The organism is Azoarcus sp. Soil_N_20, from assembly GCF_057656155.1.
In genome coordinates this window covers 1-114,124 of record NZ_JBDGKX010000006.1, presented here as the reverse complement: position 1 = coordinate 114,124, position 114,124 = coordinate 1, and the positions used below count along the sequence as shown (strand labels likewise).

Genomic DNA, 114,124 nt, shown 5'->3' with positions numbered 1-114,124 from the left:
CTGATGAACCTCGCCCGCCACGAGGCCGGGCTGTCGTCGCGCAACAAGCGCTTTCCGCTCAAGGGCACCTGCCTCGCGATCTATTCGGCGGCGGTCAACACCCGTGCGCCGCTCGCCGAGGTGCTGCAATCCACGTTTCCGTGGTGCGCCGAATGGGAGCCCGACCTGAAGGCCCTGTTCCGCGCCTACGTCGCCGCCAAGCAGGCGCAGCAGGTGCTCGATTACGACGACCTGCTGCTGTACTGGGCGCACATGGTGATGGAGCCGGCGCTGGCAGAAGAGATCGGCGGCCTGTTCCGACATGTGCTGGTCGACGAGTACCAGGACACCAACTTTCTACAGGCCGAGATCCTGCTGGCGATGAAGCCCGACGGCCGCGGCCTCACCGTGGTCGGCGACGATGCGCAGTCGATCTATGCCTTTCGCGGCGCCACCGTGCGCAACATCCTCGATTTCCCCACCCGCTTCGAGCCGCCGGCGCACCAGGTCACGCTGGAGCAGAACTACCGCTCGACCCAACCCATTCTCGCCGCCGCCAACGCGGTGATCGCGCAGGCGGCAGAGCGCTACAGCAAGGATTTGTGGTCCGATCGCGCATCGAGCGCGCGTCCGCAGCTCGTCTCGGTGCGTGACGATGCCGACCAGGCCGCGTTCGTGGTCGAGCGCGTGCTCGCCCGCCGCGAGGAAGGCATCAAGCTCAAGCAGCAGGCGGTGCTGTTCCGCGCCGCCAGCCACAGCGCCCGGCTCGAGATGGAGCTGACCCGGCGCAACATCCCGTTCGTGAAGTTCGGCGGGCTCAAATTCCTCGAAGCCGCGCACGTCAAGGACGTGCTCGCGCTGCAGCGCTGGGCCGAGAACCTGCGCGACCGGGTGTCGGGTTTCCGTGTGGTGCAGTTGCTCGCCGGGGTCGGCCCGAAGACCGCCGGCCGGGTGCTCGACCATGTGTGCACGGCGCCCGACGGCTGCGCCCTGCTCGCCGAGCAGCCGGTGCCCGAGGCCGCGCAGCAGGCCTGGACCGAGTTCGCCGCGCTGGTCGAACACCTGCGCCGGCCCGATGCGCCGTGGCCGACCAGCTTCGAACTCGCCTGCCGCTGGTACGAGGCGCAGATGCCGCGCCTGTACGACGATGCCGTGGTGCGCCAGGCCGACATCCAGCAGCTCGCGCGCATCGCTGCCACCTACCCCAGCCGCCAGCGCTTCCTCACCGAGCTCACCCTCGACCCGCCCAGCGCCACCAGCGACGAGGCTGGCGTGCCGCTGCTCGACGAGGACTACCTGATCCTGTCCACGCTGCATTCGGCCAAGGGCCAGGAGTGGAACGCGGTCACCGTACTCAACGCGGTCGACGGCTGCATCCCGTCGGACGTCGCCACCCGCCACAGCGCCGAGATCGACGAGGAGCGCCGTCTGCTCTACGTCGGCATGACGCGGGCCAGGGACCAGCTCGAACTCATGGTGCCGCAGCGCTTCTACGTCACCCAGCAGCAGAGCATGGGCGACCGCCACGTCTATGCCGGACGCACCCGCTTCATTCCCAACCGGCTGCTGGCGCACTTCGAGCAGATTTCGTGGCCGGCGCCGCCGCCGGAACTGCGCGGCACGCCGGGGTCCCGGCAGGCCGCGCTGGACCTGGCGGCGAAGATGCGCGGCATGTGGGACTGAGCACGATCGGCGCCTCCGCGTGCGCTACGCTCAATCGCGCACGCGGTTCTCCCGCCGCAGCCGGCGCAATACCCAGCTCCGGTAGAGCCACGACAGCATCGCTCGCAGCCCCGGCAAGCCGATCAGCCAGGCCAGCGGGCGGAGTCGGGGCACGCGCGACATCAACAGGATGTAGGCGTCGAGCTCGCGGTGCAGGGTGCCATCGACGTCGCGGACGTGCAGTTCGCGCAGCGCCGCAAGCGGATCGATGCCGAGTGCGCGCAGCTCCGCATCGCGCCCGGTGATGTCCAGCCATTCGACGGTCTCGTCGGTGTGCCCGGACAGCCCCTCGTACCAGTTTCGGTCGCGCACGCAGGAAGGGCAGCCGCCGTCGTAGAAAACCGTGAGTTTGCCCTGGTGTTCATGCATGAAAGGACTCCTCTCGTCGGGGGTGGCGCTGGAAGGCATGCCGCCGCGCCGACGACACTCAATCCGCGGCCATGGCCGGTGTCTCGGGCCCGCTCGCGCCCACCCCGAACACCCGTCCGCGTCCCGCCCGTTTGGCCCGGCACATCCACGCGTCGGCTTCCCGGACCAGATGTTCGAGTGCGCCGTGCGCCCCGCGTTCCGTGGCACAGAGACTGGCCGACAAACGCCCTGAAACACCCACGGTGGCGGCGCAGAGGTTGCCGGGCAGGCGCTCGGCCATGGCCCGGGCCTGCACCGCATCGGTTTCGGGCGAGTGGCCAGGCCGATTTTTCCCACCGTCGATGCGCTCCTCCCGTCCGCCGCGCCGGTCTCTGACGCCAGGGCCGGGCCAACCATCGGTTGAAGGGCGGGCGGTATGCAGGCACCATCACGCAGCTCGTCACTCCACCCACACCTCCGCCAAGCCGCCACCACCATGTTGCCACCGACGCTCGCATGATCACCACCGCCGTCCTCGCCATCGTGCCGGTCGTCGTGCTGATCACGCTCGGCACCCTGCTGCGCCGGTACCAACTGATGGCGGAGAGCTTCTGGCCGCAGGCCGAGCGCCTGTGCTATTTCCTGCTGCTGCCGGCCCTGTTCGCCTACGGGCTCGCCAGTGCCGACCTGCGCGGGCTGCCCATCCCCAGCCTGGCTGCGGCGCTGATCGGGGCCACGGCACTGGTGTCGGTGATCCTGCTGCTCATGCGCCCGCGCCTGCAGGTGGACGGAGCCGCCTTCACCTCGGTGTTCCAGGGTGGCATCCGGTTCAACAACTACATCGGCGTGACCGCGGCGATCGGCCTGTTCGGCAGCGCGGCGATCCCGCTCGCGGCCTTGGTAAACGCGATCATCGTGCCCACGGTCAATGTGCTGTGCGTGCTGGTGTTCGCCCGCCACGGCCACGCCCGCCCCACGCTGCGCGGGGTGGTACGGGGGATCGCGCTCAATCCGCTGATCCTCGGCTGTGCGATCGGGATGGTCCTGCAGCTGACCGATGCCGGTATCCCGCCGGGAATCGACTCTGCAGTGCGGGCGCTGGGCCAGGCCTCGCTGCCGATCGGGCTGATGTGCGTCGGCGCGGCGTTCGACTGGCGGGCGCTGGGCAACAGCTTGCGTCCGGCGTTGATCGCCTCGGCGGTGAAGTTCGGCCTGCTGCCGCTGGTCACCCTCGGCACCTGCCTGGCAATGGGCCTGGACAGCCGCGTCACCGCCATGGCCATCCTGTTTCAGGCGCTGCCCACCGCATCGTCGTCCTACGTGATGGCCCGTCAGCTCGGCGGTGACGCGCCCTTGATGGCCGCCATCATCGCCCTGCAGACGGTGCTCGCGCTGGCGGTGCTGCCGCTGGTGTCGATCGCCATACTGACCGCCTGAGAGCCTCCACCAACCTGCATTCGCGCGCGCGAAGCATTTGTTGCGCAAACGCAAACCTCATGCGCTGGTTACGGTTATGATCCTGCCCACGCGACGCCATCAGAACGTTGCGACCGATAACTTTTGCAAGCCGTACTCCGATGCGACTACAGGGCACCCTCGTCAGCTGGGACGACGACGCTGGCCTCGGCCTCGTTGCGCCTGCCGACGGCGGGGAGGAAATCCGGATCCGTGCCTCCGCCTTTCCCCGGGAAGGTGGAGCGCCGCGCATTGGCGAACGGCTGTGGTTCGGGATCGCGACCGACAAGGACGGCATCCGATGCGCCACCGCGGTGTCTCGCGCCGCGGCGATCGACGGCACGGTGGCCCCGCCCTGCCGGCCGACGGAAATCGCGCGCGTGCGCCCCGGCCTGCCCGCTCGCGCGCTGCTGTTGATCGCGATGGCGTTCGGCATGCTCGCCTACAATCAGGGCTGGCTCGGCCCCGACCACACCGAAACGCGGCAGGCCCGTGCGCCGCTCACGCTACCGGGCGCGACGCCCGCGGTCGAACCGATGGCCGCCCCGGCGTTCGACTGTGACGGCCGCACGTTGTGTTCGCAGATGCGTTCGTGCGTCGAGGCCCAGTTTTTCCATCAGCACTGTCCCGCAGCGACCCTGGACGAGCACGGCGACGGCGTGCCGTGCAAGGCGCTGTGCGCCCCCTGAGCCGCGCTGCGCGCCCGGGAATCGCAGCTCAACGGACGATCCTGCCGCCGTCACCGAGCATTGCGAAATCGACGTAGCTCGAGCCGGGGCGCCCGGGCTGGCTGAAATCCACGGCATAGCCGCCGAGGTCGACCTTGCGCATCGCCTGCAGGCTCTTCAGCACCGTTGATGCGGTCGGCGCACCGCCACCGGCGGCAGCGCGCAATGCATGCACCAGCGTCCTGGCCGCGATGAAGCCCTCGATGGAGCGCGCCGAGAGGTCCGGATCCTTGCTTTGCTCGCGCAGGCGCAGGTAATCTCGGTTGACCTCGAGCGTGCGCTGGCTCTCCAGCGGCAGCACCACCGAGAAGGCATAGCCGCGCGCCCCGTCGGGTCCCAGCTTGGCGAGCAATTGCCCGGTGTCGATGACGGACAGGCCGTACACGGTCGCATCGCCGCCGCGGCCGCGATACTGGCGCACGAACTCGATCGCCGCCGCAGTGGTCGCCCCGAGGAAGATGACCTGCGGCCTCGCCTGCAGCATGCTTTCCACGGCCGGCTCGACCTTGAGCGTGTTGCGTTCATACCCGGCCCGGGCAATCAGCTCGATCCCGTTGCGCACCGCGGCGGTATCGGCCCCGGTGATCACGTCGCGGCCAAAGCCATCGTCCTGGAACACCAGCCCGACGCGCTTCATGCCCAGCCCGGCGAGGTTGCTGAACAGGCGATTCACTTCGTCGTGATAGCTCGCCTTGACCACAAAAACGTTGCGCCCGGCGATCGCGCCCGACGCCCCCGATACGGCCCCGACCAGCGGCAGACCGGTCCGCTGCAGCACGCCGTCGCCAATCAGCGCTTCGATATTGGTCGTACCGACGGTGCCGATCAGCGCCACCGGCGCCTCTTGCTGGATGAGTTCGCGGGTGAGGCTCACGGTCTGCTCCGGCTTCTGCGCATCGTCGCGGGTGACGAGCCGGATCGGCGTGCCCTTGATGCCGCCCTGGGCGTTGACGTGGTCGACATACAGCTTGATGCCCGCATGGATGGCCTTGCCGGTCACGGCCTGCGGCCCCGAGAACGGGGCCACCTGTCCAACGACGAGCTCCGCTCCCTGAGCGGCGAGCCCGAACGGCACGAGCAGCGCCAGAACACTGGCAAGCAGGCGGAAACGGCGTACAAAACGGGGCATCGAAGGGATCGTCCTGGTCGGGCCGCAACGCGACATGCGGGCGGGGCGGTCCATTGTTTGGATAACTTTGACGGCATGCAATTGTGGTCATCCACAATATCCCTCGCCCCGGCCGGCAGCCCCGCCGCGAGGACTGCCGGGCACCTCCGTCAGAACGGCAGGCCGGCGCGGATGGGTCGGCACACGCCGCGCGCGACCGGCAGGTTGTGTCCGGCGGGAAGCCGCGTCCAGGGCGCGTCATAGCGCTCCGCGGTGGCCCGCATCCAGGGCACCGGCATCACCCGGTCGCGGTCGCCGCTGATGAGGGTCACCGGCGTCGATATGCGCTCGACCCGGATCGATTCGGCGTCGGCGAGTACGACGCCCGCCACCTCCCGCGTGCGCTTGCCGCTCAGGCCCGCCAGCAGGGAGGCAAGGTCCTGCCCGCGGGGCACTTCGGGCGGCACCGGGGCGAGCAGGACCGCCGCCGGCCGGCGCACTTCGGCCAGTTCGCGCTGCACCAGGTAGCCGCCCAGGGAATGCCCCACCAGGCAGGTATCCTCGGGCAGGTCGGCGAGCACGCTGCGCACGTCGTCGAACAGCTGCGCGAAGCTGGGCGCGGCGGCTTCGCTGCAGCCATGCCCGCTCAGGGACAGTGCATGCGCGGCGTAACCCGCTTCGGCGAGGTCGGCGAGCACGGCGCGCCATTGCCACCCGTCGCCACCGGCCCCGTGCACCAGCAGTACGTGGCCCTGAGCGCGGCCCGACGGCAGGTTCTTGAAGACTTCGAGCCGGCCGTTGCGGCCGCCGCGATGGGCTTCGCTATAGATGCTCAGTGCGCGCGGCAGCACCTCCAGGGTGGCCCGCGCCTCGTCGCCGTAGCCGGTGACGGCAAGGCCGAAATGACGTACCAGCCGGGTCATGGCAAGATTGCGCCGCATGTAGTGGATGTGCATCGTGGTCAGCCGATAGCGCCGGGCGCGGACAATGGCGCGCCGGATCAGGCGGCCAGCGATGCGCTGGCCGCGATAGCCGCGGGTGATCGACAAACCCAGCTCGCCGACCGGATAGCCGTCTTCCGGGTACACCGCCAAGTGTGCGAATCCGACCAGCCGTCCGCCATCCCAGGCGCCCTCGGCCACGTCGCGGTTGAAATTCAGGTTCTGCACGTACTCGATCAGCGTGGCGTCCGAGGCGCAACTGCCGAAGCGCAGTGCGCGGTCCTCCTCGTCCAGAGAGAGCAGATGCAGGGTGACTGCCGGTTCGTCTTCCGGCACGAGTGATGCGAATCGATAGTCCATGGTACCTCCAGAGGCTGCGTGGCCTGCTTTCAGGTCGCCCTCACTCTAGACGCCATGCTGCACTGCAACAAGTTATAATTTTCAACGACATGTATGAGAATATTTCAGCCGTTCATCAGCGTAGCGGGCGCACCCGCACGGCGAACCCTGCGGGCGCTCGGTGATCGGCCGTTGATTTTCGCGGCGGGCTGACCCATCGTTGCATATCGGGTCGCATCGTTCCGGAGCCGCACCCCGAGCCGGCGAGGATGCGATCCCGGCATGGACCGGCGCGATGGCCGCCATCGCCGACCCCACTGGCCGAGGGAAATCGTATGGAGCACAGCGAGCCCACCGAACTGGTCGAACTCGAACACCTGATCGACAAGCTCGGCGGTGCGCTGCAGACCCGGGTGCTGTGCGAGGTCGAGGTCGGCGCGCGCCGTCTCCCCGTGTATGCGATCACGATCGGCAATGCCGCCCCCGAAGCGCCCGCGGTCGGCTTCTTCGGCGGCGTGCACGGGCTCGAGCGCATCGGCGCCGCCGTCGTGCTGGCCTTTCTGCGCAGCGTGATCATGCGTCTGCGCTGGGATGCCACGCTGCAGCGCCAACTCGAACTGATGCGCATGGTCTTCATGCCGGTCGTCAATCCGGGCGGAATGTGGCGCGGCACGCGCTCCAATCCGCAAGGCATCGACCTCATGCGCAATGCGCCGGTCGACGCCCAAGAACACGTCGCCACACTGGTCGGGGGCCAGCGCCTGAGCCCGCGGCTGCCCTGGTACCGGGGCCTGCGCAATGCCCCGATGCAGCCCGAAAGCCGTGCGGTGTGCCAGGTGGTCGACGAGGAACTGCTGAGTCATACCTTCAGCATCGCGGTCGACTGCCACTCCGGGTTCGGCGTGTGCGACCGCATCTGGTTTCCGTACGCGCACACCCGCGCGCCGATCGGACACCTGCCGGAGATGCACGCCCTGAGCGAGCTGCTGGATCAGACCCACGCCCATCACCGTTACGTGTTCGAGCCCCAGAGCCGCCAGTACCTTGCCCATGGCGATCTGTGGGACTACCTCTACTTGCGGGCGTGCGCCGACCCGGCGCGGGTGCACCTGCCGCTGACCCTGGAGATGGGGTCGTGGCTATGGGTCAAGAAGAATCCGCGCCAGCTGCTGTCCGCGCTGGGCCTGTTCAACCCGCAGATCGCGCACCGCCAGGCGCGCGTGCTGCGCTGCCAGGTGGCGTGGCTGGACTTCGTCGGCCGCGCCGCATGCGGCCATCTCGGGTGGCGCCCGACCGGCCCCGAACGCGAGCGTCATCGCCAGTTGGCGCTCGCGCGCTGGTACCCGCGGGCAGCGCCATGAGCACCTGGGTATTGCTGCGCGGGCTGACCCGCGAATGCGGGCACTGGGGCGCGTTCCCGCCACTACTGGCCGAGCACCTGTCGCCGGCCCGCGTCGTGCCCCTGGACCTCCCCGGCAACGGGGCGCTGCACCGTCAGTACAGTCCCCTTCGGGTGCAGGACATGGTCGCCCCGTGCCGCGCGCAACTGCACGCCCGGGGCATCGCCGGGCCCTACCGCCTGGTGGCCATGTCGCTCGGCGCCATGGTGGCGCTGGCCTGGGCCGAGGCCTATCCGGCAGAAGTGAGCGCTTGCGTGCTGATCAACACCAGCGTGCGCCCTTTCAGCCCCTTCTACCGCCGCCTCCGCCCGTCCAGCTACCTCCCTCTGCTCGGATTGCTGACCGCCACCGACGATCGGGCATGCGAAGCGACGATTCTCCGCCTCACCACCCGGATGCCCCACCCCGCCGTCGTCGACGACTGGGTGGCGCTGCGCCGGGCGCACCGCGTCAGCCGGCTGAACGCGCTTCGCCAGCTGGTGGCGGCCGCGCGCTTCCGTGCCCCGCAGCGGCCGCCTGCCGTACCCATGCTGATCCTGAGCGGCGCCGCGGACACGCTGGTCGACCCGCGCTGTTCGGCGGCGCTGGCGACACGCTGGAACGTGCCACTGGTGCGACACGCCACAGGTGGACACGACCTTGCGCTGGACGACGGGCCATGGGTCGCCAGCCGGATATGCGACTGGCTGCGCGCAGCGCAGTCCGATCGGTCGCGACGGACTATGGTGCACATACCGGATGCGCGCGGCCCATTCGCCGGCCTGGCGTGCTCCGCACGGAGGAATGAGCGCATGAAGCCGAGAATCACCCTTATCACGCTCGGGGTCGACGACCTCGAACGCGCCGTCCACTTTTACCGCGACGGGCTCGGGCTTGCCACCGAAGGGATCATCGGTGCGGAATTCGAGTACGGCGCGGTGGCCTTCTTCGAACTGCAGGCCGGACTGCGCCTCGGGCTGTGGCCGCGGATCAGCCTGGCCAACGACGCCGGCGTGGAGCAGCAGGCACCGAGCGCGACCGACTTCAGCCTGGCGCACAACGTGTCGTCCCGCGCCGAGGTGGATGCGGTGATGGCGCAGGCGGCGGCGGCCGGGGCAACGATCACGAAGCCGGCCGGTGACACCTTCTGGGGCGGCTACGCCGGTTATTTCCAGGATCCCGACCGCCACCTGTGGGAGGTCGCCTGGAATCCGGACTGGGTCGTGCCCGATTGAAGTCCGGCGCGGCTAAGGGGTGCGTCCGTGTCGCCGGCGGTTCAGGCCGGCAGCCTGGCGATGCCCCCGCCGGATGCCAGCAGGCGGGTGAGTTCGGCCTCGGGTAGCGGACGCGACAGCAGATAGCCCTGGAACTCGTCGCAGCCCTGGTAGCGCAGGAAGTCGAACTGGGCCTGGTTCTCCACGCCTTCCGCGACCACGGTCTTGCGCAGGCTTTGGCCGAGCGATATGACTGCACGCGCGATCATCGCCACCTCTTCCTCGTGTTCGATGCCGATGACCAGCGAGCGGTCGATCTTGATGATGTCGAGCGGGAAGCGGCTCAGGTAGCTCAGCGACGAATAGCCGGTGCCGAAGTCGTCCATCGCGAGGCCGACCCCGAGCTCCTTGAACGCACGCAGGATGCTCACCGCGCGGTCGCTGTCGCCGAGGAACACGGTTTCGGTAATCTCCAGTTCGACGAGGGCGGGCGACAGTTCGGCCTCGTGCAGCAGGCCGGCCACGTGGGCGACGATGTCGCCGCTGAGGAACAGGCGCGGCGACAGGTTGACCGCCATTCGCATCGGCACCTCGCGGCGCCGGTTCCACTCGCGCGCGGCGGCGAAGGCGCGGCGCAGGATGGCCGTGGTCAGCGGCACGATGAGCCCGGTTTCCTCGGCGATCGGAATGAAGCGGTCGGGGCCGATGGCGCCGAGTTCCGGATGAAACCAGCGCGCCAGCGCCTCGACCCCGACGATGCGGCGCCGGTGATCGACCTTGGGCTGGTAGTGCACCTCGAACGCGTCGCGATCGAGGGCTGCGCGCATCGCGGCCTCGAGGTTGAGGCGCTCGCCGGCGACCCGGTTGAGTTCGCGGGTGAAGAACTGGAAGTTGTTGCGACCGCGGTCCTTGGCCGCGTACATGGCGATGTCGGCGTGCTTGAGCAGGGTCTGCGGATCCTCGCCGTCGTCCGGAAACAGCGCCACCCCCAGGCTGGCGCCGACGTGGAATTCGCGCCCGGAAAGGCTGACCGGGCGCGCCACCTCCTGCAGCACGCGCTCGAGCAGCGAAATCACGGAACTAACGTGCTCGTGGTCGTTGAGCAGGAGCACGAACTCGTCGCCCCCGAGCCGCGCCACCGTGTCGGAGCCGCGCAGGCAGGCGGAGAAACGGCCCGCGATCTCCTTGAGCAATTCGTCGCCCGCGGTGTGGCCGAGGCTGTCGTTGATGAACTTGAAGTTGTCCAGATCGATGAACACCAGGGCCAGCTGACAACCCCGACGCGCGGCGCGGGCGATGCCCTGCTCGATCCGGTCGGCGAGCAGGATGCGGTTGGGCAGGCCGGTGAGCAGATCGTGGTTGGCCTGGCGTTCGAGCTGCTCCTGGTAGTGTCTGCGGTCGGACACATCCTGCACGGTGCCTTCATAGCAGATGAACTCGCCCTGCGCGTTGCTGACGATGTGCGCGTTCTCCGACACCCAGATGCGCGATCCGTCCTGCCGATACACCTCCGACTCGAAGTTGAGCACCTCGCCATGGGTCTGCATCAGGCGGTGGAATTCCGTCCGGCGCTCCGGATCGACGTACAGGCGACGGCCGATGTCGGACAGCTGGTCGATCAGGTCCTGCGCGGTGGCATAGCCATAGAGGCGGGCAAGTGCCGGGTTGGCGGCGAGGTAGCGTCCGTCGCGGGTGGTCTGGAAGATACCCTCGGAGGCGTGCTCGAAGATGTGGCGGTAGCGCAGTTCGGCCTGCTCGCGCGCCTTGAGCATCGCGCGATGCGCGGTGACATCCTCGATGATGCCCTCGATCACCCGTTTGCCCTGTTCGTCGCTCACCACGGAGCCGCGCTCGGCAACCCAGCGCACCTCGCCCGACCGGGTCGTGATCCGGTACTGCACCGCAAACCGCTGACCGCTGCGCACCGAGCGCTCGATGCAGGCGCGTACCCGCGCGCGGTCGTCGGGGTGGGTCAGGTGCTCCCACGAGATTTCGACCTGATCGATGACCTCGGCCGGCGTATAGCCGGTGAGCCGCGTGCATCCCTGGCTGACGAAGACCATCGTCCAGTGGCTGTCGTTGAGGCACCGGTAGGCCATCCCGTCGAGATTGTTCATCAGCGTATCGAGCACACGCGAACGATCGAGGACTTCGGTGGAGAGCAGGCTGCTATGGCCGGGAAGATCGAGCTGGGCGGGCACGAGGGCGAGCGCGTTGGGTGACATCCCGATCGTGCAAGCAAACACCGGGCCTGCGGGCCTGATCACGCTGTTGCGCGGCCTGGCGCCCCATCGCGGATACCGCCTGCATCACGACAGCGCCATCGCGATCCGTGAACGCACCACATAAGTGCGTTCCGGTTTTTGTTTTTCGTCAAGGTTTTGGCGTGCGCGGCCCCATAGGATTCTTCCTGCTGCGAAGCCGGCCGCAGGTGAAGTCCGGCAACGACCCGATGGATGAGATCCCGATGCCAGACACCTCAGTACACTTCTTCGACGCGCGTGGCGTCGCCAAGCGCTTCCGCCATGCCGCCATCTTCGGCGCCCTCGAAGCCCTCGATGACGGCGAAACCATGCGTTTCGTCAACGATCACGACCCCCTGCCGCTGCTCAACCAGCTCCAGCAGCGTTATGGCAATCAGGTCGGCATTGCCTACGTGGCCCGCGACCCGGGCAACATCGTCATCGACTTCACCGTCCAGGCCGACGCCCATCACGCCGCCACTGCCGGAGCAGCGACCGGCGGTTGCGGCGGCGGCGGAGGCCACGGCTGCTGCAGCTGAGTCCGCACGACCCGGCGTAGGCGGCACGGGCAACACGGCCCGCGGCCGCCACGTCAGCGCAGGGTGACGAACTCCTCCGCACTGGTGGGGTGGATCGCCACGGTGGCATCGAAATCCGCCTTGGTCGCGCCCATCTTCACCGCGACGGCAAAGCCCTGCAGCATCTCGTCCGCGCCGTCGCCGATCACATGGGCGCCGACGATGCGTTCGTCGGCGCCGACGCATACCAGCTTCATCGCGGTCTTCGGCCGGTGCTCGGTCAGCGCGTGCACCATCGCGGTGAAGCGGGTGGCGTAGATCTTGACGTCGGCATGGAGCTTGCGGGCCTCGTCTTCGGTCAGGCCGACGGTGCCGATCGCGGGGTGGCTGAAAACCACCGAGGGGAGGGTGTCGTAATCCAGCCGGCTGTCGGGCTGGTTGAGGAACAGCCGGGCGGCCAGTTTGCGTCCGGCGGCGATCGCCACCGGGGTCAGCTCGGCCCGCCCGGTGATGTCACCGAGGGCGTAGATGCCGGGCACATTGGTGTTCTGGAAGGCGTCGGTCGGGATCACGCCGTTGGCGTTGGACACCACCCCTGCCGCCGCCAGGTTCAGACCGTGGGAATTGGCGGCGCGACCGGTCGCCCACACCAGCGCATCTGCCTCCACCATGCTGCCGTCCTTGCAGCGGATCTGCAGCGCGCCATCCGGCGCCCGGGCAATCGATGCCGCCTCCGTATGCAGACGCAGCGCCACGCCGTCCTCCTGCATCTGCGCCATCAACTCGTCACGGATCATGCCGTCGAAGGGCCGCAACAGGTGGGGCCCCCGCACCAGCATGGTGACCTCGCTGCCCAGCGCGTTGAACACCCCGCCCAGTTCCACCGCGATGTAGCCCCCGCCGACGACCGCCACCCGGCGCGGCTGCGCTGCCAGCGCGAAGAACCCGTCCGAATCGATGCCCAGTTCGGCCCCCGGCATGTCCGGTACCACCGGATGCCCACCGGCGGCGATGACGATGTGCGCGCCGCGGTAGTGGCGCCCGTCGACCTCGATCGTGTGCGCATCGACGAAGCGCGCGAAGCCACGTACGACGGTCACGCCGGATTTATCCAGCATGTCGGCGTAGATTCCGTTGAGGCGAGCGATGTAGGCGTCGCGCCCATCCCTCAACGCGCCCCAGTCGAAATCACAGGCACCCACATTGAAGCCATAGGCGGGCGCATCGCGCAGCACCTGGGCAACGCCGGCGGCATACCACATGACTTTTTTCGGCACGCAGCCGACATTGACGCAGGTACCGCCGAGTCGCGCCGCCTCCACCAGCAGCACGCGTGCGCCATACTCCGCCGCGCGCCGCGCGGTGGCCACGCCGCCGCTGCCGCCGCCGATCACCAGACAGTCGTATTCGCTCATGGGATTCTCCCCTTGTCGTCCATGTCAGCTCCAGACCGGCCGCAAGCGACTTCGTTCATCGCTGCCAGCGCGCGAATTTCCTGCGGAGGAGTCGGCCGGCGGCTTAAAATATCCCGCTCATCAACATGGAACACTGCAATGTCCGCGATTCCCGCCTGTCCCCAATGCACCCTCGAGAACACCTACCCCGACGGTGACAACTACGTGTGCGCCGACTGCGGCTTCGAGTGGCCGATGGCCGAAGCCGCAGGCGCCGACGACGATGCCGAAGCGGTGGTCAAGGATGCCAACGGCAACGTTCTGGCCAACGGCGATGCCGTCGTGCTGATCAAGGACCTCAAGGTCAAGGGCTCGTCGATCACGCTCAAGGTCGGCACCAAGGTCAAGAGCATCCGTCTGGTCGGCGGCGACCACGAGGTGGACTGCAAGATGGACGCCGGCAACTTCATGCTCAAGGCCTGTTACCTGCGCAAGGTGTAAGCGCTTCGCGCGGTCTATGATGCAGTGTCGGCTGCGCCGCCAGCTTCCACATCGGGTATTCCGGATGCAAGAAGCAGGCGGCGCGCCCCGTCTCCACGACTCCTGCGAGGCCATTCATGAAGAAGGTCGTCCTTCTCGCCGCACTGCTCACCATGCCCGCACTGGCCGAGGACACCCGCCTCCTCGCACCGCTGCCGCCCGCCGCCCGGGAAACCCTGCGCCAGGAGATGCTCGACAACCTGATCGCGCTCAACGAGATCCTGTCGCTGATGGCCGAGAACAAGGTCCGGGAAGCCGGCGACGTGGCCGAAACGCGGCTCGGCCAGAGCGCCATGGGCAAGAACGCGCGCCTGCCATACGAGGCACGCCCCGGTCCGCAGATGCCGCAGGCGATGCACCGCCTGGGCATGGAAGGCCATCGGACCGCGAGCGAGTTCGCCCGGGTCGCCGCCACGGGCGACCGCGACCAGGCAATGGCCATGCTGCCCGGTCTCACCGGCACCTGCGTCGCCTGCCACGCCGCATACCGCACCCGCTGATTGCTTCCGCCGCCGGGGCCCACCCGGTGGAGCGGCTTGAGACAAGAGAACACGAGGGATGAACCATGATCGACCTGTACACGGCGGCCACGCCCAACGGCCACAAGATCTCGATTGCACTTGAAGAACTCGGGCTGCCCTACGCGGTGCGTGTGCTCGACTTCGCAAACAGCGAACAGAAGCAGCCGTGGTTCCTCGAGATCAACCCGAACGGCCGTATCCCGGCGATCGTCGATCGCGACGAGGGCGACTTCGCGGTGTTCGAATCGGGCGCGATCCTGATCTATCTCGCCGAGAAGACCGGGCAGCTGATGCCTGTCGACGCCACGGGGCGATCGCGCGTGCTGCAGTGGTTGATGTTCCAGATGGGCGGCATCGGCCCGATGATGGGGCAGGCCAATGTGTTCTTCCGCTACTTTCCGGAGAAGCTCCAGCCCGCCATCGATCGCTACCAGGGTGAAACGAAACGCTTGTTCCGTGTGCTCGACGGTCGTCTGCGCGAGCACGAATACCTTGCCGGCGCCTACTCGATCGCCGACATCGCCAACTGGGCCTGGGTGCGCACCCATCGCTGGTCGGGCGTGGACCTCGACGACCTGCCCCACCTCAAGCGCTGGCGCGACCAGATCCGCGCCCGGCCGGCGGTACAGCGCGGGATCGAGATTCCGCCGTCGAAGGTGGACCTCGCCGACGACGCCGACGACGACGAAAAGGCCCGGCAGTTCGCCGAGGACGCGCGCAAGATGGTGGAAATGGGACAGTCCCGGCAGGCCGGGATATGAGGCGCCACCTCAGCCCGAGCGGCAAGGAAAGCCGATGAAGCTATACGTATCGCCGCGGGCGCCAAGTCCGCGCCGGGTGCAGATGTTCATCGCCGAGAAGGGCATCACCGGCATCGACGAAGTCGTGGTCGAGATCGGCAGCGACCAGCACCGGACCGAGTCCTACCGCGCCAAGAGCCCGCTCGCCAAGGTGCCGGTACTGGAACTCGACGACGGCCGTGTGCTGGGCGAGACGCGGGCGATCTGCACCTGGCTCGAGGGGCGCTTTCCCGAGCTCAACCTGATGGGGAGCGACTTCGACGAGCGTGCCTTCATCGAGATGGCCGACCGGCGCATGGAGTTGTACGTGCTCGGCGGCATCGCCAACTGCATCCGCCACACCCACCCCGGGCTGGCGCCGCTGGAACAGCCACAGTTCCCCGACTTCGGCCGTTCGCAGGGCGAAAAGGTGCGCGAGGTGCTGCGCTGGCTCGACACCGAACTCGCCAGCCGTCCCTTCGTGGCCGGCGAACGCTTCACCATCGCCGACATCACTGCCTTCTGCGCCATCGAATTCGCCCGTGGCCTGATGAAGCTCCGCCCGGCGGCTGAGGGCATGGCAAACCTGCAGGCCTGGCGCGACCGCATCGCCGCGCGACCGAGCGCGAAGGTGTAAACACGTTCCGTCCAGGCAACGCGTCATTCGAACCGGGTGCAATCACAATCGCCCTAGATGCTGTTATCCGGGTCAAGTGCCCCTTCCCGGAACCGGCGCCGCAGGGCGGCTTTCAACCCGCCACAGGTGGCGATTCGGGCGCCGGTGGCCGACCGAGCAGCCCTATGCAAAACCCTCACGACCCGTCCGCTCACCGGGCAGGGCGGGCCGCGGGGGTGTAACTCACACGATGCTCAGGCGCACGTCGATGTTGCCGCGCGTTGCATTGGAGTACGGGCACACGATGTGGGCCGCATCCACCAGCTTCTGTGCAATCTCACGATCCAGCCCGGGCAGCGAGATCTGCAGGTCCACCTCGATGCCGAAGCCGGTCGGGATGGCGCCGATGCCGACGCTGCCATTGATCTCGACGTCGGCCGGCAGGGCGACCTTTTCGCGCATGGCGACGAACTTCAGCGCGCCCAGGAAGCAGGCCGAATAGCCCGCGGCGAACAGCTGCTCGGGGTTGGTACCGGCGCCGCCCGCCCCGCCCAATTCGCGTGGGGTGGTGAGCTTGACGTCCAGCACGCCATCGGACGACTTCGCCGCGCCGTCGCGACCTCCGGTGGCTTTGGCATGGGCACGGTACAGCACTTTTTCGATCGACATCTCAACGACTCCTTGAAGTAAATGGAAAACAACATTGGGCGGTTGCGGAATGGTCCACCCGAACCATGCACACTTCGCTATTTAATAGCGCACTACTTATATATCAAAGAAACAGCTCGATATCTGCACATTTGCGTCCTCACGCGTTACGCGCCAAGCGGCTGCGCAGCAGATCCAGTTGGGTCTTGATCTGCACCAGTTCATCGACGGAGCAGTCCGCCGCACAAAATACCGAACCCGGCACCGACTCCGCCTGCTGCTGCAGGGCCCGCCCCTGCGCGGTCAGGCGGATGATCACCTGGCGCTCGTCACGGGCATCGCGGGCACGGGTCAGCACCCCCTGCGCTTCCATCCGCTTGAGCAGCGGCGTCAGCGTGGCCGAATCCAGGTACAGCCGTTCGCCGATCTCCGAGACCATGACATCGTCACGCTCCCACAGCACCATCATCACCAGGTACTGCGGATAGGTCAGCCCCAGCTGCCCCAGCAGCTTGCGGTAGAGCTTGTGCATTGCCAGGTTGGTGGCATACAGCGAGAAGCACAGTTGCTCGTCGAGTCGCAACGACAATTTCGGTGCTTCACTGGCAGGGCGTGTTTCCGAGTTCATGGCCGGATAATACATAGCGCGCTATTAAATAGCAAACATTTTTGCTCACCCCGATACCGACGCTGGAAAGCAAGTGGATAGCAACGCAGCCAGCGGCACCGGTGGCAGGGCGGCCTTCAGTCCGCCGCAGCGGGTAATACTGGCGCGGCGGGTGGATCCGGTACCGGCGGCCGGCCGACTGAGTAGCGACCGGAAGTGGGTTGTCCCGGAGGGCGCCCCGCTTCAGTGCGCGGGCTGTGCACCGCAGTGCCGCCAACACATTTTTCCACTTTTAATTAATGCCTTGCGACGCACAACCATGGTGCTCCGCAGCATCGCCATGCACCAGACTGGAAACAATAATTTCAACATTGCACTTCTGAAATTTATGTTTTAGAGTGAATTCACCGCGCCGCTTCACCGGCGCAGAATTCACCGCACACCCTATTCAGGAGTCATCCATGGCCCTTACCGCGCTCGCACAGCGCATCGAATGCATCGGCCGCCAGGTCAACCGGGTGGTCGAGTGGCTGTGCGCCGGGTTGGTGGCGGTGATGGTGATCGTGGTGTGGCTGGGGGTCGGCGGCCGCTACTTCACCGAGGGCGGCTTCAGCTGGACTGAGGAGCTGGCCCGCTACCTGATGATCTGGGCGGCGCTGCTGGCGGTGTCGTGCGCGGCCTGGTGGCGCGAGCATGTCGGGCTCGACATCGTGTCCGGGCGGCTCCCCGCCGGCCCCCGGCGCGGGCTGAAACTGCTGACCGACGCGGTCACCGTGGGCTTCTTCGTGTTCATGTGCATCTACGGCATCGACATGACGATCGAGGGCCGCAGCCAGTTCTCGACCCTGTTCGGGCTGTCGATGGAAGTGCCCTTTGCCGCGGTACCGGTGTCCTCGGCGCTCGCCGCCTTCCAGTTCGGCGTGCGCCTCGTCACCGACTTTTCCAATCTTTCCCGCGCCGAAACGGCCGCGGTGCCCTACTGAGGCCGCCGTCATGTGGATCGTCGCCCTCACCTTCTTCGGTCTCCTGCTGCTCGGCGTGCCGATCGGCGTGGTGCTCGGCATTGCCGGGGCCATCGGCCTGGTCCAGCTCGGCGACGTGTCCTTTCTGGCGATGGCGCCCAAGCGCTATTTCGAGGGCCTGGACATGTTCACCTTCATGGCCATGCCGTTCTTCATCCTCGCCGGCGAGCTGATGAACGCATCCGGCATCACCCAGCGCCTGGTCGCCTTCGCGCTGAGCCTGGTGGGCTGGCTGCGCGGCGGGCTGGCGCACGCCAACATGGTGGCCTCGGTGCTGTTCGCCGGCATGACCGGCGCCGCGGTGTCGGACGCCGCGGCGATGGGCAACACCCTGGTGCCGGCGATGGTCAAGCAGGGCTACAGCAAGCCGTTCGCCTGTGCGGTGACCGCCGCCGGTTCGATCATCGGGCCGACCATTCCGCCCTCGAACCTGATGGTGATCTACGGCTCCATCATGGGGGTGTCGATCGCCGGCCTGTTTGCCGCCGGCATCGTGCCCGGGCTGCTGATCTGCGCCATCTGTATGGCGGTGATCGGCGCGCTGGGCAAGAAGCTCGGCCTGCCCAAAGGCGAAGGCCGGCCCAGCCTGATGTCCATCCTGGTGAGCTTCAAGGACAGCCTGATCGGGCTCACGATGCCGGCGATCATCCTCGGCGGCATCCTGCTCGGCGTGGTGACGCCGACCGAGGCCGCCTCGATCGCGGTGGCCTATGCACTGTTCGTCGGCTTCGTGGTGTATCGCACGCTCAACCTGAAGCAGGTCGGAGTGATGCTGATCCGCACCGCGCGCATCACCGGCGCGGTGTTCCTGATCATCGCCGCGGCCTCGATCCTGTCGTGGTGGCTGACCTTCCACCAGATCCCGCAGATGATCGCGCACGCCATGCTGTCGATCACCGACAGCCGCGCCGGCGTGATCGCGCTGATCCTGATCCTGCTGCTGGTCGTCGGCATGTTCCTCGACATCACCGCGGCGCTGATCATCCTCGCCCCGGTGCTCGGGCCACTGACCCTGGCGGTCGGCATCGAGCCGGTGCACGCCGGGATCATGATCATCCTCGCGCTCAACATCTCGCTGATGACCCCGCCGGTGGGCGCCTGCCTGTTCGTGCTGTGCTCGGTCACCGGCGAACGCATGGAGCGCATCGCCCGCGCCCTCACCCCCTTTCTGCTCGCCGAGGTCGCGATCCTGTTCCTGATCGCCTACTGGTCCGATCTCACCCTGTTCGTCCCCCGCCTGTTCGGTTATGTCAATTAAGCCTGGAGCCTCCGCCATGAAACTGAAGACCCTGCTCACCTCCGCCGCCATCGCGCTCGCCTTCGCGGTCGCCCCCGCCCACGCCCAGAAGGTGATCAAGCTGCACCACCTCAACGTGGACGACCCGTTCGAGAGCACCACCGGTGCCATGGTCACCGTGTTCAAGAACCTGGTCGAAGCCGGCACCGGCGGCTCGGTCACGGTGCAGACCTTCCCCAACGGCCAGCTCGGCAAGGACAACGAGGTGCTGAGCCAGGTCAAGGCCGGCCTGATCCAGTCCGGCGTGTTCTCGGTGGGCGGCTTCGCCAGCGCCTACCCGATGATCGGCGTGCTCGACATGCCCTTCATCTTCCCCGACATCTCCGCTACCTACACCGTGCTCGACGGCCCCTTCGGCAAGAAGCTGGGCGCCGACATCGAGAACAAGACCGGCATGGAAGTGCTCGGCTTCGGCGACTCGGGCGGTTTCTTCGCGATCACCAACTCGAAGAAGGCGATCAAGACCCCGGACGACCTCAAGGGCCTGAAGATCCGCACCCAGACGCTGGAATCGCACAAGCGTGTGATCTCCAGCCTCGGCGGGCAGCCTGCGGCGATCGCCTGGGCCGAGGTCTACACCGCACTGCAGACCGGCGTGGCCGACGGCCAGATGAACCCGATTCCGATCATCACCATGGCCAAGTTCAACGAAGTGCAAAAGCACATCACCCTCACCGACCACCTGTTCGCCCCCTACGTGTGGGTGATCAACCGCAAGTTCTTCGACAGCCTGACGCCGGAAGAGCAGATCGTGGTGCGTAACGCGGCCAAGAGCGCGATCGTGGCCAACCGTGGCATCAGCCGCATCATCGAGGCCTCGGCCAAGGGCCTGCCGACGCTGGCCAAGACCATGACCGTGACCACCCTGACCCCGAAGGAAAAGGCCGCCTTCCGCGACGCCACCCAGCCTGCGGTGAAGGCCTACATCGTCGAGACCTTCGGCAAGGAAGGCGAAGACATGCTCGGCGCACTGCAGGACGCCGTCAGCGAAGCGGCCAAGTAAGCACGGCCCCGCGGCAACAACGGACCCCCCCATGCTCAACTCCACCTCGCTCCCGGGCGAGCTGGCCGTCCTGCCGCTGGCGCACTGCGCCGGCCGGCCGGCGACCGGCCCCTACCCGGACACGCTCAAGCCCATCCTCAGCCTCGCCGCCCACGCCGAGGCGATGGCCGAGATCGCCGACTGGCCGGGCTATGCGCCCACCCCGCTGGTCGCCCTGCCCGGCCTGGCGAAAGCCGCCGGCGTGGCTGCCATCCATTACAAGCACGAGGCCGGCCGCTTCGGCCTCGGCAGCTTCAAGGCGCTCGGCGGTGCCTATGCCGTGCTGCGTCTGCTCAAGAAGGAGATCGCCCGCCGCACCGACCGCCAGGCAAGCAGCCGCGAACTGCTCGACGGCAAGTTCAGGGACGTGGTCGCCGACATCACCGTCACCTGCGCCACCGACGGCAACCACGGCCGCTCGGTGGCCTGGGGCGCGCAGATCTTCGGCTGCAAGTGCGTCATCTACATCCACGCCACCGTGTCCGAAGGCCGCCGCGCGGCGATCGCACGCTACGGCGCGGAAGTCATCCGCACCGAAGGCAACTATGACGACGCGGTGCGCGCGGCCGACCTCGCCGCCAAGGAAAACGGCTGGTTCATCGTCTCCGACACCTCCTACCCCGGCTACACCGACGTGCCGCGCGACGTGATGCAGGGCTATTCGGTGATGGTCGAAGAGGCCCTGAGTCAGTGGCCCGAAGCCTTCTTGCCGACCCACGTGTTCGTGCAGGGCGGGGTCGGCGGGCTCGCCGCCGCGGTCTGTGCCCAGCTGTGGGAACGCCTCGGCGACGCGCGCGGACGTTTCGTCGTGGTCGAGCCGGACAAGGCCGCCTGCCTCTACGCGTCGGCGCTGGTCGGCACCCCGACCGCGGTGCATGGCGAGCTCGACACCCTGATGGCGGGCCTGGCCTGCGGCGAAGTCTCGCTGATCGCGTGGGAGGTGCTCGAAGCCGGCACCGCCGACTTCCTGACCATCCCCGACGCCGCCGCGGTGGCCTGCATGCGTCTGCTCGCCGACGCACCCTACGGCGACACCCCGATTGCTGCCGGCGAATCCGCCGTGGCCGGGCTGGCCGGCATGCTGATGGCTGCCGCCCGCCCCCATGCCGCGGCCGCGCTCGGCCTGAGCGCCGACAGCCGGGTGCTGCTCTTCGGCAGCGAAGGCGCCACCGACCCGGCGCTGTACGAACAACTGGTCGGGCGTGTCGCTGAAGTGGTGGAAGGAAGAGCAGCATGAGACGGCTGAGCCCCCTTATGTGCCACCGACCGCGGATTCAGTCTTTGCCCGGACGCACGGAACCCATCCCCACCCCTGCCCGGGAGTCTCCGCTGCGCTCCGCCGCTCCGCAGGCGGCGAGCGATGCTCGCCGAATTCCCTGCTCAGCCCCCTTGAAGGGGAGGGAGTCGTCAGTGCCAGCCCGACGGACATCTCCTCCCCCTTCAAGGGGGAGGCTGGGAGGGGGATGGGTTTCGTCCCCGCCGGTCCAGCACACCCGCAGGTGCGCCCCATGACCTACCCCGATCTGCACATCAACAACGAACGCCTGCAGCAGCGCATTGCCCAGCTCGCCGAAGTCGGCGCCATCGACGGCGGCGGCTGCGCCCGGCTCGCGCTGACCGATGCCGACCGCGCCGGCCGCGACCTCGTCTGCGGCTGGATGCGCGAACTGGGCCTGTCGGTGAGCATCGACGCCATCGGCAACGTCGTCGGCGTGCGCGCCGGGCGCAGCGCCGGCCCGGCGGTGATGACCGGCTCGCACATCGACACCGTACGCACCGGCGGCCGTTTCGACGGCAACTACGGCGTGCTCGCCGGGCTGGAAGTCGTCGCCACCCTCAACGACGCCGGCATCGTCACCGAACACTCGCTGGCGGTGGCCTTCTTCACCAACGAGGAAGGCGCCCGCTTCGCCCCTGACATGATGGGCAGCCTGGTCTACACCGGCGCGCTGCCCTTGACTGAAGCGCTATCCATCCGCGGCATCGACGGCGCCAGCGTGGGCGACGAGCTGCAGCGCATCGGCTACGCCGGCCCCGCGCCGGTGCCGGCCGCCGCACCGCGCGCCTTCGTCGAACTGCATGTGGAACAAGGCCCGGTGCTCGACCGCGAGGGCACGCAGATCGGCGTGGTCGAATCGGTGCAGGGCATCTCGTGGACCGAGATCGAAATCCTCGGCACCTCCAACCACGCCGGCACCACGCCGATGACGCTGCGCCGCGACGCCGGCTGGGCCGCCGGCTCGATCATCAACTTCGTGCGCGAACTGGCGCAGGAGCTGGGCGGCGACCAGGTCGCCACCGTCGGCCGCATCGAGTTCTTTCCCAACCTGGTGAACGTCGTGCCCAACCGCGCCGTGCTCACCGTGGACCTGCGCAACACCGATGAAGCCCGCCTACAACTGGCCGAGGCGCGCCTCGCCGCCCATCTGGAAGCGCTGCGCGACGCCGAGAAGGTGGACATCGCCACCCGCACGCTCGCCCGCTTCGCCCCGGTGCCCTTTGCGCCGGAGATGACCGAGCGCATCGAACACCACGCCCGCGCGCTGGGCCTGAGCACCCGGCGCATGCCCAGTGGCGCCGGCCACGACGCGCAGATGCTGGCCGCAGTGTGTCCGACGGCGATGATCTTCGTCCCCAGCGTCGATGGCATCAGCCACAACGTGCGCGAATACACCCGACCCGAACACATCGAAGCCGGAGCCAACGTACTGCTCGCCGTCCTGTGCGAACTGGCCGGCGCCACCCCACCGGCAGGAGCCCCCGCATGACCCGCAAAACCCTCGTCGCCGCAGCCCAGCTCGGCCCCATCGCCCGCAACGAAACCCGCGCCCGGGTCGTCGCCCGCATGATCGAGCTGATGCGCGAAGCCAGGGCCCGGGGCTGCGACACCGTCGCCTTCCCCGAGCTCGCGCTCACCACCTTCTTTCCGCGCTGGTACTTCGAGGAGCAGGCCGAGATCGACACCTGGTTCGAGTGCGAAATGCCCGGCCCCGCCACCCTGCCGCTGTTCGAGGAAGCGAAGAAGCTCGGTATCGGCTTCTACCTCGGCTACGCCGAACTGGCGCAGGAAGCCGACGGCCCGCACCACTACAACACTGCCATCCTGGTGGACAAGACCGGCGCCATCGTCGGCAAGTACCGCAAAGTGCACCTGCCCGGCCACCGCGAGCACGAAGCCTGGCGCCCCTTCCAGCATCTGGAAAAGCGCTACTTCGAGCGCGGCAACCTCGGCTTCGGCGCCTGGCGCACGCGCGTCGGCGAGCACGAAGCCATCCTCGGCATGGCCCTTTGCAACGACCGCCGCTGGCCCGAAACCTATCGTGTGCTCGGCCTGCAGGGCGTGGAAATGGCCTTCATCGGCTACAACACCCCCATCCACTACCCACCGGTGCCCGAGCACGACCACCTGCAGGGCTTTCACAATCACCTCGTGCTGCAGGCCGGTGCCTACCAGAACGGCATGTGGATCGTCGGCATCGCCAAGGCCGGCAAGGAAGAAGACTGCGACCTCCTCGGCCAGAGCTGCATCATCGCCCCCACCGGCGAGATCGTCGCCATGTGCTCCACCGTCGAAGACGAACTCATCACCGCCACCTGCGACCTCGACCGCTGCCGCGAGCTCAAGGACAATGTATTCAACTTCGGCCTGCACCGCGAACCCGAAACCTACCGCCTGATCGTCGACACCAAGGGGCCGGTACTTCCGGCCTGACCACCCCCACAACGCGCCCGCCCCCACGATGCCGCCGAAACCCGCCAAACGCTTCAAACCCATCGACGAACGCATCGAGGCGCTCACCGAAACCCTGCCCGACTCCGAGCGCAAACTGGCCGAACTCCTCACCGCCCAGCCGGCGCTGCTCGCCACCCACTCCGCCACCGAACTGGCCGAGATCGCCGGCAGCTCCAAGGCCGCCGTCACCCGCTTCATCCAGCGCGTGGGCTACGACGGATTCGCCGACGCCCGCCGCGAAGCGCGCGAAGCCCAGCGCTGGGGCGCCCCCACCTTCCAGGCCGCGCCCAACCTGGCCGCCGCTTCCGAAGAAGCCTTTGGCGAACACCTGCGCCGCGACATGGAAAACCTCGCGCTCACCTTCGAGCGCCTCGCCGCCGGCGTCATCGAGCCCGCCGTCTCCACGCTGGCCCGTGCGCGCCGCGTCGCCGTCATCGGCTACCGCAACAGCCACGCCCTGGCCCAATACTTCGCCCGCCAGCTGGTGCTGCTCAAGGATCATGTCGCCCTCCTCCCCCAGCCCGGCCAGACCATAGGCGAGGACCTCGCCAACTTCACCGCCGACGACATCATCGTCATCCTCGCCTTCCGCCGCCGCGTGCCGGTGGTGGCGCAGATCGCCAAACATGCGAAGAAGGCGGCGATACCGGTGCTGGTGCTGACCGATGCGGCCACGCCGGCGACGGAGATCGACGCGACCTGGCGGATTGCGTGCGAAACGCGCGGGTCGGCGCAGTTCGATTCGTATGCGGCGGCGATGAGCGTGTTGAATCTGCTGGTGTCGGCGCTGGCGCGGAGGCCGGAGATTCAGGCGGGGAATCGGCTACGGGTGGCGGAGCGGGTGCATGAGGGGCTGGACGAACTGTAGGCGGTGCACGAGGGCTACGATGTCGCATCGTGGCAAATACCTTGTCGTCGGCCGAAGTGGATGATTGGCGTTTGCCTATCTAACGACAGCCAGCTGCCATTTCCGCCTGATGACATTTGAAAGCTCCATGAAGGCATTGTCATGATGAAACAGCCTGTCCTGTCTTCGGTCCGACCGTCTCCGGCGCGACCTCAACGACTTGCGCAGATGCCCCCGCAAGCCGAGCGCATGCTCGGAAAGCACGTCTACCCACCTCACGTTTTCTTCTCGATAGCCACAACCGGTTAAGCCACGGACAAGCCGATATGATTGAACTATGTTCTCAATGGTTTTAATTCGTTGGAACTGGACCTACGGTGCCGCTATGGTGACTACATAGCGTACAACCGAGACCACTGGAGACGACCATGAGCAACGAAAGCAAGTGCCCCTTTGCAGGACATCACGCGGTGAGCGCAACAGCCAGAGCCCGGTCGAATCGTGACTGGTGGCCGCAGCAGTTGAGCCTGAACATCCTGCACCAGCATGCGCCGGCGTCCAGCCCGCTGGGCGCAGACTTCGACTACGCCGAGGAATTCAAGAAGCTCGACCTGGCCGCGCTGAAGAAGGATTTGTATGCACTGATGACAAGCTCGCAAGACTGGTGGCCCGCCGACTGGGGCCACTATGGCGGTCTGTTCATCCGTATGGCCTGGCACAGCGCAGGCACCTACCGCACGGCTGACGGCCGTGGCGGCGCCGGAACCGGCAACCAGCGCTTTGCGCCGATCAACAGCTGGCCCGACAACGGCAACCTGGACAAGGCGCGCCGCCTGCTGTGGCCGATCAAGCAGAAGTACGGCAACAGGATCTCGTGGGCCGACCTGATGATTCTGGCCGGCAACTGCGCCATGGAATCCATGGGCTTCAAGACCTTTGGCTTCGGCGGTGGCCGCGCAGACATCTGGCAGGCCGAAGAGGACATCTACTGGGGTGCCGAGGCGGAATGGCTGGCCACCAGCGACAAGCCCAACAGCCGATACTCCGGCAACCGGGAACTGGAGAACCCCCTGGCCGCCGTACAGATGGGCCTGATCTACGTGAACCCCGAAGGCCCGGACGGCAACCCCGACCCCGTGGCCTCGGGCCGCGACGTGCGCGAGACCTTCGCCCGCATGGCAATGAACGATGAAGAGACGGTAGCGCTCACCGCCGGGGGCCACACCTTCGGCAAGGCCCACGGTGCGGGCGACCCGGCTCTTGTCGGCCCCGAGCCGGAAGGCGCCCCCATCGAAACCCAGGGGCTGGGCTGGATCAACCGCTTCGGCACCGGCAAGGGCGGCGACACGACCACCAGCGGCATCGAAGGCGCATGGAAACCCAACCCGACCAGGTGGGACAACGGCTACTTCGACACGCTGTTCGGCTACGAGTGGGAGCTGACCAAGAGCCCCGCCGGCGCCCACCAGTGGGTGGCAAAGAACGTCAAACCGGAAGACATGATTCCCGACGCCCACGACCCGTCGAAAAAGCACCCGCCGATGATGACCACGGCCGACCTGTCGCTGCGTTTCGACCCGATCTACGAGCCCATTGCCCGTCGCTTCCACAAGGACCCGCAGGCCTTCGCCGACGCGTTTGCCCGCGCCTGGTTCAAGCTCACTCACCGCGACATGGGGCCGAAGGCCCGCTATCTGGGACCGGAAGTCCCGGCCGAAGACCTGATCTGGCAGGATCCGGTTCCTGCGCTCGACCACCCGCTGATCGAGGCCACCGACATTGCCGACCTCAAGGCCGGGGTGCTGGCTTCGGGCCTGACGATTGCCGAACTGGTCTCCACCGCCTGGGCCTCGGCCTCGACCTTCCGCGGTTCGGACATGCGCGGCGGTGCCAACGGCGCGCGCATCCGCCTGGCGCCGCAGAAGGACTGGGCCGTAAACCAGCCCGCCCAACTGGCCAAGGTGCTGGCCACCCTCGAAGGGATCCGGAACACCTTCAACGCGGCGCAGACGGGCGGAAAGATAGTCTCGATCGCCGACCTGGTCGTACTGGCCGGCTGCGCAGCGGTTGAAGCGGCTGCCAAGGCCGGTGGTCATGCGGTGGACGTGCCCTTCACCCCTGGCCGCACCGACGCTTCGCAAGCGCAGACCGACGTGGCCTCATTCGCCGTGCTGGAGCCCGAAGCCGATGGTTTCCGCAACTACCAGAAGACCGCCTACACCGTGCCTGCCGAAGCCATGCTGGTGGACAGGGCCCAGCTCCTGGGGCTGAGCGCCCCGGAAATGACGGTGCTTGTCGGCGGCCTGCGCGTGCTTGGCGCCAACGCGGGGGGCGCGCAGCACGGCGTGTTCACCACGCAGCCCCAGACCCTGAGCAACGATTTCTTCGTGAATCTGCTCGACATGGGCACGATCTGGAAGCCGACCTCGGATACCGGCGAGCGCTTCGAAGGGTGCGACCGTCAAAGCGGTGAAGTCAAATGGACCGGCACCCGCGTGGATCTGATCTTCGGTTCCAACTCGCAACTGCGTGCGCTGGCAGAAGTCTATGCGCAGGAAGACGCGAAAGCGAAGTTCGTGCGCGACTTCGTCGCGGCCTGGACCAAGGTCATGAACCTCGATCGCTTCGACCTGAAGTAAGCAGCGGAACTTCGTTCGGCGCGAGCCTGCGGGCTGGTGCCGAACGAACCACGACCTCCCGGGTGGCATGTCGCAGTAGCCAGCGCGGTGCAGACGGGCAGCTGCTGCCCTCAGCCCACCGAAGAAGGGCTCGGCGTCGCGGAGACGCCGGCTGAAAGGAGCAGCTTGCCGAGGTCGGCGGCAAAATCCGCCGTCGCCTGCGGCAGGTCCTTGCCCTGAATCAGCCGCAGCGGCGGCCACTCCCGCTGCAGCGGCGACTGCGATTCAGCCTCCGCAGCGGGCGACGCCATCATCCTGCTGATCGACGAGGCGCACCGGACGCAAAGCTCCGACCTCGGCGACAACCTGTTCGAGGCTTTTCCCAACGCCACCCGCAGCGCGTTTACCGGCACCCCGCTGATCACCACCCCCAATCCCGTCAATATCCACAATCCGCCGACTCAACTCGTTCTCCCCCGAACTCGCCAACAGCAGATACCGCCGCGCCCGCGTCATCCCCACATACAGCAAGCGTGCCGATTGCAGCCCTTGCTCGCCTTCGTCCTCCATCTGCCCGATCCCGATCATGATCACGCGCTCGAACTCCAGGCCCTTGCTGCTATGGATGGTCAGCAGCGTGAGCGCATCGCTTTCGGCGTCATAGGCCATCTTCTGGACACGACTGCCCAGCCACTGGTGGGGTACGCCGTCTTCCTTCAGTCGCCGGCTCAGTTGGGCGCCTTGGGTATTGTTGGCGTACAGAACGGCGATGTCTTTCAGCGCCACACCGTTGCCGCGCCACTTGTTGATGCAGGCGCAGGTGAAATCGAGTTCTTCGGCGAAGGAGTGCAGGCGTTTGGCGACCGGGGCGGGGCCGCTGAGGCCGGCGGCCTCGGGCTCGATCAGGGGGATGTGGTCGTCGTCCGACTGCAGCGGGTCGAGATAGTGGCGGGCGAAGCCGTAGGCAAAGCCGAGGATTTCCCGGGTGTTGCGGTAGTTAAGTCGCAGGATGGAAGTGCGGCCCTGGGCCTGGATGCCGACGCTCGACAGGGTGAATCCGAGCCCGGCCTTCCTCTTGTAGATGGATTGGGCGTCGTCGTAGAGCAGCAGCAGGGAATTGCTTTCGGGGTCGACCATCTGCACCACCAGCGTCAGCCAGTCGGCGTGCATGTCGTGGCCTTCGTCGATCAGCACCGCGCCGTACTGGGCGCGCGGGATGAAGCCCTGTTCCACCGCCTGGATGACCGTGCTCACCTGGCGCTCGAAGCGCGGCGCCTCGCCTTCGGGCAGGTCGACGCTATAGGTCTTGAGCTGCTGTCCGCACCAGTCGTGAAAGTGATAGACCTGCACCTGCGGCCCGATGCCCTTGGCCGAGATGAAGGCGCGCAGGCGGGCGGCCAGGGTAATGTTGAAGCACAGCACTAGAATGGGCTTTTGCAGGGTCTGCGCCAGGTACAGGCAGCGGTAGCCCAGGATCATGGTCTTGCCCGAGCCGGCGACGCCGTGGATGACGCGATGGCCGTCGCCCAGACTGCGCGCGAGTTGCTCCTGCTGGATGTCCATGATGCGGATGACGTCGGGCAGCGTTTCGTCGATCTCGCCCGCGGCCTGCAGCGGGTCGGCGAAGAGCTCGGTCTGCTGCGGCGCGTCGATGCGCACTTCGGGGAAGAGGTGCCAGCGGATGCGGTCGATCTGCGGCAGGCTCAGGGGTTGGCCGAAGCGGTAGGTGAACATGTCCCACAGCCGTTGCTGGAAGGCTTCGGGGTCGGCGGTCTCGGAGAATTCGCCCTTGTAGATCATCAGGTGGTCGGGCAGCAGGATGTCGCGACTTTCTTCCGGCATCGAGGCGGCGATCTGCTTGCGCGTGATGTTGGTCAGCACCACGCCCCAGCCGTAAGGCATGACCAGCTTGCCCTGGTGCGGGCCGGACTGGTGGCACAGTTGCGGGTCGCGCGACAGCAGGGCGATGACTTCGTAGGCGTACTGGCGGGCCTGCTCCAGCGGGTGGGCTTCGATGACCTGGCCGCGCTCGGTGTGCAGGGTGACCTCGCTCTTGTTCAGGCGCTTGAGCGTTTCCGGCTTCCAGTCCTTGATCTCGAGAAACAGCAGGCCGCGCGAGGGATGCAGGATGATGAAATCCGGATAGCGCCGACGCTTGGCCACCGGGATGTCGTACCAGACGAGGTAATCGTCTTCGAGCAATGCGGCGAGCGTCTGGGCGACGCGCCGTTCGCCCGAAGTCATGCGGGCAAGGATGTGTTTGTTGAGACTGGGGATGATCCTTGCCATGTCAGGGCTTCGGCTCGACGGAGGCAAGCAGCGGAAAGCCTTTCACCCATCCCGCGCGCTGCCGCGCTTCGCTACCATCACGGGCCGCATGAACATCCTGGAGGGCGTTCAGGTGCAATCGCATGATGACTGCGTGATCGTGGGGCATGAGCCGCGTATGAATGTTGCAAAATATGTCGATGCCGGAATCGTATGCCAAAGACCATGCGGTGATAAGCCGATTTCATCACATGGGGTGAAATGTTTGTCGGCTGAAGCCGCTCATTCGCCCCGCCCGCTCGAAGCTCGCGAGGGCAGGGCGACTGAGAGCAGCGCTTACTTCGCGGCCGACTGGGTGAACGGCTGCGCCAGTTCGCACTGGAGGACCTCTTTCATCCCCTCCTCCTCCGAGACCATTTCAACACCGGCCCCGCCGACGAAGACGCCCATCTTGATGTACTGGCGGGCGAAATAGTTCTTGCCGCCTTCCGCCTGGAAAGTCACCGAATTGTCGCCAAACTCGGATTCGGTCGAGATCACATGCTCGCCCGGCGCGATCTCCTTGTAGAAGTAGACCTGGTTCGCGGTCTGGCCGAGCGGCTGTCCGTCCACCGATACCAGTTTCTTCAAGGCCTTGCCGACGAAGCTGTTGCGGAAGACGTAGAGCGCGGATTTGTCCGGCGGCGGCGGCGCGAAGGCCTTGGTCGCGGCCTCCTGCTCTTTCGAAGCCATCGGCACCGAAGCGCAGCCTGACAGTGTGAGCAGGCCCAGACAAAGAATCGTTGCCACCAGGCTGCTTCTCGTGGAACCACGAACCATCTTTCTAACTCCCGACAAATAGTATTGAGCAGCGGTTTACTGCGGCGAATGCGCTGCGTCCTGGAACGCCATCGAGCGTGGTGACAGCGTGCAATGCAGGCAGACCCGACTCGATGCCGGCATCGTATGCGAGCGACGAGGGCGGCCAAATGATGTGGATCAGTAAAGGTGCAAGCTGTCGGCGCCCCGAACCATTTCGCGCCCGCCCTCAACGCGCTCATGAGCCGACGAAAAAACAGATGGCGGATACAGCCGGCCGTGAACACTATTAAACGAAACGCCGTTCTGCTTTAATAGCGTGAGACCTTATTCAAGGAAGGCTCGCCATGCATCGTGATGTGACCGGCCACTACGCGACCAGCCTGGCCGGGGGTGAAACCGTCCGTGCGTTCGTTCCCGATCCGCTGCCGCCCATCCCTTCGCTGGACCTCGGCGGGAAACGGCAGACGGCGATGGAGAAAGCCACGCTGGCACTGGGCCGCCTCGACAGCGTCACGCTGCTACTGCCCGACCCGCAACTTTTCCTGTACGCCTATGTGCGACGCGAGGCCGTACTTTCGTCACAGATAGAGGGCACGCAGTCTTCCCTTTCCGATCTGCTGCTGTTCGAACTGGACGAACTGCCCGGCGTGCCCTTCGACGACGTGGTCGAAGTGTCCAACTACGTCGCAGCCCTGGAACACGGAATGCAACGCCTGCGCGAGGGCTTTCCCCTGTGCAATCGGCTGTTGCGCGAAATGCATGCCCATTTGATGGCGCGCGGACGTGGTGCCGACAAGACGCCGGGTGAGTTTCGTCGAACCCAGAACTGGATCGGCGGCACGCGGCCCGGCAATGCCCGCTTCGTGCCGCCTCCCCCGCAGGAGGTCGAGCCCTGCATGTCGGCGCTGGAACGCTTCATTCACGGCGCACAGGCCGACTATGCCGAACTTCCCGTGCTCCTGAAGGCGGCGCTGGCGCATGTCCAGTTCGCGACCATCCACCCCTTTCTCGATGGCAATGGTCGTCTCGGGCGTTTGCTGATCGCCCTGCTGCTGCACGACGGTGGCGCCCTCACCCAGCCACTGCTCTACCTGAGCCTGTACTTCAAGCAGCACCGCGCCCTGTATTACGAGTTGCTCGATCGTGTGCGCACGGACGGTGACTGGGAAGCCTGGGTGGACTTCTTCCTCGAAGGCGTCGAGCACACCGCCCACGAGGCCGTGCACACCGCCCGCCGGCTGGTGGACCTGTTTCAGCACGATACGCGGCGCGTCCAGGCGGTCGGGCGCGGAGCGCAAAATGTCCTGCGCGTGCTCGACACCCTGCGACAGCGCCCCCTGTCCAGCCTTCGCCAGATCGGCCAAAGCGCCGGCATCAGCTTCCCCACCGCGTCAAAGGCCATGCTGACACTCGTCGAGATGGGCATCGCCCGCGAACTTACCGGCCAACGCCGCAACCGCGTCTTCGTGTACGACGCGTATCTGAACGTGCTCAATGAAGGGGGCGAGGCGCTATGAAACCCGTGCCACGCTCGCACCAAGGCCGATAGCTGACACGGGGCCATCGTCCACAAAGATGCAAGGCTGATTCACGACTGCGGAGTCCTGATGCCCGGAACAGCGAAACGCCTGACCCACCTCATCGGCATCGACGATGCGCCCTTCGATCGCGCTTACCGCGGCGACGTGATGGTGGTCGGCGCGGTGTTCGCCGGGGCGCGGCTGGATGGGGTGCTCGCGGGCAGGCTGCGCCGCGACGGGGCCAATGCGACCCGGGTGGTGGCCGAGATGGTGTGCGGCTGCCGCTTCTACCCGCAGATCCATGCGGTGCTGCTGCAGGGAATCACCTTTGCCGGGTTCAACGTGATCGACCTCGCGGGATTGCACACCGCACTCGGGGTACCGGTGGTCGTGGTGTCGCGCCGTCGGCCCGACCTCGACGCGATTCGTCGCGCGCTGCTCGAGCACGTCCGCGGCGGGGCGCGAAAGTGGCGCCTGATCGAGGCGGCGGGGCCGATGGAGGCGGTGGAGGGGCTGTTCGTGCAGCGCGCCGGCATCGGCCTGGCGGAGACCGCCGCGCTGCTGGCCGCTGCGCGCGTGCATGGCGCGGTGCCCGAGCCACTGCGGGTGGCGCACATGATCGCGGGCGGGGTGACGCGGGGCGAGAGCAGCGGGCGGGCGTGAACGTTCCCCACCAGGCGTTCACACCGCCGCGCGCTGGGCCACGTCCTCCAGGCCCCAGATCGCCGACAGTTCGGCCAACACCGCGCGGATCAGCGGATCGTTCGCGCGCTTGCGCAGGTAGGCGAAGCGCAGGCTGAGCGTGGGCAGCTCCATCGGCAGCACGTGCATCTGCCCGGCCCGTTCGGCGGCCTCGACATCGGTCCGGCGCATGATGCCCAACCCGACCCCGGCGGCGACCATCGCCTTCATCGCGTCTTCCTGATCGGCGAGCATGGTCTTGACCGGCGTGCAGCCGTGCGCTTCGAACAGCGGTTGCATGAGCTGATAGTAAGCGCAGCTCGGTGAAGTGTAGACCCACGGCAGGCGGGCGAGCGACGGAATGTCCGGCGCGTCGATCTGGTCGCGCAGCGCATGCGGCACGGCGATGGCCATTTCCTCTTCGCGCAGGATGTGGGATTCGAGCAGCGACTCGTCGCAGTCGCCGCTGATGAAGGCCGCATCGAGCCGGCCGATCCGCAGGGCCGGAATGTTGTCGCCGGTCCGGCCCGACAGGAACTCGATGCCGAGTTGCGGGTGGTGTGCGCTCAGTCCGGCCTGCAGCTCGACCAGGCGCAGGAATTCGGCATCCGTGTTGAGTCCGATGCGGATGCTCCCGAGCAACTCGTTCTGCATTCCCTTCGCGTACTGGAGAAAGTCGCCGGCGAGAGCGAGCGTGCGCTGGGCGCGCTCGAACAGCTGCTGGCCGGCCGGGGTGAGCTGCATGCCCTTGGGCGTGCGGTCGAACAGGGTGAGGCGAAGTTCTTCTTCCAGCGCCTTGATATGGGCGCTGATCGCGGGCTGGCTGGTGAACAGGCGCTCGGCGGCGCGCGTCAGGTGCTGCTCCTCCGCCACCGTGACGAAGGTTCTGAGGTGATAAAGCTCCATGCGTTGCCTCCACTGGCTGCGTCTTCCTTGCAAGTAAAGCGCAGATGGACGGCTGGCGCCATCACATTTGCTGAACAGGGGAATCCCGAAAAACGATTGGATTGCGCTTCGCACAGAAGCCAAGCTTCAGCAATCCAATCTGAATCGAGGAGAACATGATGACCCACGCAAGCCACAGCCTGAGCGTTCGCGCGTCACATCGGTTCGCGTTGCGTCGTTCCATCGCCGCCCTGTCCGGTCGGCTCGCGTCCCGGCTGCAGACTTTGCGACTGCGGGCGCGGCAACGTCGCGAATTGCGCGAGGTGGACGATGCGACGCTGCGCGACCTGGGCATGAGCCGTTCCCAGGCCAGTTTCTTCGCAGACCGGGAATGAGGGTGGTGGCGGCTCGGGAAGCGTCGGCCAACGCAAGCGGCTGGCGCAAAGCCGACGCGTCGACCACTCATCGCCCCGATCGCCCTCATCGCCTTTCCGCCGCAAAGCTCGTGATGTCCTCCGCACTCAACTGCAAGGCACCGGCCCGGAATGCATCCAGTCGGCCTTGCACGCGCTCGACGACTTCGGGCGGGTCGCGGCGGTCGCCGCGAAAGCGCATCGGCTGCGCCTCGTAGGCGAGGTAAGCCTCGAGATCGGCGACGGCGGCAGCGGCATCGCCGCGCATCGCGTGCGCCGCGGCCCGTGCCGCGAAGTAGTTCTGCTTGCCTTCGGCACGCTCGACGGCACGATCGCACGCCTGGACGACGCGCGCGGCGACGCCCCCGACGATGCCGGCGCGGCACAGCCGATACCAGGTGTCGGCGCTCACCGCGACTTGCCCATCGAGCGCGAGCGCCCGGTCGATGGCGGCGAGCGCCTCGTCGGTGCGGAGCAGACGCGCCAGCCGGTCGGCGCGTTCGACCTGCAGCGGAGCCGCGATCATCGCCGCGCGGGTCGCCGGCTCGAAATCCAGCGCGGGATCGAGCACCCGCGCCCGCTCGAAGAGTCCAGCGGCCAGTTCAACCCGGCCGGTGCGGGCCGCCTGCTCGGCGCGGTCGACAAAGCCGCGGATGGCCAGCGTACGCGCCTCCTCCGCCGCGTCGCGCACCCGGGCGTCGCCCAGCGCGGCGGCCCGGGCCATGAGTGCCGAGCCGCCGTCCACGTCGCCGGCCGCGGCCAGCCGACGGCCGCTATCGAGCAGGCCGGGATGCACCGGCATATCGGGGCAACTGAGCCGATATGCCTCGTCGCCGAAGAACTGGACCCACTCGGCATGGCTCAGGTTGCGCCGCACGGTTCGGCAGGCGCGCGTCATCGAGCGCGCGGGGTCGAGCTCCAGCGCCACCACCCGGCCGTCGTCGCCGATCGAATAGAGCACCCGCCCCTCGTCGGCAAACGCCAGCCGCCAGACGCGCTTCGCATGGAGTTGCAGGGGCGGGCCCAGCATCCGGCTCAGCCCCAGGTGCCACAGCGAGACCCGCCCTTCGGCGTCGCCCAGCGCGAGGAGCCTGCCGTCGGGGCTCAGTGCGGAGGACACGACGGTGTCCGTGGCAGGGGTGACGATCTCCTGGGTGATGGCGCCGGTGGCGACATCGTGGACCAGGATGCGGTTCTGCTCGAACACGCCCTTGCGGATCGTGACCACGCTGCGGCCGGCAGCGTCGAACACCGGCTTGCCGCCTTCGACCTCGAGCAGTCGCTCGCCGGTATCGAGGCGCCAGATCCGCGTCTCGTCGAAACTGCCCGTGGCCAGCAGGCGAGGCGCGACCGCAGCGAAGACGAGGTCGATCAACAGGCGGTCGCCGCCTGCCGACGGCTCGCCGATCGATGCACCGCGATGCACGTCCCAGCGCCATACTTCATAGTCCTTCGCAGCGCCGGACCAGGCCGGCCCGCGCCGATCGGTCACGACCCCGACGAGGACGTTTCCGCCCGGGTCGAACGCCATCCGACCGAGTTCGAGATCGGTGCCCAGCCGCTGCTCGCCCGCCGGGGCCGAGCCGTTGCGCGCCCAGCGCAGCACCAGGGCGCCGCTGCAGGTGGCACTGGCGTAGGAGGCGCAACTCACCGTCACCAGTTCCGTGCCGTCGGCCGAATACGCGAGCGCCTCGATCGCCCCGGGGTGCCCGCGAAGCGGCTCGCCGCGGCGGACGAACCGGCTCCCCTGCCCGTCCGCGCCGGCCTCATGGCGCAGACGCCAGATGCGGCCGCCCTCGCAGCGGCCGCGTTCCGGACGCGCGCCGCAGTCGGCGACGGCAATTTCGCCGTCCGGCCCGAACGCCAGCGTGCGCGGCTCGTCGAACTGCGCTGCAAAAGCCTCGCCCGGCAGCGCACGCTCGACGCCGCGCCAGACGATCACCGTGCCGCTGTGCGACAAACCGACGAGGGACGCGCCGTCCGGGCTGAACGCCACCTGCTTCAGGCCCGATGCGTGCCCCTCGAGCCGGCGCGCTGTGCCCGCGGACGGCAGGCGCCACAGCAGCACCCGGCTCGAATCCGGCCCGGCGGCCGCGATCAGCGTTCCGTCGGGGTGGATCGCGAGACTGGACACTTTGCCGTCGTGTGGCAGCGGCGGCCCGATCTGCTCCCGGGTTCCCGGGTTCCACAGGAACACCGCTGATCCGCTCGCGACCGCCAGCATCTCGCCATCCGCGCTGAATCCAAGGTCTTCGACCTGGCCGCGATGCCCGCTCGACAGCACGCCGCGCGCCTCCCCCGAGCGCGCATCCCACAGCCGCACGGTGCCGTCCCAACTGCCGGTGGCGAGGGTCGTACCGTCGGGACTGAACGCCAGGCTCACCACGTTCGACGTGTGTCCGCGCAGGATCCTGGCGGTCGAACGCGGCGTGCTCATATCCCACAGGAACACCGACTGGTCACCCGCACCGACCGCTATCGTCGCCCCGGAGGGGCTGAGCGCGGGACCGTCTAGGGCCCCTTTCTGGCCGGTGCTGAACACCTTGAGAATCTCCTGGCCGTTGGCGTCCACCACCACCACCCTGCCCTGGACCAGGAAGGCCATCAGCGACGGCATTCCGGCGATCGGTCGATCGCGCTCGTCGGGCCCGGCGGCGAGCGCCGGCCGGGGCGCCAGGCTTGCCGCGTCCCACAGATGGATCCGGTCCTTGCCGACCAGGGTCAGGAGGCGACCGTCGCGGCTGAAACCGAGAGGTTCCAGCCCGTCCTCGCGCAGCAGATAGGTCCACAGCCGCGGATTGGCGTAGGTGGCCTGGAACAGCGCCGAGGTCGCATCGAAAGCATCTTCCGGCCCGCGCTCGCGCATCGCCTCGAGCGGGTGAAAGGCCTCGACTGCGAGCAGCAGCGCCAGATCGAGGCGGCCGGATTGCAGCTCCACGGTCGACTGCGCCGCCAGCCGCTGGGAGCGCGAGAACGCGCTGCGATCCTCGGCCTCCCGTTGGCGCTGTACCGCCAGCACGCCGAACAGCAGCGCCGCGATCGCGGAGATCACGATGGCGGTGATCCCGCCATTGCGCAGGCGGACGTTGCGCCGATGGGTGAGCACCTCGGTCCCCATCATCGACTCGGGCGTCACCCCGCGGAGCCGGGCCACGAGCCCGTTGATCAGCGATCGGTAGCGGCTGTTGCCGAGGTCGCGCTCGTCATCCCGCGTGGCCCAGGTAAAGTCGGCATAGATCGGCAGCGCCGGGAGGTGGTGCTGGAGCGCCGCTGGCAGGGCATCGGTCGTCGCCCAGTCGATGCGCTGCGCGGCGGCATCCACGCCGATCTCGTCGGCGACATGGATGATCACCAGGCGCTCCGTGCGATCCAGATCGCGACACCAGATGCGCAATTCTTCGGCCACCCAGGGCGAAGCCGCAGACGCCTTCTCCGCCAGCAACAACAGCCATTCGGACGCTTCGAGCGCCGCGCGGAGCGTCTTCGGCAGGTCGTCCCCGGGGGTCAGGATCTGCTCGTCGCGGAACACGCGCATCGGTGGCTGGAACAGCGGCTTCGCATAACGCTTCAAGGCCGCCTCGAGGCCCAGCGCATGAGCCCGACTGAGCTCGGAATGCCGATATGAGATGAACGCCTTGTACTTCATGTCGCACGACGCCAACCGCCCCCGCAAGCGCCGACCGCCCGCGACCGTGCTCCCAGACTAGCCGCCGGGGAGATGTAAGTCGACCATCGGGAGGACGGTGCATGATGCGAATCGATTTGCGGATTCGACGTGCGCGACGCGTCGGCGGCGAATCGCACCGTTCGCCCCCGCTCGTGTAGCACAGCTGTGCTACATTGAAACCACCCCCTCACCGATGCAGCAAGGAGGCCTGATGTCGACCACCACGATCCGACTGCCGGAAGAGCTCAAGCAGCGTGTGGCCAGCGCCGCCGAGCGCGCCGGCCTGACCCCCCATGCCTTCATTCTCGACGCCATCGCCGAGAAGACCGAAGACGCGGAACGTCGCAACGAATTCCGCGAAACCGCCGAGCAGCGCTACGCCGAAATTGCCGCCACGGGACAGGCGATTCCGTGGCATGAAATGCAGACCTACCTGAAAGGCCGACTCCGCGGCGAAGCACCGCCACGCCCCGTCGCGCGAAAGCTGGCCGACTGAGGCCGGTGCGCAATGGCGCGAATCGAACTGGCGGCGGCCGTCGGCACGGATTTCGACCTTATCCTGGAGCATCTGGAAAGTCATCAGGCAACGAATCCGGCAGCCCGGATCGACGAGATCATCCAGGCCATCAGCCTGCTCGAATCGAGCCCCCAGGTCGGGCGACCGTTGGGCAATGCACTTCGCGAGCTGATCATCGGCCACGGTGCGCACGGTTACGTCGCCCTGTACCGCTACCTTCCGGAAATCGACACGGTGTTCGTGCTGGCGATCCGAAGCCAACGCGAAGCGGGCTACAAACGGCCTTAGGCTCCGACCTGCCGTTTGCTGCCCGACCGATCCTTCGGGATCGCAAGACGACTATGCCGCCCGCCGCTGCTTCAGCGCCAGCCACACCAGCGCCACGCCGATGAGCGCCACCGGCACCACCGAGCCCAGGTTCAGCAGCGCCCAGCCCTGGGTGGTGACCAGCGCGCCGGAGGCGAATGCGGTCAGCGCCATGGTGGCGAACACGGCGAGGTTGATCGCCGCCTGGGCCTTGTCCTTTTCCTCGGGGCGGTAGGCCTCCATCGCCAGCGTGGTGCTGCCGGTGAACAGGAAGTTCCAGCCCACCCCGAGCAGGAACAGGCCGATCAGGAACTGGTGCAGATCCTGCCCGGAGAGCGCGATCGCGATGCAGGCCGCATTGAGCAGCACGCCCACGCCCATGATGTTCAACACCCCGAAGCGCTTGATCAGATGGCCGGTGAAGAAGCCCGGCGCGAACATGCCGATCACGTGCCACTCGAGCACCAGCACCGCATCGGAGAACGGCATCCCGCAGATGTCCATCGCCAGCGGCGTCGCCGCCATCAGCAAGTTCATGACCCCGTAGCCGAGCGCCGCACCGAGCGCGGCGACGATGAACACCGGCTGGCGCACGATTTCGCCGAGCGCGCGGCCACTGCCGGCCGCCCCGCCCCGGGTCGCCTCGGCCGGAAAACGGATCGCGGCCATGACCGCCATCGCGATCAGCGCCACCACCGCCAGCGCGAGATAGGAGCCGAGGAAGGGCGCGCTCAGCGTATCGCGGGTGTGGTTGGCGAGGTTGGGGCCGACCACCGCACCGATCAGCCCGCCGGCGAGCACCAGCGACACCGCCTTCTCGCGGAACGCCGGCGGCGCCAGTTCACCGGCGGCAAAGCGGTAGAGCTGCCCGTTGGCGCTGTAATAGCCTGCGATCACGGTCCCCGCCACCAGCAGCCAGAAGCTCCCGATCGACAGCGCGAACGCGCATAGCAGCGCGGTCAGGAAGGCCACCACCAGACCGAGCTGAAACGATGTCTTGCGCCCCCAGCGCTGCTGGCTGCGCGCCACCAGTCCGGTCGACAGCGCCCCGCCGACCACATAGCCCATCACCGGCAGCGTCGCCATCCAGCTCGCCGGCGCAAGGCGCAGGCCGACCAGCCCGTTGATGGCAATGAAGACCACGTTGTTGGTCAGAAACAGGCCCTGCGCGACGGCCAGCAACCAGAGGTTCTTTTTCATCGGGGTTCAAGGTGAAACGTGCGGGTCCGTACTGTAACGGCTTTCGGGGCGGAACGATGACGGAGCAATGGATTCGGCCCCGTGCTTCGTCAGCCCCCCCGCCACATCTCGCCCAGGCGCAGGATCAACAGACCGAGTTCGCGCCGCGCACGTGCGCGGTCCTCACCGTCGAGGGTTTCGAGCCGGCGGCGCAAGGCGGCGATCTCGCGGCGCAGGCCGATCTCAGGCGGGGTGACCCCGGCATTCTTGAGGATACGGTTGGCCATCCGCAGCTCGGGCGAGAGCAGCGCGTCGTCGTCGAACACCAGCGGCCGCCCCGCGCCGGGCAGGTTGTCGAACTCGCCGCGCCGCAGGGCTTCGGCAATGCGCTGTTCGGCGAGGATGTCGAGGATGGAAAGAGACATGGGCAGGACGTGGCGGGCGGCTGAGCGCGAGCTTACCCCGAATCGCGCGGGCGCAGATTCACGCGCAATTCGGAGGCGATGGCATCCGGCCGCATCGCCCCCGTTTGGCATCGAATCTGCTTATCGGCTTCGTGCAAGGCGCAAAACGTCGCCTTTGTCGCGTTTTTTTGTCGTAAACCCACCATGGAGAGCATCGTGCCCGCGTTGGTCGAGAACACTACGTTGATTGATTTGAAGGCAGCCAAACCCATCGGCTCGAGCGTGACCCAGCTCGGCGTGCCCGTGCTGGACAGCACTGCGATCAGGAAAGGGAAGCTGAATGAGTTCATCCAGTTGGTGGACGACGGCAAGGTCGGCCGCCGCTTCCAGAACATCCGCGTGACCGGGGTCAAGACCCATGAAGGCGGGATCGAGTCGGCGAAGATCTTCGTCCAGTTCGAAGCCTTCGGCGACGACAACGTGCCGCTCGAGGCCAACAGCGGGTTTGCGGCCACCCTGCTTGCCGGCCCGGACACGCTGCTGGAACTGGCGCCGGGCAGCGTATTCCTGCCCTACGCCCGTTACTGGTTCGAGAACCAGTTCGTGTACGAGATCCCGACCGGGGTCTTCGACCGGGCGGACCGGCTCGCCTTCACCGCCAGGGCGGACCAGGTGCGGATGATCTGATCCTTCGCCCGGCCGCGCTCCCGCCGGCTCAACGGCCCTGCGGCAACCGCGCCAGCGCCGGGTAGTAGCAGCCGAGCGACAGCGTGCGCGCCAGGTAGTTGACGTACAGCGCGGCCCACAGGCCGTGGTTGCCCCACGGCTGCAGCAGCCACCAGGCGGCGATAAACACGGCGAGCGACACCAGCATGGCGGTGCGCATCTCCACGCTGCGGGTGGCACCGATGAAGATGCCGTCGAGCTGGAACGCCCAGACCCCGGCCAGCGGCGCGAGCGCGGCCCAAGGCAGGTAGTCGCGGGCGGCGCTTCGGGTGGCGAGGTCGGTGGTGAGGGCGTCCACCACCCATGGCCCGACGAGGAAGAAGGCGACGCTGATCAGCAGCGCAATCCCGACCGCCCAGACCGTGGTGAGACCGACGGCGGAGCGGAAGTCCGCCCGATTGCGGGCGCCCACGGCACGCCCGACCAATGCCTCGGCGGCGAAGGCGAGGCCGTCGAGGAAATACGCGCTGACCGAGACGAACTGCATCAGCACCGCGTTGGCGGCCAGGGTGACGTCGCCGTGGCGGGCGCCCTGGGCCATGAACCAGACGAAGACGAAGATCAGCGCCAGCGAGCGGATCATGATGTCGCGATTGACCGCCAGCGTGCGCCGCAAGCGCTCGGTCAGCAGCAGGCGGGCAAGGCTGAGGCGGGCACCGTGGCGACGCATGTAGCCGATCGCGACGCCGAGCCCGACCAGGGCGGCGAGATATTCGGCGAGCACGGTGCCGAGCGCCACGCCGCGCACGTCGAGCCCCAGCCCGAGCACGAAGTAGGCGTCGAGCGCGATGTTGGCGAGGTTGAGCACCAGCTGCAGCACCAGACCGATGTCGGTACGCCCCAGCCCGATGAACCACCCCAGCAGGGCATAGTTGGCGAGGGTGGCCGGCGCGGCCCAGATGCGGATGTCGAAATAGCCGCGCGCCAGGGCCTCGACCCGCGCGCTGCCCTCGATCAGGCCGAAGGCGATCTCGCGGATCGGCCATTGCAGCGCGATCAGCACGCTGCCGACGGCGGCGGCGATCAGCAGCGCCCGCCCCAGGCCGGCCACCAGTTCCTCGCCGTCACCGGCACCGAGCGCCTGCGCAGTAAGGCCGGTGGTACCCATGCGCAGAAAGCCGAAGGCCCAGAACACGAAGGTGAAGACCAGCGCGCCGAGCGCCACCGCACCGATATAGGCCGGGTCGGGGATGCGCCCGACGATGGTGGTGTCGACCACGCCGATCAGCGGCGTGGACACGTTGGACAGCATCACCGGCACGGCAATGCGCAGGACCGAGCGATGGTTCATCGTGCGCGGGAGGCTGGCGAGGGGCGCCAGCTTAGCGTCGGCGCGGGGGATGCGCCAGCGCGGATGCTAGCCTTCGAGCGCGCCGGGGCCCGCGCGGCGATAAATGCCGGAGGCGATCGTTCGCCGCTCCAGACTGGCGCCTTCACGCTCTTCATCGGCGGGGCCATTGCGGTCGAAGGAAACGGCCGCAACCGCGCGAATCCCGCCCACCGGCTGGGCGCTGTCATTGGGGTGCGGCAGCTCGGCGGCCGAGGACTGCTGCAAGCGGAAGATCAGCGCATTGACGTACATCGTGGCGGCAAGGCCGGCGTAGAACGGATTTCCCGCGATGTTGCGATGGGCCTGGGTGGCCGCATCGACCAGGGTCGGCGTCGCCGGCGCGGTGACTGCGCTCGCACCCGGCGTCGCGGGCGTGGCCGCGGGCGCCGCCGTGTTCGGCACGGTCAGTAGCGCCGCGAGTGCCAGGTCGGGCGCCGCGTCCGCGGTCGTATCGGGGGCGGCTGGTGTGACCGTGGGCTCGGCCTCATCCGCAGCCACGGTGGCGGTCGGCGCGCCGGGCGGCGGCGGAACGATGGTGGCGGCGGTCGGCGCGCTCGGGACGTCGATGGCGGCCGTGTCGGGCTCGATGGCGTCCGCGGGGGGCACGACGATCGGCACCGGCGGTGCGGTGGTCGTGCCCGTCTCGGCCGCGGTGACGGTATCCGCCGCACCGGCCGGAGGAGCGGCGGCGACTGCGGGTGCGGGCACGTCGATATCGCTCGTACCGGCCGCCCCCGGAATGAAGGAAGCGGCGGTGTCGGTGAAATCGGCAGTCGGTGGTGCCGCGACCTCTGGCTCGGCCACCGCGACGTCGGTCGTACCCGGCGCGCCCGGGATGAAGGTGGGGGCCGTGTCGGTGAAATCGGCGCTCGGGATCACCGCGAGCCGGGGCTCGGGAACCGCGACATCGGTGGTGCCCGGCGCCCCGGGAAGGAAGGAAGTGGCGAGGGCGGTGAAATCGGTGCTCGGCGTCGGCGTGGCGGACGGCGCAAGCACGTCGATCGCGCTGATCCGGGCCGTCGTCGGGATGACTGTGAGATCCGCTGTCGCCACCGCCACCGTGGCCGCCGTATCGGCGGCCACCAAAGCGCGGAAGGTGACGTCCGCCACATCCGGGGGCGTGGCCGTCGCTTGCGCCTGCGGGTCGATCTGTCCGGCGGCGTTATACGTGAGGGCGACGACTCGCTCCGCGCCCAGACTCACGATCACGCCGGGCGTGGCGGATGTGGACTCGACCGCTCCCGCCTCCGGCGTGAGCCGTCCCCGCAGCGCGAAGGTTCCGGCTACGGACGCGGGCAAGGAAACCGGCACATCCTGGATGGCAGCGATCAAAAGCGCCCCCTTCACGACCGGGTGCTGATCAAACCCTTGATTACGGGAACGACCAAGTGGATCTCCCCGATACGGCACCTGGGATTCACAGAGCTTTGAGGGCCATGAACGGCTGCGGGTTCCTGCCACGCGCCCGAAACGCCGACGCGATCACGCCGATGCGCCCGTCGAGCGCCCGCCGGGACCTTGCCCGAACCCGCGGCACATCCGGGCAGCCGGATCCCCGCAAACGAAGCGGTGCGCGGCGCGGGACGTCAGGCGTGAATCTGCATGCGCCCGAGACGGAAGGCGGCGGCGACACATTCGCGCAATTGGTCCTCATTCCAGGGCTTGGCGACAAATTTGTACACCGCCCCGGCGTTGATGGCATCCGCCATGGTTTGCGGATCGGGGTGGCCGGTGAGAAGGATGCGCAAGGTGTCCGGGTAGAGGGATTTGGCCCGGCGCAGGAACTCCACGCCGTCCATGTCGGGCATGCGCTGATCGGAAACGATGACGCCGACGGCGTTGCAGGCGAGCAGGTCGAAGGCCTCGCGGGTGCTTTCGGCGAGCAGCAGACGGTAGCCGTCGCGCTTGAACACGCGGGCCAGGGCGCGCAGGACATTGGCGTCGTCGTCCAGCAGCAGCAAGGCCGGGCGCGCCGTGTCCGCCCCCCCCCCAGTCGGTGGCCATCGGTTCGCGCAGCATCCGTTCCATCTCGTGCGCCGCGGCGGGCCGGCTGTAGTGATAGCCCTGCATCTCGTCGCAGTTGCGGGCGGTGAGGAATTCGCGCTGGGCCGCGGTCTCCACCCCCTCGGCGATCACCTTGCGGCTCAGGCTGTGGGACATGGTGATGATGGCTTCGGAAATGGCCGCGTCGTTCGGGTCGGTGGTGATGTTCTGCACGAAGGACAGGTCGATCTTGATCCGGTCGATCGGGAGCCGCTTGAGATAGCTGAGCGAGGAGTAACCGGTGCCGAAGTCGTCGATGGCGATCTGCACGCCCAGCGCTTTCAGCCGGTGCAGCACGGCAATGCTCTCCTCCACGTCGTACATGGCCAGCCCCTCGGTGATCTCCAGCTCCAGGTAGGAGGCGGGCAGGCCGCTGCGGGCCAGCGTATCGGCGACCTGCTGGGCCAGATCCTTTTGCCGGAACTGGCGCGGCGACAGGTTGACCGCGACCGGCACCATCGGCAGCCCGGCATCGAGCCACGTCCGGGCCTGGGCGCAGGCCGTGGTGAGCACCCATAGCCCGAGGGGGATGATGATGCCGGTCTCTTCGGCCAGCGGAATGAACTCTGCCGGCAGGATCAGGCCCCGGCGCGGATGGTTCCAGCGCACCAGGGCCTCCATGCCCCTGATCCGTCCGCTGTGGAGATCGACCTGGGGCTGGTAATAGAGCTCGAATTGCGCCCCGTCCAGGGCCTGGCGCAGGTCGTTTTCCACTTCCAGGCGCGCCTCGGCCTGGGTGGTGAGTTCCTCGGTGTAGAACTGGTAGTTGTCGCGCCCCTGTTCCTTGGCCCGGTACAGGGCGCTGTCGGCGTTCCGGAACAGGGTGGTGACATCCGCACCGTCGTCGGGATAGATGCTGATGCCGACGCTGCCGGTGACGAACACCTCGTGACCGAACAGGACGAGCTTCTCCGACAGCGCGCCGATGATCTTGCGCGCCACCATGCCGACATGGCCGATCTCGTGCACCTCCTCGAGCAGCACGGTGAATTCGTCGCCGCCGAGCCGGGCGACGGTGTCCTGCTCGCGCACGCAGGCCACGATGCGCCTGGAGACCTGTTGCAGGAGCAGGTCGCCGGCGGGATGGCCGAGGGTATCGTTGACGTTCTTGAAGCGGTCGAGGTCGAGGAACAGCACCGCCAGTTTCCATCCGTGGCGGGTCGCCCGGGTGAGCGCATGCTTGGCGCGCGCATCCAGCAACAGGCGGTTGGGCAACCCGGTCAGCGGGTCATGGTGGGCCAGTTGGTCGAGCCTGGCCTCCGACTCCTTGAAGGCGGTAATGTCGGCGAACACCTCGGCGTAATGGCTCACCCGCCCCGCCTCGTCGCGGATGGCGCTGACGCTGGCCCACGCGGGGTAGTCCTCGCCATTCTTGCGCCGGCTCCAGATTTCGCCCCGCCAGTGCCCGTCCCGTTCGATCGCCACGGCCATCCGGTCCACGAAATCCGCGGAATTGCGCTCGGCGCGCAGTTCCGCGACCGCATGGCCGAGCAATTCCTCGCCGCCGTAGCCGGTGATCTCGGTGAACGCGGGGTTGACCGCCACCACGCGCTGTTCGGAGTCGCTGATCATGATCCCTTCCTGGGTGTGCTGATACACGGCGCCAGCCTGGCGCAGAGCGGTATTGGAGCTGGCCAGGGTCGTGGCGTAGCGGGTCAGCGCCGATTCCACCCGGTGGAGCAGCCACAGCAAGAGGCCGCCCAGCGCCACCACCGTGAGTCCGATGATGGCAGTCTGCCCGGCAGCCAGGCGCCAGAAGGCACGGTCGATGTCGTCCACGTACTCGCCGGTGCCGATCACCCAGCCCCAGGGCGCAAAGCCCTTTACATAGGATGCCTTGGGCTCGGCCTCGGCCTGTCCCGGCTTCGGCCACCAGTATCGGACGTGGCCGGCCCCCGCGCGCCGGACCAGATCGCGCATTTCGACGAACAGCGGTTTGCCGGTCGCGTCGGTGATGCCGCCGAGATCCTGACCGACCAGTTCCGGCTGGGTGGGATGCATGACCATGCGCGGGTGCAGGTCGTTGATCCAGAAATACTCCTGCTCGCCCCAACGCATGTGCCTGAGGGTGTCGATGGCTGCGTCCTGCGCCTGGACCCGGGACAGCGCCCCGCTCTGCTCCAGCTCGTGGAACCGCGCCACCGCGCCGTAGGCGATCTCGACCTGATGGCGCGTCTTTTCCGCACGGTCATCGCGCAGCGAATAGCTTTGCATGCCCAGTGACAGGCCGGCGATCAGGACCAGGGCGCCGATCGCCACCGCGGCGACCAGAACGAGCCATGGCCGGACACGAAGGGGCGCAGGCGGATCGCCGGTCATCGCCGCTCGGGGACCGCAGCCCCGCTCCCGGGTGCAGCCTGCGACTGGAACGCACGGACGTGCTTCATGGGCTTCCTCATCAGATCTGTTTGACCCGGCCTCCATGTTATACCAGCAGAATTTCGCCATCGCATCGTCTGCCATCGCGCCGCCATCCCCACGCCCCGGCCTCGGCCGCCTTCTGCCACGCCCCCTCACCCGGTGACGGATCGGCACGCCAGCGGAGCGGAGGCGCCGACGCCGGATGCGAGCATGCGAGCCCGTCTGTCACCAGGCCATGCCTGCACCCGCAGCGCCGGCGACCACCAGGCTCACCCCCCACACGGCGTCGAGATCGAGCCAGGCACTACGCAGGAAGCGTAGTCCGAGGTAGCGGTACACGATCCAGGCCATGGCCAGGCCGGCGACCAGCATCGCCAGCGTGTGCGCGCCAGCCACTGCAGTGGCAGTGGCGAGGTTGGCGCGCGCCAGGGCGCTCATCATCACCGCATGACCGAGCTCGGGCAGCGGGGTGACAGCGCCGGCCTCGCCGACGGCCGGGGTGGTGGCGCACAGACCGAGCATGAATGGCAACAACATCAAGCCCGCGCCGTGTGCGGTGGCCATCAGGAAGGACCACCACGCCAGCTGGGTCGGACGGATCCGCGCCAGCGCGCGCGGATGGCGGCGCCAGATCAGCTTGTACAGACCGAATACGAGCACCAGCCCCCCTGCGCCGATGCGGATCGCGCGGCTCCACTCGGCGTAGCCGCCGAGCCAGCTGAACGGCAGCAGCACCACCGCCATCGCGAGGAAGTGGCCGGCGGCCAGCGGCAGCATGGTGGACACCACAGCGCCCGCACGGCGCGCCGTCATGCCATTGGCCACCGCGAGCGGCCAGCCCATCGCCGGGTTGAGGCCGTGATAGACGCCGACCGCAATCACCGAAAGCCAGAGCGCCGCGTTCGCGCTCAAGCGGACGGATAGCAGAACGAATCGGTCGAACAGTCTCCGCCCTGCAGGCGGATCTGGTGCGCGCCGTAGTCCGGCCCGAAGTCCACATGGAACGCCGGATCGAGGGTGATGCCGCCGTTGGCACCGACGTTGCACATCACTTGCACACCGGGCACGCCGTCGGGATAGAACTGGGTGTCCCAGGTGCTGTACAGCGAATTGGTGAAGTACACGCGCCTGCCGTCGCGGCTGACCTCGGTCATCTGCGGACCGCCGCCGAACGGACGGCCGTTCGCGTGCGCGGCACGGCGGGCAATGCCGCCGATATGCACGCTGCCGGCAAGCGTCGGCTTCATCGGGTCGGTGACGTCGTACTGGCGCAACTCGCCGGTGCCCCAGCAGGCGACGTACAGGAAGCGGTCGTCGAGCGACAGATCGATGTCGCTGATCAGCGGCGGCACGGCGCCGAAACCCTTGAGCAATGGCGGCAGCTGGGCCGCATCGGCCGGCTCGGCCGGGATGGTGGCGGTCTTGCTGATGTGGAACTTGCCGTTCTCGCGGTACCAGGTCCAGATCGAACCTTCGAGATTGGTCGTATCGACGACGACGCCGAGAAAGCCGTATTCGCGCGTCGGGTCGTGCGCGGGGCGGATCTCCAGCGCCATCTGGTGGTTCGCGCCCAGATCGAGGGTCTGCACGTGCTTGCGCTCACGCAGGTTCCAGAAATGCACGGCGTGGCCATAGCGGTTGCTCAACAGGTCTTCGGCGACGATGCCGTTCTCGAACTGCGGCGGCAGGCCCCATTCGCTGCTCACCATGTAGTCGCGCGGCAGATTCCACCAGAAGTCGTAGTGCAGCTTCTGCGGCCCGCGGTCGATCTCCCATCGCCCGCGGATCTCGAAGGTCTCGCAATCCATGATGAACACGCCCGGCGGGCCGTCGGTGCCGTCCTTGCCACCGCCCCCCAGGGTGCTGATGTAGATGCCCTCGGGACCGCAGTGCACGGTGTGCGGGCGCGAGTAGCCGGTCTTGCGCAGCACTTCCTCGGGTTCGATGGTCTTGACCAGCGTGGGTCTGGCCGGGTCGGGCCGGGTGTCGACGATGTAGATGCGCGACGAGCGGATGCCCGGGATGATCAGGTAGCGGCGCTGCAGGAAGGCATGGCCCGACAGCGGCGACAGCGCCGAGCTGCAGGCATTCCAGCCGAAGTGGTGAAACTCGTCGCCGCAGTTGGGCATGTCCAGGCGATACAGGACAGTGCCGTAGGTGCTCGATTTCGGGTCCACATCCACGACCGCGAGTGCGTCGGGTCGCGACCTGTCCGGTGACAGTAGCGCGGTGTAGGCAAGGTGTTCCGCTTCGGCCTCCATCGCGAGGCGCGGAGACGGGTGGAAGGTGGGATCCGGACGCAAGGTTTCCAGCATGCTCAGCTCCTTGGGATACGTACGGGACGCTTCGCCCGGGCAGGCCACCCGGCTCCGAAGCGGGCGAACCTTCGCGCTTCGCCCTTCCCGCGACGAGGTCGACAGGCCGACGGTGCCTACTTCAATGTAGACCCGGATCGTGAACGTGCCAGCGCCAGTGCACGGTCGACGCGGCGCCGGGAGCGCGCCGGCCTGAAATGCGGGCAGAACTCCAGACCGGGAAAGGGGTCGATGTAAACTGATGCCCAGGAAGTCGGGGGGACCACCCCGGCGCCGTCGATGTCGACGGATCCCGTCGGCTGTTGCAGCCGTTTGTTCATTGATGGAGGTCTCACACCATGTTGCCGAACAATCGGCCGGGCAATGTCAGCCGCAAACCGGAACGGGATGCCGCATCCCGTTCCGCGCCCACGAGCCGGTCGGCCTCGCTTGTCGGCGAGCTCACGCAAAGCTATTTGCGCCTGTGCGCAACAGCCACCGATGCTGCGCTGAACGAAGTTGCCAACAGTCAGCGCGAGGCGCTGCGCGGCATGCGCTGGCCAACCCCGCTCGCGCTGTGGGCGCCGCTCTATCTGGCGACGTCTGCGGCGATGGTGGACATGACCCGCGCGTACTTCGAACTGATGCTCGGCGCACCGCGTGCGCTGACGCCACGGGCAAATCCACGGGCAAATGGGTCGGAGCAGACCGGCCGCAGCAGCCGGCCCGCGTTCCCGGAGCGGCGCCACGCCGCCGAGCCCGACCGCCGGGCCCGCGCGGTCGTCATCGACTTTCCGGAGCGGCGCAACATGCCGAGGCGGGCGCAGGACTGAGCATGGGGCAGGCGCCGGCCGGGGTGGCCGCCGCCCATCCCGCCCGGCCGCATAACCGCGGGCCCCGGCGTGTTGTTCACCTCACGCCGGGCGAAACCGCCCCGGACGTCGATCAGTGCGACGAATGCAGCCCGACCCGCGCACCATCTATCGCGACCTCGCGGCGATGCGCGACGACTGTGCCGCACGCTACCGGCAAGCACCCTCGCACACCGTGTAAGTTTTGGCGGCGGCGGAAAAAATTACGCGCTGCTGTCCACCAAACTGGCCCGCCGGGGCGGGCACGAGAAATGCAACGTCGAGGTCATGAAGAACCGAGACGAAAACCAGACGGATGTCCAACGGACGAACCGCGAATCCACCTCGCTGATCGCCGACACCGTGGTCGGTGCGCTGGTCGGGATGATGGCCTGTGCGGTGATGGCCGCCTTGGTGGAAGCGTCCGCAGCAGGCACGGTCGCCGCGCTGGTGGCGGGCCTGTGCGTGGGCGCGCTGATCGGCATGGTGCTGTGGGTGGGTGACAACGCCCAGCCCGAGGATGAGCCGATCGTACGCTCGCCCCGCAACGAGGGGCGCGACCGCGAGCCCTGAGGCCGACGGACACGGAGCGCGACCATGCCAAGAGCCGTATGGAAGGGTGCCATCGCCTTCGGCCTGCTGCACGTACCGGTGACCCTCTATCCGGCCGCCGGCGGCAGCGGGCTGGACCTCGACCTGCTCGACCGCCGCGATTTCGCTCCGGTTGGCTACCAGCGCTACAACAAGCGCACCAACCAGCCGGTCGCCGCCGCCGACATCGTCAAGGGCTACGAGTACGAGGACGGGCAGTACGTGGTGGTGACCGACGAGGATTTCCGGCTGGCCAACGTGAAGGCCACGCAGACCGTCGATATCCTGGGCTTTGTCGCCGCCGACGACATCGCGCCGATGTATTTCGACACCCCGTATTACCTCGAACCCGGCCGCCGTGGCGAGAAGGGCTACGCGCTGCTGCGCGAAACCCTGCACCGCAGCGGTCGGGTCGGGCTGGCACTGGTGGTGATCCGCACCCGGCAGCATCTGGCCGCGCTGATGCCGGTGGGCAATGCGCTGGTGCTCGACACCCTGCGCTTCGCCGATGAGATCCGCTCGGTCGACGAGCTGAACTTGCCGGACGCGGACCTCGCCGCCGTCGGGGTGTCGACGCGCGAGATCGCCATGGCCGAGCAGCTGGTCGACAGCATGACCGAGGACTGGACACCGGAGGCCTATCGCGACACCTATCGCGACGACCTGCTGGCGCGCATCGACGACAAGATCCGTGCCGGCAAGACCCACGAAGTCAGCGAAGCCGAGGCGCCGGCCGCGACCACCGAGGGCGGAGCCGAAGTGGTGGACCTGATGGCCGTGCTGCGCCGCAGCCTCCAGGTCGGACGCCCGGCCAAGGCGGGTGCAAGCCGGAAAGCGCCCGCGGCCGTGTCGAAGACGCCGCCCAAACGCGCCGCCGCCGGCAAGACCGCGACCAAGGGCGGCGGTGGCAGGGACGAGCCGCCGGCCGCCGGCAGCGGGCGGAGCGCGCCCCGCCGGCGGCGCGCATGAGCGGCGCGCCCACCTCCGCCGGGCGGCTGGCGCGCTACCGCCAGAAGCGCGACTTCGCGGCCACCCCGGAACCCGGTGGCGCGGAGTCCCCGACCCCGGGCGCGGGCCGGACCTTCACCGTCCAGCGTCACGCCGCCCGGCGTCTGCATTACGACTTCCGCCTCGAGGTGGACGGCGTGCTGCGCAGCTGGGCGATTCCCAAGGGCCCCAACCTGGATCCCGCGGAGCGCCGGCTGGCGGTCGAGACCGAAGACCACCCGCTCGAATATGGCGACTTCGAAGGCCACATTCCACCCAGTCAGTATGGCGCGGGCGAAGTCGTGCTGTGGGATCGCGGCACCTGGTCCACCACCGAAGCCGATCCGGCGCGCGCGCTGGAGCGCGGCAAACTCAAGTTCCACCTGCACGGCGTACGGCTCGCCGGCGGATGGACCCTGGTGCGCATGGGCGGTGCCGAAAAGGACGCACGCAACTGGCTGCTGATCAAGGAGCGCGACGAGGCCGCACGCACCGGCGAGGCGGCCGAGATCACCGCGCGCGAGACCGCCAGCGTCAAGGGCCGGCAGCCTGGCCCACCGCCAGCGCAAGCGCGCGCGGCCGCGGCCACGAAGCGTCCGAACAAGGCGCGCGCGCCGACGACGGCCGCCACCGCGCTGCCCGCGACGCTCGCGCCCCAGCTCGCGACCCTGGTGCAGGCGCCGCCTGCCGGCGCGGGCTGGGTCTATGAGATCAAGTACGACGGCTATCGGCTCCTCGCGCGCGTGGCCGCGGGCGAGGTGCGGCTGTTGACCCGCAACGGCCACGACTGGAGCGCACGCCTGCAGCATGTGCTGCGCGCGATCGAGGCGCTCGACGCCGGCGACAGCTGGCTCGACGGCGAAATCGTGGTGTCGGGGGCGAACGGGCTGCCCGACTTTCAGGCGCTGCAGAACGCCTTCGACTCCGGATCGACCACTACCATCGGCTACTGCCTGTTCGATGCGCCATGGCTGGGCGGCGAGGACCTGCGATCGCTGCCGCTGCTCGAACGCAAGCGCCGACTGGCGCAGGTGCTCGAGCAGAGGCAGGGCGACGTGCTCACCTTCAGCGCGGATTTCTCGGGCAATCCCGCCGACGCGCTCGCGCAGGCCTGCGCCCTGGGCCTCGAGGGGCTGATCGGCAAGCGCGCCGACGCGCCCTATGCGAGCGGTCGCGGGGCGAGCTGGATCAAGCTGAAATGTCGTCCGCGCCAGGAGTTCGTGATCGGCGGCTACACCGATCCGGGCGGGACGCGCCATGGTTTCGGCGCTCTGCTGGTCGGCCTGTACGCTGCCGACGGGGCCCTCGACTATGTCGGACGCGTGGGCAGCGGCTTCGACCAGGCCACGCTCGAACGGCTGACGCCGCGCCTGGCGCGCCTGCACCGCGCAACATCGCCGTTCGCCCGCGCACCGCGTGCGGCCGGCGCGCACTGGGTGGAGCCGACCTTGGTGGCAGAGGTCGCATTCGCCGGATGGACGCGCGAGCATCTGCTGCGCCAGGCGTCCTTCGGCGGCCTGCGCGAGGACAAGCCGGCGCGTACCGTCGGCGAGGAGACGGCGGTGGACGCGCCCTCCTCCCCAGGCTCCGACTCGCCCGCCCCGGCCGGTCCGTCCGAGCGCGCCGCCGGGCCGCGCACCCACGCTCCGGTGCGGGTCGCGGGGGTCGCCATCAGCCACCCCGAGCGCGTGGTGTGGCCCAACAACGGACTCACCAAGGCGGATCTCGCGCGCTACTACGAGCAGGTCGGGCCGTGGCTGCTGCCGCAGCTGGTGAATCGCCCGCTGAGCCTGTTGCGCTGTCCGGACGGCAGCGCGGCGGAGTGCTTTTTCCAGCGCCACATGGGCAAGGCGCGGCCGGATGGGGTCGAGGAGTTCATCTGGGAGACCTCATCCGGCAGCCGCCGCAGCTATCTCTATGTCACCAGTCTGGACGCGGTGATCGGCATGGTCCAGCGCGGCGTCATCGAGTTCCACACCTGGGGCGCGACCCTGCCGCGTGCCGACCGCGCCGACCGCATCACGCTCGACCTCGACCCCGCCCCCGATCTGGCGTGGGAACGGGTGGTCGAAGGAGCCAACCTGGTGCGCGGACTGCTCACCGAGCTGGGGCTGGAGAGCTTTGTCAAGACCACCGGCGGCAAGGGCCTGCACCTGGTGGTGCCGCTCGCCCGCCGTCACCCCTGGGACGAGGTCAAGCGCTTCGCGCGTGCCGTGGCCGAACATCTGGCGCAGACGCTGCCACAACAGTTCACCGCGAGCACGGCCAAGGAGCGGCGGCGCGGACGGATCTTCATCGACTACCTGCGCAACGACGGCGGCGCCACCGCGGTGGCCGCGTTCTCGGTACGCGCACGCCCCGGCGCCCCGGTATCGACGCCGATCCGCTGGGACGAGCTGACCCCTGCGCTGCGCCCGTCCGAGTTCGACCTCAGGCGGATCCCGACCCGCCTCGCCGGGCTGGCGGACGATCCATGGGCGGGCTACGCGGACACCCGGTACACGCTCACGCGGACCATGTGGCGCGCGCTCGGCGCACAGTAAGCAGGAGCGCCCGCTCAGGGCTTCTGCCGGTGCAGCACGATGCGCGTGTTGCCGCCGTTCTCGAGGTCGGTCAGGACCCCGGTCAGGCGGGTGCCATCGTCCGAGAGCACCAGCTGACCGTTGAGCCGCGGCTCGTCAGGAACCATGACCACGTACTCGAAACTGATGGTCCGGTCGCTGATCCTGCCTTCGGCGTAGCCGATCGCGGTGCCGGAGCCCGGGGCGGTGTGGTTGATCTCGACGCCATCGCCCTTGCTGCGGATTCCCCAGTGCGTGGCCTCCTCGTCGTACCAGTCGCCTTCGAACCGGGCGGGGGCGATGTCTACGATCGGTGGGGGCCTGCTGCCGGCACCGCTACCGTCGGCTGCCGAGGGCGCTTGCGTGGCCGGGACGCGGTCCGCCGCCGGCGGCGCGCCCCGCGGCAGCAGCCACATGGTGCCCGCCGCGAGCAGTGCGGCCGCCACGGCGGCCATGGACCAGCGCCGGGGGGCCGAGCGTCCGGGGGCGGCCGGCGGTTTGGCGGGGGTGATCCCCATGGCGCGCTCGACCATGGTCAATAGCCGGCCGGTGTCGTACTCCCAGCGCGAATCCGAAAGCTCATGAGCCTGCCAGTGCGCGAGCGATCCGAGTTCATCCGGCAAGTCTTCACCGGCCGGCATGCGGGCGCCTTCGACGAGGGCTGGAATGACCGGGATCCTGCGCTCCAGCGCGGTCGCGATCTCGCGCCGCAGATGATCGTGGGGATCGTCGATCCGTCGGCGGCCGTCCTGCCCGGCGGCAAGCCAGTCACGGCCGATGACCGCCACCAGTACGCGGCAACGGCTGACGCCGTCGTCGATGGCCTCATCCCAGCGGCGCCCGGCGTCGATCGACTGCACGTCCTGGAAAACGGCATCCCGGCCGAAATGACGTACCAGGCTGTCGACCAGGCGGCCGGTATGCCCCGCGCTGTCGCCGCGCCGGTAACTGACAAAGATGTCCGCCATCCACGCCTCCAAAAGCTCGAACTGCGACCGGCATGCCGACAGGAGCACCGCACCGGCCTGCGCCTGCGATGCGCCCCGTCGCGGCGTGCTGCAGACCGGTCCGGCGCCGGGCGATATGCCTGCAGACTGCAACTATCACAGTAGCAGCCATGACGCCGTATTCAACAGCCGTGTTGCCATCCACGCGTCAATGAAAATCCCGGCTCTCGGTGCGCAACGCGCCCATCCACGGCGTGAGATCCACCAGGCGCTGGGCGAGCAGGTGCACCACCTGGCCTTCCCGCTGCGCCTGGCCGAACACGCCGAGCAGACGGGCGCCCAGCAGTTCGCGACGCTGGCGTTCGGCCAGGTGGGCGTAGACCACCACGTTGGTGAGGCCGGTTTCGTCCTCCAGGGTGACGAAGACCACCCCGCTCGCAGTGCCGGGGCGCTGGCGGCAGGTGACGAGGCCGGCGGCACGCACCAGCGCGCGGTCGGCGCTGGCATTCACCTGCTCGGCCGCCAGGAAGCGGCGCGCGGCCAGATGCGGGCGCAGCAGGGTCAGCGGGTGGCGACCGAGGGTGTAGCCGGTGGCGGCATAGTCGGCGATCAGCTCCTCGCCTTCGTCGGCGGCGGCCAGGCTTACCGCGGCTTCCGCCGGTGGCGCGGCATCGAACAGATCGCCCTGGATGCGCACCGCCGCGACCTGCCAGGCGGCCTGGCGGCGATGGCCGGCAAGGCCCCGCAGGGCATCGGCGGCGGCCAGCAGTTCGAGCTCGCGGGTAGCCAGCCGGGCGCGCACGGCGAGGTCGTCCACCCCGCCGAAGGCGCGCTCACGGCGGGCGGCGACGAGGCGTTCGGCGGCGGCCCGGGGCAGGCCGGTGATCTCCCTCAGGCCCAGCCGGACGGCGGGCCGGGGCTGCGCCGCCGCGGACTCCAGCGTGCTGTCCCAGGCGCTCACGGTCACGTCCACCGCCCGCACCACGACCCCGTGCCGGCGCCCATCCTGGATCAACTGGGAAGGCGCGTAGAAACCCATCGGCTGGCTGTTCAGCAAGCCGCACAGGAAGGCTTCGGGCTCGTGGCACTTGAGCCAGGCCGAACTGTAGGCCAGCAGGGCAAAGCTGGCGGCATGGGATTCGGGAAAGCCGTATTCGCCGAAGCCTTCGATCTGCCGGCACAGGGCATCGGCGAAGGCCGGGTCGTAGTTGCGCTCGGCCATGCCGGCGCGCAGCTTGTGCTGAAAGCGCTCGATGTGGCCCTTCTGCCGCCAGGACGCCATCGCGCGCCGCAACTGGTCGGCCTCGCCGGGGGTGAAGCCGGCCGCCACCACCGCCAGCGCCATGACCTGCTCCTGGAAAATCGGCACCCCCAGGGTGCGCGCCAGCACCGCCCGCACCTCCGGCGGCAGGCGGGCGATCTCGACCCGGGCACGGGCGCGGTCGGCGCGGCGGGCGAGGTAGGGATGCACCATGTCACCCTGGATCGGCCCCGGACGCACGATCGCCACCTGCACCACCAGGTCGTAGAAGGTGCGCGGCCGCAGGCGCGGCAGCATGGCGATCTGGGCGCGCGATTCGACCTGGAACACGCCCACCGAATCGGCGCCGCACAGCATGGCGAAGGTGGCGGCGTCCTTGGGCGGAATGTCGCTCAAGGCGAAGGGCCGGCCGCGCCGCAGGCTCACCAGCTCCAGGCTGCGGCGGATCGCGCTGAGCATGCCCAGGGCGAGCACGTCCACCTTCAGCAGGCCCAGGGATTCCAGGTCGTCCTTGTCCCACTGGATCACCGAACGTTCCGCCATGGCGGCGTTCTCGATCGGCACCAGGCGCGCCAGCGGTCCGCGCGCGATGACGAAGCCGCCCACATGCTGGGACAGGTGCCGGGGCACGCCGACGAGCATGTCGGTGAGCGCGATCCACTTCGCCACCCGCGGGCTGGCCGGATCGAGGCCGATCTCGGCCAGGCGTTCGGGCAGGGTGTCGCGCCGGTCCCACCACGCCAGGGACTTCGACAGCGCGTCGATCTGCGGCTGGCCAAAGCCCAGGGCCCGGCCCACGTCGCGCAGGGCGCCGCGGGTGCGGTAGCGGATCACCGTGGCCGCCAGCGCCGCGCGCTCGCGGCCGTACTTGGCGTACAGGTACTGGATGACGATCTCGCGCCGCTCGTGCTCGAAATCGACGTCGATGTCCGGTGGCTCGTTGCGCTCGCGGGAGATGAAGCGCTCGAAGAGCAGGGAGGCGCGGGTGGGGTCCACCTCGGTGATCCCGAGGGCGTAGCACACCGTGGAGTTGGCCGCCGAGCCGCGCCCCTGGCACAGGATGCCCTGCTCGCGGGCGAAGCAGACCAGGTCATAGACGGTCAGGAAGAACGGCTCGTAGCCGAGCTCGGCAATGAGGGCGAGTTCCTTGTCCACCCCGCTCCCGACCGCCTCCGGCACCCCGTCCGGGTAGCGCCGGGCCAGCCCCGCCGCCACCTCGTGACGCAGCCAGGAGGTGGGCGTTTCCCCCGCGGGAACCCCCTCCTGGGGATACTCGTAGCGCAGTTCGTCGAGCGAGAAGTCGCACATCGCGGCGATGCGCGCCGCTTCGGCGAGGAATTCCGCGGGATAGAGCCGCGCCAGCCGCAGGGGTTTGCGCAGGTGACGCTCGCCATTGGGGAAGAGGGCACGGCCGGCCTCGAACACGGTGGTGCCCAGGCGCAGGGCGGTCAGGACGTCCTGCAGCGGACGGCGCGAGCGGCTGTGCATGTGCACGTCGCCGGTGGCCACCGGGGGCAGCCCGGCGGCCTGGGCGAGAGCGGTCAGGCGGGCGAGTTCGGCGCCGTCGTCGGGGCCGCTGTGCAGTTCCACCGCCAGCCAGATCCGGTCCGGAAAGCGCTGGGCGAACCAGCGTCCATCCGCCACCGTGGCATCGACGCCCGCCGGCCACAGCGCCACGCAGTCCGGCACCGCGCCCCCCGGCGAGACGGCTTCGAGGTCGCCGCGCACAAGACGGTAGCTACCCTTCTCCGCGCGCCGCCGCGCCAGCGTGATCAGCGCCGAGAGGTTGCCGTAGCCGGCGCGGTTCTGCGCCAGCAACACCAGCCTGAGGCCGTCTTCGAGGCGGAATTCGGCACCGTGGATCAGCCGGAAGGCGAACGGCCGGTCCGCCTGCTGCGCCGCGTCCCGCAGCTTGCTCCATGCTTCGTGAGCGCGCACCGCACCGGCAAGAGAGCACTCGTCGGTCAGCGCCAGTCCGGCGTAGCCCAGGGCATGAGCCCGTTCCACCAGTTCCTCGGGGTGGGAGGCGCCGCGCAGGAAGCTGAAGTGCGACACGCAGTGAAGTTCGGCGTAGGGCGGCAGGCGGGCGGCAGACATGGCCATATCAGGCAAACATTCCATGCAGCCACCACCCCTGGCCGTCGCGGAAGATCCACAGCCATTCGCCCCGGGGCGAGACCGCGACGAAGTAATCGCGGCGCAGATCGCCCGCGCCTTCGCCCCCGTCCCACCACCCGCTCTCGATACGCTCGGCGCGGGTCAGCAGGCGCAGGCGGCCGTCGTGCCAGGGGCCGCCGTGTCTTTCGGCCAGCGCCCGGGGCGTGGGCAGCAACCCCAGGGGACGGGGGGCGGTGGGGGCAGCGGGCACGTCCGTCGGCCACTCCGTGGGGCGGGTGGCGCACTCCGGGCGGTGGTCGGCGACGCTGGCCAGGCCATGCACCGCCTCCAGCCCGAGGCGGGCGCGCAGGCGTTCGACCACCGGGGCGATGCCCTGCGCGTCCGCCTCGCCGAACAGGCTGCCACTCGCGCCCGGCAATTCCTCGGGCACATCGGCTTCCAGGCGCAGTGCGCTGACCGGGGCGACCAGGGCGAGGCGCTCGAGGCGTTCGCGCAGCACCCGCAGCAGGCGTTCCGCGTCGCGGGTGGGGGTGGCGAAACCCAGGGTCAGGCGGGTCTCCGGGACGTCCTCGTGGATCAGCACCAGAGTGCAGGCCCGCAGGCCGGCGGCGCGGGCATGGAGCCAGCCGGCCAGGGCCAGCATCAGGCGGCGGGCGGCGAACAGCAGCATGTCGGCCACGTCCACCCGGGCGGGCAGCTCCAGCCCCTGGGCGAAACGTTCGGGAAAGACGAAAACCGGGCGCGGGTCAGGGGCTGCGCCCAGGGCGCGGGCCAGTTGCTGCGGCAGCGCCGGCCCGAAGCGGCGGGCCAGCCCGGCCTGGGGCAGATCCAGCAACTGGCCGATCCGGCGCAGGCCCAGCACGGCCAGGCGCTGGCGCTGGCGCTCGTCGAGCTCGAGGATCTGCACCGGCAAGGCCGCCAGCTGGCGCCCGAGCAGCGTCCTGCCCGCTGCCGTTGCCAGGGTGCTGCCCGGGCCCTCCGGGGCCACCCCCGCGCGCGCGAACCACTGCGCGGCCAGCGCCGTGGGCGCCAGGCCCACGCGGTAGGCAAAACCCTGGGCGGCGGCGCCCGCCTCCACCTGCCGCAGTAAAGCCGACAAGCCGCCGAACAGCCGCAGACAGCCGCCGATCTCCAGCAGCACTTCGTCCGGCGGGGCGAGGCTGACCTGGGGACTGAAGCCCCCCGCCCAGCACGCCATGGTTTCCAGCGCCGCCGTCTCGCGCTTGGGATCGGGATCGCAAGCGGTCAGCCCCGGCGCCAGCCCGAGGGCACTGGACAAACGCATGCCCGGCACCACGCCGGCCGCTTGCGCCCGGGCGTCGACCGCGACCACCCGCCCGCGCGCCACCGTCACCGCCGGCGTGCGGGCAGCGCAGACCTCCACGGCGAGACGAGGCAGATGCACGGCCAGCCATAGCATGATGGCGCCCCCATCTCAGGCCAGGGCCGGGTGGACGACAACACCGGCACCGGCAGCGACCCCGGCCGGCTCACGTGCGTGCGGCTGGCTACCTGCGGTCAGGCGAGTCCACGCCACCGGCCGCGACACCGCCAGGGACAGGGTCGCGGCCAGGGGTGGACCGCGGCGCTTGAGGATACGCACCTCGAGTCCGCTCGTCCCCGCGGCCAGGGCCAGGCGCAGGGACGCCGGCGAGGCGCTGGCCGCCGCCGCTGCCGGCCGGAACACGAAGCCCAGGCTGCGCCGCCCCGCCACCGCCAGTTGCATCCGGCGCAGGGCGCGCGCATCGACCTGGGGCAACCAGGCCAGCAGCGCCGCGCAGGCACCACTGGCCAGCAACTGCTCACAGGCCCACGGGGCATCACGGGGCGCCGCGCGCACCACCAGCAGGCGCGACAGGCTCACGCCGGCCGCCTGCCAGGCCGGAGCGTGGGACAGCCAGGGCGGCGCCACCAGCGCGATCCAGCCGGCGTCCGCTTCCAGCGCGGCCAGCGCCGGCAGCAACAAGGACAGTTCGCCGACCCCCATCCCACGGGGCAGCAACTCGGTCAGCGCCCCGCGCGGCCAGCCGCCTCCCGGCAGGGCCGCATCCAGATCCGCGAAGCCGCTCGCCACCCCTTCCCGGGCCGGACGGGCGAGCGCGTCTCCGCGCCACAGGTCCGGACGCTGCAGGAGGGTGGAGAGCGGGGTATCGGCAAGCTTCATGACTGTAATTATATACAGTCATGAAATGGATTCAAACCGTGCCCCGAACCCCGAACCCTGAGCGGCTTTCCGTCCAAGGCGGCCGGCGATCCGGTTTTTCCGCAGCAGATCCTTGCCGCCCGCCCGTTCAGGTCGGTGGCAAGCGCGCGCGCCGGTCGCCGATCAGCTGCTCAGGCCTCGACCAGTCGGGGCAGGCGCAGGTAGGCGCCCAGCTCGGCAGCCGACATCGGTCGCCCGAGCAGATAGCCCTGCAGGATGTCGCACCCGGCCGCGGCCAGAAACGCCGCCTGCGCCTCGGTTTCCACGCCTTCGGCCACCACCGTGATGTTCAGGGCATGCGCCATCTGCACCACCGCACGCACGATGGCCGCGTTCTCCTCGTCGTCGGGCACGCCGCGCACGAAACTCTGGTCGATTTTCAGCGTGCTGACCTGAAAGCGCTTGAGATAGCCGAGCGACGAATAGCCGGTGCCGAAATCGTCGATGGCGAGGGAATAGCCGGCGGCACGCAGGGCCTCGAGGACTCTGGCTCCGCGCGCTTCGGTGAGCGCGCTCTCGGTCAGTTCGAACTCGAACTGCGCCGCACGCTCGCCGTAGCATGCCAGCGTGCGCTCGGTGCGGTCGACGATGCCGTCACCACGCACCAGCTGATGCGGCGACACATTCACCGCCACCCGCGGGACCTCGACCCCGACCATGCGCAGCGTGGCGAGGTCGCGACAGACGCGGTCGAGCACCCAGTCGCCCAGCGCGCAGATCAAGCCGGTATGCTCGGCCACCGGGATGAACTCGGCGGGCGAAACGAGCTCGCCGTCCTCCGTCCGCCAGCGTGCCAGCGCCTCGACCCCGACCACGCGCCGCGTGCGGGCGCACAACTTGGGCTGGTAGGCCACCCACAGGCCTCCCTCCCGCGCCTTCAGCGCCCTGCGCAGGCCGGCTTCGAGCTGGAGGTCGTGGCGGACCTTGCCGTCGATCGACTCGGAGAAAAACTGGTAGCCGTTCTTGCCCTGCCCCTTGGCAACATACATCGCCATGTCCGCGTGACGCAGCAGCGCGGCCGGATCGTCGCCGTCGGCGGGCAGCATGGCGATGCCGACACTGAGACCGATGTGGCTCGGGGTGGGCGTGGTCGGAAAGGGCTCGGCGATCGCGGCAATCAGCTTGCGTGCCACCAGCACCGTGTAGTCGGGGTCGCCGATGCCGTAGAGGATGGCGGCGAACTCGTCGCCGCCGATGCGCGCCACCACGTCGCCGACGCGCACGGTGTTGCGCAGGCGCTCGCCGACCATGGCCAGAACCCGGTCGCCGACTTCATGCCCGAAGGAGTCGTTCACCTTCTTGAAGTCATCGACATCGAGGAACAGCAGCGCGGCCGGCGCCGAGTCGCGGCGGACGTGCTCGACCGCCTTGCGCAGCTCCTCTTCGAACAGGCGCCGGTTGGGGAGCCCGGTGATCTGATCGTAGAGGGCGTACTGTTCCAGCCGCTCCTCGGTCCGGATCACCCGTCGCCGCAGCCGCCGGGTCAGGCGGTAGGCGAGAACCAGGGCGATCACGGCGATGCCCAGCACGCCCCCGGCGTATTCGAGCAGGCGCATGTAGAGCGAGGAGAAATCGACCTTGAAGATCAGCGTCCCGATGACGGAACCGTCGAAGCGGATCTCCTCACGGATCACCCCGCCGCTGACCCCGAAAGTCGTGCGTTCGGGCACGCCGGCGGGGTCGCCGGCCAGGCTCGGCGGGAACGCCCCGCCACCGGACGACTCCGCCGCCAGCAGCATGCCGTCGGCGCGATAGAGCGCACCGGCGACGATGCGCGGCGTATGGCGGATCGAGGCGATGATCTCCCTGGCGCTGCGCGGGTCGTTGAACACCAGCGCAGCGCTGCTGTTCTCGGCGATGATGGCGGCCTCGGTATGGAGCTCCTCGAGCAACACCTGTCGCCCCACGACGTACTGGTGCACCATCAGCAGGACGAAGGCAATGAGCAGCGCGAGGCCGGTGGAGACCAGGCTCAGGCGGCGCGAGCGGCGGGTGCGGACAATCGGTTCCATCGCTACTCCATCACTGTGCGGGCAAGACGCAGGGCTTTCGAGCTGATGTTCAGCCCGGCCTGACGGGCGGCGCTCAGGTTGACGTCGAACACCACCCGCCCTGCCGCCAGTTCGAGATTGATCATGACCCCGCGCTCCACATAGCCCGGGGTGTCGCCGGTGATCAGCACGCCCCGCGACCCACGCAGCCCCTGCACCACCTCGGGGAGTTGCGCCTCGTCGCCGGGGGCGAGGTAGACGACGTGGCAGTGCGCGAGCTGCGCGCCATCGGTACGAATCGTCTGCAACTGCTGGTGCTTGCGTACCTTGCCGTCGAGCCGGACCAGCGCACGCGCGACCGCGCTGTCGCTCAGGTGGCAGATCGTGAGCCGGTCGCGCGACTGCAGGCTGTTCGCCGGCCAGTCGATGAACAGCAGCATGTTGATCAGGATCGCCGCCTTCAGCTCGGGCTCCGACGCCTGGAACTGCGCCAGCACCGGCGCCGACACGGCAACCAGCAGCGCCACCGCGAGGCGCCGCAGGCAGCGGGCGCGGCGCATTGTCGGGCCGCTCACAGGCCGATCGTCCAGCTCAGGCGGAACTGGCGCCGATCCTGTTCTATGCTGTCCTGGGTGAACGCGGAGGACACCGGATCCGCGTAGCGGCGGTCGCCGACGTTGTAGATCCCCAGCCGCCATTCGCCGATGCCGCTCCGCGCGCCGGACGACAGCACCAGGTTGAACACGCCGTGCCCCGCGACCCGGCCGTTGAGCGACTTGCGCGCCGACATGCCCTGCCACTGCCCGGCCGCCTTCCAGCCGCCCGCCAGCGGCACGGCGAAGACCAGCTTGCCGAGCAGGCGCGGCGAGTTCACCAGCGTTTCGCCGTCGGCCATCCGCGAGTGCTGCCAGCCGACGCTGCCGCGGACGCGATAGCCCCCCGCCCATCGATGCTCGCCATTCACCTCCACGCCGTGCGCCCGCACCTGTGCCACATTGCGGTAGACCAGCAGGCCATCGGCCGGATCGGTGACCTGCTCGATCATGTCGCGCATCTCGTTGCGATACAGGCTGACCCCGACCCGGCCGCCGAGGCCGAGACGAACATCCGCGGCCAGTTCGGCACTGCGGATGCGCTCCGGACGCAATTCGGGATTGGCCTTCTGCACGATCCCGCCGTCGTCGTAGAAGCGCTCGTAGGCGTTGGGCGGCCGATAGGCGCGATTGAGCATCGCCTTCAGCGTCATGTCGGCATCGGGCTGATAGATCAGCGCCATGCGCGGCGAATTGATCGGCGAGTAGTCGCTGTGACGGTCGTGGCGCAGGCTCAGGTTCAGCAGCCATTGCGGGTGGAAGCGCCATTCGTCCTGCACGAACAGGCCCTGGGTACGTGACGGGTCGTCGGTATTCAGCACCTCGCGACGCGGGCTGACGTCGTAGTTGCGCTGCAGCAGCCGGGTGTTCCACTGCGCCTCCGCGCCGACCATCCAGCGGTGGCGGGTGCCGGCCGCTCCGCCAAGACGGTAGTCGACGCCGCTCCAGTCCGCCCGCCCGTCGTCGCGGTTGTCGATCGGCCCGTCGTAGCGGTATTCCCCGTCGTAGCGGTAGGCGCCGTTGAAGATCCGGAACTGCTGTTGCCAGTCATTGTCCAGCCGGCCGTCGTAGGCCAGTTCGAAGATGGTGCTCTGATCGAGCGTGCGCGTGCCCGATTCGCCGAAGGCGGTGGCAAAGGGGGCGGTGGGCAGATCCTTGTCGCGGGTGGAAAAGCTCCCGATCAGACGCCAGTCGCCCGAGCGGAACTTGGCATAGGCCTTGCGGTACTGCTCGCCATCGAGGCCGCGCGCCCGGCCGTCGGTGACGCCGTTATCGAACTCGGCGTAGTAGTGATCCTTGCCCTCGGCACCATAGGCGGCGAAACCGAAGAACCAGTCGCGGTCGCCGTCGAGGGGCTGGCCGGCCACGATGCCCAGCCGCCGGCTCTGGCCGCTGCCGGCATCGACCGTGACCCGGGCGCCATTGACGTCGCCACCGTCGAGCATCACCGCGGTGGCGATGCCGAACAGCGCGTTGCCGCCGTAGACCGCCGACATCGGGCCGGACACGAATTCGAGGCGCTTGATCCAGTCGATCTCGACCGGCGCCTCGTTGCCGATCTGGGCCTGGTCGAAGAGGGGATCGTTGCGCCGCGCGCCGTCGGTCAGCAGCAGGATGCGTGAGTTGTAGTCGCCCGAGCGGTTGAAACCGCGCACGCCGAGATAGGTGTAGTTGCGGTCGTTGCTGGTGTAGACGCCGGGCACGGTGGCCAGCGCCTCGGCAAGATTGCGGTAACCCTGTTCACGCAGCTCGTCGCGGCCAATGACGGTGATCGAACTGGGGCTGTCGGCCAGCGGCTGGGCGTAACGTACGGCGCCGACGACCTCGACCCGCAGCAGGTCGTCGAGCGACAGTTCGGCCAGTTGTTCGCCTTCGGCCATCAGCGGGGACGCCGCCCCGGGGTGCCATGAGATGCTCGCCGCAATGGCCAGTGCCAGTCGCCGTGCTCCGTGCATCCGTGTTCCCCTCACCCTGCCCCCTGATGAAATCGCCTCACTCCGTCATGTGCATGCCGACGCGAACAGAGGATGCACGAACGCGACAATCCCGGCGCCGAAAGGCATGACTCGCGAATATACCGCGACCTAGTCAAGGGCCGAAAGATAATCTGCCACGGCGTCGATGTTCGGCGCGCCGAGCTGCATGACCGCGGCCGTCATCGGTCCGTAGAAGCGCTCGCCGGACTGGCTGAGGTAACGGGTGAGGCTGATGCGGATGTACTCGCGCTGCTGGCCGGCCAGGCGCGGGAAAGTCTCGCCGCCACGCGCGTCGGGTTGGTGGCAGCGCGCGCACAACTCGGCATAGCGCTTGCCGCCATCGGCCGCGCGCGGTCCGGGAGCGGCCGATGGCTTGACCGGCGCGGCGGCATAGTAGAGCGCAATGGCGGCCTTGTCGCGCTCGCTGAGGACTTTCATCATGCCCTGCATGAACTCGTCCTTGCGCTTTCCGGTAAGAAAGGCATCGATCTGGTTGAGCACGTAGGCCGGATGCTGGCCGGCAAGATTGGGCACTTCCGGATATCGGCTGATCCCGGCATCGCCATGGCAGTTCGCGCAGAAGAACGCCGACTTCCTGCCTTCGGCCAGTATGGTCGGACGATCGGCGGCATTGGCCATCATCTGCGCCACCAGCTGCGCGGCCGGAACCGGGTTTGTCGCGTGCACCGCAGGCACCGATGCAATGCTCGCTGCAAGCCACAGGAACAATGCCCTCAGCGCCGACCGGCTGCCCTTGTAATGCATGATTGCTCCTCGGAACTGCCGGTAGAGAGTGTAGACGCGTCACCGGCACCCGCGTTGGTGCGCGGATACTAGCGCCATTTCGCTCCCCAAACTGCGGCGGATTCCACGAATCCCCGCCGATGGCGACGGCGCGGCGCTTCGACCGGCGCTGAAAGCCAATCGAAAGCCCCCCTCCCTATCGTTCACTGCCATGCAGGGACCGTCGAAATCCGCCCTGCAGTGACCAATAGATAGAGGAGACCACCATGATGCTCAAGAAGACCCTGCTTGCCGCTGCAACCGCCCTTATCGCCACCGTCGCCACCAGCGTCGCCCACGCCGAACCGTCCAAGCCCGAGTGCATCGCCCCGGCCAAGCCCGGCGGCGGCTTCGACCTCACCTGCAAGCTGGCGCAAAGCGCGTTGCAGAACAGCAAGCTGCTCGAGGCACCGATGCGCATCACCTACATGCCCGGCGGCATCGGCGCGGTGGCCTACAACACGATCATCGCCAACCGCCCGGGTGAAGGCGGCACCATCGTCGCCTACTCCGGCGGCTCCTTCCTCAACCTGGCGATCGGCAAGTTCGGCCAGTACACCGAAAACGACGTGAAGTGGCTGGCGGCGGTGGGTGCCGATTACGGCGCCATCATCGTAAAAGCGGATTCGCCGTACAACAGCTTGAAGGATCTGGTCGAGGCCACGCGTAAGGAGCCGGCCAAGGTCGTGTTCGGCGCCGGTGGCTCGGTGGGCAGCCAGGACTGGATGAAGTCCGCGCTGATCGCCCGCGAGGCCGGCGTCAATCCGAAGTCGATGCGTTACGTCGCCTTCGAAGGCGGCGGCGAGGCCATCACCGCGCTGATGGGCGGCCATGTGCATGCCTACTCGGGCGATGCCTCCGAAGTGCAGGGACACCTGAAGGGCGGGCGCATCAAGGTCCTGGCCATCCTCGCCCCCGAACGCCTGAAGGGAGACCTGGCGGCCATTCCGACCGCAATCGAGCAGGGCTACAACGTGGACTGGACCATCACCCGCGGCTTCTACATGGGCCCGAAAGTGTCCGACGCCGACTACCAGTGGTGGACCGCCGCATTTGAAAAGCTGCAGGCCTCGCCCGAGTTCGACAAGCTGCGTGCCGAGCGTGGGCTGTTCCCGTACAACCTGACCGGCGCCAAGCTCACCGATCAAGTCCAGAAGGAAGTGAAGCGCTACAAGGCGCTCGCCACCGAGTTCGGCCTGACTGCCCAGTAAGCATCCGCGCCACCCCGGCCCCGGATCCCATGCGATGCGGGGCCCCTGTCACTGGAGACCAACATGAGCGAAAAAATCCTCGGCGGCGTGCTGCTGTTCATCAGCCTCGTCGGCATGTGGATCGCACGCAGCCTCGAAGCACCGATTTCCTACGAACCGGTCGGACCGCGCGCCTTCCCGATGCTTGTCCTGGCCCTGCTCGGCATCTGCGCCGTCGCGCTGATGCTGGACAAGAAGAGTGATACCACCTGGCCGCCGGCCGCCGTGTTGCAGCACATCGGCGTGCTGTTCCTGATCGTACTCGCCTATGCCTGGCTGTTCGACAAGCTCGGTTTCGTCCTCTCCACCGCGTTGATGGTGATTCCGATCGCGCGCTTCTTCGATGCCAGCTGGAAGCAGGGCGTGATCGGCGGGGTCGGACTCGGGGTCGGCCTGTTCATCCTGTTCGACCGCCTGCTCGACGTCGCGCTGCCGACCGGGCTGTGGTTCAACAACATCCTGGGGTAAATCATGGACAGCACACTATCACTGCTGATGCAGGGCTTTGCCGTCGCCGGCACGCCCGAAAACCTGATGATCGCGCTCATCGGCTGCTTCCTCGGCACCATCGTCGGCCTGCTGCCCGGACTGGGCCCAATCAATGGCGTCGCGATCCTGCTGCCGATCGCGTTCGCGATGAAACTGCCACCGGAGTCGGCGCTGATCCTGCTGTGTGCGGTGTATGCCGGCTGCGAGTACGGCGGACGGATCTCGGCGATCCTGATCAACGTGCCCGGTGACGCCGGTGCGGTGATGACCACGCTCGACGGCTATCCGATGGCGAAAAAGGGCCTTGCCGGCCCCGCGCTGTCGATGTCCGCCCTGGCCTCGTTCTGCGGCGCGCTGCTCGCCACCATCGGCATTGTACTGTTCGCGCCGCTGCTGGCCGAATGGGCGATCGCCTTCGGTCCGGCCGAGTACTTTGTGCTGATGGTGCTGGCGCTGTGCTGCCTCGGCGGCCTGGTCGGCGATTCGCTGCCCAAGGCCCTGATCGCCTGCCTGGTCGGCCTGCTGCTGTCGACGGTGGGCATCGATTCGAATAGCGGTGTGTATCGCTTCACCTTCGGTGCGCTGCACCTGCAGGACGGCATCCCGTTCATCGTCATCGTCATCGGCCTGTTCGCGGTCAGCGAACTCATGCTGATGCTGCAACACGCACGCTCCGGCACCGAGCCGATGGCGATCACCGGCCGTCTGATGTTCAACATGAAGGAGCTCATGCTGGCGAAGTGGACCATGCTGCGCTGCTCCCTGGCGGGCTTCTTCATCGGCGTGCTGCCGGGCGCGGGCGCCACCATCGCCTCGGCGATGTGCTATGCCAGCGAGCGCCGGATGGCAGGCAAGGACAGCGACTTCGGCAACGGCGACATCCGTGGCGTGGCGGCGCCGGAAGCGGCCAACAACGCCTCGGCAAACGGCTCGCTGGTGCCGATGCTGACCCTGGGCGTACCCGGCTCCGGCACCACCGCGGTGATGATGGGCGCGCTGACCCTGTACAACATCACCCCCGGCCCGACCCTGTTCCAGGATCAGCCGGTGATCGTGTGGGGCCTGATCGCGTCGCTGTTCATCGCCAACATCATGCTGTTGGCGCTGAACATTCCGCTGATCCGGGTATTCGTGAAGTTCCTGTCGATTCCGAACTGGGCGCTGGTGCCGGGGGTGGCGGCGATCTCGATGGTCGGGGTGTATGCGGTGCATGGCAACACCTTCGACCTGGTGCTGGGCACCGTGATCGGCGGCGTCGGCTACCTGCTGAGGGTGATGAACTTCCCGATCGCACCCTTCATCCTCGGCTTCGTGCTCGGCGACATGATGGAACAGAACCTGCGTCGCGCGCTGTCGATCAGCAACGGCGAGGTCGGCGTACTGTTCGGCAGCCCGATCGCGATCGGACTGTGGGTGGCGGCGATCGCCATGCTGGTCGGTCCGCGCCTGATGCGGATGATGGAGAAGCGCCGCGAAGCGGTCATCGCCTGAGCCAGCCCCGAAAAAGTCCGGGTTCCGGCCCTCTCCTCCCGCTGTTCCAGGATCCGGACTCAAGCTGCGGCGCCGTCCCTGCTCGCAGCTACTTCAAGGGCGCCTTCGGGCGCCTCTTTTTTTTTGCTGTGGCCGCACGCCGGCGCGCAACGCCGGCGGCGCTAGACCCGCCCCGCCAGCGGCAACTCCACTTCGACGCACAGACCGCGTCCGCCCTCGCCGTCCTTGAGCGTGATCGTCCCGCCGTGGGCGACACAGATCTCGCGCACGATCGCCAGCCCCAGACCGCTGCCGTCGGTGTCGCCGTGGCCGGGGCCCTGGCCGTGGCCGAGGATGCGGTAGAAGCGCCGGAACACCTTCTCGCGCTCGGCTTCGGGAATGCCCGGCCCCTGGTCGGTGACGCTGATCATGCCGTCGCCGTGCCACGCCGCCACCGCGACCGTGATCTGGGATTCCGGCGGGCTGTAGCGGATTGCGTTGTCGATCAGGTTGGCGACCATTTCGCGCAGCATCGGCGGATTGCCAAGCATGATCACCTCGGTCTGCGGCCCCTCGAAGGCAAGATCGATGCCTTTCTTCAGCGCCAGCGGCACCAGCTCGATCGCCACTTCCTTGATCATGACGTTGAGATCGACCGGCGCCCGCTCGTCCATCAGGCCATTGACCGCTTCCGCACGCGACATGGTCAGCATCTGGTTGGCCAGCCGCCGCGTCGCGCGGATGCTGCGCAGCAGGCTGGCGAAGGTGCGCAGCATTTCCTCCGGCTCGTGCTGGCGCAGGCCGTATTCGGCCTGGGTGGTGAGCACCGCCAGCGGGGTGCGGATCTGATGTGCGGCATCGGCAAGGAAGCGCCGGCGCGCCACCAGCATCGCCGACAGCCGCTCGGTATGGTGGTTGATCGCGTCGATCAGCGGTCCGACTTCCCTCGGCACGTTGGCGGCCGGCACCGGGGTGAGGTCCTCCTCGCGGCGCCTGCGGATCGAATCGCTCAGTTCGACCAGCGGCCGGAACGCGCTGCGCAGGGCAAACACGATCAATACTGCACCGACGCACAGCAGCAGAATCTGGCGGCGCAGACTGTCGAGGAACAGGTTGCGCGCCAGCGCCACGCGCGAACCGGTGGTTTCGGCAAACACGATCCGCACCGCGTCGCCACCGACGAGCACCGGGTCGTAGAGGCGCTTGCTCATCGCCCCGAGGCGGATGTCCTCGCCGCGGAAGTGGCTGTCGACGATCAGCACCTCGCCCGACTCGGGCAGCCCGGACGGCGGCACCAGCTCGGGGTAACCGGTCAGCAAGGCCCCCGACGGTGCGATCACCGCGTAGTAGATCCGCTCCTGGGCCTTGTCCTCGAACATCTCGAAGGCCGAATAGGGGATGTTGACGTGGACCTCGCCCCCGACCGAATGGGTCTGCTCGGCAACGGCCTTGATCGACGCGGTCAGCGAGCGGTCGTAGGCGCGGTTCACCGCCTCCAGCGCGCCGCGGTAGGAAAGCCATGCATTGACCGCGAGCATCACCGCCAGCGGCGGCAGCAGCCACCAGACGACCCGGCGGCGCAGGCTGTAGCGCGGCCCCACCCCGACCTCACCCGACATGCGCGCCTGCAGCCCCGACCTGCGGCCTCATTCGTTCGCCTCTCCGAGCAGGTAACCCAGGCCGCGCAGGGTGTTGATCGCCACCCCCGAGCCCTCGAGCTTCTTGCGCAGCCGCGAGACGTAGATCTCGATCGCTTCGACGCGGGCATCGGCGTCGAAATCGAACACCTTTTCGAACAGGGCCTCGCGCGCCACCGGACGCCCGCTGCGCGACAACAGCGCTTCCAGCACCGCGAGCTCGCGCGGGGTGAGCGCCAACGGGCGCCCCGCGACGGTGGCCATGCGGGCATTGGTGTCGAACTCGAGCAGGCCGATGCGGACCATGGGCACGAGGTTGCCACTGCGCCGCAGCAGGGCCTTGATCCGCGCCTCGAGTTCGCCCAGGTCGAAAGGTTTCGTCAGATAATCGTCGGCGCCCGTGTTCAGTCCGCGCACCCGGTCTTCGGTGGCGCCGCGCGCGGTGAGCACCAGCACCGGCGTGGGCATGCCCTTCTCGCGCGCGCGCATCCGGCGCAGTACCTCCAGCCCGTCCATGCCCGGCAGCGACAGGTCGAGGATGACCAAGTCGTAGTGCTGGGTGAGCAGCGCGTGATCGGCGTGGTCGCCGCGATCGAGCACGTCCAGCACATAGCCCGCATGGCGCAGTGTCTTGGCGACCCACTGGGAGAGTTCGGCGTGATCCTCGACGAGCAGCAGGCGCATGGTAGTGAAAGTGAAACGAAAGCTTGGACACGGATTATTGTCGCAAACTACCGACAGCGCCATGCACATGTGCGCCGGACGAAAAAAGAGGAGCGCACATGAGCTGGAGCCGTAGCCTGCTGGCAAGCGCACTCGGGCTGTTCGCCGCGGGCGCGGTCGCGCAGGTCACCCCCGACCGCATGGCGGTCGCCGCCACCGAAGGCCGGGTGGTGATCTACGCCGCCACTGATAAGGAGGTCGTCCAGCCCCTGATCGACGACTTCGAGCTGCGTCATCCGGGGATCAAGGTCGAGTATCACGACATGCACTCGACCGCGCTCTACCAGCGCGTCATCGACGAAGCCGCCCAGGGCGGCAAGGCCGACGTGGTATGGAGTTCGGCCATGGACCTGCAGGTCAAGCTGGTCAACGACGGCTACGCCCAGGCCCACCACTCGGCCGAAACGGCGGCACTGCCGGCGTGGGCGGTGTGGAAGAACGAGGCTTTCGGCACCACCTATGAACCCGCCGTGTTCGTCTACCACAAGGCCGCACTGGCCGCGGACGAGGTGCCCGACACCCATGCGGCCCTGATCGACCTGCTGAACCGCAAACCGGCCCGCTTCAACGCCCGGCTCGCGACCTACGACCCGCGCCTGTCCGGCGTCGGGCTGCTGCTGCATACCCAGGACGCGCAGTCCAACCCGATCGCATTCTGGGCCCTGGTGCAGGCGCTCGGCGACAATGCCATTCGCGCCTACGCCACCTCGGCCGAAATGCTCGACGACATTTCCAGCGGCGCGAAGCTGATCGGCTACAACGTGCTCGGCTCCTACGCGCTGACCCGCACCCGCACCGACCCTGCGATCGGGGTGATCTGGCCGCGCGACTACACCCTGGTGCTGAGCCGGGTGGCCTTCATCACCCGCCATGCGCACCATCCCCAGGCTGCCCGCTTATGGCTGGACCACCTGCTGTCACGCCACGGCCAGACCGTGCTGGCGCGCAACGCCGGACTGTTCGCCGTGCGCGAGGACGTGACCACCGACAATGCCGTCGGCCTGCGCACCCAGCTGGGTGCCGCGTTCCGCCCGATCCCGATCGGCTCCGGGCTGCTGACTTACCTCGACCAGGCCAAGCAACGCGATTTCCTGCGCCAGTGGGAAACGGCCACCAAACCACGCTGACCCGCCGATCACCCGAACCGACTGCATGCCGAAATCCGCATTCGCGCCTCTCGCCGACTGGCGCCACGTCCTGCCCACCCTGGCGCTGGCCCTGGGGGCCGCGTTGCTCGCCCAGTACGCCGGCATGCCCCTGCCGTGGATGATCGGGCCGCTGTTCGCGGTGGCCGGGGCACGGATGTGCGACCTCCGCCTGCAGCCGCCCGCCGGCGGTCGCCAGGCCGGGCAATGGGCGATCGGCGCGGCGCTCGGGCTGTATTTCTCGCCGGTGGTAGTGAGCCAGCTGGTGGAGCACGCGCCGCTGGTGATCGGGGCGGCACTGGCCTCGCTCGCACTGGGCTCGGTGTGCGCGCTGTTCACGCTGCGGATGGCGCGGACCGATGTGCCGACCGCGTTCTTCGCCTCACTGCCGGGCGGCGCCTCGGAGATGGCGACGCTGGCCGAACGCTGGGGCGGCGCGGTGGACCGCATTGCCGCCGCGCACGCGCTGCGGGTGATGATGGTAGTGTCGCTGGTGCCGTTCGCCCTCACCCTGGCCGGCGCCCACGGCACCGACCTCTACATCCCGCAATCGCACGAGGTCGATTTTGCCCGCCTGCCGCTGCTGGTGGCGGCCAGCCTGGCCGGGGTCGGCGTGTTCCGCGTGCTGCGCATCGCCAACGCCTGGGTGCTCGGCCCGCTGCTCGGCGTCGGCGTATTGAGCGCGCTTGCGGTTCCGCTCTCCGCCCTGCCCGGCTGGATGATCAATGCCGGGCAGCTGCTGATCGGCTGCTCGCTCGGCTGCCGCTTCTCGCGCGAATTCTTCCGTGCCGCGCCGCGTTTCATGAGCGTGGCCGCGCTGACCGCGCTGCTGTCGATCGTGCTCGGCATGGCCTTGGCCGTGCTGCTCGCGCGCTTCGCCGACATCCCGCTCGCCACCCTCGCCCTCGCCACCGCCCCCGGCGGTGTGGCCGAGATGTGCATCACCGCCAAGGTGCTGCAGCTCGGCGTTCCCCTGATCACCGCCTGCCACGTGCTGCGGGTGGTGGTGCTGACCCTGGGCGCCCAGGCCGCGTTTGGACAGTTCCGCAAGCTGGTCGCACAATAAAACGTCGCTCCGCGAAGTCGTCGGCCCCTCCCGGGCACCACTCATTTGCCGGGCTCCGTGGTTGGAGCGATGTCCTGCGCCGGCACGATCCGTATGCGTCAGCGCCCGGGACCACCGCCCATTCCGCCGCCGGGTCCCATGCCGCCACCTCCGGGTCCCATGCCACCACCGCCCGGTCCCATGCCACCACCGCCCGGTCCCATGCCGCCACCGCCCGGTCCCATGCCGCCACCCGGTCCCATCTGGCCACGTGCCGGCGGCACTTCCGGAAGTGTCACACCACGCTCCTTCGCTCGACTCTGCATCTGCGCGTGATGCTCGATGCGCAGGCGTTCCTGTTCTTCCACCGAGGCTGCCGACCGCATCTGCTGACGATAGGTAGCGCGCTCCTGTTCCGTCATCAGTTGTGACCCATAGATCGGAGTATCGTCCGCACCCGCAGGCGTACCTCCAGCAGGCTGCGCGAAAGCGCTCCCGGACAGCATCGCCGCAAGCAGCAGTGCCTTCAGTGTCGTGTATTTCATGATCAACTCCATGGTTGTTGCCATTCGGACTATTCGCCATTCCAAACCTAGCAGCCCGTCCGTCGCTTTCAATACCGATCTGCACGCGGCATGACATGAATCAAAAAGCGCCGTCTCGGGACCCGGACCGCTTTTTGGACAGTTCCGCAGCCTCGTCGCACAATAGGGCAGCCCTTCCGAGGAGCCTGCCATGAAGATCCTGCTCGCCGGCCTGCTATGGCTGATCGCGCTGCCCGCCGCGCTGGCGGATGAGGCGCTGTGGTCCGCGCTGCGGGGGGGCGGCCACGTGGCCCTGATGCGCCATGCGCTCGCCCCCGGGGTGGGCGATCCGGCGGCGTTCCGGATCGACGATTGCAGCACCCAGCGCAATCTGTCGGACGCCGGACGCGAACAGGCGCGGGCGACCGGCGACCGCTTTCGCGCCCACGGCATCGAGCGCGCGGCCGTTCATTCGAGTCGCTGGTGCCGCTGCCTGGAGACCGCCGCCCTGCTCGGGCTCGGCCCTGTAACGCCGTTCGCGGGGCTGGATTCGCTGTTTCCCGACCGCAGCCAGGAAGCGGCGCGCAGCGCCGAGGTGCGGGCCTTGATCCGCGCGCACCGCGCAACGGACCTGCCGCTGGTGCTGGTCACGCACCAGGCGAACATCACGCCGCTTTCCGGCATCTTTCCAGCTTCGGGGGAGATCGTGGTGTTGCACGTCGACGGCGACCGGATCAGCGTGGCCGGACGCATTCCCCCGCCCGCAGCGGGGCGGTAGGGATGCGAAAAGGGGCGCGACCCCAGCCCTTCAGAGCCGGACGTCGCTCGCCGAGGGCGCAATCACGCGCGGCCGGCCGCCCTGGTCGAGGGCGACGAAAACGAAGGTCGCGTCGGTCACCTTGATCTGCTCCTCGCCATCGCGCGAGCGCCGCCAGGCCTCGACCTGGAGCGACATCGAGGTGCGCCCGATGCGGGTGATCTCGGCATACAGGCTGACCTCGTCGCCGATATAGACCGGCTGCAGGAAGGTGATCCGGTCGACCGACACCGTGGCGCAGCGGCCACGCGCCCGGCGTGCGGCAACGTTGCCCGCAGCAAGGTCCATCTGCGCCATCAGCCAGCCGCCGAAGATGTCGCCGGCGGGATTGGCATCGCCGGGCATGGCGATGGTGCGGATCGCGGGTTCGCCGCTTGGAGTGGGGGCAGGTTCTTTCATCGGAGACTCGAAAGGCGATGGATCGGGACGCCGGTTTGCGGACGCGTGCCCGCAAACCGGCCGGGGGCTCAGAAGCGGAACAGCTGCGCCGGGGTGTCGGCAAGCACGATGCGGCGCTCGGCGACATCGGGAATCCAGCCATCGAGCTGTGCCCGCAGTCCGGCGTAGTTCACCTTGCCCTCGAAGCCGGTGTGCGGCCAGTCGCTGCCCCACAGCAGGCGCTCGGGCCCGAAGGCCTTGCGCAACAGCGGCGCCGCAGCGGCGGCGATCTCATTGCTCGAACGGTAAGGGGCCGAGAGCTTGACCCATACCTTGCGGGTCGCGCCGAGTCCGAGCAGGTACCGGAAGCCCGGATCGTCCACCCCCAGCTTCACCGCGGGCTTGCCGAAGTGGTCGACCACCACGTTGACGCCGGCATCGACCAGCGGGGTCAGAAGTTGCGGCAGGCGCGCGGCGTCGTCATAGACCTCGACCTGCCAGTCGAGCTTCGCGCAGGCCGCGAAGAGTTCGCGCCAGGCGCCCTGACGCGCGTCCGGCACCGGCTTGCCGATCAGGTTGAGGCGGATGCCGACAATACCGGCGGCGGCCAGTCCATCCAGCTTCGCGATGTCCTTCTCGGGGTCCACCACCGCCAGTCCGCGCAGGCGACCGCCACTGGCGCGGAGGCACTCCACCGTGTAGTCGTTGTTGGTACCGAGAATGCTGATCGGGATGATCACCCCGTGCGACATTCCGTTCGCGTCGAGTACGGCGATATAGTCCGCGGGTAGCGCGTCGTAGTCCGGCGTGTAGCGGCGATTGGGGACGAAGGGCAAGCCGCGATGAAAGACATGCGCGTGCGTGTCCACGGCAGCCACGCGCCCTCCCGGGCGCGGGCTGGCACAACCGGCAGGGCCCAGCGGCAGCACGGCGGCGGCCCCCAGACCCAGCGCGGCAAGATTGAAGGTGCGACGATCCATGTGTCTCTCCTGAGGTGGACCCGCAATCAGCTGACGAACCGGCAACGGGATGCCGCGGTCCGGGTGTCCATGTTGCGGCCCCGGTTCAGGTGATCGTCTGCCTCCGCCGCGCAGCCGAGCATGCGCGCATAGAGGAAGATGGAGAATGCGGCCGACTCCAGCGCGCTGTCGGAGAATTCGCCCGCGCGCCACGGCTTCCAGGTGAGCTTGAGCAGCAGCGCGGCGATCACCGCGTCGATATTCACGCAATACACCGTGCGCGACACCCCGGTATCGCGCAGCGCCTGCACCAGCGCGTGATAGAAGTCGTGGAAGGCGTTGGCCTCCCCACGCCCTGCCATCAGCTCGCGGATGAAGACTTCGCGCGGGTCGTGGTTCACCGGCTTGTCCTTGAACACCGGATGGTTCACGCCGGGGATCTTGCGGATGTCGAGGCTGCCCAGCGACTTGGCACCGGACTTGTAATTGGCATAGTCCTCGGCATAGCGCAGCGCGATCGCCTTCAGGTCGACGCCGTGCGCGGGATCGGTCGGATCCTGCAGCGCGCTGTCGCGGAACTGCTCGATCAGGAACTGCACGCCTTCGAAACCATTGCCGCCATGCGCATAGCCGGTGTGGGTCAGGAAACCGGTGAGCGCCTTGTTGAGCTGCACCCGTTGCGGCGTTTCCGGGCCGTCTGCGGACACCGCGCCCTTGACGCCCTGGGCGGAGATGGTGCCGGGGCCGTTGGTGAGCAGGATCCCGACCAGGGTCTGGAACGCGAACAGGTCGGCCGCTTCGGGGGCACGGCCGAGCAGGGCATGGTAGGCGACCTCGGTGATCGATGCGCGGCCGAGCAGGTCGGCAGTGGCAAAGCCGTTGAACCCGTCCGCGCCGTGGGCGGCGACCGGGGCCGAGGCGCCGATCACGGTGCCGAACAAACGCATCCACCACGGCAGGGTTTCGACCGTCAGCCGCGACACGCGCTTGCGCATCAACGGGCCCCAGGCCAACGTGGTGGTGACCGCCGCCAGCACCGCATCGGCGCTGACGTGACCGGGCAGGCCGCGCAGGTAGCGCACGAACACCGAGCGCGCACCCCGTGCCTCGAGCCCGGCGAGCATTGCCATGGCGCGTGGGTCGGGCTCCGCGCTGCGTACCAGGGCGGCGAGCGCCTCGTCCGCGTTGACGGCGGCGAGGTCGACGTCCTCGGCGAGGGCATCGCGGATGCCGGCCTCGGCGAAACGCTCGATCATCGCCGTGGCAATCCGGCTCGCCGCTTCGGCGCGGCGCGGACCGACGATGGAGGTGGCGGCCGCGAGCACGCTGTTGGGCGCGTTGCCGGCTTCGCGCGCAGCCTGGGCGGCGGCCAGCTCGGGGCTGCCGTACAGATTGATGCTCGCGCCGAGGGCGACATTGACCAGCTTGCGGTCGTTCTCGCCGCCCGGTTCGCGCAACAGCGCCAGGCTGACGTTGGCCTCCAGCGGCAGGCGCGCGGCTTCGAGCACGCTGGTGCCGTACAGGCTGGAGACCTGGGTCGCCGGATCCATCTGCGAGGCACCCGAGGCATCCTTCATTGCCTCGCGCGGGAACACCGCGCCGACCTGCTTCGCCAGCATGGCGACCTGGCTGCGGTAGGGCTCGGGGCCCTCGACCACCGGCAGGTCGAGCGGCTCCGGCAGCGCGAGACCCATGTTGGAACCGAACCACGGCTTGAGCTCCATCGTGCCTTCGGGCGCGAAGTCCGGCAGCGTGGCATTGGCGCGCATCACCGCGGTCAGCGCCGCCGGGATGTGGGCGATGTTGGTGACCAGCGCGCCCTTCGCCGAGAACACCGGGTTCTCCGGGGTGTAGATGCCGTCCACCCCGAACTTGTCCATGAACCACTTTTCCTTGGCCGCGGCATCGTCCTGGCCGCCGGCCATCGCCCCCGCATGGCCCACCGCGCGGGTGAGCTTGGCCTTCCAGCGCCCGACCACGCAGGCGACCACCGGCTTGGTGAAGTCGGCGTCGCGCTCGTAGTAGCCGCCGGGTTCGCAGTACAGCACCGCCGCCTTGCTGCGCGCGTCGTTGGCGAGCGCGAAGGCGAATTCGGGCGCCGCGTAGTGGATGTAGACGTCCTTGCCGCTGGACACCAGCGTGGTCGTGCCCCAGCCGGCCATGCGCAGGTATTGCGCGATGGTGGTGGTGAAGCCGCCCGAGTTCGACAGGATCGCGATCGAACCGCGCTTGAGGGTGTCGCCAGGGAAATCGCCGCCGAGCGCGCCGCCGATGCGGACCTGATTCCACGAGTCGGCCACCCCGAGGCAGTTGGCGCCGAAGATGTCGATGCCGGCCTGCTGGCCCATGGCGCGGATCTCGCGCGCATCGTGCACCGAAATTTTCTCGGTGATGATGAAGATCTTCTTCAGGTCCGGATTCACCCGGATCAGCTCGGCCACGCCGTCGCGTGCGGCCGACGGCGGCAGGTAGACCACGCCGCAGTTGAAGCGGTGGCCGTCGTCCAGCCCTTCGCGCACGCTGTTGTACACCGGGACGTTGCCAAGGGGCGTCTCCAGCTTCTGCCCGCGGCGGCCCGGCGAGGTGCCGAACACGACGTTGCCGCCCGACCAGGCGTGGCCGACCGGGGTCACTTCGCTCGATTCACCGCCGAGGATATTGAGCACGCACACCCGGTCGTCACGGGTGGCGATATGGGCCAGGGAGCTGATCCCGACGTAGTACTTGAATTCGCCTACACCTTGCTGATACATCGCTGTCTCCTTCCTTCTATTGTCCGGGGCCGTCGATCACGCAGTCGTCGCCGCAGGGGCGATGCGCAGATGGGTCGCGACCGCTTCGCGGCCACCGGCCTTCATCCACTCGTTTACCTCGCGGGCGTAGTCGACCACCTCGCTCATCGCCGAATCGAAGCCGAACAGGCGGTAGGGCAGGCCCAGCGCCTCGCAGGTATCGCGCAGCACGCCCATGCCGCGCACCAGGTTCGGTCCGCCGCGACCGACGACGACATACAAGGGCGTGGGGCCGTGGGTGCCGAAGTGCTCGCGCAGGGCGTCGGCCATGGCGCGGAAGGTCTCGAAGATGTCGGTGTTGTTGGACTTGCCGCCGATGATGAAGAGCACGTTGGACTGGCGCAGCCAGTGCTTGAAACAGATCGTGGCCACCGACTTCATCTTCTCGTAGGGCGGATTGCCGCCGAAGTCCGAGGAGATGATGGCGTCGTCACCGAGCATCTCGGTGACCAGCGAGTTGGCGCCGCCGCCGAAGGTCGGCGCGAGGATGGTGCCGTTGTCGTTGATCACGTACACGTCGCTCTGCCCCTGGTGGGTGCGCAGCTGGTTGATCTCCTGCTCGAAGTCCGAGTAATCGGCGGCGAACAGATGCGCCGGCAGGTCGAGACGGTGCCAGCGCGGATCGTCACGGTCGAAGCCGCACTTGAAGTCGCAGGCCACCGGGGTGAGCCGCCCGCGGCGGTCGGGGCGCATGCGGATCGGGTTGAGTTCGAGCGTGTTCATGCCGAAGTCGTGGTAGAGCTCCCACAAACGCGGCAGGTGCTGCACCAGCGGCGAGATGATCTGCTTGGGCGCGCCGATGTCGGCGAGCGCGTTGGCGACCACGAAGGCCTTCAGGCCGGTGAGCGGATCGAACGGAATACGTGCGATCTGGGTCTTGTCCAGCTCCTCGATGTCGACCCCGCCCATGTGGGTGAGCGTCATCGTCGGCGCGCGAAACTCGGTGGAGTCGGTGATCGAGAAATACACTTCGTGCTCGGCCGGTACCGCGCCCTCGAAGGTCACCCCGTTCGCCTTCGCCACCTGGTTGCCATGGCGGTGCTCGACGAAGTAAAGCCGCTCCTTCTCCGCCAGCGCCGTCTTCAGATCCTTGGCACGGCCGATCAGGCCGGCCTTGCCCTTCTTTCCGACCCCACCCTTGAACAGCGGCTTGACGAACACCGAGCCGTGGCGATCGATCAGGTCCTTGATCGCCTCCTCGCTGGCATCGGGCCCGAGGATCTCGGCGGTGGGAAAGTCTGCGAACTGCAACAGGCGCGATCCATACAACATTCCGGTTATTTGCATGATGCTGTCTCCTTGTTGTGGGGTCTGGTGATCGTGGATCCTAGGGATCCGTGCTTTCGAAACGCTTTCGCCATTGACCGAGCCATGGCGGCCGCAATAGTGCCTACACCCGGAACCGGCTCACCGCCTGGCGCAGTGCCTGCGACTGGACGTCCAGATCCCTGGATACGCCAGCGGTCGCCGCCGCCACCGCCGCACTGTCGTCCGCCATGCGGGTGACGCGCGCCACCTCGGCGGCAATCTCGCCGGCGCGCGACTCCTGAACTGCGAGCTCGTCGCTGACCCCGCGGATCGCGGCCGCGACCTCACCAGCGGAGGCACGGATGTCATCGATGCAGGTGGTGGCCGCGGTGGCCAGCGCCCGGCCGCTGTCGACCTGGGCCACCACCTCGCTCATGCGGCTCGCGGCCGCGGCCGAGATCGTCTGCATGCTGCCGATCGTGTCGTGGATGTCGGTAGTCGAGCGCGTGGTCCGTTCGGCAAGCTTGCGCACTTCGTCGGCCACCACCGCGAAGCCACGCCCGGCCTCGCCGGCACGGGCAGCCTCGATGGCGGCATTGAGGGCGAGCAGATTGGTCTGGTCGGCGATATCACGGATGGTGTCCACCACCGCCGCAATGCGCTCCGACTGGTCGTCGAGCGAGCGCACCGAGTCGCCGGCATGGGATACGGTGTCGGCAATCCGCTGCACGCCACGCGCGCTGTCGCCGACGATCAGCGCCCCCTCGCCTGCGCGCTCGCCGGCCAGCTCGGCGCGCGTCAGCGCCGCCCGCGAGCTCTCCGCCAGCGCCAGGATGCCTGCGCTCATGGCGGCGATCGTGCCCGCCATGTGTGCGCTCGCACCGCTCTGCTCGCGGCTGCCGTCGGCAACCTGCGACGCGGCCTGCAACACCTTGGCGGACGCCGCCCCGATCCGGTCGGCACTATCGAGCACCTCGCGCATCGAGCGCTGGATGGAGGCAATCAGTTCGTTGAGCGCGGCCAGGGTCTCGCCGGACTCATCGCGCCGGGTGATCTCGGCGCGGACGGTGAAATCGCCCTCGCGTGCAACCCGGATGACGAGGTCCCGCATCGATTGCAGCGGGCGCACGATCGAGCGTCCGAGCCAGGCGGTCATTACCGCCAGCGCCGTACCGAGCACCAGCAGCACGATCAGGCTCAGGCTGCGTGCGGCGGTGACGGCGGCAAACGCCTCGTCGCCGGCGACCGCGGTCAGCCGCTCCTGCTCGCCCACCGCGGCATCGAGCGCGCTCATCAGCACCTGTTGCGGCCCGACCTGTTCGCTGATCGGCGCCTTGAACTCGAGCATCAGCATGGCGCGCCGACCTTCGTCGGCAACAGCCGCCGCATCGACCAGCGCGAGGATTTTCTGCTCCGACTGCAGCCACTGCTGCCAGCCGTCGGCAAGCTGCAGCCACAGCGCCTGCTCGGTGGCCGACTTGGGAATCGCCGCATAGGCATCGCGCGCCAGACCGGCACGCCCGAGAAGGGCGCGCTTGGCGGCGGCAAGTTCGACAAAGCGCGCTCCGGCGTCGTTGGCAAAGGCCCAGCTGTCGATCTCGAGGGCCAGCGAGCGGGTCTGCAAGCCGGCATGGCGCCAGCCCTCCAGCGCGCGGATGGCCGGAAAGCGCGCGCTGTTCAGGCCAGTCACCTGATCCTGGATGCGGGAGATGCCGAACAGGCTCACCGCGCTCGCGGCGATCAGTCCGGCGACACTGAGCGCCATCATCAGCATCAGTTTGTGGCGAATACCCCCATGCCATACCGGGCTGCGGGCGGGCGTGCCCACGGGAGCGCGCTCGTCGGCCACGCCGATGGACATGTCGCGCCTCGACGTCCGCGCCGACATCAGCGGCGCCATCCGTTGCCGCGGAACCGAGTGGTGGCGGGGCACGGCAGCGCGTGTCCGATCATCCATGATGAAGTCCTGGCGGGAGTGAGAAAAAAACAGCCCCGACCGAATGAACCGGTCGGGGCTGAATACACACCATTCCTCGCGGACGGTGCGCTAGAGGAGCGATGCCGCGTGAGACGAGGCAGGATCAGAACTTGTGGCGGATACCGGCCATGACCACCTTGGCGTTGTCGCCCGCTTCCGGGGTGAGGTTGAAGCCGTAGTTGGCATCGCCGCGGTTGTTGATCTGCGAATAGGCGGTGTACAGCGTGGTGCGCTTGGACAGGTTGTGCATGTAGTAGATCGATGCACCCGACGCGTCTTCCGCACCCGCCTCGCCACTTTCGTCGCGGTTTCCGTACGAGACCGCAACGGTGCCGGCGGTACTGACCGGGATCTCGGCACCGACCGCGTAGCTGCGCGCCTTGCCATCACCCTGCGACCCGCTTTCCTTGTCCTGCGTGTACAACGCATACAGCTTGACCATGCCGAAGTCGTAGGCACCGCCGATGCCACGGGTCGTGGCTCGCCCGCCGGTATCGTTGGAACGGAAGGTCTGGGTCACCACCGAAGTGGAAAGCGGTCCATTCTTGTAGATGCCGGTCAGGCCGTAGCCGCGACCCTGGCGCCGGACATCGCTGTCGGTACTGACGTTCTCCGCACCGGTCCAATAGCCTGCATCGACGGAAAAGCCGGCCATGTCGGGCGAGCGGTACTTGATCATGTTGTCGAAGCGCACCTGGTAGCCACGCGCGACCGAGCCGGTCTTGCGGTGCAGCATGCCGGCCGAGCGGTCGGAGGCGCCGGTCGACTCGTAGGGATCGATCGCGACGAAGGCCGGCGAGTACTGACGGCCCAGGGTGACGCGCCCGAAGGACCCTTCCAGGCCGACGAACGACTGGCGCGTGTAGCCCGACGAGGTACCGGTATCGGGAGCGACCGCCGCCTCTAGCGTGAACAGTGCCTTGAGCCCATTGCCCAGATCTTCAGTGCCCCTGAAGCCAAGCCGCGAGCCATTGAGTTCGCTCGTGTCCATCGCGTTGCGCTTGAGGCTGCCGGCGCGCTCCTGGGCCAGGTTGATATCGAGCAGGCCGTAGATGGTGACGTTCGACTGTGCCTGCGCAAACGCCGGGCAGGTACACGCAACGGCCAGCGCAGCAAGCTTCATTGTTTGTTTCATGGTGATCCTCCGTTCTTGGTGTGGACATCCGATCGGCGACGTGACGCAACCGGACGGAACGGATTGGACGCAAACTTGCTTTCGAACCGCTTTCAGCGCCGAAAAAGAAGTGCCCCAACCGGATCGGGCCGGACGGAGCACAAGCGCACGCCCCGGAGGGGCTGCGCGGAGGAGACTGCAGCGTCCGGCAGCGGGGATGGGGGGCCCCACGGACGAATACCCCCACTGCCGGAAATGCGCTCAGAAGAAGCGGTAGGTGTAGTCCAGATACACGCGGTGGTCGGTATTGTCCGCGAGCACGCCGTCGACCCGGCCGGTCTTGTCGGAGGTGTAGTGCAGGTAGCGGTAGCGCAGGTTCAGGCCCTTGACCAGGGGGATCTGGTAGCGCAGGTCGAACTCGAGTTCCTCCTCGTCCGCCTCGCCCAGGTTCTTCACATGGCTGTTTCTCGCCCCGTCGCCCTGCTTGAACTTGACCGTCGTCGCCAAGCCCTTGACGATGTCCTTCCAGTCGTAGCCGGCACGGACCATCCACACGGTTTCATCGTTGTTGGTCATGTCGGCCAGCACGCCCCCGGTCGGGAAGGGGTTGGTGCCATGGTCGCCGGTGAAGTTGTCCTCGATCCAGGCGCCGTCGAATTTCGCCACTGCGGCACCGAGCATCACGTTGCCGACACGCCAGTCGAGATCCAGATAGATCCCCTGCCCATCGTTGTCGCTCCGTGCACCGGCAGCGTACTTGTCCTCGTCGTCGAGTTCGTTGTTCTCGGACGAGGTGACGAACAGCTTGCCGGCGTCGCGCGAGGTATGGACTCCGCCGGTCAGCTTGAGCTTGTTCTTGTCGGCAAGGGTGAAGGTATAGGAGCCGACCAGACCGACCTTGGTCAGGTAGTCCTTGGAGTTGAGGTATTCGAGATTGACCGCGACCGGCCCACTCTTGTACTCGGCGCCGGCGAGAGCGACGTAGTCGATGTCGCCCTCGGCCGAGCGATCGGTGGCGAACTCCTCGAAACTCGAGTCCGCACGACGCGACCACTCGTTATAGACCGCGCCATAGAACTCCAAGCCCTTCATCGGGGTCACGACACCGCTGCCGCCCGAGTAGGTGTTGGGCACGGCGCGGCTGGTCGAACTGCTCAGCAACATGGACTTATGCAGCTGTTTGCCGAGCTTGAATGCGAGCAGATCGCGATGCTTCAGCTTGACGAAGGCCTCCGCGATCTTGCCGAAGGAATCGTGGAAGTCGCCGCTGTTGTCGACCTTGAGGATGTCATTGACGACACGCCCGGACGAGTCGAGCCGGGTCACGCTGTAGCCGGACACCCCGAAGCCGATCACGTCGGCGAAATAGGGCGACTCGTAGTTCAGCTGCAGGCCGAGCGCGGTCTGGGTGCGATCGTTGGCCGAGTTTTCGAACTCGCGATCGAAATGGATGCCGCGCACCTTTAGTTCGAGCTTATGCCCGTCTTCTTCTGCCGCATGTGCAAGCACGGGGAGTAGCAGGCTGGCGGCAAGCACGGTCAGCAGCTTTGGCGATGGTGTGGTTTTCATTGTTCCTCCTTGGTTGGTCCACCCCCGTTCCACGGATGGACGGGGCTGTCGAAGGCCGATGGCCGGATGCGGCATGCACCCGACGTTCTCGGACTCAGTGCAGGAGCGGCTGCACCGAGACGAGTATGCCCATCGTTATTAATTGCCTGAAATGCAAAATAACAGCTTATTAATGCGACTATCGCATCAACAAAGAAGCGCCCGAAGCGCCCTCTCCATGGGGTGGATCTGCGGACACGAACGTGGATCCGGGGCCGGCTCAGGCGGCCTCGATGTGGTCGTCGAGCGGAACGTGCACTCTGCCCCGGAACAGCCGCCGGGCGGTGCGCACCAGGCCGGCAGAGGCGTACACCGGATCGGCAGCGGTCGACCCCGGCGCCGCTTGCATGCGGATGTCGAGCGTGCCGGCGGGTTGCTCGATGGTCACCAGGGCCGGGTCGGTCGCGTTGATCCGCGCCAGGCGGTGGACGATGGTGCCCGGCGTGCTCGCCGCCGCGGCCAGGCACAATGCACCGGTCACGGCGAAGGCGGAATGGCAGTTCCACGGCGTGAAGTAGCGCGATGCGATCACCCCACCGCCTTGTGGCGGCGCCACCAGCGCGATTTTGGGCAGCACCTTGTCGCGGGCGTCGCCCATCCCGGCCATCAGTGCCACCTGCAGGCGGATGGACTCCAGCCGTGCCTTCAGCGCCGGATCGGCATCGAGTTCCTTCTTCGATTCATAGCCGGTCTTGCCGAGCGCTGCCGCAGGAACGAAGACGAGCGGACTGGAGAAGTCGACACAGGAGATCTCGACGCCGTCGATCACATCGATCCGCCGCCCGGTCGGGAACAGACGCCCGGTCTTGGCTCCGGCGGCATCGAGGAAGTTGAGCACGATCGGAGCGCCGCTGCCGGGCACACCGTCGATCCGGGCAAGTCCGTCGTAGCTCACCCGACCGCCCGGTGTCTGCACCACCGCCTCGACCACCTTGCCGGTATTGAGATTGAGGATGCGCAGCGTGGTCACCGGGTCGGTCGCCTGCACCAGTCCGTTCTCGAGCGCGAACGGACCGACACCGGAAAGCATGTTGCCGCAGTTGGGTGTGGTATCCACGGTCGAGGTCTCCACCGACACCTGCGCGAACAGGTATTCGATATCGATACCCGGCCGCGACGACGGGCTGACGATGACGACCTTGCTGGTGAGGGTGTCGCCGCCGCCGATGCCGTCGATCTGGCGCGCATGGGGCGAACCCATCGCCGCCAGCAGCACGCGGTCGCGCTCGGCAGGATCGGCCGGCAGGTCGGCGGCATGGAAGTAAGGGCCCTTCGATGTGCCGCCGCGCATCAGGGTGCAGGGGATGCTGCTCAACATGGTCCGGTCCTCGAATCCGTTATCGGAAACGGATTCTGGAAGCCTTCCCATGAACAATGAAGTGAATTAGTCGGCCTTATTATTGCGATTACCGCAACAGACCGGACAAGGCATCACTTCGCTCCGGCCTGTTCGCCGCGTGCGCCCAGGTAGGCACGCACATGCGCGAAGGCTGCGCCGAAATAGGCCTCGTAGGTGTCCTCCTCGACGAACCCCAGATGCGGCGTGCACAGGATCGCGGGATGGCCCAGATAAGGCGCCACGCCGCCGGGTTCGCTCTCGAACACGTCCACCGCCGCGCTTCCCGGGCGCCCCCGGCGCACCGCCGCGAGCAGCGCCCCGGGCGCGAGCAGCTCGGCCCGGCTGGTATTGACCAGCAGCGCATCCGGGCGCATCACGGCAAGGTCGTCGGCGGTGATCAGGTGCAGGGTGTCGGGGCCGAGCCGCAAGTGCAGGGTCAGCACATCGAGCTGCGCGAGGAACTCGCGGCGGTTGCCAACGAAGGCGTAGCCGGCGGACTCGGCCGCGGTGCGTGACGACTCACGACCATGGACCACCACCGCCATGCCGAAGGCCCGACCGATCGCCGCCACCCGGCTGCCGATCTTGCCCAGCGCCCACACCCCGAGGGTACGGCCATGCAGCGCGCGCCCCAGGCGCTCGTCGGCGAACGCCGCGCTGCTGCGTTGCCAGTGTCCGCGCTCGAGCTGACGCGCGTAGGGCACGACCCGGCGCGAGGCGGCCAGGATCAGGGCCCAGGTCAGCTCGGTCGGCGCGATCGGGTTGCCGCTGCCGTCGCGCACCTCGACCCCTTGCCGGCGGCAGGCGTCGAGGTCGATGCAGCCGGACAGGCGCCCGGTCTGCACGACCAGCCTGAGACGGGGCAGCGCTTCGATGACGCGCGCAGTGATCCGGCTGCGCTCGCGGATCAGGATCACGCAGTCGGTGTCGCGCAGGGCCTCGATCAGGCCGGCCTCGTCGGCGATGTGCGCGGTCCTGACCTGCAGGCTCACCGCCAGGCCGTCGAGCAGGCGCGCCGCAGCGAGCCGGGACACGACCCCCTGGTAGTCGTCCAGCACCGTGATCTTCACCATGCTCTCGTCCTCATCAGTGCACGACCGGGGCGGTCATGACGTTCTCTCCACCACGCCGCCGGGGTCAGCATCCCGACGGGTGATGCCCAGCGCCGCATACAGCGGCCGCAAATGCACGCGCAACGACTCCAGCCGCCAGCGGAATCGCAGGGCCGCGAGCAGCAACAATCCGCCCAGCACGAACAAGGTCCCGCCCGGGCCGCCGTGCTCTGCGGCCCAGCCGGCGACCAGACCACCGACCGCCGCCGCACCGAGATTGGCCGCAGTGTACAGCGCCAGCACCCGGCCGCGCAGCGTACCGGGCAGGATGGTTTGCAGGATCGTGTTGGTCGAGGCATTGCCGGTGATGACGCCGAAGCCGAGCAGGAACAGCATCGGCAAGGCCAGCCACAAGGTGTCGGCGAGCGCGAACGCGAGCAAGGCCAGCGCCGCGAGCAGATTGCCGCCGGCAATCGAACCGGTCAGCCCGCGCACCGAGCTGCGCGTCATCAGGTACAGCGAAGCGCCCAGCGCACCGGCGCCGGCGCTGCCGAGCAGCAGCCCCAGCGTGTCGGGGCCACCCTGGAACACGTCGCGGGCAAAGGCCGGCATCAACGGCACGTAGCTCGCGGCGAGGAAGTTGAGCAGCGCGACCTGCTGCAGCAAACGACTGACCGGCACGCTCGCCCTCACATACGCCAGCCCCTCGCGCAACGCGGAACCGAACGGGGTCGTGGCCGTTTCCTGCGGGGCAATGCGGATACGCCGTAGCGCCAGGATGACAGCCAGAAAGGACAACCCGTTGAGGGCAAAGCAGACCGCCTCCGAGGTCAGCCCCAGCACCAGCCCGGCGACCGGGGGCCCGACGAAGCGCGCGACGTTGAAGATCGTCGCATTGAGCGCGATCGCATTGGGCAGGTCGTCGCGCGCGCTGACCAGCTGCCCGGCGAGCGAATGGCGCAGCGGCGCATCGAAGCTGTTGAGCACGCCCAGCGTGAGCGCGGCGGCCAGGATCTGCCATGGTGCGATCCAGCCGAGGCCGGTGAATAGCGCAAGGAACACCGACTGCGCCAGCATCAGCGACTGCACCACCAGCATCAGCCGCTTGCGGTCGGAGCGGTCGATGACGATGCCGGCGAAGGGCGCGATCAGCAACTGGGGCGCCTGGCTCAGAAAGGCGACGGTGCCGAGCAGCAGGGTCGAGCCGGTCAGGCGATAGACCAGCCAGGCCAGGGCGACCTGCTGGATCCAGGTGCCGAGCAGGGAGATCGACTGGCCGCAGAAATATAGCCGGTAGTTCGGATGACGCAGCGCGCGCCAGGACTGCCCGCGCGTCGGGCGCGGCGGCAACGCGGCCGCGGCGAGGGCGGGGTCCGGGCGCGCGGCCATCATTCGCTGCCGACGCCGACCGGGTTGGGCCGGCGCTTCTCGATCGCCCACTTCAGCAGTGCGGCGCTGCGGTAGAAGCCGTGGCCGAACTTGCCGTAGGGCATGGTCAGGAACAATGCCATCACCACTCCCAGATGGATCGCAAGCAACAACCCCATTGCACCGCTGTCGCGCCCGGCGAGCAGGGCGAGGCCGGTCAGGCTGGTGAGGAAGAGCAGCGCGATGAAGCCGCGGTCCATCGGCTTCTGCGCCGCGTCGCCATGCTCCGGGTGGCGCTTCAGATTGAGCCAGAACAGTCCGGCCGGGCCGATCAGCAGGCCGATGCCCCCCACCGTGCCGAGCACCACCGGCAGGCTGCTCAGGTCATAGGGTGCCTCCCAGCCGAACACGTAGTGGTAGAGCGTGGCCACGCTGGTGGCGGCAAAGCACAGCATGAAGCCGTAGAAGCTCAGGTGGTGGAAGCGTCGGCGCGACAGGGTATTGGCGTCGTCGGCGTTGGGGCAACCGCCGCCATGACCGCCGTCGAGATACTTCAGCCGCAACACGTCGTGCGTGGTTTCGGCCACCGCCGCGCCACTGACCTCGTCCACCGTGCCCGGCGACACCTCGCGCCAGAACCGCGCGACGCCGATTCCGAGCGCCAGCACCGCGATCAGGAACACCGGCGCGAACATCGACACCAGCAGGTTGTGCGGGAAGACCGAATAGAAATCGCCCGCCACCGGAGCATGAAAAAGGCCACCCTGCATCACCAGCGCCAGCACCAGGAACAGCGCCAGCCCGCCAGCGAGCGCCAGCGCCACGGTGACGCCGTTGTTGCGGTAGAGCGCACCGAAACCGGACGGCCAGGCATAGTCGGAGTAGGTCCGCGCCCGCACCTTCGCCATGGCGCGCGGTACATTGACCGCGAACTCGTGCGGCGGCGCGTACTGGCAGGCATGCAGGCAGGCGCCGCAGTTGTGGCACAGGTTGGCGAGATAGTGGATGTCGGCCTTGCCGAACTCGAGCCGGCGCGTCATCGCCGGAAACACCGCGCAGAAGCCTTCGCAGTAGCGACAGGCGTTGCAGATCTTCATGATGCGGTCGACCTCGGCTTCGGTCTCGGCCCCGGATTGCCTGTCGACAGCAAGCGCACTGGCTGCCGGCACGACGCGCCCTGCCGCCAGTTCGGCGGCCTCCCGGGCCAGGATCTCAAGCTGCTGCATGTTCGACTCCCTGCTGCACGGCCGCGGCTGCGGCGTGGGCACCGGCGATACGGCCGAATGCGGTGCCGATGGTCATCCCGACCCCGGCGGTATAGCCCTTGCCGAGCACATTGCCGGCCATCATTTCGCCGGCGACGAAGAGGTTGCGGCTCGGCCTGCCGCCGAAATGGACCGCCGCCTGTTCATTCACCTTCAGGCCGAGGTAGGTGAAGGTGATCCCGGGCTTGAGCGCATAGCCGCGGAAGGGCGGGGTATCGATCGGCAGCGCCCAGTGGGTCTTGGCCGGTGCCAGCCCGTCGGTGTGACAGTCGTCGAGCACGGTGTGGTCGAAGCGGCCGACGCGGCAGGCGGCGTTGTAGTCGCGCACGGTGCGCACGAACGTGGCTTCGTCAAGGCCGAGCTGGCACGCCAGCCCCTCCAGGGTGTCGGCCTGCGCCCCCGGGAAGACCGGCGGCATGAAGCGGCCACTGGCCTTGGCGTCGATGATCGAGTAGCCGACCTGCCCCGGCTGCTGCGCCACCAGCCGGCCCCAGATCGCGTAGCGCTTGGGCCAGAAATCCTCGCCCTCGTCGTAGAAACGCTGCGCATGCCTGTTCACCACGATGCCCAGCGACACGCAGTCGATCCGGGTGCAGATGCCACCATCGTAGAGCGGGGCGCGCGCATCGACCGCCACGCAGTGCGACTGGGACGGATCGCCGACCATGTCGGCGCCCGCCTCCATCATGAACTTGAGCAGCACGCCGCGATTGAAGCGGGTGCCCCGGATGGCGAAGTTGTCCGCCGGCCACTCACCGTCGGCATTCTGCCCCCAGGCCTCGCGCAGCCATTCGCGGTTGGACTCGAAACCGCCGGATGCCATCACGCAGGCGCGTGCGGCGATCCGCTCCTTGCCCACCCAGGCGGCGCGGAACGCCCCGTTGTCGAGTTCGAGGCGGTCGACCGGCGCGTCATAGCGGATCCGTACCCCGAGCGCCTCGGCGCTGCGGTAGTAGGCATTGACCAGCGCCTTGCCGCCGCCCATGAAGAAGGCATTGGTGCGCGACAGGTGCAGCGTGCCCGACAGCGAAGGCTGGAAATGCACCCCATGTTTGCGCATCCAGTCGCGACAGGTGGACGACTCACGGATTGCCAGGCGGGCGAGCTTCTCGTCGGTGATGCCACCGGTGACCTTCTTGAGGTCCTGCCAGAATTCCTCTTCCGGATAGGCCTCGGTCAGCACGTCCTGCGGCGCATCGTGCATGCAGCGCAGGTTGCGGGTATGGCTGGAGTTGCCACCGCGCCACGCGCGCGGGGCGGCTTCGAGCAGCAGCACCGAGGCGCCCGCTTCGCGCGCCACCAGGGCGGCGCACAGGGCCGCGTTGCCGCCGCCGATCACCAGCACGTCGACCGTGCGGGTTGCTTCATGTTTCATGTCCTGCGCTCCTTTCGGGGGCTGTCCGGTTGTCTGGCGCGGGTGCCGGCGCTTCGGCCCGGGGCATCGCTGCCATGGTTCAACTATCGCTGCCCGCGCCTTCGCTGCCCAAAGCCGAACCGAGATCGACCGATCTCGATTCGAGATGGCTGGTCGTGACCCCGCGCCAGCCACCGTCCTCGACCAGCTGGCGCACCACCCGCGCGAGCAGCGCCCGGGTCGCAAGCGCCGCCGGCGACAGCTCGTCCTCCGACAGGCTGCACAGCAGGTTGCGCCGGACGGTGCCGGCATCCTCGATCCCGGCCCAGCGCAGGATCGAGCCGGATTGGGGCTGACGCGCCAGCGCCGCCCACGGCTGCAGGCTGGCGGCCATGCCACGCGCCACCATGTCCATCAGCACGGTCAGCGAATCGACTTCGGCGATCACCGTCGGGCGCAGATCGAGCGCCTTGAACGCGGCGTCGATGACCCGGCGCAGGCCATGACGGTGGGTCGGCAACACCAGGGGAGTGTCGCCAAGATCGGCGAGGCGGGCCGGCAGCGCGCCCGCGACGGCATCAGCCGCGCACACGAAGAACAGCCGCTCCTCGACCAGCGGCTGGATACTCCAGCGCCGCGCCTGATCGATGTCGAACAGCACCGCCAGGTCGAGCTCGCGGGCGTTGAGCATCTGTCCGAGGTGACCGGACAGTCCCTCGACCAGATGGATGCGGATATCGGGGTACTGACTGCGCATCGCCGCGACCAGCGGAAGACCGAGCACACCGGCGGTGGTCGGTGCGAGACCGACACTGACCTGACCCGAAAGCCGCGACTGGCGTGCCGCCATCGCCGCACCTTCGGCATGGCGCAAGGCCAGTTGCGCGTGCGACAGGAAGGCCAGCCCGGCATCGGTGGGAATCACCCCGGTGGCGGTACGCTGCAGCAGCCGGGTGCTGAGCTCGCCCTCGAGGCGCTGGATCTGCAGGCTGATCGCCGACTGCGCGATGCCGAGATCGAGCGCCGCCTGACTGATGCTGCCGAGCTCGATGGTGCGTACCAGGTAACGCAGCTGTCTCAGTTCCATCGCCTCACCCTCCCGACACGAAACGGCGGAGGACGCGCCCGGCCGCGCCGGCAGTCGTCCACACCCCTGGTCAGTTGTTGCTCAGGACTGCGACCAGCGCAAGTTCGTCGATCTCGTCGACCAGCGCCTGCCGATGGTCGGACACCACCGCACCATCGTCGGCGATCGTCCCGGAGAGGGCCGGAGCCGGCAGCACGGGGCAGTCGAGCTGCATCCCTGCCAGCCGGTCCGTCAGGTATTGCCCGAGACTCATCTCGCGCCAGCCGCAGCCGCACGCTGCAGCACCTTGTCCACCATCACCCCGGCCTGGCCGAGGTAGTTGGCGGGGTCGCACAGCCGGGCCAGCGCCGCGCGGTCGAGATGCACATTGATCTCCGGATGATCGGCGAGGATGTCGAGTAGCGGACGGTCGGTCCGGATCGCCTCGCGGCACAGGTCGTAGACCAGGTCGTGCGCGTACTCGCGGCCGATGTAGGGGCCGAGGCCCATCATCACCGCCTCGGACATCACCAGGCCGTTGGTGAGGTCGATGTTGCGGCGCATGTTGCCGGCATCCACCTCCAGGCCTTCGAGCACGAAGCGGGTCTGTTTCAGCGCGCCGGCGAGCAGACAGAAAGCCTCGGGCAGCGCGATCCACTCGATCTCCCACGGTCCGGTGGAGCGCTCGTGGTCGGCGATCATCGCATCCATCAGCGCCGCGGCATGCTGGCGCACCACCGACACCGCGGCGTGGATGTAGCAGCTCGAGATCGGGTTGCGCTTCTGCGGCATGGTGCTGCTGGACCCGCGCCCCGGGGCGAAAGGCTCGTACACCTCGGCGACCTCGTGCTGCATCATCAGCTTGACGTCCATCGCGATCTTGCCCAGCGAGCCGCCGACCAGCCCGAGGAAGGCGCCGACCTCGGCGATGGTGTCGCGCACCGTGTGCCAGGCGATGTCGGGCTGGGCGAGGCCGAGTTCGGCCATCAGCCCGGCCTGGGTTTCCATCGCGCCGCGCTCGATCGAGGCCAGGGTGCCGCAGGCGCCGCCGAACTCACCCATCAGCACGCGCGGCCTGAGCTGTGCGAGGCGCTCGCGGTGGCGTTCGATGCCGGCGAGGATGGACGCGGTCTTGAAGCCGAAGGTGACCGGGATCGCCTGCTGCAGGTTGCTGCGGCCGATCACCGGGGTGTCCCGATAGCGCCGCGACAGCTCGACCAGGGCCGCGGAGATCGCCGCCAGTTCGCCGTCGATGATCTCCAGACCCTCGCGGATCTGCATCACCGTGGCGGTGTCGGTGATGTCCTGGGTGGTCGCACCCCAGTGGCAGTACTCGCCGAGCTTGTCGCGGCACAGCGCGTTGAGCTGCGAGACCACCCCCAGCACCGGGTAGCCGATGCGCTCGGTCTGCTCGCGCAGCTTGTCCATGTCGATCCGGTCGATGTCGCAGTTGCTGACGATCTCGTCGGCCGCCTCCTGCGGGATGATGCCGAGCCGGCCCTGCACCACCGCCAGCGCACGCTCGATGTCTAGGTACTTCTCGGTGCGGTTGCGATCGGACCACACCGCACGCATCGCGTCGGTGCTGAAGATGTTGCCGAAGATCTGTGAGTCGATGATGCTGGCGCCCATGATGGATGCTCCTGAGAATGTGGTATGAGGGGTATTCGTAGTGCCTGCGGCGTCAGCCCGCAGCGACGGCGGCGCAGCGCGCGAGGATGGCCTCGGCCTGAAGCACCACCGGTCGGTCGATCATTTTTCCGTCGAGCTGGGCCGCGCCGTCGGACCCTGCGGCCACCGCCAGCACGCGCTCGGCCCAGGCTTGCTCCTCCGGCGTGGGCCGGACCGCGGCATGGATGACCGCGACCTGTTTCGGGTGGATGCACAACTTGGCACCGAAGCCGAATGCGCGGGCGAAGGCCAGGTCGGCACGGATCCGGGCCTCGTCGTCGATGGCCGGAGTCACCCCGGCGACCGGCGCCGCCAGTTCGGCACAGCGCGAGGCGATCGCGATCCGGCTGGCGGGATAGATCAGCCCGGCCTCGTCGCCCGACAGCCCGAGATCGACCGCGTAGTCCAGGGTGCCGAAGACCAGCCGCAGCACACTGTGGGCCGCGGCGATCTCGTCCACGTTGCGGACCCCGCGCGCGGTTTCGATCAGCGGCAGCACGCGCACCTGCGCATGCACCGCGGCCACGACCTGATCGACCTGCGCCTGCCATTCGGTCTTGGGCAGCATCACCTGGCGGATACCGGCGGCCTTGAGCAGGGCGAGATCCTCGGCAAACCAGGGCGACAGCGCATCGTTGATCCGCACGACGATGCGTTGCGTCTGCTCGGCATGCGCTGCGAACCACTCGGCGATCGCAGCGCGGGCGCAGGCCTTGTCCGCCGGGGCGACGGCGTCCTCGAGGTCGAGGACGATCGCACCGGCACCGGCGGCGAGCGCCTTGTCGAAGCGCTCGGGCCGGTTGCCCGGCACGAACAGATAGGTGATCGGCATCTGCATGGTGGCTCTCCCGGCGGCGCTCAAATCACACCGCCGCTTCTGAGCTCGGCGATGCGACTCGCCGGATAGCCCAGGCCGGCGAGGATCGCTTCGCTGTGCTCGCCCAGTGCCGGAACCGGGTCCATGCGCGGCTCGCCCTCTTCCCACGAGCCCGGCGGCAGCAGCGCCGGCACGGGGCCGACCGCAGTGCCGACTTCGCGCCAGCGCTTGCGTGCCGCAAGCTGCGGGTGTGCCCATACCGCGTGCATGTCGTTGACGTGAGCGTTGGCGATCTGGGCCGTCTCCAGGCGTTCGATGACCTGTTCGGAGGTGAGACCGGCAAAGGCCTCGACGATGATCCGGCGCAGTTCGTCGCGTGCCGCGCTGCGCTTCGAGTTGGTGGAGAAGCGCTCTTCCCTGGCCAGCGCGGGCTGCAGCAGCACCTTGTCGCAGAACGCAGCCCATTCGCGCTCGTTCTGCAGGCCGAGCATCACCACCTTGCCATCGCCGGCGGGAAACGGGCCGTAGGGGTAGATGGTGGCGTGGCTGGCGCCGGTGCGGCGCGGCGGGGTGGCACCGTCGAAGGCGTAGTACAGCGGATAGGTGGTCCACTCGACCAGGCTCTCGAGCATGGAGATGTCCAGGTACTGGCCGCGGCCGGTCTTCTGCCGCTGCAGCAGCGCGGCGAGGATATTGCTGTAGGCGTACATGCCGGCGGCGATGTCGGCGATCGACGGCCCCGCCTTCGACGGCTCGTCCTCGGTGCCGGTCACCGACAGGAAGCCGGACTCGCTCTGGATCAGCAGGTCGTAGGCCTTCTTGTCGCGGTAGGGACCGTCGCTGCCATAACCGGAGATGTCGCACACGATGATCTCCGGCTTGAGTGCCGACAGCACTTCGTACGACAGCCCGAGCCGTGCGGCCGCGCCGGGGGCGAGGTTCTGCACCACGACGTCGGCCTCCTCCACGATCAGGCGCTTGAGGATGGTCTGCGCCTCCGGGTCCTTGACGTCCAGCGTCAGGCTCTCCTTGGAGCGGTTCGTCCACACGAAGTGCGAGGCCAGGCCGCGCACGCGCTCGTCGTAGCCGCGGGCGAAATCGCCGACACCGGGGCGTTCGACCTTGATCACGCGGGCGCCGAGGTCGGCGAGCTGGCGGGTGGCGAAGGGCGCGGCGATCGCATGCTCCAGGGTGACGACGGTAATGCCTTTCAGGGGTCTCATTGCGCGCTCCTCACTTGATCACCGCGGTGGCTTCCATCGTCAGCCAGCCCTCGTGGTCCTTGGCCCACAGACGGATGGTCTTGCCGTCCGGTTGCGGCTCGCCGCAGACGAAGAAATGGTTGATATCGAACACCGGCCGCACGGCGCGGAACTCGTAGCGTTCCACCACCGCATCGGGCAGCTGGTGACGCAGCAGGTCCAGCAGCAGGGTCGCGATCATCGGCCCGTGCACGATCAGGCCGGGGTAACCCTCGACCTCGGTCACATACTTGCGGTCGTAGTGGATGCGGTGGCCATTGAAGGTCAGCGCCGAGTAGCGGAACAGCAGCACGTCGTCGGGCACCCACTTCTTCTCCCAGGTCGAACTCGCCGGCGCGGCCTTGGGCGGCGGCGCGACGTCGTCGGGTTTGGGCGCCTCGCGATAGACGATGTCGTGGAACTCGGTCAGCGCGATGTCGGGTTCGCCGTCACAGCGGATCTCGTGGCGCACCTTGACGAACACCAGCGGACCGGTCCGGCCGGTCTTCTCGCTGACGTCGTGGATGGTCGAGGTCCGCGTCATCGCGTCGCCGATCGCCAGCGGCTTGTGGAACTCGAACTGGCTGCCCGCCCACATCCGCCGCGGCAGCGGCACCGGGGGCAGGAAGCCGCCGCGCTTGGCATGGCCGTCGGGGCCGATTTCGGACTGGCGGTGCAGCGGCAGGAAGTACAGCCAGTGCCACAATGCCGGCAACGGGGTGCCGACGGCCGGGCGGTCGGCGGGCCGGTCGAAGGTGGCCGCCAGCGCGGCATAGGGGGTGGCGGTGGCGATGTCGGAGACTTCCTCCGAGCGACCGATCCATTCCTTGAGGTTCATTCGTTTTCTCCTTGGGGCGCGGGGCGTGCTCAGCCCTTGCCGCCCCGCCGGCGCTTGCAGGCGGGGCGGTGGTTGATCACATCATTCCGAGGGTCCTGGGCAGCCACAGCGACAGCGGCGGCCAGTAGGTGACGATGGCGAGGAAGACCAGCATGGTGAGCAGCCACGGTCCCACCGCCTTGCTCATCTCGGTCAGGCCGAGCTTGCTGATGCCGCTCGCGACATAGAGGTTGAGGCCGACCGGCGGGGTGATCATGCCGATCTCCATATTCACCGTGATCATGATGCCGAAGTGCACCGGGTCGATCCCCAGGCTCATCGCGATCGGGAACAGGATAGGGGCGAAGATCAGGATGATCGACGCCGGTTCCATGAAGTTGCCAGCGATCAGCAGGATGATGTTCGCCATCAGCAGGAAGCCGATCACGCCCAGGCCGCTGGAGATGATCCACTCCGACATCGCCTGCGGAATCTGCTCGTTGGTCAGCAGGAAGGAGAACAGCACCGCGTTGGTGATGATGTAGAGCAGCATCGCCGACAGGTTGGCCGACGACATCAGCACCTTCTTCAGGTCCGACAGGCGCAGGTCCTTGTAGACGAAGGTGGCGATCACGAAGGCGTACATCGCGCTCATCGCTGCGGCCTCGGTCGCGGTGAAGATGCCGGTGTAGATCCCACCCATCACCACCACGATCAGCAGCAGGCCCCAGACCGATTCGCGGAAGGCCTTGAGGCGTTCACCCCAATTGGCACGTACCGCACGGGGATAGTTGTTCTTGCGTGCGATCCACCAGGTGGTACCCATCAGCATCGCCGCCAGCACCAGGCCGGGGACGACGCCGGCCATGAACAGCGCGCCGATCGAGCTGTTGGTCGATACCGCGTACATCACCATTGCGATCGAGGGCGGAATCAGGATCCCGAGACCACCCGCCGAGGCCACCACGCCGGCGCCGAACTTCTTCGGGTAGCCCGCCTTGACCATCGCCGGCAGCAGGATCGATCCGATCGCCACCACCGTCGCCGGACTGGAGCCGGAGACCGCGGCGAACAGCGCGCACGCCACCACCGCACTGAGGCCGAGCCCGCCCGGCCAGTGCCCCACCATCGAAGTGGCGAAGGCGATCATCCGCCGCGCCACCCCGCCGTGGGTTAGGAAGTTGCCGGCGAGGATGAAGAACGGGACCGCCATGATCTCGAACTTCTCGATCCCGGTGAACAGCTTGAGCGCGACGCTTTCGATCGGCACCTCGGTCATGAAGAACAGGAAGCTCAGGACGGTGAGGCCGAGCGAGATGGAGATCGGCATGCCGCTGACCATCAGGCCCAGCAGCAGCACGAAGATGATGGCGCCGTTCATTTCGCACCTCCGGATTGGTCGTTGCTCTTCTTGGTTTCGCGCGGGTAGATGTCGCTGGGATCGGGGAAGTCGACACCCTCGTCCACCACGTCGTCCGGGCTGTCCATGCCGTCTACATGGCCATGGTCGTGGTGCGGGAGTTCGCCGGTACGGAGGAAGGAAACGCAGACCTGCAGGAAGCGGAAGCACATCAGCGCACTGCCGAACGGAATCGCCGAGTACACCATCCAGGTCGGCCATTCGAGGTCCACAGTGACCGGGCCTTCGAGCGCATTGCCGATGTCGAGCCCGAGCGCGCTGAAGATGGCGTAGTGGGCACCGTTCTCCCACACGAAATGGCCGCCGAGGGTGGCGATGATCCCGGTGAACAGCGCGCCGGACAGCAGGCCGAACACGATGAACTTGGCGCGGGTCCGGTCGGACAGGCGGTTGATCAGCACATCGACGCCGACGTGGATGCCGGTGCGCACGCCGTAGGCGGCGCCGAACTTGGCCATCCACACGAACATGATGATGGTCAGTTCCTGCGCCCAGGCCATGTTGATCGAGATCAGCCAGTCCTGCACGCCGGGAATGGCAAAGCCCGAGCCGTAGCGATGCACGACCGCGATGAAGGTGATGAAGGTCGCCGCGCCGATCAGGAGCGTGATGAGCCATTCCTCGAGTTGATCCAGGAATTTCATGGTGTTCTCCGTGGGGGGAGTGAAGCGGAACGGCAGACGGGGGTCGAACCCGCCTGCCGCCGGAGGCGCGGGCCTCAGTTGACGGTGACGCCGGCTTCCTTGCGGATCGCCTCGATCAGATCCTTGCCGATGCGTCCGGCCATTTCGTCCTGCACCGGCAGCATGGCCTTCATCCACGCCTGCTTCTCTTCCGGCGTCGGGGTGTAGACCTCGGTCTTGCCCGAGGCCTTGATCGCCGCCAGGGCCTTGGCGTCATCTTCCGTCGCAACCTTGCCGTTGAACGCGGTCGCGTCCTTCATCGCACCCTCGAGCTCGGTGCGGATGTCGGCCGGCAGCTTTTCCCAGAACGGCTTGTTCACCACCACCACGTAGCCGCTGTAGGTGTGGTGGGTCAGGGTGACGTGCTTCTGCACCTCGTATTGCTTCTGGGTATAGAGATTGGACAGATTGCCGTCGGCGCCATCGACCACTCCGGTCTGGAGTGCCTGGTAGACCTCGGAGAAGGCCATCGACTGCGGCAGCGCGCCGACCGAGCGCATGATCGCCTGGTTCACCTTGGACGAGTTGATGCGGAACTTCTGCCCCTTCATCTGCTCCGGGGTGTTGATCGGCTTGTTCGAACTGAGCACGCGGAAGCCCGCGTCCCAGAACGACAGGCCGACAAAACCGCGCGGCTCGAGCTTCTTCAGCAGCGCGGCACCGATCGGCCCCTGGGTGACGCGATGCAGCGCCGCCTCATCCGGGAACATGTAGGGCAGATCGAAGACCTCGAACTCCTTGACCCCGGCCGGGCCGAACTTGCCGGCAACCGGCGCCAGCATGTGTACCGAGCCCATCTGCAGCGCCTCGAGCTCTTCCTTGTCCTTGTACAGGGTGCTATTGGCATAGACCTCGACCTTGACCCGGCCCTTGGTGCGCTCCTCGGCTGCCTTCTTGAAGAACTCGGCGGCCTGGCCCTTGGGCGTGTCGACCGCGGCGACGTGGGCGAACTTGATGACGATGGGCTCCTGCGCGAAGGCCATGCCGGAGAAGGCGATGCCGGCGGCAGCGGTCAGTGCGAACAGTGTTTTCATGTTGTGTCTCCTGTGGTGTGATGAATCGGCTCTCGGACCGGATACCGAGATGAGGCTGAAATCCGGTGGGTGGGTCGGTGGGCCTGCAACGCAGACCCGCGGTCAGTCGCGCTTGGGCACGAATACCTCGCCACTGAGCAGGGGGCGTGCGGAAGTGAGCAAGGTGCCGCCGGTGATGACCGGCAAGCCGGTCCGCGGATGCGCGGACACCTGGATCGCGCACTCCATGGTGCCGCTGGGATGTTCGATGACAATGGTGTTGGCACGGTGCTCGTCGAGTTCGACCACTTCCTCGGCCACCGTGTCCGGCGTGTGGCAGGCCGCGGCGAGGGCGAGCGCACCGGTGGCGGCATGGACCGGATGGCAGCTGGAGGGCACGAAGTAGCGCGAGGCGATGCTGCCGCCATGCCGGGGCGGGGCAATCACGGCGATCTTGGGCACGCCGCGGTCCGGCGCGGGGTCGAGTCCCATCAGTCGCGCCGCAGCCATCCGGATGTGCTCGAGGCGGTGGAGGAAGGCCGCGTCGTCGTCGAGTTCCTGCTTGCTCTCGTGGCCGCTCTTGCCGAGCGAGCCGGCCTTGACGAACACGATCGGAATCGCGAAGTCGATGCAGGTGACGGGCAACCCGTCGATCAGGTCCTGCGCATTGCCGGTGGGCAACAAGCGCCCGGTGCGCGTGCCCGCCGGGTCGATGAAGTTGAGCGCAATCGGCGCGCTCATGCCGGGCACGCCGTCGAGCCGGTAGCTGCCGCTGTAGGACACCTTGCCCCCCGGCGTCTGCACCACCGCGTCGACCAGCTTGCCGCTGTTGATGTTCAGAATGCGGACCCGGGTGGTGGGGCTCGACGCCGGCACCATGCCGTGATCGAGCGCAAAAGGGGCGACCCCGGCCAGCATGTTGCCGCTGTTGGGCAACACATCGACCAGGTCACGGGCAACCGAGACCTGGGCAAAGAGGTACTCGACATCCGCGGATCCGTTACGCGACGGCGCCACGATCACGACCTTGCTGCTCAGGTCGTTACCGCCGCCCATGCCATCGATCTGGCGCACATCGGGCGAACCCATCGCGGCGAGCAGCAGACGGTCGCGTGAGACCGGATCCTCCGGCAGACTCTCGGCCCGGAAGAACAGGCCCTTGGATGAGCCGCCACGCATCAGCACGCACGGAATGCTGTTCACTTGCCTGTCTCCTTGCTGTACGTATCGTTGTCTTGTAAGGCTATGATAGGTACCCGACAGGCCTCAGTGAAATGCAACAAATTCAGATTTTATTGCGGTATTGACATAAACCATTCAGACCGCGCTTGACGGTCGTGCAGGAGACGGCGGTGAAGATCGACTTCGATGGTATCCAGGCCTTTGTGGTGATCGCCGAGCTGGGAGGCTTCAGCAAGGCGGCCGAACACCTTCATGTCACCCAGACCGCACTCACCCGCCGCGTACAGAAACTGGAGTCCTACCTCGGCCTCCGCCTGCTCGACCGGACCACGCGCTATGTGGAGCTCACCGCGGTAGGCCGCGAATTCCTTCCCCAGGCCAAGGCCATCGTCAGCGAAATGACCATGGCCGTGGGACGGCTGAAGGATATGTCGCGCCATTCGCGCGGCAGCTTCACCATCGCCTGCGTCCCGACCATGGCCTCGCACGCGCTGCCGGCAGTCATCCGCCGCTACGCCGAGATGTATCCGGGCAACCGCATCCGCCTGATCGACACCAGCGCCTTCGAGGTGCGCGACGCGGTGCTGCATGGCCAGGCCGAGATCGGCATCGGCATCCCGACCGACCGCCATCCGGACCTGATCGAGGTGCAGATGCTCGAAGAGCCGTTGATGTTCTTCTGCCGCAAGGAACACCCGCTGAGCACCATGAAGTCGGTGACCTGGTCCGACATGCGCGAGGCCGAGCTGATCGTGGTCAGCAGCATGACCGCCACCCGCGTGTTCATGGATTATCAGCTCGCCAAGCGCGGTATCAGCCTGAGCGGTGCCTACGAGGTTCAGCACCACGCCACCGCGATCGGACTCGTTGCGGCCGGCGTCGGTGCCGCCATCCTGCCCGCCTCCACCCTCGGCGAGGGCGACCGCCCGGGCGTGTGCCGGATTCCGCTGACCGGTCCGGTGGTCAAGCGCAAGATCACCGTGCTCCACCGCAAGAACAACACCCTGTCCCCGGCCGCGGAGGCGTTCTACAAGTTGCTGCTGCAGTGGCGCAACGTCACCGGTGCCGCCTGATCGCTGCATACCCGGGGGCAGATCAAGGCAACCGGCGAAATACTCTGGGACAATGCGCGCAGACATGCCCCGGAGTTGCCTCATGGCCGATCTGCCCGACACCCTGCTGGTCCTCACCAACCTGCCCGACGCCGGACAGGCCCGCGCCTTGGCCGAACAGTTGGTCGACCGGCGCCTGGCCGCCTGCGTCAACATCCTCGCCCCGTGCACCTCGGTGTATCGCTGGCAGGGCGCGATCGAGTCGGCCGCGGAAGTGCCGCTGCTGATCAAAACCACCCGCGCCCGCTATGCCGCGCTCGAGGCCGCGATCCGCGCGGCACATCCCTACGAACTTCCGGAGATTGTTGCAGTCCCTATCGAGCTTGGCCTGGCCGGCTATCTCGACTGGGTCGCAGCCGGAACCGCGCCGGACGCGCCCTCCAACTGACATAAAGAACACGATGCAACGTCTGCTGATCCTGCTCGCCGTACTGGCGAGCCTGTTCTCGCTTCCCGTCCATGCGGCCGACCCGATCGAGCCGGAGAAGGCCTTTGCGATGAGCGCGCGTGCGCTCGACCCGCAGACGGTCGAGGTGATGTTCAAGGTCGCCAAGGACTATTACCTCTATGGCGACAAATTCCGCTTCTATGCCGAGCCCGCCGGCGTCACTCTGGGCGTCGCCGAACGCCCACCGGGCAAGATCAAGCAGGACGAATTCTTCGGCGAGGTGGAAACCTACCGCGGTACCGTGCGCATCCTGCTCCCGGTGAGCGCGCCCGAGGGGATGACACGCTTCACGCTGACGGTGAGCAGCCAGGGCTGCTGGGACGGGGGCATCTGCTATCCGCCGACCGAGCAGACCGCCGCCATCGACCTCGGCGCCGGTGCCCTGGCGGCCGGCGGTAGCCTGATCGACGGTGCACTGCACGGCGCAGCCACGGACATCGGCACCGACGCGGGCAGCGCGGACCTGAGCGGCGACGAGAGCGGCCGCATCGCCGTCCTGCTCAAGGACGCCAGCGTGCCGCTGGTGCTGGCGAGCTTCTTCGGCTTCGGACTGCTGCTCGCGTTCACCCCGTGCACCTTCCCGATGATCCCCATCCTGTCGGGCATCATCGTCGGCCACGGCCACCGCATCTCGCGCGGACGGGCCTTCATGCTGTCGCTCGTCTATGTGCTGGGCATGGCGATCACCTATGCCGCGGCCGGCGTGGCCGCCGGCCTCACCGGCACCCTGCTGGTCGCCGCGCTGCAGAACGTGTGGGTGCTGTCGGCATTTGCGCTGGTGTTCGTCGCGCTGTCGCTGTCGATGTTCGGCTTCTACGAACTGCAGCTGCCGTCCGCGATGCAGAGCAGGCTGGCCGATACCGCCAGCCACAACAAGGGGGGCCAGCTCGGGGGGGTGGCGGTGATGGGCGTGCTGTCGGCGCTGATCGTCGGCCCGTGCGTGGCCGCACCGCTGGCCGGCGCGCTGCTCTACATCGCCCAGACCGGCGACGCCGTGCTCGGCGGCTTCGCCCTGTTCTGCATGGCGCTGGGCATGGGCGCGCCGCTGCTCGCGGTCGGACTCGCCGCGCGTTCGGTACTGCCGAAGGTGGGGCCATGGATGGAAGGGGTCAAGAAGGCCTTCGGCGTACTGCTGCTCGCCGTTGCGATATGGCTGCTGATGCCGGTGGTGCCGGTGCTGGTGAGCATGCTGGCGTGGGCCGCGCTGCTGGTGTTCTCGGGCATTTTCCTGCATGCGATCGACCCCCTGCCCCCCCATGCGAAGGGTTGGCAGCGGTTCTGGAAGGGGGTGGGCCTGGTGTTGCTGATCGGCGGGGCGGCGATGCTGCTCGGCGCCCTCGCGGGCTCGCGCGACCCGCTGCAGCCGCTGGCCGTGCTGCGCTCCGAGGCCGGTGCGCCGACGCGCCTGCCGACCTTCGACAAGGTCGGCTCGGTGGCCGAACTCGATGCCCGCCTGGCCGCAACCGACCGTCCGGTGATGCTCGATTTCTATGCCGACTGGTGCGTGTCGTGCAAGGAGATGGAACGCTACACCTTCTCCGATCCACAGGTGGCCGAGCGCATGGGCCGGATGCTGCTGCTCAAGGCCGACGTCACCGACAACACCGAGGAGCACAAGGCGCTGCTCAAGCGCTTCGGCCTGTTCGGCCCGCCGGGCATCATCTTCTTCGACCCCCAGGGCAAGGAGCGCGAGGGCCTGCGCGTGGTCGGCTTCATGAAGGCGGAACCGTTCGGCGCAGTGCTCGACCGCGCGCTATAGTGCGGGTCGGGGCGTGAAGCGTGCCGGGACGCCGTGGGGGCGGGCAGACGTTCGCGGCCTTCGGCTTCCCGTCGTGGGCGGCACTGCGGCGGCGTCGGCGCAAACTCGGCCGCTGCGCGGCCTCAAACATGCGCCGCCGTTTTCCCGCCGCAGCACCACCCACAACGGCGCTCTCGACAGACCGCCCCCACGGCGCCCCGGCACACTTCATCCATGCTCACGTACACGCCGAAACGCGCCGAACCCGCGTGTTTCGCCTACAATCCAGCCTTTCCCCTTTTCGATCAGTGCCTTCATGTTCTCCGGCATCGTCGCGGCAGTCGGCCGCATTGAACATATCGAGCCCCTCGCCGACGGCGTGCGGCTGACCGTAGACACCAACGGCCTCGACCTCTCCGACGTCATCGTCGGCGACAGCATCGCCAACAGCGGCGTGTGCCTGACCGTGATCGCGCGCGACGGCGCGAAGGTGAAATTCGACGTCTCGCGTGAAACCCTGAACTGCACCGTCGGGCTCGACCAGCCGGGGGCCGAGGTCAACCTCGAGAAGGCGCTGCGCATGGCCGACCGCCTCGGCGGCCACCTGGTGACCGGCCACGTCGATGGCGTGGGCGAGGTGGTGAAGTTCGAGCCCATCGGCGAAAGCCACGAACTGGTGATCCGCGCGCCGGCCGCGATCGCCGGCTACATCGCGAAGAAGGGCTCGATCACCGTGAATGGGGTCAGCCTCACCGTGAACCGGGTCGAGCGCCAGGACTTCTCCATCAACCTGATCCCGCACACGATCGAGGTCACCAATCTCAAGCACCTGAGCGCCGGCAGCCGGGTCAATCTCGAGATCGACCTCATTGCCCGCTATGTCGAGCGCATGCTCGCCTGGCGCACCGAAGAAGAGCAGGCGCAACAAGCCTGACACCCCCCGACAAGGAACAGCACATGAGCGCACTGGCTCCGATTACCGACATCATCGCCGACATCAAGGCCGGCCGGATGGTGATCCTGGTCGACGAGGAAGACCGCGAGAACGAGGGCGACCTCGTGATGGCCGCCGAGTTCGTGACCCCGGAAGCGGTCAACTTCATGGCGAAGTTCGGCCGTGGCCTGATCTGCCTGACGCTGACCGACGAGCGCTGCCGCCAGCTCGGCCTGCAACAGATGGTGCGCGACAACCGCACCCCGCACGGCACCGCGTTCACCACCTCGATCGAGGCCGCCACCGGGGTGACCACCGGCATTTCGGCCCACGACCGCGCCCGCACCGTGCAGGTCGCCGTCGCCCGCCACGCGCGCCCGGACGATATCGTGATGCCCGGCCACATCTTCCCGCTCACTGCGCAGAAGGGCGGCGTGCTGATCCGTGCAGGCCACACCGAGGCCGGCTGCGACCTCGCCCAGCTCGCCGGGCTCGAGCCCGCCTCGGTGATCTGCGAGATCCTCAAGGACGACGGAACCATGGCGCGCCTGCCCGACCTCGTGGAATTCGGCAAGACGCACGGCCTGAAGATCGGCGCGATCCGCGACCTGATCGAATACCGCGCCGCCACCGAGCATCTGGTCGAGCAGGTTGCCGAAAAGGAAGTGGATACGCCGCACGGCCGTTTCCGGCTGTCGGCCTTCGAGGACAAGACCTCGGGCGACGTGCATTTCGCGCTCAGCCGCGGCGACATCGATCCCGAACGCGAGACCCTGGTGCGCGTGCATGAACCGATCTCGGTGGTCGATTTCCTCGACCCCGACAGCGGTCGCCACAGCTTTCCGGTCAATGCGGCACTCGCTGCCCTGGCGGCGGCCGACGCCGGCGTGATCGTGCTGCTGTACCGGCCGCAATCCGGGCGCGAACTGCTCGCCAACCTGAACGGCACCCAGGATCGCCCGGGGAAATGGGATGCCCGCCTGTTCGGCGTCGGCGCCCAGATCCTGCGCGCGCTCAAGGTCGGCAAGATGCGCGTGCTCGCCAGTCCGCGCAAGATCCCGAGCATGGCCGGTTTCGGCCTCGAGATCACCGGCTTCGTCGACCAGGACTGACAATCCATCCGTCTTGTTGCCGCGCCGGGAACGGTCTCCGCCCCCGTTCCGAGCGCCCCTTACTCATAACAGACACAAAACGAAACCATGTCCCGTTACGAAAATATCCAGGAATACGACATCGACCTCGACGGCAAGGGCCTGCGCGTCGGCGTCGTCATGAGCCGCTTCAATCAGGACGTATGCGAAGGCCTGCTGTCGGCGTGCACCGCCGAACTGCTCGCGCTCGGCGTCGCCCCCGACCTGATCCGCATCGTCACCGTGCCCGGTGCGCTGGAGATCCCGCTGGTGCTGCAGCGTATGGCGCGCAGCGGCAAATTCGACGGACTGGTCGCACTCGGCGCGGTGATCCGCGGCGAGACCTACCACTTCGAGCTGGTCTCCAACGAGATGGGGGCTGCGATCACCCGCGTCGTCCTCGATACCGGCGTGCCGATCGCCAACGGCGTGCTCACCACCGAGGACGACGATCAGGCGCTGGCCCGCATGCAGGAGAAGGGCAGCGATTGCGCCCGGGCCGCGGTCGAGATGGCCAATCTGCTGAAGGCCCTGCCATGAGCAAGATGGCCCGTCGCCGCGCGCGCGAACTCGCCCTGCAGGGGGTGTACCAGTGGCTGCTGTCGGGGAACTCGATGACCGCCGTGCAGAAGCATCTCGAAGCCGAAACCGAGAGCCTCGACAAGGTCGACCGAGAACTCTTCGTCAGCCTGCTGCGCGGTACGCTGGACAACGTGGAGGCGCTGCAGACTGCGTTTTCGCCGCTGCTCAGCCGCCCCGTGGCCGAGCTGTCGCCGATCGAACACGCCATCCTGCTGCTGGGCGCGCACGAACTTCGCCACAACCTCGAAACCCCCTACCGGGTGGTGATCAACGAGGCGATCGAGCTGGCGAAGAGCTACGGCGGCACCGACGGTCACCGCTTCGTCAATGGCGTGCTCGACAAGCTCGCCGCCAAGCTCCGCCCGGAAGAGGTCGAAGCCGCCCGCGCGGCCAAGGGCTGAAGCAGGCCCCCGGCGCGGCTGGCGCCAGCGCACGGCTGCCGGCGGCGTCGCGCGCGGCCGGTCGCTCGCAGCGCGCCGGCGCAGCTCACTCCCCTGCCCGGGCCGACCGGACGAGGCGGGCGGCGACATACTCGGTCCGGCTTCCCGCGCCGATCAGGCCGCTGATGAATGCCACGCCCCAGGCCTTGTACGAGTACATCTCGTTCGGGGTGCTGGACCAGTAGTTGGCCAGCGGCGTGTCCGGAAACACGGCTTCGAGGATGACCGGCTTGTCGTAAGCCCCGTCGCAGGCCCCCGCCCCGCCCTCCGCATCGAGCGCAAAACGCCGCCCGGAACTGCAATAGACCAGGGTGTAGAGCTCCTCCCGGGTGGGCAGGCGCCAGTCGTCCTTGCCGGCAAAGACCATGTCCTCGCCCGCTTTCAGGGCCTGATTCCAGCTCAGCCGGTCGACCTCTCCGCTGCACCCCTGCCCGGTCCATTGCTGGCCGACACTGCAGCGCATCCACATCAACCCGCTCTGGGTGTCGGTCGCGGTCCCGTCGTCATGGAGCTCGAAGCGCGCGACCCATTCCTGCTCGCGCTCGTCCAGCTGCTTGCGCTGCGCCGCCACCCGGGCTTCACCCGCAGGGGTCAGGCGCTGGGTCAGGCGGATCGTCACCGGCGGCATCGGCTTGTCCGCCGAATGCCGGTATTCGAGCCTGCCGACGAGGTCGATATGCTCATCCACCGCCTTGCGTGCATCGAGCGTGTAATCCCCGCTCGGCAGGCGGAGCGCCAGCGTGGCCCCGGGCTCGGCAGGACTGCGGCCATGACCGCGTCCGTCGACCAGGATCTCGGCATCGCCCGGCTCGGTCATCACCTGCAGCACGCCGGCTTCGGCAGCCGGTGGTGGCGGCGCCGACTCCCTGGAACAGGCGGCCAGGACCGCCACGACAAGGACAGCGGGAACGAGCGACAGGCGACGGGCAGCGGGCATGCGAGGGGACCGGGAAGGAACAGGGTCCTCATTTTCCCGCCTTTGTACACATAAGCAAGCTTTCCGGCGCACCCGTCCGCAGTGCGCCCACGCCGGCTCAGACCGGATCGAAACGGATCCCCTGTGCCAGCGGCAGGACGGACGAGTAATTGATGGTCGCGGTCGAGCGCCGCATGTAGGCGCGCCACGCATCGGAACCGGACTCCCGGCCACCGCCGGTCTCCTTCTCGCCACCGAAGGCGCCGCCGATCTCCGCGCCGCTGGTCCCGACATTGACGTTGGCAATGCCGCAATCACTGCCCGCGGCCGACACGAAGAATTCCGCTTCGCGCACGTCGTTGGTGAAAATGGCCGACGACAGGCCTTGGGGAACGGCATTGTGACGCGCGATCGCATCGTCCAGATCGCGGTAGTCGAAACAGTACAGAATCGGCGCGAAGGTCTCGACGCTGTTGTTGCGCAACGCCGTGCCGCCCTCGACCAGCGCCGGACGGACGTAATACGCGTCGGGAAACTCTGCCTCCAGCACCCGTTCGCCGCCGCTCACCGCGGCACCCGCCGCGCGCGCGGTCGCAAGCGCAGCGGCCATCTGTTCGCACGCGTGGCGATCGATCAGCGGCCCGACCAGGGTCCCGGACAGGCGGGGATCACCGACCGGAAGGCGGGCATAGGTCTGCTTCAGCCGGGTCATCAACGGCTCGCGGACCGCCTCATGCACGAACAGCCGCCGCGTGGAGGTACAGCGCTGGCCGGCGGTGCCGACCGCGCCGAACACGATGGCCCGCGTGGCCAGTTCCAGGTCTGCCGCGGCAGTGACGATGACCGCGTTGTTGCCGCCGAGCTCGAGCAGCGTGCGGCCGAAACGCTGCGCCACCCGCGGGCCGACGACGCGACCCATGGCGCAGCTGCCGGTGGCACTGAGGAGCGCGACCCGGTGATCGTCCGCAAGTTGCAGCCCCGCCTCGCGCGCGCCCAGGAGCACGGCCGACAAGCCCGCGGGGGCTTCGTCCACCGACGCCATCGCTTGCGCCAGCAGATGCTGGCACGCCAGCGCACAGAGCGGCGTCCGGCCCGACGGTTTCCACAGCACCGGGTCGCCGCACACCAGTGCCAGGGCCGCATTCCACGCCCACACTGCCATCGGAAAATTGAACGCGGTGATGATGCCCACCGGCCCGAGCGGATGCCAGGTCTCGCGCAATGCATGTCCCGCACGCTCGGAGGCCATCGTGAGCCCATAGAGCTGGCGCGACAGGCCCACCGCGAAATCGCAGATGTCGATCATCTCCTGCACTTCGCCCTCGCCCTCGGCAACGATCTTGCCGCACTCGAGCGTGATCAGCGCCCCTAGCGGCGCCTTGTGCCGGCGCAGCAGTTCGCCGAAGCGGCGCACCAGCGCGCCCCGCCGCGGGGCCGGCACCTGTCGCCAGGCGGCGAAGGCGGCGGCAGCGCGGGCAATCCTGGCGTCGATCTGATCTGACGTATCGAACGCCATCCGCGCCAGCACGGTACCGTCTATCGGCGACCGTACGGCCTGCTCCCCGCGGTCGAGGATGGACACATCCATCCCGAGTTGTCCGAATACTGCGCTGGTGTCCATGTTCGCCTCCACCCGCCGCGTTACCGATTGCCGCACCCATTGCGTCCGACCGGAATCCCCGCCGATGGTGCCGGAACTGCGCGCATGATGCGGGCGCATCGTGGCGAACCGGACGGTCGCCATCGGCCCGGTTCGGGGCGGCCCGCCGGGCCGAAGGTCCGGCCGAGGCCCAGGCGAAAAAAATCCCGCCGAAGCGGGATTCCTGTGTCTGGCTGACGCCGATGTATCTTAGCGCGTGCCGCGGTCGCGACGGTCGCCACGACCGGACGGATGAGCGTCGCGACCGTAACCACCCGCGCTGCGATCACCGGCGGGACGGCCGTAGCCGTTGCCACCGCCACCGTTACCGAAACGACGGGGGGCGCTGCTGGCCGGACGGGGGCCGGACGGCTTGCGCGGCGACGGCTCCATGCCGGCAATGGTGTGCACTTCCAGGCGGTCGCCGGTGAAGCGCTCGATCGCACGGATGAGTCCGGTCTCGCGCGGGCCCGAGAACGTGATGGCGATGCCTTCGCGACCGGCACGACCGGTACGGCCGATGCGGTGCACATAGTCTTCGGCCTGACGCGGCGGATCGAAGTTGATCACGTGGCTGATACCGGCCACGTCGATGCCGCGCGCGGCGACGTCGGTCGCGACCAGCACGCCGATGCGGCCCTGACGCAGACGGTCGAGGGTGCGGTTGCGCTGGGTCTGGTGCATGTCGCCATGGAGCGCGGCAGCCGAGAAGCCCTTTTCCTGCAGGCTCAGCGACAGTTCGTCGGCACTGCGCTTGGTGGAGGTGAACACCACGGCTTGCTGCAGGCCGTCATGGCCAAGCAGCGCTTCGAGCAGACGGTTCTTGTGGCCGAGGTCGTCGGCGAACATCAGGCGCTGTTCGATCTGGCCGCGGTCTTCCTGCGCGGTTTCGACTTCGATCCGCACCGGATTGCGGGTCAGACGTTCGGCCAGCTTGCCGACCACGCCGTCGAGCGTGGCCGAGAACAGCAGGGTCTGGCGCTTGGCCGGGGTGGCGGCGACGATCGCATCGATGTCTTCGGCAAAGCCCATGTCCAGCATGCGGTCGGCTTCGTCGAGAATCAGCACTTCGACGTCGGAGAGCTTGATCTTGCGGCGATTCAGGTGATCGAGCAGGCGACCCGGGGTGGCGACGACGACGTCGACCGGGCGCTGCAGCAGCTTGACCTGGGCGAAGAACGGCGCACCGCCGACGAGGCAGGCGGTGTTCAGGCCGCGCACGGCCTTGCCGTAGGTTTGCACGGCCTTCTCGACCTGTTGCGCGAGTTCGCGCGTCGGGGTGAGCACCAGCACGCGGGGGCCGGAGCCCGACGCCATGCGACGGTCGATGAGCTTGTGCAGCGAAGGCAGGGTGAAGGCAGCGGTCTTGCCGCTGCCGGTACGGCTCGACACCAGCAGATCGGACCCGGCCAGCGCGGCGGGAATCGCCTGCATCTGCACCGCAGTCGGAATGGTGTAACCGGTTTGTTCGATGGCTTTGAGGAGTTCGTCGGCTAGGCCGAGGCTCTGAAACGTCATGGTTCTTCCAATATTGCTCGCCGGCTTGTGACCGGACGGATTCGGGTCCGATAAGGCTCGGACCGCAAGGCATCGCGCCGCTCCAGTCTGCGGGTAGGCAGAGTCGGAACGCCGGGGCGACAAGCGCGCGATGGGCGTGGGCCGGTCATCAGGCAAGCCTGAAGACCGCGCATCGGCACCAACCGGTTGTCACGATGCCAGTCGATCGGAAGAACGAATGGAGTTCGGAGGGAGGTCGGGGGCGATGGGGCTGTGGTTACAGTCCCTGGGGCCGGTTCGGCGGATCAAACTCCGCATCGCAACCTGAGTGGCCCTGCTGCTGCATTGCACAACGGCGTGAAGTATAAAGATTTTTTTGCTACTTGTCGCGAACTGATTGCGCGTCAACGAAAAAGGCGGCCCGCACCTCCCGGTGCGTACCGCCTTTCAACGGCTCCGGGGCGAAATTACTTGCCGTTCACGGAGGCCTTCAGCGTGGCGCCGGCAGTGAACTTGGGCACGCTGGAAGCGGCGATTTCGATCGTGGCGCCGGTCTGCGGGTTGCGACCGGTGCGGGCGGCACGCTTCGAGACTTCGAACGAGCCAAAACCGGTGAAGGCAATCTTCTCGCCCTTGGCGAGTTGTTCGGCAACGATGTCGAGCACCGCGGACAGCGCGCGATCTGCCTGGGCACGGGAAACATCCAGACGGTCGGCCAGAGCTTCGACGAATTCACCTTTGTTCATGCTTTTCCTCGATTGAATTGATGGGTGTGGAATGAATATTGGTTCTACGCCGCGGATTCTAGCACCGTCGCGGCCTGCAGCGCAGTTCGTAACGTCCCGGACAAGGGAAATCCTGAGCCTATCGTGATCCACGTCAACATTTTTTCATGCATCCGGCACGGGCGGGGGCGGGCTCGCCGCGCGGGCCGCATCGAACACGATCCATTCGCATCCTCCGTCGGCAGCGCACCGTCGTCCAGACAAACCGTTCATCACCGCGGACGATGAAAACCGGAAGGCCGATCAGGTGCGAAAACTCTCGCATCAGTCGTCGGTATACGGTCCGCCGCCGAGGCCGATCGGCGCCGGTGCTGCGGCGACCAGTTTGGAGAAGATGCGCTGGAAGTCCTCGTGCGTGCTTGGCTCGCCGGTACCGCTCATCGGGTCGGCATTTTCGCGGAACCCGGCGGCGGCCTCGGCCCAGTCCTCGGCGGTAAAGTACTTCTTCACCAGCGGCAGGATTTCGTGCTCTTCAAGCACCATGTGGTTACGGTAAAACTCGGCAAACTGCTGGAATGCCTGCGAAAACGCATCGAACCCGTCACGCGCGCCACTGGCGTACTGGTGCAGCGCCGCTTCCAGCGCCTTGATCCGGACATCGCCCACCGCATGCTCCTGCTCGAGCCGCGCCATCGCGGCGGCGCCTTCGGTTGTGCGTTTCCTGAGCAAGGCAAACAGATACTTGTCTTCCTTGGGGTGGTGCTTCTTCTCCGGATAGGCGTCGAGGTAGTGAACCATTGCCCGCAGCAGACGGAAGTCCGGCTGCAGACGGCCGGCGCCGATTTCCTTGATCATGTGGCGGATCGCGTGAAGGATCGCAGCCAGCGACTGATGCTCGTCCTGAATGATGCTGAGTGCTTCCATGATGTGTGTCCTCTCTGTCGTTTCTTCATAGCAGGCAGCCCAGCTGCCCGCGAGCTTCCATCGATTGCCGGGTAGTGCCCCGGGCAGCTGCGGCCGACTCCTACGGCGGTGCGTCGGCTCAGGTCGCCAGCATCGCCTGATGCTTTCCCCCCAGGCCGAGATAGGCCTCGATCACCCGCGGGTCGTCCTTGAGCTTCTCGGCCGGGCCTTCCATCGCGATCTGCCCGGTCTCGAGCACGTAGGCGTAGTCGGCCACCTGCAGCGCGGCGCGCGCGTTCTGCTCGACCAGCAGGATCGACACCCCGCGCCTTCTGAGCTCGGCGATGATGCGAAAGATCTCGCGCACGATCAGCGGCGCCAGCCCCAGGCTCGGCTCGTCGAGCATCAAGAGCTTGGGTTTGGCCATCAGCGCGCGCCCCACCGCCAGCATCTGGCGCTCACCGCCCGACAGCGTGCCGGCGAGCTGGATTCTTCTTTCCTTCAGCCGCGGGAACAGGTGATACACCTCCTCCATGGTCTGCGCCTGGTCGCGCTTGCCCATCCGGTAACGCTGGAAGGCGCCCAGGGTCAGGTTGTCTTCCACCGTCATCTCGCCGAAGAGTTCGCGCTTCTCGGGCACCAGGTTCATGCCGCGCGCGACCATGCGCTCGACCTCGGGCACCGCCTCGATGCTGCCGTC

Annotated in this window: 98 protein-coding genes and 4 pseudogenes (1 of these 102 cut by a window edge); 43 read left to right on the top strand and 59 right to left on the bottom strand. The window is 67.8% G+C overall.

The window, feature by feature from the left end; genetic code table 11:
- Positions 1-1,662, top strand: the 3' portion of a protein-coding gene (locus tag AC3A35_RS13640) for an ATP-dependent helicase (RefSeq protein WP_487436668.1). Its footprint begins 450 nt before the window's first position; the window shows 1,662 of its 2,112 coding nt (coding positions 451-2,112); the start codon falls outside the window, past its left edge; it ends in the stop codon at positions 1,660-1,662.
- Positions 1,663-1,692: 30 nt separating this feature from the next.
- Here AC3A35_RS13640 and AC3A35_RS13635 read toward each other — a convergent pair whose 3' ends face one another.
- Entirely contained in the window at positions 1,693-2,070 is a 378-nt protein-coding gene (locus tag AC3A35_RS13635) for a thiol-disulfide oxidoreductase DCC family protein (RefSeq protein ID WP_487436667.1), read from the bottom strand.
- Positions 2,071-2,565: 495 nt separating this feature from the next.
- Between AC3A35_RS13635 and AC3A35_RS13630 the strand changes: the two genes are divergently transcribed.
- Both AC3A35_RS13630 and AC3A35_RS13625 read left to right on the top strand, forming a co-directional pair.
- Positions 2,566-3,486, top strand: coding sequence for an AEC family transporter (locus AC3A35_RS13630; protein ID WP_487436666.1), 921 nt, complete (start codon positions 2,566-2,568; stop codon positions 3,484-3,486).
- 140 nt (positions 3,487-3,626) lie between these two features.
- The gene (locus AC3A35_RS13625) at positions 3,627-4,193 is read left to right on the top strand and encodes a cold-shock protein (RefSeq protein ID WP_487436665.1); all 567 of its coding nucleotides are present in this window, start codon (positions 3,627-3,629) and stop codon (positions 4,191-4,193) included.
- Positions 4,194-4,221: 28 nt separating this feature from the next.
- On the opposite strand, the gene AC3A35_RS13620 is transcribed toward AC3A35_RS13625, so the two are convergent.
- A complete protein-coding gene (locus AC3A35_RS13620; protein WP_487436664.1) occupies positions 4,222-5,361 on the bottom strand; it encodes an ABC transporter substrate-binding protein in 1,140 nt (379 codons plus the stop codon).
- A 149-nt stretch (positions 5,362-5,510) separates the two neighbouring features.
- Positions 5,511-6,641 carry an alpha/beta fold hydrolase gene (locus AC3A35_RS13615; protein WP_487436663.1) on the bottom strand — a complete coding sequence of 377 codons (1,131 nt, stop codon included), beginning with the start codon at positions 6,639-6,641 and terminating at the stop codon, positions 5,511-5,513.
- Between the two features lie 314 nt (positions 6,642-6,955).
- On the opposite strand from AC3A35_RS13615, the gene AC3A35_RS13610 reads away from it, so the two are divergent.
- From AC3A35_RS13610 to AC3A35_RS13600, 3 genes and pseudogenes are all read left to right on the top strand, one after another.
- Complete coding sequence (locus tag AC3A35_RS13610) at positions 6,956-7,981, top strand: M14 family zinc carboxypeptidase (RefSeq protein WP_487436662.1); 1,026 nt, start codon at positions 6,956-6,958, stop codon at positions 7,979-7,981.
- Positions 7,888-8,610 (top strand): annotated as a pseudogene (locus tag AC3A35_RS13605) (alpha/beta fold hydrolase); the annotation flags it as partial. The gene AC3A35_RS13610 and the pseudogene AC3A35_RS13605, both read left to right, overlap by 94 nt.
- Before the next feature lie 201 nt (positions 8,611-8,811).
- Positions 8,812-9,234, top strand: coding sequence for a VOC family protein (locus tag AC3A35_RS13600; protein WP_487436910.1), 423 nt, complete (start codon positions 8,812-8,814; stop codon positions 9,232-9,234).
- Between the two features lie 41 nt (positions 9,235-9,275).
- Here AC3A35_RS13600 and AC3A35_RS13595 read toward each other — a convergent pair whose 3' ends face one another.
- Positions 9,276-11,438 (bottom strand): sensor domain-containing protein, encoded by a 2,163-nt coding sequence (locus AC3A35_RS13595; protein ID WP_487436661.1) that lies wholly within the window; start codon positions 11,436-11,438, stop codon positions 9,276-9,278.
- A gap of 242 nt (positions 11,439-11,680) precedes the next feature.
- On the opposite strand from AC3A35_RS13595, the gene AC3A35_RS13590 reads away from it, so the two are divergent.
- Positions 11,681-11,995 (top strand): DUF2249 domain-containing protein, encoded by a 315-nt coding sequence (locus AC3A35_RS13590; RefSeq protein ID WP_487436660.1) that lies wholly within the window; start codon positions 11,681-11,683, stop codon positions 11,993-11,995.
- Positions 11,996-12,048: 53 nt separating this feature from the next.
- Here the strand turns inward: AC3A35_RS13590 and gorA are convergent, their stop codons facing one another.
- A complete protein-coding gene (gene gorA, locus AC3A35_RS13585) occupies positions 12,049-13,389 on the bottom strand; it encodes a glutathione-disulfide reductase (protein WP_487436659.1) in 1,341 nt (446 codons plus the stop codon).
- Positions 13,390-13,527: 138 nt separating this feature from the next.
- Between gorA and AC3A35_RS13580 the strand changes: the two genes are divergently transcribed.
- The 4 genes from AC3A35_RS13580 (at position 13,528) to AC3A35_RS13565 (ending at position 15,845) form a co-directional block, all read left to right on the top strand.
- Entirely contained in the window at positions 13,528-13,869 is a 342-nt protein-coding gene (locus AC3A35_RS13580) for a zinc ribbon domain-containing protein YjdM (protein WP_487436658.1), read from the top strand.
- A 116-nt stretch (positions 13,870-13,985) separates the two neighbouring features.
- Entirely contained in the window at positions 13,986-14,408 is a 423-nt protein-coding gene (locus tag AC3A35_RS13575; RefSeq protein WP_487436657.1) for a cytochrome C, read from the top strand.
- Positions 14,409-14,473: 65 nt separating this feature from the next.
- Complete coding sequence (locus AC3A35_RS13570; RefSeq protein WP_487436655.1) at positions 14,474-15,190, top strand: glutathione S-transferase family protein; 717 nt, start codon at positions 14,474-14,476, stop codon at positions 15,188-15,190.
- A 34-nt stretch (positions 15,191-15,224) separates the two neighbouring features.
- Complete coding sequence (locus tag AC3A35_RS13565; protein WP_487436654.1) at positions 15,225-15,845, top strand: glutathione S-transferase family protein; 621 nt, start codon at positions 15,225-15,227, stop codon at positions 15,843-15,845.
- Positions 15,846-16,067: 222 nt separating this feature from the next.
- Here AC3A35_RS13565 and AC3A35_RS13560 read toward each other — a convergent pair whose 3' ends face one another.
- Positions 16,068-16,493, bottom strand: coding sequence for an organic hydroperoxide resistance protein (locus AC3A35_RS13560; protein WP_487436653.1), 426 nt, complete (start codon positions 16,491-16,493; stop codon positions 16,068-16,070).
- Between the two features lie 139 nt (positions 16,494-16,632).
- The gene (locus AC3A35_RS13555) at positions 16,633-17,061 is read right to left on the bottom strand and encodes a MarR family winged helix-turn-helix transcriptional regulator (protein WP_487436652.1); all 429 of its coding nucleotides are present in this window, start codon (positions 17,059-17,061) and stop codon (positions 16,633-16,635) included.
- Positions 17,062-17,540: 479 nt separating this feature from the next.
- Here AC3A35_RS13555 and AC3A35_RS13550 point away from each other — a divergent pair, with 479 nt between their 5' ends.
- From AC3A35_RS13550 to katG, 8 genes are all read left to right on the top strand, one after another.
- Positions 17,541-18,062, top strand: a complete 522-nt coding sequence (locus AC3A35_RS13550; protein WP_487436651.1) for a TRAP transporter small permease — start codon at positions 17,541-17,543, stop codon at positions 18,060-18,062.
- Between the two features lie 10 nt (positions 18,063-18,072).
- The gene (locus tag AC3A35_RS13545; protein ID WP_487436650.1) at positions 18,073-19,359 is read left to right on the top strand and encodes a TRAP transporter large permease; all 1,287 of its coding nucleotides are present in this window, start codon (positions 18,073-18,075) and stop codon (positions 19,357-19,359) included.
- A gap of 16 nt (positions 19,360-19,375) precedes the next feature.
- Positions 19,376-20,401, top strand: a complete 1,026-nt coding sequence (locus tag AC3A35_RS13540) for a TRAP transporter substrate-binding protein (protein ID WP_487436649.1) — start codon at positions 19,376-19,378, stop codon at positions 20,399-20,401.
- A 31-nt stretch (positions 20,402-20,432) separates the two neighbouring features.
- Complete coding sequence (locus tag AC3A35_RS13535; RefSeq protein ID WP_487436648.1) at positions 20,433-21,677, top strand: diaminopropionate ammonia-lyase; 1,245 nt, start codon at positions 20,433-20,435, stop codon at positions 21,675-21,677.
- A 271-nt stretch (positions 21,678-21,948) separates the two neighbouring features.
- A complete protein-coding gene (locus AC3A35_RS13530) occupies positions 21,949-23,208 on the top strand; it encodes a Zn-dependent hydrolase (protein ID WP_487436647.1) in 1,260 nt (419 codons plus the stop codon).
- Positions 23,205-24,152, top strand: coding sequence for an N-carbamoyl-D-amino-acid hydrolase (locus tag AC3A35_RS13525; protein WP_487436646.1), 948 nt, complete (start codon positions 23,205-23,207; stop codon positions 24,150-24,152). Before AC3A35_RS13530 ends, AC3A35_RS13525 begins: the two co-directional genes overlap by 4 nt.
- 28 nt (positions 24,153-24,180) lie before the next feature.
- Complete coding sequence (locus AC3A35_RS13520) at positions 24,181-25,041, top strand: MurR/RpiR family transcriptional regulator (protein WP_487436645.1); 861 nt, start codon at positions 24,181-24,183, stop codon at positions 25,039-25,041.
- 407 nt (positions 25,042-25,448) lie between these two features.
- Positions 25,449-27,659, top strand: coding sequence for a catalase/peroxidase HPI (katG, locus tag AC3A35_RS13515; RefSeq protein ID WP_487436643.1), 2,211 nt, complete (start codon positions 25,449-25,451; stop codon positions 27,657-27,659).
- A 110-nt stretch (positions 27,660-27,769) separates the two neighbouring features.
- On the opposite strand, the gene AC3A35_RS13510 is transcribed toward katG, so the two are convergent.
- On the bottom strand, positions 27,770-27,952 hold the full coding sequence (locus AC3A35_RS13510) for a hypothetical protein (RefSeq protein WP_487436642.1): 183 nt from the start codon (positions 27,950-27,952) through the stop codon (positions 27,770-27,772).
- Here AC3A35_RS13510 and AC3A35_RS13505 point away from each other — a divergent pair.
- Positions 27,948-28,007 (top strand): annotated as a pseudogene (locus AC3A35_RS13505) (hypothetical protein); the annotation flags it as partial. The gene AC3A35_RS13510 and the pseudogene AC3A35_RS13505 sit on opposite strands and share 5 nt — an antisense overlap.
- A gap of 126 nt (positions 28,008-28,133) precedes the next feature.
- Here AC3A35_RS13505 and AC3A35_RS13500 read toward each other — a convergent pair.
- Together AC3A35_RS13500 and AC3A35_RS13495 are read right to left on the bottom strand one after the other, a co-directional pair.
- Positions 28,134-29,882 (bottom strand): annotated as a pseudogene (locus tag AC3A35_RS13500) (DEAD/DEAH box helicase); the annotation flags it as partial.
- Between the two features lie 360 nt (positions 29,883-30,242).
- Positions 30,243-30,638, bottom strand: coding sequence for a DUF2846 domain-containing protein (locus AC3A35_RS13495; protein WP_487436909.1), 396 nt, complete (start codon positions 30,636-30,638; stop codon positions 30,243-30,245).
- 413 nt (positions 30,639-31,051) lie between these two features.
- On the opposite strand from AC3A35_RS13495, the gene AC3A35_RS13490 reads away from it, so the two are divergent.
- On the top strand, positions 31,052-32,224 hold the full coding sequence (locus tag AC3A35_RS13490) for a Fic family protein (protein WP_487436640.1): 1,173 nt from the start codon (positions 31,052-31,054) through the stop codon (positions 32,222-32,224).
- A gap of 90 nt (positions 32,225-32,314) precedes the next feature.
- Positions 32,315-32,890 (top strand): endonuclease dU, encoded by a 576-nt coding sequence (locus AC3A35_RS13485; RefSeq protein ID WP_487436639.1) that lies wholly within the window; start codon positions 32,315-32,317, stop codon positions 32,888-32,890.
- Between the two features lie 18 nt (positions 32,891-32,908).
- On the opposite strand, the gene AC3A35_RS13480 is transcribed toward AC3A35_RS13485, so the two are convergent.
- Positions 32,909-33,814 (bottom strand): LysR family transcriptional regulator, encoded by a 906-nt coding sequence (locus tag AC3A35_RS13480; RefSeq protein ID WP_487436638.1) that lies wholly within the window; start codon positions 33,812-33,814, stop codon positions 32,909-32,911.
- A gap of 155 nt (positions 33,815-33,969) precedes the next feature.
- On the opposite strand from AC3A35_RS13480, the gene AC3A35_RS13475 reads away from it, so the two are divergent.
- A complete protein-coding gene (locus tag AC3A35_RS13475; RefSeq protein WP_487436636.1) occupies positions 33,970-34,188 on the top strand; it encodes a YjiS-like domain-containing protein in 219 nt (72 codons plus the stop codon).
- Positions 34,189-34,273: 85 nt separating this feature from the next.
- Here AC3A35_RS13475 and AC3A35_RS13470 read toward each other — a convergent pair whose 3' ends face one another.
- The gene (locus AC3A35_RS13470; RefSeq protein ID WP_487436635.1) at positions 34,274-37,852 is read right to left on the bottom strand and encodes a TIR domain-containing protein; all 3,579 of its coding nucleotides are present in this window, start codon (positions 37,850-37,852) and stop codon (positions 34,274-34,276) included.
- 232 nt (positions 37,853-38,084) lie between these two features.
- Between AC3A35_RS13470 and AC3A35_RS13465 the strand changes: the two genes are divergently transcribed.
- Both AC3A35_RS13465 and AC3A35_RS13460 read left to right on the top strand, forming a co-directional pair.
- Entirely contained in the window at positions 38,085-38,369 is a 285-nt protein-coding gene (locus AC3A35_RS13465) for a CopG family ribbon-helix-helix protein (RefSeq protein WP_487436633.1), read from the top strand.
- 12 nt (positions 38,370-38,381) lie between these two features.
- Positions 38,382-38,678 (top strand): type II toxin-antitoxin system RelE/ParE family toxin, encoded by a 297-nt coding sequence (locus AC3A35_RS13460; RefSeq protein WP_487436632.1) that lies wholly within the window; start codon positions 38,382-38,384, stop codon positions 38,676-38,678.
- Positions 38,679-38,729: 51 nt separating this feature from the next.
- Here AC3A35_RS13460 and AC3A35_RS13455 read toward each other — a convergent pair whose 3' ends face one another.
- Together AC3A35_RS13455 and AC3A35_RS13450 are read right to left on the bottom strand one after the other, a co-directional pair.
- Positions 38,730-39,896 (bottom strand): MFS transporter, encoded by a 1,167-nt coding sequence (locus AC3A35_RS13455; protein ID WP_487436631.1) that lies wholly within the window; start codon positions 39,894-39,896, stop codon positions 38,730-38,732.
- 89 nt (positions 39,897-39,985) lie between these two features.
- Positions 39,986-40,300, bottom strand: a complete 315-nt coding sequence (locus AC3A35_RS13450; RefSeq protein WP_487436630.1) for a DnaJ family domain-containing protein — start codon at positions 40,298-40,300, stop codon at positions 39,986-39,988.
- 195 nt (positions 40,301-40,495) lie between these two features.
- Between AC3A35_RS13450 and AC3A35_RS13445 the strand changes: the two genes are divergently transcribed.
- On the top strand, positions 40,496-40,966 hold the full coding sequence (locus tag AC3A35_RS13445; protein WP_487436629.1) for a hypothetical protein: 471 nt from the start codon (positions 40,496-40,498) through the stop codon (positions 40,964-40,966).
- A 28-nt stretch (positions 40,967-40,994) separates the two neighbouring features.
- Here AC3A35_RS13445 and AC3A35_RS13440 read toward each other — a convergent pair whose 3' ends face one another.
- The 6 genes and pseudogenes from AC3A35_RS13440 to AC3A35_RS13415 all read right to left on the bottom strand — a co-directional run bounded on the left by AC3A35_RS13440 (position 40,995) and on the right by AC3A35_RS13415 (position 49,054).
- A complete protein-coding gene (locus AC3A35_RS13440; protein ID WP_487436628.1) occupies positions 40,995-42,296 on the bottom strand; it encodes an MATE family efflux transporter in 1,302 nt (433 codons plus the stop codon).
- 66 nt (positions 42,297-42,362) lie between these two features.
- A complete protein-coding gene (locus AC3A35_RS13435; RefSeq protein WP_487436627.1) occupies positions 42,363-43,667 on the bottom strand; it encodes a hypothetical protein in 1,305 nt (434 codons plus the stop codon).
- A gap of 254 nt (positions 43,668-43,921) precedes the next feature.
- On the bottom strand, positions 43,922-44,248 hold the full coding sequence (locus AC3A35_RS13430) for a response regulator (RefSeq protein WP_487436626.1): 327 nt from the start codon (positions 44,246-44,248) through the stop codon (positions 43,922-43,924).
- Between the two features lie 142 nt (positions 44,249-44,390).
- A pseudogene (locus AC3A35_RS13425) lies at positions 44,391-46,592 on the bottom strand (EAL domain-containing protein); the annotation flags it as partial.
- Between the two features lie 372 nt (positions 46,593-46,964).
- The gene (locus tag AC3A35_RS13420; RefSeq protein WP_487436625.1) at positions 46,965-47,651 is read right to left on the bottom strand and encodes a hypothetical protein; all 687 of its coding nucleotides are present in this window, start codon (positions 47,649-47,651) and stop codon (positions 46,965-46,967) included.
- Positions 47,648-49,054 carry a selenium-binding protein SBP56-related protein gene (locus AC3A35_RS13415; protein ID WP_487436624.1) on the bottom strand — a complete coding sequence of 469 codons (1,407 nt, stop codon included), beginning with the start codon at positions 49,052-49,054 and terminating at the stop codon, positions 47,648-47,650. The genes AC3A35_RS13420 and AC3A35_RS13415 overlap by 4 nt, the downstream gene beginning before the upstream one ends.
- A gap of 338 nt (positions 49,055-49,392) precedes the next feature.
- Here AC3A35_RS13415 and AC3A35_RS13410 point away from each other — a divergent pair, with 338 nt between their 5' ends.
- The 4 genes from AC3A35_RS13410 (at position 49,393) to ligD (ending at position 54,005) form a co-directional block, all read left to right on the top strand.
- Positions 49,393-49,866: a hypothetical protein gene (locus AC3A35_RS13410; RefSeq protein ID WP_487436623.1), complete on the top strand. Its 474-nt coding sequence runs from the start codon at positions 49,393-49,395 to the stop codon at positions 49,864-49,866.
- Between the two features lie 306 nt (positions 49,867-50,172).
- A complete protein-coding gene (locus AC3A35_RS13405; protein ID WP_487436622.1) occupies positions 50,173-50,457 on the top strand; it encodes a hypothetical protein in 285 nt (94 codons plus the stop codon).
- Positions 50,458-50,481: 24 nt separating this feature from the next.
- On the top strand, positions 50,482-51,444 hold the full coding sequence (ku, locus tag AC3A35_RS13400; RefSeq protein ID WP_487436621.1) for a non-homologous end joining protein Ku: 963 nt from the start codon (positions 50,482-50,484) through the stop codon (positions 51,442-51,444).
- Complete coding sequence (gene ligD, locus AC3A35_RS13395; protein WP_487436620.1) at positions 51,441-54,005, top strand: DNA ligase D; 2,565 nt, start codon at positions 51,441-51,443, stop codon at positions 54,003-54,005. The genes ku and ligD overlap by 4 nt, the downstream gene beginning before the upstream one ends.
- Positions 54,006-54,019: 14 nt before the next feature.
- Here ligD and AC3A35_RS13390 read toward each other — a convergent pair whose 3' ends face one another.
- The 8 genes from AC3A35_RS13390 to AC3A35_RS13355 form a co-directional block, all read right to left on the bottom strand.
- The gene (locus tag AC3A35_RS13390; protein WP_487436619.1) at positions 54,020-54,991 is read right to left on the bottom strand and encodes a toll/interleukin-1 receptor domain-containing protein; all 972 of its coding nucleotides are present in this window, start codon (positions 54,989-54,991) and stop codon (positions 54,020-54,022) included.
- A 187-nt stretch (positions 54,992-55,178) separates the two neighbouring features.
- Positions 55,179-58,328 (bottom strand): error-prone DNA polymerase, encoded by a 3,150-nt coding sequence (locus AC3A35_RS13385; RefSeq protein WP_487436618.1) that lies wholly within the window; start codon positions 58,326-58,328, stop codon positions 55,179-55,181.
- A gap of 7 nt (positions 58,329-58,335) precedes the next feature.
- A complete protein-coding gene (locus tag AC3A35_RS13380; protein ID WP_487436617.1) occupies positions 58,336-59,769 on the bottom strand; it encodes a Y-family DNA polymerase in 1,434 nt (477 codons plus the stop codon).
- A gap of 15 nt (positions 59,770-59,784) precedes the next feature.
- Positions 59,785-60,513, bottom strand: coding sequence for a translesion DNA synthesis-associated protein ImuA (imuA, locus tag AC3A35_RS13375; protein ID WP_487436616.1), 729 nt, complete (start codon positions 60,511-60,513; stop codon positions 59,785-59,787).
- 170 nt (positions 60,514-60,683) lie between these two features.
- On the bottom strand, positions 60,684-62,564 hold the full coding sequence (locus tag AC3A35_RS13370) for a putative bifunctional diguanylate cyclase/phosphodiesterase (RefSeq protein WP_487436615.1): 1,881 nt from the start codon (positions 62,562-62,564) through the stop codon (positions 60,684-60,686).
- Between the two features lie 2 nt (positions 62,565-62,566).
- Positions 62,567-63,118: a YfiR family protein gene (locus AC3A35_RS13365; RefSeq protein WP_487436614.1), complete on the bottom strand. Its 552-nt coding sequence runs from the start codon at positions 63,116-63,118 to the stop codon at positions 62,567-62,569.
- The gene (locus tag AC3A35_RS13360; RefSeq protein ID WP_487436613.1) at positions 63,115-65,091 is read right to left on the bottom strand and encodes a TonB-dependent receptor plug domain-containing protein; all 1,977 of its coding nucleotides are present in this window, start codon (positions 65,089-65,091) and stop codon (positions 63,115-63,117) included. The genes AC3A35_RS13365 and AC3A35_RS13360 overlap by 4 nt, the downstream gene beginning before the upstream one ends.
- Positions 65,092-65,220: 129 nt before the next feature.
- Positions 65,221-65,877: a c-type cytochrome gene (locus AC3A35_RS13355; RefSeq protein ID WP_487436612.1), complete on the bottom strand. Its 657-nt coding sequence runs from the start codon at positions 65,875-65,877 to the stop codon at positions 65,221-65,223.
- Between the two features lie 245 nt (positions 65,878-66,122).
- Here AC3A35_RS13355 and AC3A35_RS13350 point away from each other — a divergent pair, with 245 nt between their 5' ends.
- From AC3A35_RS13350 to AC3A35_RS13340, 3 genes are all read left to right on the top strand, one after another.
- Positions 66,123-67,106, top strand: coding sequence for a Bug family tripartite tricarboxylate transporter substrate binding protein (locus AC3A35_RS13350; protein WP_487436611.1), 984 nt, complete (start codon positions 66,123-66,125; stop codon positions 67,104-67,106).
- A gap of 63 nt (positions 67,107-67,169) precedes the next feature.
- The gene (locus AC3A35_RS13345; RefSeq protein ID WP_487436610.1) at positions 67,170-67,613 is read left to right on the top strand and encodes a tripartite tricarboxylate transporter TctB family protein; all 444 of its coding nucleotides are present in this window, start codon (positions 67,170-67,172) and stop codon (positions 67,611-67,613) included.
- A 3-nt stretch (positions 67,614-67,616) separates the two neighbouring features.
- Positions 67,617-69,125: a tripartite tricarboxylate transporter permease gene (locus AC3A35_RS13340; RefSeq protein WP_487436609.1), complete on the top strand. Its 1,509-nt coding sequence runs from the start codon at positions 67,617-67,619 to the stop codon at positions 69,123-69,125.
- A 161-nt stretch (positions 69,126-69,286) separates the two neighbouring features.
- On the opposite strand, the gene AC3A35_RS13335 is transcribed toward AC3A35_RS13340, so the two are convergent.
- Both AC3A35_RS13335 and AC3A35_RS13330 read right to left on the bottom strand, forming a co-directional pair.
- Positions 69,287-70,723 carry a sensor histidine kinase gene (locus tag AC3A35_RS13335; protein ID WP_487436608.1) on the bottom strand — a complete coding sequence of 479 codons (1,437 nt, stop codon included), beginning with the start codon at positions 70,721-70,723 and terminating at the stop codon, positions 69,287-69,289.
- A 27-nt stretch (positions 70,724-70,750) separates the two neighbouring features.
- Positions 70,751-71,425, bottom strand: coding sequence for a response regulator (locus tag AC3A35_RS13330; protein ID WP_487436607.1), 675 nt, complete (start codon positions 71,423-71,425; stop codon positions 70,751-70,753).
- 98 nt (positions 71,426-71,523) lie between these two features.
- On the opposite strand from AC3A35_RS13330, the gene AC3A35_RS13325 reads away from it, so the two are divergent.
- Positions 71,524-72,591 (top strand): ABC transporter substrate-binding protein, encoded by a 1,068-nt coding sequence (locus AC3A35_RS13325; RefSeq protein ID WP_487436606.1) that lies wholly within the window; start codon positions 71,524-71,526, stop codon positions 72,589-72,591.
- Positions 72,592-72,616: 25 nt separating this feature from the next.
- Entirely contained in the window at positions 72,617-73,675 is a 1,059-nt protein-coding gene (locus AC3A35_RS13320) for an AbrB family transcriptional regulator (protein ID WP_487436604.1), read from the top strand.
- Between the two features lie 98 nt (positions 73,676-73,773).
- Here the strand turns inward: AC3A35_RS13320 and AC3A35_RS13315 are convergent, their stop codons facing one another.
- The gene (locus AC3A35_RS13315; RefSeq protein ID WP_487436603.1) at positions 73,774-74,199 is read right to left on the bottom strand and encodes a hypothetical protein; all 426 of its coding nucleotides are present in this window, start codon (positions 74,197-74,199) and stop codon (positions 73,774-73,776) included.
- A 190-nt stretch (positions 74,200-74,389) separates the two neighbouring features.
- Here AC3A35_RS13315 and AC3A35_RS13310 point away from each other — a divergent pair, with 190 nt between their 5' ends.
- Positions 74,390-74,956, top strand: a complete 567-nt coding sequence (locus AC3A35_RS13310; RefSeq protein ID WP_487436602.1) for a histidine phosphatase family protein — start codon at positions 74,390-74,392, stop codon at positions 74,954-74,956.
- A 30-nt stretch (positions 74,957-74,986) separates the two neighbouring features.
- On the opposite strand, the gene AC3A35_RS13305 is transcribed toward AC3A35_RS13310, so the two are convergent.
- The 22 genes from AC3A35_RS13305 to AC3A35_RS13200 form a co-directional block, all read right to left on the bottom strand.
- Positions 74,987-75,394 (bottom strand): acyl-CoA thioesterase, encoded by a 408-nt coding sequence (locus tag AC3A35_RS13305; protein ID WP_487436601.1) that lies wholly within the window; start codon positions 75,392-75,394, stop codon positions 74,987-74,989.
- 68 nt (positions 75,395-75,462) lie between these two features.
- The gene (locus tag AC3A35_RS13300) at positions 75,463-76,353 is read right to left on the bottom strand and encodes an amidohydrolase family protein (protein WP_487436600.1); all 891 of its coding nucleotides are present in this window, start codon (positions 76,351-76,353) and stop codon (positions 75,463-75,465) included.
- 26 nt (positions 76,354-76,379) lie between these two features.
- Positions 76,380-79,085 (bottom strand): CoA-binding protein, encoded by a 2,706-nt coding sequence (locus tag AC3A35_RS13295; protein WP_487436599.1) that lies wholly within the window; start codon positions 79,083-79,085, stop codon positions 76,380-76,382.
- Between the two features lie 36 nt (positions 79,086-79,121).
- The gene (locus AC3A35_RS13290; protein WP_487436598.1) at positions 79,122-80,411 is read right to left on the bottom strand and encodes an ATP citrate lyase citrate-binding domain-containing protein; all 1,290 of its coding nucleotides are present in this window, start codon (positions 80,409-80,411) and stop codon (positions 79,122-79,124) included.
- Between the two features lie 103 nt (positions 80,412-80,514).
- Entirely contained in the window at positions 80,515-82,329 is a 1,815-nt protein-coding gene (locus AC3A35_RS13285; RefSeq protein WP_487436597.1) for a methyl-accepting chemotaxis protein, read from the bottom strand.
- Between the two features lie 124 nt (positions 82,330-82,453).
- The gene (locus AC3A35_RS13280) at positions 82,454-83,485 is read right to left on the bottom strand and encodes a porin (protein ID WP_487436596.1); all 1,032 of its coding nucleotides are present in this window, start codon (positions 83,483-83,485) and stop codon (positions 82,454-82,456) included.
- Positions 83,486-83,725: 240 nt separating this feature from the next.
- Positions 83,726-85,033 carry an OprD family outer membrane porin gene (locus AC3A35_RS13275; protein ID WP_487436595.1) on the bottom strand — a complete coding sequence of 436 codons (1,308 nt, stop codon included), beginning with the start codon at positions 85,031-85,033 and terminating at the stop codon, positions 83,726-83,728.
- Between the two features lie 259 nt (positions 85,034-85,292).
- Complete coding sequence (locus AC3A35_RS13270; protein WP_487436594.1) at positions 85,293-86,390, bottom strand: 4-oxalomesaconate tautomerase; 1,098 nt, start codon at positions 86,388-86,390, stop codon at positions 85,293-85,295.
- A 113-nt stretch (positions 86,391-86,503) separates the two neighbouring features.
- The gene (locus AC3A35_RS13265; protein ID WP_487436593.1) at positions 86,504-87,484 is read right to left on the bottom strand and encodes a D-2-hydroxyacid dehydrogenase family protein; all 981 of its coding nucleotides are present in this window, start codon (positions 87,482-87,484) and stop codon (positions 86,504-86,506) included.
- Positions 87,485-87,517: 33 nt separating this feature from the next.
- Positions 87,518-88,855, bottom strand: a complete 1,338-nt coding sequence (locus AC3A35_RS13260; protein WP_487436591.1) for an MFS transporter — start codon at positions 88,853-88,855, stop codon at positions 87,518-87,520.
- Positions 88,852-90,057, bottom strand: coding sequence for a tricarballylate utilization 4Fe-4S protein TcuB (gene tcuB, locus AC3A35_RS13255; RefSeq protein WP_487436590.1), 1,206 nt, complete (start codon positions 90,055-90,057; stop codon positions 88,852-88,854). Before tcuB ends, AC3A35_RS13260 begins: the two co-directional genes overlap by 4 nt.
- Positions 90,044-91,471: an FAD-dependent tricarballylate dehydrogenase TcuA gene (tcuA, locus tag AC3A35_RS13250; RefSeq protein WP_487436589.1), complete on the bottom strand. Its 1,428-nt coding sequence runs from the start codon at positions 91,469-91,471 to the stop codon at positions 90,044-90,046. The genes tcuB and tcuA overlap by 14 nt, the downstream gene beginning before the upstream one ends.
- 79 nt (positions 91,472-91,550) lie before the next feature.
- Positions 91,551-92,537, bottom strand: coding sequence for a LysR family transcriptional regulator (locus AC3A35_RS13245; RefSeq protein ID WP_487436587.1), 987 nt, complete (start codon positions 92,535-92,537; stop codon positions 91,551-91,553).
- A gap of 70 nt (positions 92,538-92,607) precedes the next feature.
- Positions 92,608-92,790, bottom strand: a complete 183-nt coding sequence (locus AC3A35_RS13240; RefSeq protein WP_487436586.1) for a hypothetical protein — start codon at positions 92,788-92,790, stop codon at positions 92,608-92,610.
- A complete protein-coding gene (locus AC3A35_RS13235; protein WP_487436585.1) occupies positions 92,787-94,148 on the bottom strand; it encodes a class-II fumarase/aspartase family protein in 1,362 nt (453 codons plus the stop codon). Before AC3A35_RS13235 ends, AC3A35_RS13240 begins: the two co-directional genes overlap by 4 nt.
- A gap of 52 nt (positions 94,149-94,200) precedes the next feature.
- Complete coding sequence (locus AC3A35_RS13230) at positions 94,201-95,025, bottom strand: HpcH/HpaI aldolase/citrate lyase family protein (RefSeq protein ID WP_487436584.1); 825 nt, start codon at positions 95,023-95,025, stop codon at positions 94,201-94,203.
- Positions 95,026-95,045: 20 nt separating this feature from the next.
- Positions 95,046-96,227: a CaiB/BaiF CoA transferase family protein gene (locus tag AC3A35_RS13225; protein WP_487436583.1), complete on the bottom strand. Its 1,182-nt coding sequence runs from the start codon at positions 96,225-96,227 to the stop codon at positions 95,046-95,048.
- Between the two features lie 10 nt (positions 96,228-96,237).
- Complete coding sequence (locus AC3A35_RS13220) at positions 96,238-97,083, bottom strand: HTD2 family dehydratase (protein ID WP_487436582.1); 846 nt, start codon at positions 97,081-97,083, stop codon at positions 96,238-96,240.
- Between the two features lie 76 nt (positions 97,084-97,159).
- Positions 97,160-98,443 (bottom strand): TRAP transporter large permease, encoded by a 1,284-nt coding sequence (locus AC3A35_RS13215; RefSeq protein WP_487436581.1) that lies wholly within the window; start codon positions 98,441-98,443, stop codon positions 97,160-97,162.
- The gene (locus AC3A35_RS13210) at positions 98,440-99,126 is read right to left on the bottom strand and encodes a TRAP transporter small permease (RefSeq protein ID WP_487436580.1); all 687 of its coding nucleotides are present in this window, start codon (positions 99,124-99,126) and stop codon (positions 98,440-98,442) included. Before AC3A35_RS13210 ends, AC3A35_RS13215 begins: the two co-directional genes overlap by 4 nt.
- 74 nt (positions 99,127-99,200) lie before the next feature.
- A complete protein-coding gene (locus AC3A35_RS13205; protein WP_487436579.1) occupies positions 99,201-100,199 on the bottom strand; it encodes a DctP family TRAP transporter solute-binding subunit in 999 nt (332 codons plus the stop codon).
- 102 nt (positions 100,200-100,301) lie between these two features.
- Complete coding sequence (locus AC3A35_RS13200) at positions 100,302-101,381, bottom strand: 4-oxalomesaconate tautomerase (RefSeq protein ID WP_487436578.1); 1,080 nt, start codon at positions 101,379-101,381, stop codon at positions 100,302-100,304.
- Positions 101,382-101,530: 149 nt separating this feature from the next.
- Between AC3A35_RS13200 and AC3A35_RS13195 the strand changes: the two genes are divergently transcribed.
- The 7 genes from AC3A35_RS13195 to nusB all read left to right on the top strand — a co-directional run bounded on the left by AC3A35_RS13195 (position 101,531) and on the right by nusB (position 107,705).
- A complete protein-coding gene (locus AC3A35_RS13195) occupies positions 101,531-102,433 on the top strand; it encodes a LysR family transcriptional regulator (RefSeq protein WP_487436576.1) in 903 nt (300 codons plus the stop codon).
- An 82-nt stretch (positions 102,434-102,515) separates the two neighbouring features.
- Positions 102,516-102,860 (top strand): divalent-cation tolerance protein CutA, encoded by a 345-nt coding sequence (gene cutA, locus AC3A35_RS13190; RefSeq protein WP_487436575.1) that lies wholly within the window; start codon positions 102,516-102,518, stop codon positions 102,858-102,860.
- 13 nt (positions 102,861-102,873) lie between these two features.
- On the top strand, positions 102,874-104,679 hold the full coding sequence (dsbD, locus tag AC3A35_RS13185) for a protein-disulfide reductase DsbD (protein ID WP_487436574.1): 1,806 nt from the start codon (positions 102,874-102,876) through the stop codon (positions 104,677-104,679).
- A gap of 295 nt (positions 104,680-104,974) precedes the next feature.
- A complete protein-coding gene (locus tag AC3A35_RS13180) occupies positions 104,975-105,592 on the top strand; it encodes a riboflavin synthase (protein ID WP_487436573.1) in 618 nt (205 codons plus the stop codon).
- Between the two features lie 23 nt (positions 105,593-105,615).
- Positions 105,616-106,704 carry a bifunctional 3,4-dihydroxy-2-butanone-4-phosphate synthase/GTP cyclohydrolase II gene (ribBA, locus tag AC3A35_RS13175; protein WP_487436572.1) on the top strand — a complete coding sequence of 363 codons (1,089 nt, stop codon included), beginning with the start codon at positions 105,616-105,618 and terminating at the stop codon, positions 106,702-106,704.
- An 87-nt stretch (positions 106,705-106,791) separates the two neighbouring features.
- Positions 106,792-107,262, top strand: coding sequence for a 6,7-dimethyl-8-ribityllumazine synthase (ribH, locus tag AC3A35_RS13170; RefSeq protein WP_487436571.1), 471 nt, complete (start codon positions 106,792-106,794; stop codon positions 107,260-107,262).
- On the top strand, positions 107,259-107,705 hold the full coding sequence (nusB, locus tag AC3A35_RS13165; protein WP_487436570.1) for a transcription antitermination factor NusB: 447 nt from the start codon (positions 107,259-107,261) through the stop codon (positions 107,703-107,705). Before ribH ends, nusB begins: the two co-directional genes overlap by 4 nt.
- Positions 107,706-107,790: 85 nt before the next feature.
- Here nusB and AC3A35_RS13160 read toward each other — a convergent pair whose 3' ends face one another.
- The 6 genes from AC3A35_RS13160 to AC3A35_RS13135 form a co-directional block, all read right to left on the bottom strand.
- Positions 107,791-108,681 (bottom strand): Lcl C-terminal domain-containing protein, encoded by an 891-nt coding sequence (locus AC3A35_RS13160; protein WP_487436569.1) that lies wholly within the window; start codon positions 108,679-108,681, stop codon positions 107,791-107,793.
- A 97-nt stretch (positions 108,682-108,778) separates the two neighbouring features.
- Positions 108,779-110,281, bottom strand: a complete 1,503-nt coding sequence (gene amaB, locus AC3A35_RS13155; protein WP_487436568.1) for an L-piperidine-6-carboxylate dehydrogenase — start codon at positions 110,279-110,281, stop codon at positions 108,779-108,781.
- 228 nt (positions 110,282-110,509) lie between these two features.
- Positions 110,510-111,817 carry a DEAD/DEAH box helicase gene (locus AC3A35_RS13150; protein WP_487436567.1) on the bottom strand — a complete coding sequence of 436 codons (1,308 nt, stop codon included), beginning with the start codon at positions 111,815-111,817 and terminating at the stop codon, positions 110,510-110,512.
- 446 nt (positions 111,818-112,263) lie between these two features.
- Positions 112,264-112,560, bottom strand: coding sequence for an HU family DNA-binding protein (locus AC3A35_RS13145; RefSeq protein WP_487436908.1), 297 nt, complete (start codon positions 112,558-112,560; stop codon positions 112,264-112,266).
- A 285-nt stretch (positions 112,561-112,845) separates the two neighbouring features.
- Positions 112,846-113,445, bottom strand: coding sequence for a hemerythrin domain-containing protein (locus tag AC3A35_RS13140; RefSeq protein ID WP_487436566.1), 600 nt, complete (start codon positions 113,443-113,445; stop codon positions 112,846-112,848).
- Between the two features lie 118 nt (positions 113,446-113,563).
- Positions 113,564-114,124: ABC transporter ATP-binding protein (locus tag AC3A35_RS13135; protein ID WP_487436565.1), on the bottom strand; the 561-nt coding region annotated here is incomplete at its 5' end.

What these genes read in the sequence shown, in the direction of transcription:
- AC3A35_RS13300 (WP_487436600.1), bottom strand. Translation starts at nt 76,353, where the DNA reads ATGGATCGTCGCACCTTCAATCTTGCCGCGCTGGGTCTGGGGGCCGCC.
- ribBA (WP_487436572.1), top strand. Translation starts at nt 105,616, where the DNA reads ATGAGCGCACTGGCTCCGATTACCGACATCATCGCCGACATCAAGGCC.
- AC3A35_RS13265 (WP_487436593.1), bottom strand. Translation starts at nt 87,484, where the DNA reads ATGGTGAAGATCACGGTGCTGGACGACTACCAGGGGGTCGTGTCCCGG.
- gorA (WP_487436659.1), bottom strand. Translation starts at nt 13,389, where the DNA reads ATGAGCGAATACGACTGTCTGGTGATCGGCGGCGGCAGCGGCGGCGTG.
- AC3A35_RS13260 (WP_487436591.1), bottom strand. Translation starts at nt 88,855, where the DNA reads ATGATGGCCGCGCGCCCGGACCCCGCCCTCGCCGCGGCCGCGTTGCCG.
- AC3A35_RS13210 (WP_487436580.1), bottom strand. Translation starts at nt 99,126, where the DNA reads ATGAAATTCCTGGATCAACTCGAGGAATGGCTCATCACGCTCCTGATC.
- imuA (WP_487436616.1), bottom strand. Translation starts at nt 60,513, where the DNA reads ATGAAGCTTGCCGATACCCCGCTCTCCACCCTCCTGCAGCGTCCGGAC.
- dsbD (WP_487436574.1), top strand. Translation starts at nt 102,874, where the DNA reads ATGCAACGTCTGCTGATCCTGCTCGCCGTACTGGCGAGCCTGTTCTCG.
- AC3A35_RS13530 (WP_487436647.1), top strand. Translation starts at nt 21,949, where the DNA reads ATGACCTACCCCGATCTGCACATCAACAACGAACGCCTGCAGCAGCGC.
- AC3A35_RS13290 (WP_487436598.1), bottom strand. Translation starts at nt 80,411, where the DNA reads ATGCAAATAACCGGAATGTTGTATGGATCGCGCCTGTTGCAGTTCGCA.
- AC3A35_RS13215 (WP_487436581.1), bottom strand. Translation starts at nt 98,443, where the DNA reads ATGAACGGCGCCATCATCTTCGTGCTGCTGCTGGGCCTGATGGTCAGC.
- AC3A35_RS13600 (WP_487436910.1), top strand. Translation starts at nt 8,812, where the DNA reads ATGAAGCCGAGAATCACCCTTATCACGCTCGGGGTCGACGACCTCGAA.
- AC3A35_RS13235 (WP_487436585.1), bottom strand. Translation starts at nt 94,148, where the DNA reads ATGGGCGCCAGCATCATCGACTCACAGATCTTCGGCAACATCTTCAGC.
- AC3A35_RS13545 (WP_487436650.1), top strand. Translation starts at nt 18,073, where the DNA reads ATGTGGATCGTCGCCCTCACCTTCTTCGGTCTCCTGCTGCTCGGCGTG.
- AC3A35_RS13240 (WP_487436586.1), bottom strand. Translation starts at nt 92,790, where the DNA reads ATGAGTCTCGGGCAATACCTGACGGACCGGCTGGCAGGGATGCAGCTC.
- AC3A35_RS13310 (WP_487436602.1), top strand. Translation starts at nt 74,390, where the DNA reads ATGAAGATCCTGCTCGCCGGCCTGCTATGGCTGATCGCGCTGCCCGCC.
- AC3A35_RS13520 (WP_487436645.1), top strand. Translation starts at nt 24,181, where the DNA reads ATGCCGCCGAAACCCGCCAAACGCTTCAAACCCATCGACGAACGCATC.
- AC3A35_RS13150 (WP_487436567.1), bottom strand. Translation starts at nt 111,817, where the DNA reads ATGACGTTTCAGAGCCTCGGCCTAGCCGACGAACTCCTCAAAGCCATC.
- AC3A35_RS13570 (WP_487436655.1), top strand. Translation starts at nt 14,474, where the DNA reads ATGATCGACCTGTACACGGCGGCCACGCCCAACGGCCACAAGATCTCG.
- AC3A35_RS13440 (WP_487436628.1), bottom strand. Translation starts at nt 42,296, where the DNA reads ATGAACCATCGCTCGGTCCTGCGCATTGCCGTGCCGGTGATGCTGTCC.
- AC3A35_RS13595 (WP_487436661.1), bottom strand. Translation starts at nt 11,438, where the DNA reads ATGTCACCCAACGCGCTCGCCCTCGTGCCCGCCCAGCTCGATCTTCCC.
- AC3A35_RS13305 (WP_487436601.1), bottom strand. Translation starts at nt 75,394, where the DNA reads ATGAAAGAACCTGCCCCCACTCCAAGCGGCGAACCCGCGATCCGCACC.
- AC3A35_RS13205 (WP_487436579.1), bottom strand. Translation starts at nt 100,199, where the DNA reads ATGAAAACACTGTTCGCACTGACCGCTGCCGCCGGCATCGCCTTCTCC.
- AC3A35_RS13490 (WP_487436640.1), top strand. Translation starts at nt 31,052, where the DNA reads ATGCATCGTGATGTGACCGGCCACTACGCGACCAGCCTGGCCGGGGGT.
- cutA (WP_487436575.1), top strand. Translation starts at nt 102,516, where the DNA reads ATGGCCGATCTGCCCGACACCCTGCTGGTCCTCACCAACCTGCCCGAC.
- AC3A35_RS13630 (WP_487436666.1), top strand. Translation starts at nt 2,566, where the DNA reads ATGATCACCACCGCCGTCCTCGCCATCGTGCCGGTCGTCGTGCTGATC.
- tcuB (WP_487436590.1), bottom strand. Translation starts at nt 90,057, where the DNA reads ATGCAGCAGCTTGAGATCCTGGCCCGGGAGGCCGCCGAACTGGCGGCA.
- tcuA (WP_487436589.1), bottom strand. Translation starts at nt 91,471, where the DNA reads ATGAAACATGAAGCAACCCGCACGGTCGACGTGCTGGTGATCGGCGGC.
- AC3A35_RS13590 (WP_487436660.1), top strand. Translation starts at nt 11,681, where the DNA reads ATGCCAGACACCTCAGTACACTTCTTCGACGCGCGTGGCGTCGCCAAG.
- AC3A35_RS13220 (WP_487436582.1), bottom strand. Translation starts at nt 97,083, where the DNA reads ATGAACCTCAAGGAATGGATCGGTCGCTCGGAGGAAGTCTCCGACATC.
- ku (WP_487436621.1), top strand. Translation starts at nt 50,482, where the DNA reads ATGCCAAGAGCCGTATGGAAGGGTGCCATCGCCTTCGGCCTGCTGCAC.
- AC3A35_RS13460 (WP_487436632.1), top strand. Translation starts at nt 38,382, where the DNA reads ATGGCGCGAATCGAACTGGCGGCGGCCGTCGGCACGGATTTCGACCTT.
- AC3A35_RS13635 (WP_487436667.1), bottom strand. Translation starts at nt 2,070, where the DNA reads ATGCATGAACACCAGGGCAAACTCACGGTTTTCTACGACGGCGGCTGC.
- AC3A35_RS13560 (WP_487436653.1), bottom strand. Translation starts at nt 16,493, where the DNA reads ATGTCGATCGAAAAAGTGCTGTACCGTGCCCATGCCAAAGCCACCGGA.
- AC3A35_RS13285 (WP_487436597.1), bottom strand. Translation starts at nt 82,329, where the DNA reads ATGGATGATCGGACACGCGCTGCCGTGCCCCGCCACCACTCGGTTCCG.
- AC3A35_RS13480 (WP_487436638.1), bottom strand. Translation starts at nt 33,814, where the DNA reads ATGGAGCTTTATCACCTCAGAACCTTCGTCACGGTGGCGGAGGAGCAG.
- katG (WP_487436643.1), top strand. Translation starts at nt 25,449, where the DNA reads ATGAGCAACGAAAGCAAGTGCCCCTTTGCAGGACATCACGCGGTGAGC.
- AC3A35_RS13390 (WP_487436619.1), bottom strand. Translation starts at nt 54,991, where the DNA reads ATGGCGGACATCTTTGTCAGTTACCGGCGCGGCGACAGCGCGGGGCAT.
- AC3A35_RS13385 (WP_487436618.1), bottom strand. Translation starts at nt 58,328, where the DNA reads ATGTCTGCCGCCCGCCTGCCGCCCTACGCCGAACTTCACTGCGTGTCG.
- AC3A35_RS13230 (WP_487436584.1), bottom strand. Translation starts at nt 95,025, where the DNA reads ATGCAGATGCCGATCACCTATCTGTTCGTGCCGGGCAACCGGCCCGAG.
- AC3A35_RS13245 (WP_487436587.1), bottom strand. Translation starts at nt 92,537, where the DNA reads ATGGAACTGAGACAGCTGCGTTACCTGGTACGCACCATCGAGCTCGGC.
- AC3A35_RS13340 (WP_487436609.1), top strand. Translation starts at nt 67,617, where the DNA reads ATGGACAGCACACTATCACTGCTGATGCAGGGCTTTGCCGTCGCCGGC.
- AC3A35_RS13580 (WP_487436658.1), top strand. Translation starts at nt 13,528, where the DNA reads ATGTCCGCGATTCCCGCCTGTCCCCAATGCACCCTCGAGAACACCTAC.
- AC3A35_RS13275 (WP_487436595.1), bottom strand. Translation starts at nt 85,033, where the DNA reads ATGAAAACCACACCATCGCCAAAGCTGCTGACCGTGCTTGCCGCCAGC.
- AC3A35_RS13455 (WP_487436631.1), bottom strand. Translation starts at nt 39,896, where the DNA reads ATGAAAAAGAACCTCTGGTTGCTGGCCGTCGCGCAGGGCCTGTTTCTG.
- AC3A35_RS13535 (WP_487436648.1), top strand. Translation starts at nt 20,433, where the DNA reads ATGCTCAACTCCACCTCGCTCCCGGGCGAGCTGGCCGTCCTGCCGCTG.
- AC3A35_RS13510 (WP_487436642.1), bottom strand. Translation starts at nt 27,952, where the DNA reads ATGATGGCGTCGCCCGCTGCGGAGGCTGAATCGCAGTCGCCGCTGCAG.
- AC3A35_RS13360 (WP_487436613.1), bottom strand. Translation starts at nt 65,091, where the DNA reads ATGCACGGAGCACGGCGACTGGCACTGGCCATTGCGGCGAGCATCTCA.
- AC3A35_RS13350 (WP_487436611.1), top strand. Translation starts at nt 66,123, where the DNA reads ATGATGCTCAAGAAGACCCTGCTTGCCGCTGCAACCGCCCTTATCGCC.
- AC3A35_RS13345 (WP_487436610.1), top strand. Translation starts at nt 67,170, where the DNA reads ATGAGCGAAAAAATCCTCGGCGGCGTGCTGCTGTTCATCAGCCTCGTC.
- AC3A35_RS13525 (WP_487436646.1), top strand. Translation starts at nt 23,205, where the DNA reads ATGACCCGCAAAACCCTCGTCGCCGCAGCCCAGCTCGGCCCCATCGCC.
- AC3A35_RS13160 (WP_487436569.1), bottom strand. Translation starts at nt 108,681, where the DNA reads ATGCCCGCTGCCCGTCGCCTGTCGCTCGTTCCCGCTGTCCTTGTCGTG.
- AC3A35_RS13615 (WP_487436663.1), bottom strand. Translation starts at nt 6,641, where the DNA reads ATGGACTATCGATTCGCATCACTCGTGCCGGAAGACGAACCGGCAGTC.
- AC3A35_RS13470 (WP_487436635.1), bottom strand. Translation starts at nt 37,852, where the DNA reads ATGAAGTACAAGGCGTTCATCTCATATCGGCATTCCGAGCTCAGTCGG.
- AC3A35_RS13225 (WP_487436583.1), bottom strand. Translation starts at nt 96,227, where the DNA reads ATGAGACCCCTGAAAGGCATTACCGTCGTCACCCTGGAGCATGCGATC.
- AC3A35_RS13405 (WP_487436622.1), top strand. Translation starts at nt 50,173, where the DNA reads ATGAAGAACCGAGACGAAAACCAGACGGATGTCCAACGGACGAACCGC.
- AC3A35_RS13370 (WP_487436615.1), bottom strand. Translation starts at nt 62,564, where the DNA reads ATGGAACCGATTGTCCGCACCCGCCGCTCGCGCCGCCTGAGCCTGGTC.
- ligD (WP_487436620.1), top strand. Translation starts at nt 51,441, where the DNA reads ATGAGCGGCGCGCCCACCTCCGCCGGGCGGCTGGCGCGCTACCGCCAG.
- AC3A35_RS13180 (WP_487436573.1), top strand. Translation starts at nt 104,975, where the DNA reads ATGTTCTCCGGCATCGTCGCGGCAGTCGGCCGCATTGAACATATCGAG.
- AC3A35_RS13295 (WP_487436599.1), bottom strand. Translation starts at nt 79,085, where the DNA reads ATGTATCAGCAAGGTGTAGGCGAATTCAAGTACTACGTCGGGATCAGC.
- AC3A35_RS13330 (WP_487436607.1), bottom strand. Translation starts at nt 71,425, where the DNA reads ATGCGCCTGCTGCTCGTCGAGGATCACGCCGAACTCTCCCAGTGGGTC.
- AC3A35_RS13415 (WP_487436624.1), bottom strand. Translation starts at nt 49,054, where the DNA reads ATGCTGGAAACCTTGCGTCCGGATCCCACCTTCCACCCGTCTCCGCGC.
- AC3A35_RS13325 (WP_487436606.1), top strand. Translation starts at nt 71,524, where the DNA reads ATGAGCTGGAGCCGTAGCCTGCTGGCAAGCGCACTCGGGCTGTTCGCC.
- AC3A35_RS13575 (WP_487436657.1), top strand. Translation starts at nt 13,986, where the DNA reads ATGAAGAAGGTCGTCCTTCTCGCCGCACTGCTCACCATGCCCGCACTG.
- AC3A35_RS13270 (WP_487436594.1), bottom strand. Translation starts at nt 86,390, where the DNA reads ATGTTGAGCAGCATCCCCTGCACCCTGATGCGCGGCGGCACATCGAAG.
- ribH (WP_487436571.1), top strand. Translation starts at nt 106,792, where the DNA reads ATGTCCCGTTACGAAAATATCCAGGAATACGACATCGACCTCGACGGC.
- AC3A35_RS13315 (WP_487436603.1), bottom strand. Translation starts at nt 74,199, where the DNA reads ATGAAATACACGACACTGAAGGCACTGCTGCTTGCGGCGATGCTGTCC.
- AC3A35_RS13625 (WP_487436665.1), top strand. Translation starts at nt 3,627, where the DNA reads ATGCGACTACAGGGCACCCTCGTCAGCTGGGACGACGACGCTGGCCTC.
- AC3A35_RS13565 (WP_487436654.1), top strand. Translation starts at nt 15,225, where the DNA reads ATGAAGCTATACGTATCGCCGCGGGCGCCAAGTCCGCGCCGGGTGCAG.
- AC3A35_RS13280 (WP_487436596.1), bottom strand. Translation starts at nt 83,485, where the DNA reads ATGAAACAAACAATGAAGCTTGCTGCGCTGGCCGTTGCGTGTACCTGC.
- AC3A35_RS13450 (WP_487436630.1), bottom strand. Translation starts at nt 40,300, where the DNA reads ATGTCTCTTTCCATCCTCGACATCCTCGCCGAACAGCGCATTGCCGAA.
- AC3A35_RS13550 (WP_487436651.1), top strand. Translation starts at nt 17,541, where the DNA reads ATGGCCCTTACCGCGCTCGCACAGCGCATCGAATGCATCGGCCGCCAG.
- nusB (WP_487436570.1), top strand. Translation starts at nt 107,259, where the DNA reads ATGAGCAAGATGGCCCGTCGCCGCGCGCGCGAACTCGCCCTGCAGGGG.
- AC3A35_RS13620 (WP_487436664.1), bottom strand. Translation starts at nt 5,361, where the DNA reads ATGCCCCGTTTTGTACGCCGTTTCCGCCTGCTTGCCAGTGTTCTGGCG.
- AC3A35_RS13355 (WP_487436612.1), bottom strand. Translation starts at nt 65,877, where the DNA reads ATGCATTACAAGGGCAGCCGGTCGGCGCTGAGGGCATTGTTCCTGTGG.
- AC3A35_RS13495 (WP_487436909.1), bottom strand. Translation starts at nt 30,638, where the DNA reads ATGGCTTCGAAAGAGCAGGAGGCCGCGACCAAGGCCTTCGCGCCGCCG.
- AC3A35_RS13540 (WP_487436649.1), top strand. Translation starts at nt 19,376, where the DNA reads ATGAAACTGAAGACCCTGCTCACCTCCGCCGCCATCGCGCTCGCCTTC.
- AC3A35_RS13465 (WP_487436633.1), top strand. Translation starts at nt 38,085, where the DNA reads ATGTCGACCACCACGATCCGACTGCCGGAAGAGCTCAAGCAGCGTGTG.
- AC3A35_RS13320 (WP_487436604.1), top strand. Translation starts at nt 72,617, where the DNA reads ATGCCGAAATCCGCATTCGCGCCTCTCGCCGACTGGCGCCACGTCCTG.
- AC3A35_RS13380 (WP_487436617.1), bottom strand. Translation starts at nt 59,769, where the DNA reads ATGCTATGGCTGGCCGTGCATCTGCCTCGTCTCGCCGTGGAGGTCTGC.
- AC3A35_RS13140 (WP_487436566.1), bottom strand. Translation starts at nt 113,445, where the DNA reads ATGGAAGCACTCAGCATCATTCAGGACGAGCATCAGTCGCTGGCTGCG.
- AC3A35_RS13335 (WP_487436608.1), bottom strand. Translation starts at nt 70,723, where the DNA reads ATGTCGGGTGAGGTCGGGGTGGGGCCGCGCTACAGCCTGCGCCGCCGG.
- AC3A35_RS13610 (WP_487436662.1), top strand. Translation starts at nt 6,956, where the DNA reads ATGGAGCACAGCGAGCCCACCGAACTGGTCGAACTCGAACACCTGATC.
- AC3A35_RS13410 (WP_487436623.1), top strand. Translation starts at nt 49,393, where the DNA reads ATGTTGCCGAACAATCGGCCGGGCAATGTCAGCCGCAAACCGGAACGG.
- amaB (WP_487436568.1), bottom strand. Translation starts at nt 110,281, where the DNA reads ATGGACACCAGCGCAGTATTCGGACAACTCGGGATGGATGTGTCCATC.
- AC3A35_RS13475 (WP_487436636.1), top strand. Translation starts at nt 33,970, where the DNA reads ATGATGACCCACGCAAGCCACAGCCTGAGCGTTCGCGCGTCACATCGG.
- AC3A35_RS13485 (WP_487436639.1), top strand. Translation starts at nt 32,315, where the DNA reads ATGCCCGGAACAGCGAAACGCCTGACCCACCTCATCGGCATCGACGAT.